Annotated in this window: 109 protein-coding genes (2 of these 109 only partly in view); 58 read left to right on the top strand and 51 right to left on the bottom strand. The window is 54.0% G+C overall.

Going from position 1 to position 113,749, the window contains the following annotated elements; translation table 11 throughout:
* The 8 genes from ACN06F_RS17705 to dtd all read left to right on the top strand — a co-directional run.
* A protein-coding gene (locus ACN06F_RS17705) for an endonuclease/exonuclease/phosphatase family protein (RefSeq protein WP_038479579.1) crosses the window boundary here: on the top strand, positions 1-158 show its final stretch. The gene continues 673 nt to the left of window position 1, outside the view; the window shows 158 of its 831 coding nt (coding positions 674-831); the start codon falls outside the window, past its left edge; it ends in the stop codon at positions 156-158.
* Positions 159-259: 101 nt separating this feature from the next.
* On the top strand, positions 260-820 hold the full coding sequence (locus ACN06F_RS17700; RefSeq protein ID WP_038479576.1) for a TRAP transporter small permease subunit: 561 nt from the start codon (positions 260-262) through the stop codon (positions 818-820).
* Positions 820-2,223: a TRAP transporter large permease gene (locus ACN06F_RS17695; RefSeq protein ID WP_198348768.1), complete on the top strand. Its 1,404-nt coding sequence runs from the start codon at positions 820-822 to the stop codon at positions 2,221-2,223. Before ACN06F_RS17700 ends, ACN06F_RS17695 begins: the two co-directional genes overlap by 1 nt.
* A gap of 185 nt (positions 2,224-2,408) precedes the next feature.
* Positions 2,409-3,518, top strand: a complete 1,110-nt coding sequence (locus tag ACN06F_RS17690; RefSeq protein WP_433924433.1) for a TRAP transporter substrate-binding protein — start codon at positions 2,409-2,411, stop codon at positions 3,516-3,518.
* A 157-nt stretch (positions 3,519-3,675) separates the two neighbouring features.
* Complete coding sequence (gene thiD / locus ACN06F_RS17685; protein ID WP_253486311.1) at positions 3,676-4,506, top strand: bifunctional hydroxymethylpyrimidine kinase/phosphomethylpyrimidine kinase; 831 nt, start codon at positions 3,676-3,678, stop codon at positions 4,504-4,506.
* 157 nt (positions 4,507-4,663) lie between these two features.
* Positions 4,664-5,509 carry a universal stress protein gene (locus ACN06F_RS17680; protein ID WP_038479567.1) on the top strand — a complete coding sequence of 282 codons (846 nt, stop codon included), beginning with the start codon at positions 4,664-4,666 and terminating at the stop codon, positions 5,507-5,509.
* Between the two features lie 70 nt (positions 5,510-5,579).
* On the top strand, positions 5,580-6,161 hold the full coding sequence (locus tag ACN06F_RS17675; RefSeq protein ID WP_038479564.1) for a chalcone isomerase family protein: 582 nt from the start codon (positions 5,580-5,582) through the stop codon (positions 6,159-6,161).
* A gap of 78 nt (positions 6,162-6,239) precedes the next feature.
* Positions 6,240-6,677: a D-aminoacyl-tRNA deacylase gene (dtd, locus tag ACN06F_RS17670; protein WP_038479561.1), complete on the top strand. Its 438-nt coding sequence runs from the start codon at positions 6,240-6,242 to the stop codon at positions 6,675-6,677.
* 49 nt (positions 6,678-6,726) lie between these two features.
* Here the strand turns inward: dtd and ACN06F_RS17665 are convergent, their stop codons facing one another.
* Positions 6,727-8,673 carry an ATP-binding cassette domain-containing protein gene (locus tag ACN06F_RS17665; protein ID WP_038479559.1) on the bottom strand — a complete coding sequence of 649 codons (1,947 nt, stop codon included), beginning with the start codon at positions 8,671-8,673 and terminating at the stop codon, positions 6,727-6,729.
* A 29-nt stretch (positions 8,674-8,702) separates the two neighbouring features.
* Here ACN06F_RS17665 and ACN06F_RS17660 point away from each other — a divergent pair, with 29 nt between their 5' ends.
* From ACN06F_RS17660 to ACN06F_RS17630, 7 genes are all read left to right on the top strand, one after another.
* Positions 8,703-9,275: a TIGR02444 family protein gene (locus ACN06F_RS17660; RefSeq protein ID WP_253486308.1), complete on the top strand. Its 573-nt coding sequence runs from the start codon at positions 8,703-8,705 to the stop codon at positions 9,273-9,275.
* A gap of 227 nt (positions 9,276-9,502) precedes the next feature.
* A complete protein-coding gene (dctP, locus tag ACN06F_RS17655; RefSeq protein ID WP_038479553.1) occupies positions 9,503-10,549 on the top strand; it encodes a TRAP transporter substrate-binding protein in 1,047 nt (348 codons plus the stop codon).
* A gap of 296 nt (positions 10,550-10,845) precedes the next feature.
* A complete protein-coding gene (locus ACN06F_RS17650; protein ID WP_038479550.1) occupies positions 10,846-11,424 on the top strand; it encodes a TRAP transporter small permease in 579 nt (192 codons plus the stop codon).
* A gap of 28 nt (positions 11,425-11,452) precedes the next feature.
* Complete coding sequence (locus ACN06F_RS17645) at positions 11,453-12,736, top strand: TRAP transporter large permease (protein ID WP_038479547.1); 1,284 nt, start codon at positions 11,453-11,455, stop codon at positions 12,734-12,736.
* A 21-nt stretch (positions 12,737-12,757) separates the two neighbouring features.
* A complete protein-coding gene (locus tag ACN06F_RS17640) occupies positions 12,758-13,201 on the top strand; it encodes a universal stress protein (RefSeq protein WP_009723217.1) in 444 nt (147 codons plus the stop codon).
* A 135-nt stretch (positions 13,202-13,336) separates the two neighbouring features.
* Positions 13,337-14,017, top strand: a complete 681-nt coding sequence (locus ACN06F_RS17635) for an FKBP-type peptidyl-prolyl cis-trans isomerase (RefSeq protein WP_038479544.1) — start codon at positions 13,337-13,339, stop codon at positions 14,015-14,017.
* Positions 14,018-15,067 carry a PHB depolymerase family esterase gene (locus ACN06F_RS17630; RefSeq protein ID WP_271911432.1) on the top strand — a complete coding sequence of 350 codons (1,050 nt, stop codon included), beginning with the start codon at positions 14,018-14,020 and terminating at the stop codon, positions 15,065-15,067.
* A gap of 44 nt (positions 15,068-15,111) precedes the next feature.
* Here the strand turns inward: ACN06F_RS17630 and ACN06F_RS17625 are convergent, their stop codons facing one another.
* Positions 15,112-15,720, bottom strand: a complete 609-nt coding sequence (locus ACN06F_RS17625; RefSeq protein ID WP_271911434.1) for an SCO family protein — start codon at positions 15,718-15,720, stop codon at positions 15,112-15,114.
* Between the two features lie 5 nt (positions 15,721-15,725).
* Positions 15,726-16,229, bottom strand: coding sequence for a hypothetical protein (locus tag ACN06F_RS17620; RefSeq protein ID WP_038479535.1), 504 nt, complete (start codon positions 16,227-16,229; stop codon positions 15,726-15,728).
* Between the two features lie 106 nt (positions 16,230-16,335).
* Here ACN06F_RS17620 and ACN06F_RS17615 point away from each other — a divergent pair, with 106 nt between their 5' ends.
* Together ACN06F_RS17615 and ACN06F_RS17610 are read left to right on the top strand one after the other, a co-directional pair.
* Entirely contained in the window at positions 16,336-17,250 is a 915-nt protein-coding gene (locus tag ACN06F_RS17615) for an AEC family transporter (protein ID WP_231657755.1), read from the top strand.
* 848 nt (positions 17,251-18,098) lie between these two features.
* Entirely contained in the window at positions 18,099-19,100 is a 1,002-nt protein-coding gene (locus ACN06F_RS17610; RefSeq protein ID WP_433924432.1) for a 2-hydroxyacid dehydrogenase, read from the top strand.
* A gap of 30 nt (positions 19,101-19,130) precedes the next feature.
* Here ACN06F_RS17610 and trmB read toward each other — a convergent pair whose 3' ends face one another.
* From trmB to thiS, 3 genes are read right to left on the bottom strand one after another with little or no spacing between them, the layout of a single operon-like run.
* Entirely contained in the window at positions 19,131-19,880 is a 750-nt protein-coding gene (gene trmB, locus ACN06F_RS17605) for a tRNA (guanosine(46)-N7)-methyltransferase TrmB (RefSeq protein ID WP_433924431.1), read from the bottom strand.
* 12 nt (positions 19,881-19,892) lie between these two features.
* The gene (locus tag ACN06F_RS17600) at positions 19,893-20,687 is read right to left on the bottom strand and encodes a thiazole synthase (protein ID WP_120386058.1); all 795 of its coding nucleotides are present in this window, start codon (positions 20,685-20,687) and stop codon (positions 19,893-19,895) included.
* A 39-nt stretch (positions 20,688-20,726) separates the two neighbouring features.
* Positions 20,727-20,948 (bottom strand): sulfur carrier protein ThiS, encoded by a 222-nt coding sequence (thiS, locus tag ACN06F_RS17595; RefSeq protein ID WP_009723207.1) that lies wholly within the window; start codon positions 20,946-20,948, stop codon positions 20,727-20,729.
* A gap of 177 nt (positions 20,949-21,125) precedes the next feature.
* Here thiS and ACN06F_RS17590 point away from each other — a divergent pair, with 177 nt between their 5' ends.
* Entirely contained in the window at positions 21,126-21,503 is a 378-nt protein-coding gene (locus tag ACN06F_RS17590) for a DUF423 domain-containing protein (protein WP_038479520.1), read from the top strand.
* Between the two features lie 8 nt (positions 21,504-21,511).
* Here the strand turns inward: ACN06F_RS17590 and ACN06F_RS17585 are convergent, their stop codons facing one another.
* The gene (locus tag ACN06F_RS17585; RefSeq protein WP_038479517.1) at positions 21,512-21,934 is read right to left on the bottom strand and encodes a PaaI family thioesterase; all 423 of its coding nucleotides are present in this window, start codon (positions 21,932-21,934) and stop codon (positions 21,512-21,514) included.
* 67 nt (positions 21,935-22,001) lie between these two features.
* The gene (locus tag ACN06F_RS17580; protein WP_433924430.1) at positions 22,002-24,176 is read right to left on the bottom strand and encodes a malate synthase G; all 2,175 of its coding nucleotides are present in this window, start codon (positions 24,174-24,176) and stop codon (positions 22,002-22,004) included.
* Positions 24,177-24,382: 206 nt separating this feature from the next.
* Here ACN06F_RS17580 and ACN06F_RS17575 point away from each other — a divergent pair, with 206 nt between their 5' ends.
* Entirely contained in the window at positions 24,383-25,363 is a 981-nt protein-coding gene (locus ACN06F_RS17575; protein WP_038479511.1) for an alpha/beta hydrolase, read from the top strand.
* Positions 25,364-25,452: 89 nt separating this feature from the next.
* On the opposite strand, the gene ACN06F_RS17570 is transcribed toward ACN06F_RS17575, so the two are convergent.
* Complete coding sequence (locus ACN06F_RS17570) at positions 25,453-25,605, bottom strand: hypothetical protein (protein WP_245846652.1); 153 nt, start codon at positions 25,603-25,605, stop codon at positions 25,453-25,455.
* Positions 25,606-25,911: 306 nt separating this feature from the next.
* Between ACN06F_RS17570 and ACN06F_RS17565 the strand changes: the two genes are divergently transcribed.
* Positions 25,912-26,493, top strand: a complete 582-nt coding sequence (locus tag ACN06F_RS17565; RefSeq protein WP_433924429.1) for an NADPH-dependent FMN reductase — start codon at positions 25,912-25,914, stop codon at positions 26,491-26,493.
* Here ACN06F_RS17565 and ACN06F_RS17560 read toward each other — a convergent pair.
* From ACN06F_RS17560 to ACN06F_RS17535, 6 genes are all read right to left on the bottom strand, one after another.
* Positions 26,490-27,998 (bottom strand): YifB family Mg chelatase-like AAA ATPase, encoded by a 1,509-nt coding sequence (locus tag ACN06F_RS17560; protein ID WP_433924428.1) that lies wholly within the window; start codon positions 27,996-27,998, stop codon positions 26,490-26,492. The genes ACN06F_RS17565 and ACN06F_RS17560 overlap by 4 nt on opposite strands.
* 86 nt (positions 27,999-28,084) lie before the next feature.
* Positions 28,085-28,990, bottom strand: coding sequence for an ABC transporter substrate-binding protein (locus tag ACN06F_RS17555; RefSeq protein ID WP_095603440.1), 906 nt, complete (start codon positions 28,988-28,990; stop codon positions 28,085-28,087).
* 194 nt (positions 28,991-29,184) lie between these two features.
* A complete protein-coding gene (locus ACN06F_RS17550; protein ID WP_433925135.1) occupies positions 29,185-31,290 on the bottom strand; it encodes a TonB-dependent siderophore receptor in 2,106 nt (701 codons plus the stop codon).
* Between the two features lie 209 nt (positions 31,291-31,499).
* The gene (locus tag ACN06F_RS17545; RefSeq protein ID WP_433924427.1) at positions 31,500-32,468 is read right to left on the bottom strand and encodes a helix-turn-helix transcriptional regulator; all 969 of its coding nucleotides are present in this window, start codon (positions 32,466-32,468) and stop codon (positions 31,500-31,502) included.
* A 49-nt stretch (positions 32,469-32,517) separates the two neighbouring features.
* A complete protein-coding gene (locus tag ACN06F_RS17540) occupies positions 32,518-34,653 on the bottom strand; it encodes a TonB-dependent receptor (RefSeq protein WP_433924426.1) in 2,136 nt (711 codons plus the stop codon).
* A gap of 187 nt (positions 34,654-34,840) precedes the next feature.
* Positions 34,841-35,182, bottom strand: coding sequence for an accessory factor UbiK family protein (locus tag ACN06F_RS17535; protein WP_038479490.1), 342 nt, complete (start codon positions 35,180-35,182; stop codon positions 34,841-34,843).
* Between the two features lie 363 nt (positions 35,183-35,545).
* On the opposite strand from ACN06F_RS17535, the gene ACN06F_RS17530 reads away from it, so the two are divergent.
* From ACN06F_RS17530 to glnK, 3 genes are all read left to right on the top strand, one after another.
* On the top strand, positions 35,546-35,884 hold the full coding sequence (locus ACN06F_RS17530; protein ID WP_038479487.1) for a P-II family nitrogen regulator: 339 nt from the start codon (positions 35,546-35,548) through the stop codon (positions 35,882-35,884).
* A gap of 45 nt (positions 35,885-35,929) precedes the next feature.
* On the top strand, positions 35,930-37,177 hold the full coding sequence (locus ACN06F_RS17525) for an ammonium transporter (protein ID WP_038479484.1): 1,248 nt from the start codon (positions 35,930-35,932) through the stop codon (positions 37,175-37,177).
* A gap of 203 nt (positions 37,178-37,380) precedes the next feature.
* Entirely contained in the window at positions 37,381-37,719 is a 339-nt protein-coding gene (gene glnK / locus ACN06F_RS17520; protein WP_009098335.1) for a P-II family nitrogen regulator, read from the top strand.
* Between the two features lie 176 nt (positions 37,720-37,895).
* On the opposite strand, the gene ACN06F_RS17515 is transcribed toward glnK, so the two are convergent.
* Positions 37,896-38,672: a ferredoxin--NADP reductase gene (locus ACN06F_RS17515; protein ID WP_038479478.1), complete on the bottom strand. Its 777-nt coding sequence runs from the start codon at positions 38,670-38,672 to the stop codon at positions 37,896-37,898.
* A gap of 183 nt (positions 38,673-38,855) precedes the next feature.
* Here ACN06F_RS17515 and ACN06F_RS17510 point away from each other — a divergent pair, with 183 nt between their 5' ends.
* Positions 38,856-39,782 carry a LysR family transcriptional regulator gene (locus ACN06F_RS17510; RefSeq protein ID WP_009723195.1) on the top strand — a complete coding sequence of 309 codons (927 nt, stop codon included), beginning with the start codon at positions 38,856-38,858 and terminating at the stop codon, positions 39,780-39,782.
* Between the two features lie 20 nt (positions 39,783-39,802).
* Here ACN06F_RS17510 and ACN06F_RS17505 read toward each other — a convergent pair whose 3' ends face one another.
* The 8 genes from ACN06F_RS17505 to phnD all read right to left on the bottom strand — a co-directional run bounded on the left by ACN06F_RS17505 (position 39,803) and on the right by phnD (position 50,070).
* Positions 39,803-41,659, bottom strand: coding sequence for a methyl-accepting chemotaxis protein (locus ACN06F_RS17505; RefSeq protein ID WP_433924425.1), 1,857 nt, complete (start codon positions 41,657-41,659; stop codon positions 39,803-39,805).
* A 334-nt stretch (positions 41,660-41,993) separates the two neighbouring features.
* Complete coding sequence (locus ACN06F_RS17500; protein WP_433924424.1) at positions 41,994-44,111, bottom strand: methyl-accepting chemotaxis protein; 2,118 nt, start codon at positions 44,109-44,111, stop codon at positions 41,994-41,996.
* 10 nt (positions 44,112-44,121) lie between these two features.
* Positions 44,122-45,993: a methyl-accepting chemotaxis protein gene (locus tag ACN06F_RS17495; protein WP_198348783.1), complete on the bottom strand. Its 1,872-nt coding sequence runs from the start codon at positions 45,991-45,993 to the stop codon at positions 44,122-44,124.
* Between the two features lie 105 nt (positions 45,994-46,098).
* A complete protein-coding gene (locus tag ACN06F_RS17490) occupies positions 46,099-46,530 on the bottom strand; it encodes a host attachment protein (protein WP_038479465.1) in 432 nt (143 codons plus the stop codon).
* Positions 46,531-46,617: 87 nt separating this feature from the next.
* The gene (phnE, locus tag ACN06F_RS17485; RefSeq protein ID WP_038479462.1) at positions 46,618-47,427 is read right to left on the bottom strand and encodes a phosphonate ABC transporter, permease protein PhnE; all 810 of its coding nucleotides are present in this window, start codon (positions 47,425-47,427) and stop codon (positions 46,618-46,620) included.
* A complete protein-coding gene (phnE, locus tag ACN06F_RS17480; protein WP_038479459.1) occupies positions 47,421-48,230 on the bottom strand; it encodes a phosphonate ABC transporter, permease protein PhnE in 810 nt (269 codons plus the stop codon). The genes phnE (ACN06F_RS17485) and phnE (ACN06F_RS17480) overlap by 7 nt, the downstream gene beginning before the upstream one ends.
* Positions 48,217-49,023 (bottom strand): phosphonate ABC transporter ATP-binding protein, encoded by an 807-nt coding sequence (gene phnC, locus ACN06F_RS17475; RefSeq protein ID WP_038479456.1) that lies wholly within the window; start codon positions 49,021-49,023, stop codon positions 48,217-48,219. The genes phnE (ACN06F_RS17480) and phnC overlap by 14 nt, the downstream gene beginning before the upstream one ends.
* Positions 49,024-49,080: 57 nt before the next feature.
* Positions 49,081-50,070 carry a phosphate/phosphite/phosphonate ABC transporter substrate-binding protein gene (gene phnD / locus ACN06F_RS17470; protein WP_231657785.1) on the bottom strand — a complete coding sequence of 330 codons (990 nt, stop codon included), beginning with the start codon at positions 50,068-50,070 and terminating at the stop codon, positions 49,081-49,083.
* Positions 50,071-50,227: 157 nt separating this feature from the next.
* Between phnD and ACN06F_RS17465 the strand changes: the two genes are divergently transcribed.
* Positions 50,228-50,821, top strand: a complete 594-nt coding sequence (locus ACN06F_RS17465; RefSeq protein WP_433924423.1) for a histidine phosphatase family protein — start codon at positions 50,228-50,230, stop codon at positions 50,819-50,821.
* Here ACN06F_RS17465 and ACN06F_RS17460 read toward each other — a convergent pair.
* From ACN06F_RS17460 to hemE, 8 genes are all read right to left on the bottom strand, one after another.
* A complete protein-coding gene (locus tag ACN06F_RS17460; RefSeq protein ID WP_095603450.1) occupies positions 50,818-51,207 on the bottom strand; it encodes a RidA family protein in 390 nt (129 codons plus the stop codon). The genes ACN06F_RS17465 and ACN06F_RS17460 overlap by 4 nt on opposite strands.
* A gap of 102 nt (positions 51,208-51,309) precedes the next feature.
* Positions 51,310-52,038: an amino acid ABC transporter ATP-binding protein gene (locus ACN06F_RS17455; RefSeq protein WP_009723183.1), complete on the bottom strand. Its 729-nt coding sequence runs from the start codon at positions 52,036-52,038 to the stop codon at positions 51,310-51,312.
* Positions 52,039-52,124: 86 nt separating this feature from the next.
* Positions 52,125-53,225 (bottom strand): amino acid ABC transporter permease, encoded by a 1,101-nt coding sequence (locus tag ACN06F_RS17450; protein ID WP_095603451.1) that lies wholly within the window; start codon positions 53,223-53,225, stop codon positions 52,125-52,127.
* A gap of 21 nt (positions 53,226-53,246) precedes the next feature.
* Positions 53,247-54,437: an amino acid ABC transporter permease gene (locus ACN06F_RS17445; RefSeq protein ID WP_038479441.1), complete on the bottom strand. Its 1,191-nt coding sequence runs from the start codon at positions 54,435-54,437 to the stop codon at positions 53,247-53,249.
* 91 nt (positions 54,438-54,528) lie between these two features.
* The gene (locus ACN06F_RS17440; RefSeq protein WP_038479438.1) at positions 54,529-55,554 is read right to left on the bottom strand and encodes an amino acid ABC transporter substrate-binding protein; all 1,026 of its coding nucleotides are present in this window, start codon (positions 55,552-55,554) and stop codon (positions 54,529-54,531) included.
* A gap of 265 nt (positions 55,555-55,819) precedes the next feature.
* Positions 55,820-56,830, bottom strand: a complete 1,011-nt coding sequence (locus tag ACN06F_RS17435) for an amino acid ABC transporter substrate-binding protein (RefSeq protein WP_038479435.1) — start codon at positions 56,828-56,830, stop codon at positions 55,820-55,822.
* Positions 56,831-56,922: 92 nt separating this feature from the next.
* Positions 56,923-57,783, bottom strand: a complete 861-nt coding sequence (speE, locus tag ACN06F_RS17430; RefSeq protein ID WP_038479432.1) for a polyamine aminopropyltransferase — start codon at positions 57,781-57,783, stop codon at positions 56,923-56,925.
* A complete protein-coding gene (gene hemE / locus ACN06F_RS17425; RefSeq protein WP_038479429.1) occupies positions 57,783-58,895 on the bottom strand; it encodes a uroporphyrinogen decarboxylase in 1,113 nt (370 codons plus the stop codon). Before hemE ends, speE begins: the two co-directional genes overlap by 1 nt.
* Before the next feature lie 230 nt (positions 58,896-59,125).
* Between hemE and ribA the strand changes: the two genes are divergently transcribed.
* From ribA to trhA, 4 genes are all read left to right on the top strand, one after another.
* Complete coding sequence (gene ribA / locus ACN06F_RS17420; RefSeq protein WP_030071109.1) at positions 59,126-59,761, top strand: GTP cyclohydrolase II; 636 nt, start codon at positions 59,126-59,128, stop codon at positions 59,759-59,761.
* 226 nt (positions 59,762-59,987) lie between these two features.
* Positions 59,988-61,217, top strand: coding sequence for a formamidase (gene fmdA, locus ACN06F_RS17415; RefSeq protein ID WP_089040306.1), 1,230 nt, complete (start codon positions 59,988-59,990; stop codon positions 61,215-61,217).
* Between the two features lie 90 nt (positions 61,218-61,307).
* Entirely contained in the window at positions 61,308-61,640 is a 333-nt protein-coding gene (locus tag ACN06F_RS17410; protein ID WP_433924422.1) for an FmdB family zinc ribbon protein, read from the top strand.
* Between the two features lie 84 nt (positions 61,641-61,724).
* The gene (gene trhA, locus ACN06F_RS17405) at positions 61,725-62,423 is read left to right on the top strand and encodes a PAQR family membrane homeostasis protein TrhA (RefSeq protein WP_433924421.1); all 699 of its coding nucleotides are present in this window, start codon (positions 61,725-61,727) and stop codon (positions 62,421-62,423) included.
* Here trhA and ACN06F_RS17400 read toward each other — a convergent pair.
* The 5 genes from ACN06F_RS17400 to ACN06F_RS17380 form a co-directional block, all read right to left on the bottom strand.
* Positions 62,420-63,046: a glutathione S-transferase family protein gene (locus ACN06F_RS17400; protein WP_038479414.1), complete on the bottom strand. Its 627-nt coding sequence runs from the start codon at positions 63,044-63,046 to the stop codon at positions 62,420-62,422. The two genes, trhA and ACN06F_RS17400, sit on opposite strands and share 4 nt — an antisense overlap.
* A 62-nt stretch (positions 63,047-63,108) precedes the next feature.
* Positions 63,109-63,870 (bottom strand): co-chaperone DjlA, encoded by a 762-nt coding sequence (djlA, locus tag ACN06F_RS17395; protein WP_038479411.1) that lies wholly within the window; start codon positions 63,868-63,870, stop codon positions 63,109-63,111.
* Between the two features lie 29 nt (positions 63,871-63,899).
* Positions 63,900-65,825, bottom strand: coding sequence for a 1-deoxy-D-xylulose-5-phosphate synthase (gene dxs, locus ACN06F_RS17390; protein WP_038479408.1), 1,926 nt, complete (start codon positions 65,823-65,825; stop codon positions 63,900-63,902).
* Between the two features lie 29 nt (positions 65,826-65,854).
* Positions 65,855-66,751 (bottom strand): (2E,6E)-farnesyl diphosphate synthase, encoded by an 897-nt coding sequence (ispA, locus tag ACN06F_RS17385; RefSeq protein WP_231657788.1) that lies wholly within the window; start codon positions 66,749-66,751, stop codon positions 65,855-65,857.
* On the bottom strand, positions 66,745-67,041 hold the full coding sequence (locus ACN06F_RS17380; RefSeq protein ID WP_038479402.1) for an exodeoxyribonuclease VII small subunit: 297 nt from the start codon (positions 67,039-67,041) through the stop codon (positions 66,745-66,747). Before ACN06F_RS17380 ends, ispA begins: the two co-directional genes overlap by 7 nt.
* Positions 67,042-67,324: 283 nt before the next feature.
* Here ACN06F_RS17380 and serA point away from each other — a divergent pair, with 283 nt between their 5' ends.
* Positions 67,325-68,569 (top strand): phosphoglycerate dehydrogenase, encoded by a 1,245-nt coding sequence (gene serA, locus ACN06F_RS17375; protein ID WP_009723168.1) that lies wholly within the window; start codon positions 67,325-67,327, stop codon positions 68,567-68,569.
* Positions 68,570-68,643: 74 nt separating this feature from the next.
* On the opposite strand, the gene ACN06F_RS17370 is transcribed toward serA, so the two are convergent.
* Complete coding sequence (locus ACN06F_RS17370; protein WP_433924420.1) at positions 68,644-69,333, bottom strand: pirin family protein; 690 nt, start codon at positions 69,331-69,333, stop codon at positions 68,644-68,646.
* 223 nt (positions 69,334-69,556) lie between these two features.
* Between ACN06F_RS17370 and ACN06F_RS17365 the strand changes: the two genes are divergently transcribed.
* The 5 genes from ACN06F_RS17365 (at position 69,557) to ybiO (ending at position 75,456) form a co-directional block, all read left to right on the top strand.
* On the top strand, positions 69,557-70,516 hold the full coding sequence (locus ACN06F_RS17365; RefSeq protein ID WP_038479396.1) for a rhodanese-related sulfurtransferase: 960 nt from the start codon (positions 69,557-69,559) through the stop codon (positions 70,514-70,516).
* A 106-nt stretch (positions 70,517-70,622) separates the two neighbouring features.
* Positions 70,623-71,429 (top strand): enoyl-CoA hydratase, encoded by an 807-nt coding sequence (locus ACN06F_RS17360; protein ID WP_415964737.1) that lies wholly within the window; start codon positions 70,623-70,625, stop codon positions 71,427-71,429.
* 117 nt (positions 71,430-71,546) lie between these two features.
* Positions 71,547-72,368, top strand: coding sequence for an IclR family transcriptional regulator (locus ACN06F_RS17355; RefSeq protein ID WP_038479391.1), 822 nt, complete (start codon positions 71,547-71,549; stop codon positions 72,366-72,368).
* Between the two features lie 46 nt (positions 72,369-72,414).
* Positions 72,415-72,846 carry a YqaA family protein gene (locus ACN06F_RS17350; RefSeq protein WP_038479388.1) on the top strand — a complete coding sequence of 144 codons (432 nt, stop codon included), beginning with the start codon at positions 72,415-72,417 and terminating at the stop codon, positions 72,844-72,846.
* A 228-nt stretch (positions 72,847-73,074) separates the two neighbouring features.
* Complete coding sequence (ybiO, locus tag ACN06F_RS17345) at positions 73,075-75,456, top strand: mechanosensitive channel protein (RefSeq protein ID WP_433924419.1); 2,382 nt, start codon at positions 73,075-73,077, stop codon at positions 75,454-75,456.
* A gap of 102 nt (positions 75,457-75,558) precedes the next feature.
* Here the strand turns inward: ybiO and ACN06F_RS17340 are convergent, their stop codons facing one another.
* On the bottom strand, positions 75,559-77,169 hold the full coding sequence (locus ACN06F_RS17340) for a BCCT family transporter (protein WP_120386083.1): 1,611 nt from the start codon (positions 77,167-77,169) through the stop codon (positions 75,559-75,561).
* A gap of 259 nt (positions 77,170-77,428) precedes the next feature.
* Positions 77,429-78,175 carry an SDR family NAD(P)-dependent oxidoreductase gene (locus tag ACN06F_RS17335; protein ID WP_433924418.1) on the bottom strand — a complete coding sequence of 249 codons (747 nt, stop codon included), beginning with the start codon at positions 78,173-78,175 and terminating at the stop codon, positions 77,429-77,431.
* 204 nt (positions 78,176-78,379) lie between these two features.
* On the opposite strand from ACN06F_RS17335, the gene folK reads away from it, so the two are divergent.
* On the top strand, positions 78,380-78,826 hold the full coding sequence (folK, locus tag ACN06F_RS17330) for a 2-amino-4-hydroxy-6-hydroxymethyldihydropteridine diphosphokinase (protein ID WP_198348791.1): 447 nt from the start codon (positions 78,380-78,382) through the stop codon (positions 78,824-78,826).
* Between the two features lie 74 nt (positions 78,827-78,900).
* Entirely contained in the window at positions 78,901-79,722 is an 822-nt protein-coding gene (locus ACN06F_RS17325) for a flagellin (protein WP_433925134.1), read from the top strand.
* 29 nt (positions 79,723-79,751) lie between these two features.
* Here the strand turns inward: ACN06F_RS17325 and ACN06F_RS17320 are convergent, their stop codons facing one another.
* Both ACN06F_RS17320 and ACN06F_RS17315 read right to left on the bottom strand, forming a co-directional pair.
* Complete coding sequence (locus ACN06F_RS17320; RefSeq protein ID WP_038479378.1) at positions 79,752-81,305, bottom strand: BCCT family transporter; 1,554 nt, start codon at positions 81,303-81,305, stop codon at positions 79,752-79,754.
* Positions 81,306-81,648: 343 nt separating this feature from the next.
* Positions 81,649-82,392 carry a DUF481 domain-containing protein gene (locus ACN06F_RS17315; protein ID WP_038486415.1) on the bottom strand — a complete coding sequence of 248 codons (744 nt, stop codon included), beginning with the start codon at positions 82,390-82,392 and terminating at the stop codon, positions 81,649-81,651.
* Between the two features lie 208 nt (positions 82,393-82,600).
* Here ACN06F_RS17315 and ACN06F_RS17310 point away from each other — a divergent pair, with 208 nt between their 5' ends.
* From ACN06F_RS17310 to urtE, 10 genes are all read left to right on the top strand, one after another.
* Complete coding sequence (locus tag ACN06F_RS17310) at positions 82,601-84,286, top strand: ATP-binding protein (protein WP_198348794.1); 1,686 nt, start codon at positions 82,601-82,603, stop codon at positions 84,284-84,286.
* A 33-nt stretch (positions 84,287-84,319) separates the two neighbouring features.
* Positions 84,320-85,051: a response regulator gene (locus ACN06F_RS17305; protein WP_433924417.1), complete on the top strand. Its 732-nt coding sequence runs from the start codon at positions 84,320-84,322 to the stop codon at positions 85,049-85,051.
* Between the two features lie 193 nt (positions 85,052-85,244).
* Positions 85,245-86,240, top strand: coding sequence for a Bug family tripartite tricarboxylate transporter substrate binding protein (locus ACN06F_RS17300; protein ID WP_433924416.1), 996 nt, complete (start codon positions 85,245-85,247; stop codon positions 86,238-86,240).
* Positions 86,241-86,346: 106 nt separating this feature from the next.
* Entirely contained in the window at positions 86,347-86,829 is a 483-nt protein-coding gene (locus ACN06F_RS17295; protein WP_095603466.1) for a tripartite tricarboxylate transporter TctB family protein, read from the top strand.
* Positions 86,830-86,878: 49 nt separating this feature from the next.
* Complete coding sequence (locus ACN06F_RS17290) at positions 86,879-88,378, top strand: tripartite tricarboxylate transporter permease (RefSeq protein ID WP_038479361.1); 1,500 nt, start codon at positions 86,879-86,881, stop codon at positions 88,376-88,378.
* Between the two features lie 386 nt (positions 88,379-88,764).
* The gene (gene urtA, locus ACN06F_RS17285) at positions 88,765-90,117 is read left to right on the top strand and encodes an urea ABC transporter substrate-binding protein (RefSeq protein ID WP_433924415.1); all 1,353 of its coding nucleotides are present in this window, start codon (positions 88,765-88,767) and stop codon (positions 90,115-90,117) included.
* 190 nt (positions 90,118-90,307) lie between these two features.
* Positions 90,308-91,921: an urea ABC transporter permease subunit UrtB gene (gene urtB / locus ACN06F_RS17280; RefSeq protein WP_433924414.1), complete on the top strand. Its 1,614-nt coding sequence runs from the start codon at positions 90,308-90,310 to the stop codon at positions 91,919-91,921.
* Between the two features lie 3 nt (positions 91,922-91,924).
* Positions 91,925-93,070, top strand: coding sequence for an urea ABC transporter permease subunit UrtC (urtC, locus tag ACN06F_RS17275; RefSeq protein ID WP_433924413.1), 1,146 nt, complete (start codon positions 91,925-91,927; stop codon positions 93,068-93,070).
* On the top strand, positions 93,067-93,903 hold the full coding sequence (urtD, locus tag ACN06F_RS17270; RefSeq protein ID WP_433924412.1) for an urea ABC transporter ATP-binding protein UrtD: 837 nt from the start codon (positions 93,067-93,069) through the stop codon (positions 93,901-93,903). Before urtC ends, urtD begins: the two co-directional genes overlap by 4 nt.
* Positions 93,903-94,610, top strand: a complete 708-nt coding sequence (urtE, locus tag ACN06F_RS17265; protein ID WP_433924411.1) for an urea ABC transporter ATP-binding subunit UrtE — start codon at positions 93,903-93,905, stop codon at positions 94,608-94,610. The genes urtD and urtE overlap by 1 nt, the downstream gene beginning before the upstream one ends.
* 83 nt (positions 94,611-94,693) lie before the next feature.
* On the opposite strand, the gene ACN06F_RS17260 is transcribed toward urtE, so the two are convergent.
* Genes ACN06F_RS17260 through ACN06F_RS17245 form a run of 4 tightly spaced genes read right to left on the bottom strand, consistent with a single transcriptional unit; the run spans position 94,694 to position 98,477 of the window.
* A complete protein-coding gene (locus ACN06F_RS17260; RefSeq protein ID WP_095603471.1) occupies positions 94,694-95,614 on the bottom strand; it encodes a metal ABC transporter permease in 921 nt (306 codons plus the stop codon).
* Entirely contained in the window at positions 95,611-96,705 is a 1,095-nt protein-coding gene (locus ACN06F_RS17255) for a metal ABC transporter permease (protein WP_095603472.1), read from the bottom strand. The genes ACN06F_RS17260 and ACN06F_RS17255 overlap by 4 nt, the downstream gene beginning before the upstream one ends.
* 3 nt (positions 96,706-96,708) lie before the next feature.
* Complete coding sequence (locus ACN06F_RS17250) at positions 96,709-97,491, bottom strand: metal ABC transporter ATP-binding protein (RefSeq protein WP_095603473.1); 783 nt, start codon at positions 97,489-97,491, stop codon at positions 96,709-96,711.
* Positions 97,492-97,514: 23 nt separating this feature from the next.
* On the bottom strand, positions 97,515-98,477 hold the full coding sequence (locus ACN06F_RS17245; protein ID WP_433924410.1) for a metal ABC transporter solute-binding protein, Zn/Mn family: 963 nt from the start codon (positions 98,475-98,477) through the stop codon (positions 97,515-97,517).
* A 475-nt stretch (positions 98,478-98,952) separates the two neighbouring features.
* Between ACN06F_RS17245 and ACN06F_RS17240 the strand changes: the two genes are divergently transcribed.
* The 4 genes from ACN06F_RS17240 to ACN06F_RS17225 all read left to right on the top strand — a co-directional run bounded on the left by ACN06F_RS17240 (position 98,953) and on the right by ACN06F_RS17225 (position 102,022).
* Complete coding sequence (locus ACN06F_RS17240) at positions 98,953-99,837, top strand: urease accessory protein UreD (protein ID WP_198348806.1); 885 nt, start codon at positions 98,953-98,955, stop codon at positions 99,835-99,837.
* Positions 99,838-99,934: 97 nt separating this feature from the next.
* Positions 99,935-100,216 (top strand): hypothetical protein, encoded by a 282-nt coding sequence (locus ACN06F_RS17235; RefSeq protein ID WP_433924409.1) that lies wholly within the window; start codon positions 99,935-99,937, stop codon positions 100,214-100,216.
* A gap of 19 nt (positions 100,217-100,235) precedes the next feature.
* Positions 100,236-101,750, top strand: a complete 1,515-nt coding sequence (locus ACN06F_RS17230; RefSeq protein WP_433924408.1) for a PepSY-associated TM helix domain-containing protein — start codon at positions 100,236-100,238, stop codon at positions 101,748-101,750.
* On the top strand, positions 101,747-102,022 hold the full coding sequence (locus tag ACN06F_RS17225; protein WP_083007594.1) for a DUF3325 domain-containing protein: 276 nt from the start codon (positions 101,747-101,749) through the stop codon (positions 102,020-102,022). The genes ACN06F_RS17230 and ACN06F_RS17225 overlap by 4 nt, the downstream gene beginning before the upstream one ends.
* Here the strand turns inward: ACN06F_RS17225 and ACN06F_RS17220 are convergent, their stop codons facing one another.
* The 5 genes from ACN06F_RS17220 to ACN06F_RS17200 all read right to left on the bottom strand — a co-directional run bounded on the left by ACN06F_RS17220 (position 102,023) and on the right by ACN06F_RS17200 (position 108,285).
* Complete coding sequence (locus ACN06F_RS17220; RefSeq protein ID WP_433924407.1) at positions 102,023-103,072, bottom strand: FecCD family ABC transporter permease; 1,050 nt, start codon at positions 103,070-103,072, stop codon at positions 102,023-102,025.
* A gap of 3 nt (positions 103,073-103,075) precedes the next feature.
* Positions 103,076-104,074 (bottom strand): FecCD family ABC transporter permease, encoded by a 999-nt coding sequence (locus tag ACN06F_RS17215; protein ID WP_433924406.1) that lies wholly within the window; start codon positions 104,072-104,074, stop codon positions 103,076-103,078.
* A gap of 17 nt (positions 104,075-104,091) precedes the next feature.
* A complete protein-coding gene (locus tag ACN06F_RS17210; protein WP_433924405.1) occupies positions 104,092-105,069 on the bottom strand; it encodes an ABC transporter substrate-binding protein in 978 nt (325 codons plus the stop codon).
* Positions 105,070-105,076: 7 nt separating this feature from the next.
* Entirely contained in the window at positions 105,077-107,221 is a 2,145-nt protein-coding gene (gene fauA, locus ACN06F_RS17205; RefSeq protein WP_433924404.1) for a TonB-dependent alcaligin siderophore receptor FauA, read from the bottom strand.
* Positions 107,222-107,349: 128 nt separating this feature from the next.
* Entirely contained in the window at positions 107,350-108,285 is a 936-nt protein-coding gene (locus ACN06F_RS17200; protein WP_095603483.1) for an AraC family transcriptional regulator, read from the bottom strand.
* Between the two features lie 375 nt (positions 108,286-108,660).
* On the opposite strand from ACN06F_RS17200, the gene ACN06F_RS17195 reads away from it, so the two are divergent.
* The 7 genes from ACN06F_RS17195 to ACN06F_RS17165 all read left to right on the top strand — a co-directional run.
* Positions 108,661-108,963: an urease subunit gamma gene (locus ACN06F_RS17195; protein WP_009723133.1), complete on the top strand. Its 303-nt coding sequence runs from the start codon at positions 108,661-108,663 to the stop codon at positions 108,961-108,963.
* A 38-nt stretch (positions 108,964-109,001) separates the two neighbouring features.
* Positions 109,002-109,322 (top strand): urease subunit beta, encoded by a 321-nt coding sequence (locus tag ACN06F_RS17190; protein WP_095603776.1) that lies wholly within the window; start codon positions 109,002-109,004, stop codon positions 109,320-109,322.
* Entirely contained in the window at positions 109,319-111,034 is a 1,716-nt protein-coding gene (ureC, locus tag ACN06F_RS17185) for an urease subunit alpha (protein WP_231657809.1), read from the top strand. The genes ACN06F_RS17190 and ureC overlap by 4 nt, the downstream gene beginning before the upstream one ends.
* A gap of 150 nt (positions 111,035-111,184) precedes the next feature.
* Positions 111,185-111,745, top strand: coding sequence for an urease accessory protein UreE (gene ureE / locus ACN06F_RS17180; RefSeq protein ID WP_433924403.1), 561 nt, complete (start codon positions 111,185-111,187; stop codon positions 111,743-111,745).
* Positions 111,735-112,457, top strand: coding sequence for an urease accessory protein UreF (locus ACN06F_RS17175; RefSeq protein WP_433925133.1), 723 nt, complete (start codon positions 111,735-111,737; stop codon positions 112,455-112,457). Before ureE ends, ACN06F_RS17175 begins: the two co-directional genes overlap by 11 nt.
* A gap of 23 nt (positions 112,458-112,480) precedes the next feature.
* Positions 112,481-113,113: an urease accessory protein UreG gene (gene ureG / locus ACN06F_RS17170; RefSeq protein ID WP_038479289.1), complete on the top strand. Its 633-nt coding sequence runs from the start codon at positions 112,481-112,483 to the stop codon at positions 113,111-113,113.
* 302 nt (positions 113,114-113,415) lie between these two features.
* Positions 113,416-113,749, top strand: the start of a protein-coding gene (locus ACN06F_RS17165) for a methyl-accepting chemotaxis protein (protein ID WP_433924402.1). Its footprint extends 1,457 nt past the window's final position; 334 of the gene's 1,791 nt are visible here — the first part of the coding sequence; its start codon is at positions 113,416-113,418; the stop codon falls past the right edge of the window.

Here is a 113,749-nt window from a genome sequence, read left to right as displayed (position 1 = left end):
GGCAGCCCCGGCGCGCCCTGGATCACATCCTGCTTTCCCAGACACTTGAAGTCGCAGATGTCCATGTACTGGACCATCTGTTTTCTGACCATTTACCGATTGCTGTCGATTTACCGTTACCTCCAGCCTGCCTAGCGGCGATTCGCCAAAGCGTTTAATAATAAGCTTGCTAGGCAGTTTATGGGCGCTGCATTGTCTGCGTATATGCGCTATTGTCTGGGGCGCTGACCCCCTTAGTCGTTTTACGCGAGACACTTCCATGTCAGATACAACACAACTACCTGCGTTTATCGCTGCGCTGGACCGCGCTTCGGAGTGGTTCGGACGTAGCCTTGCGTGGCTGATCATCATTATGATGTTGATTCAGTTCGCGATTGTACTGCTTCGTTATATTTTCAGCGTTAACAGTATTTTTATGCAAGAACTGGTGATGTACATGCACGCCAGTGTCTTTATGCTCGCTGCGGCCTACACCTTTCGCCACGATGGCCATGTGCGTGTCGATATCTTCTACCGTGGAATGACGCCCCGTCGCCAAGCGATGGTTAACATCGTGGGTATTATCACGCTGTTGATGCCTGTGATGGCTTTTGTCATTGCTTCCAGTTTAGGCTACGTTGCTAACTCCTGGCGTATTATGGAAACCTCCTCCGATTATGGTGGCATTCCAGCCGTCTTTGCACTGAAAACGTTAATACCGCTCTTTGCCGCGCTGATGATCGTACAAGGCATCATTGAAGTGGTGCGCAACGGCTACGTATTTACTGGCCGGATACCCCCATCTGTTGGTGATGATAACCACCTTGAGGAGCGCGTTTAATGTTGGAATTTATGCCGCTTATTTTATTTGCCACCATCTGTATCGTACTGATGTTCGGCTTCCCGGTGGCGCTTTCGTTAGCGGGCACCGCGCTGTTGTTTGCAGGAATGGGCCTAGGCCTTGAGACCATCGGCGTCGACGCCAATTTCGACAGTGGTTATCTCGCCGCGTTGCCCAACCGGCTTTACGGCATTATGACCAATCAAACGTTATTGGCAGTGCCATTATTTGTCTTAATGGGCGTTTTATTGGAGAAGTCCAAAGTAGCTGAAACATTGCTTGATGCGATGGCGCTGCTGTTTGGTGCCATGCGTGGCGGTTTAGGTATTTCAGTGACATTGGTAGGTATGTTGATGGCAGCATCTACCGGCATTGTGGGGGCCACCGTGGTTACCATGGGGCTGATGTCGCTACCTACCATGCTAAAGCGCGGTTATAGCACCTCGCTGGCGACCGGCACCATTTGTGCGACCGGTACGCTTGGCCAGATCATCCCGCCCTCCATTGCATTGGTACTGCTTGGCGATGTGCTTTCGTCCGCTTACCAGCAGGCACAGCTCTCGATGGGTATTTTCAGCCCTAAAACGGTCTCTGTGGGTGATCTGTTTATGGGAGCGCTGGTGCCTGGGTTACTCCTGGTCGTTATGTACATGATTTACGTGGCTCTGGTAGCGTGGTTTCGCCCGCAAATGGCCCCAGCTGCAGACCGTGAAGAGCTAATGGCGGAGCTTGGTCACACTTCAGGCCTGGGGATGCTGCTGTTGAAAGGCTTAGTGCCGCCTGTGGTGCTAATTGTGGCGGTGCTTGGCTCGATTTTAAGCGGTTTTGCAACGCCTACCGAAGCGTCGGCTGTCGGTGCCTTTGGTGCCCTGGTGCTGGCGCTGGCTTATCGTCAACTGGATTGGGCAACGCTGAAAGACGTGCTGCGTTCAACTACCCATGTGACGACCATGGTATTTATGATTTTGATTGGTGCGGCGCTGTTTTCGTTGGTCTTCCGGGCCTACGGCGGCGAGCATATGGTCACCGACTTGTTCGAAGGTATGCCCGGTGGAGTGGTGGGGGCGACCATTATCGTGATGCTGGTCATCTTCCTACTTGGCTTTATTCTCGACTTTATCGAAATCACGTTTGTGGTGGTGCCCATCGTTGGGCCGATTCTGCTGGCCATGGGGCTTGACCCAATTTGGCTGGGCATCATGATCGCTATTAACCTGCAAACGTCATTCTTAACTCCGCCGTTTGGCTTTGCGCTGTTTTATCTGCGCGGCGTAGCGCCACCCTCGGTGCCGACCTCGGCAATTTACCGTGGGGTTATCCCGTTTATCCTGATGCAGCTTGGCATGCTGCTGATGCTAACGTTTTTCCCCCAACTAGCTACATGGCTACCTACTCAATTTTAGGCTACGTCTTTTTGATTAGTGCCAAGTTGAAAACTATCGTGACTATCAACGCAACTAAGTGGCAACCTTAATCAAAAGCAGCCAAGCTGCATAAACGAACGGCTTGTAACAAACCGCCTAGCCAATTGGGCTAGGCGGACTCCTCCTACCTATAACAGTAATAATAGAAGCAAGAGGGTTAATATATGAAAGCCAACGCTTTACCTGTCGCCGTTGCGATGACAGCCGCTCTATCCACTAGTTTGCTGGTAGTTTCAAGTTTTGATAATCAGGCCCAAGCACAAGAAAACTTCCGCTGGAAAATGGTCACTTCCTGGCCAAAAAATTTCCCAGGTGTAGGGCAGGGGCCCGAGCGGCTCGCGCAACTGGTGGAAGAGATGTCCGATGGTCGCCTGACCATTGAAGTATTTGGTGCTGGCCAGTTGGTACCTGGGTTTGAAGTCTTTGATGCTGTGTCTGACGGCACTGCTGAGCTTGGCCACTCTGCTTCTTATTACTGGAAGGGCAAAGCCCCTGAAGCACAGTTCTTCGCTGCCGTGCCGTTTGGCATGAACGCACAGGAAATGAATGCCTGGCTGCATTTTGGCGGTGGCATGGAGTTGTGGAACGAAGTTTACGAGCCTTTTGGTGTGGATGTCATGGTGGCGGGTGCTTCTGGCGTTCAAATGGGGGGCTGGTATAACAAGGAAATCAATTCGATTGAAGACCTTGATGGTCTGAAAATGCGCATGCCAGGTCTAGGTGGTGAAGTGATGAGCCGTATGGGCGTTGCCATTGTGAACATGCCTGGCGGCGAAATCTTCACATCACTTCAGTCAGGTGCCATTGATGCGACCGAATGGATTGGCCCCTATAATGATTTAGCTTTCGGTCTGCATCAGGCTGCCGATTATTACTACTATCCTGGCTGGCACGAGCCGACGGTGATGTTTGAAACCATTGTCAACGAAGAAGCCTTAGCCGAATTGCCCGCTGATTTACAGGCTATTTTGACGACCGCAGTGCGCGATATTAATGCGAATGTGCTTGATGAGTACACCGCGCGTAATAACGATGCGTTGGAGACGTTGGTCAACGAGCATGAGGTTGAACTGCGCCGTATTCCTGACGACGTGTTGGCTCAGGCCCGTGAGCATTCAGAAGACGTTATTGCTGAATTGGCTGAATCAAGCGAGCTGGGTACACGGATTTATGACTCCTATCGTACCTTCCAGGATAAAGTCGAAAACTACCATGCGATTTCTGAACAGGCGTACTACAACGCACGGAATCCAGATGGAGACACAACGCAGTAGCGGCTCAATAGCGATGTAACTATGCTATTAGCATTCTGCTCCCGTTGAACACACAATGGCCGCCTAAGGGGCGGCCATTGTTTTAGTTAAGAAGCCCCTATTGAGCGCTGTACTTGGGTATTCTAGAGCGCTACTGAACCGTTAAGTAAGGAGCCCCATGTCCAACGATTCTCGCCTTCGCAATGTACTTACCATCGCAGGATCTGACCCCTCGGGTGGCGCTGGCTTGCAGGGTGATCTGAAAACTTTTTCGGCGCTGGGTGTCTACGGCACCAATGTCATCACTGCTGTCATCGCCCAAAATACCTGTGGTGTGGCTTCCGTTTATCCGGTTTCGCCTCACGCTATTCGCGAGCAGCTAGAAAACCTGATAAATGATGTGGCATTAGATGCCGTTAAAATTGGCATGGTCGCCAGCCGTGAGGTTGCCGAGGTAATCGCTGAAGTCTTGCGGCAAAACCGTCCCCGCTGGATCGTACTGGACCCGGTAATGGTGGCCAAAAGCGGTGATATTCTGGTCGATGACGCAGGCATTCGTGCTGTGCGCGATATATTGGTACCGTTGGCTGACGTAATTACGCCCAATTTGCCTGAAGCGGCTGTGCTCTTAGACGCCGAGTCACCGAATTCGCTGGATGACATGGAAGCGATGCTGCCAGCGCTGGTGGAGTTGGGCGCGCCTTATGTGGTGCTGAAAGGTGGGCACCTACGCGGAGATACCTGTCCTGACTTACTGGCAACCCCGGACGGCCACACATGGCTTCCTGCCTCGCGTATTGACACTGACAACCTGCACGGCACGGGCTGTGCTCTCTCGTCTGCGATCACTGCGTGTCTAGCAAAACTACCCGCCGATGCGGCGCCAAATGCGCCTAAGCAAGCGATTGGTGAAGCCAAGTTGTGGCTACATGCTGCATTAGAAGCGAGCACGCGGCTAAGTGTCGGTCATGGGCGTGGGCCGGTGCACCACTTTCATGCGTGGTGGTGATGTAAATGACCTAGCGCCATAAACGTGCAGAGTAGCGGTGGAAAAAGTAAGTCACACCTTGCGGTATGCACAAACGGACACCATGCTGAAAGGTGCCCGCTTGATCGTCCAAAGTGCCTACTGACGGTGCCGACTTGATCGGCCAAGGAGTTGCGCCATGTCTCGCACGCTGCTGTTCGCTACGGACCTTTCTCAGGATAACCGCGCTGCGTTTGCCCGCGCTCTTCGGCTGGCCTATGCCCAAGGGGCGCAGCTCGACATTCTTCACGTCCTTGACCCTTACTTGCCCCACCGTGTTCTTCACGACGTTGAAAGCGCGGTTAACGAAGATATCAGTGCCACATTGACCGACCTGCGCGAAGATTACGCGCTGGAAGCGCCTTCGTTGCTTATTCAAACCGTTGTGGGGGCGCCTCATGTTGAAATTGTGCGAGAAGCCCACGAACGCAATGCCTCGTTAATTATTATGGGCATGCACCGTAAGCGCGGACAGAAAGATCTCCTTTTGGGAACCACCGTGATGCGTGTGCTGAGAAGTGCGCCCTGCCCAGTGGTGGTCGCCTCTTATCTACCAACTCAGCCTTGGCAACATATCCTGGTGCCGATCGACTTTTCGCTGACTGCTCGTCAAACGCTCAGGGAGGCGCTCATTCGCTTTCCAGAAGCTAAGTTGACGCTCCTACATGCCTGGAGCTTGCCTGGAGAGCGTGAGTTGGGCTCCCAGGCTAATTTTGCCCAGTGGAGAGACCATGAAGTAGAACGCTTACGTAGGACGCTGGATAACGAGATTGAGAGTTTAATGCGCGATCTTGATGGCGTCCCTGATGTTGAGTTAGTGCTCGAGCCAGGGCAACCTTGTGATGTGCTTCAAGATTACATGAAGCGACACTCTCCAGATTTGGTGATTATTGGAAGCCGTGGCCAGCCCCAGCACACCAGCCAAGTGACTGAAATGCTGTTAGGCGAACCTCACTGCGACCTCATGCTATGTCGCTCCTGGTAGTTGTTGTACGGAACCTTTATTTTTGTTTTGTGTATGTATAGTTAGTGTTCCGAAAAATAGAGGTTTCGCTATGCTATATGTACACAAACACCCTTTAATGCTGGGCACGCTGCTGTCAGTCGGTACACTTTTATTGGCACCCAGTGTGCTGGCAGATAGTGTGACTGAACGAGGAGAGCGCTTTGAGCGCGTCGTGGAAATTAACGGTCAGCACTACGCGTTAATGGGTAGTGGTGTGTTCCGCTATATGATCTGGACCGCCTATGCAGGGGCTTACTACCAGCTTGAGGGAGAAACTGAGCCGCTGCCATTGAGCGATGTCCCTCGTCGCCTTGAGTTAGCTTATTTTCATGACATTGAGGCGGCTGATTTTGCTGAAGCGACTGAGAAAACGCTAAAAGAGTCGCTGACACTCTATGAGTTTAGCCAGATTGAGGAGGACCTAGAGCGGCTGAATCAGCGCTATCGTGCTGTAGTGCCTGGTGATCGCTATCTACTCAGCTGGGATGGAGAGTCGCTGCAGCTCGCCCTGAATGGCGATGTGGTATTTGAAGATGACAGTGCTGAATTCGCCAGCGCTATGTTTGGTATTTGGTTGGGCGAGCGCCCTCTAAGCGATGATTTTCGCGATGCGCTACTGGGCCAGGGTTAATTCAAATAAGGGTTTTGTCTGACGCCTGTGCCAGCGAGTACACTGTATTTTCTTTGGGACACATCGCAAGAGGCAAGTGTGAAGGCACTGATTCAGCGGGTAAAAAACGCCAGCGTGACGGTCGAAGGTAAGATGGTAGGGGCCATTGACCATGGTCTCCTGGCTTTAGTGGGCGTTGAAAAGGGCGACAGTGAGGCTGATGCTGAAAAACTACTGCATAAGCTGCTGCACTATCGCGTTTTCAGTGACCAAGAAGGCAAAATGAATCATAACCTTCAACAGGCTAACGGAGGCTTACTGCTGGTATCTCAGTTTACGTTGGCCGCTGATACTCGCAAAGGTTTGCGCCCCAGCTTCTCTAGCGCTGCACCACCTGCTGAAGGCGAGCGCCTGTTTGACTATTTGGTGGCTAAGACATCCGCTGCCTGGCCCAACGTTGCAACCGGCCAATTTGGCGCTGATATGCAAGTGGCGTTAATTAACGATGGGCCGGTAACGTTCATGCTTGAAAGCTAGTTTACTTAATTTGACTAGATTAAAGCAGCCAGTATTAGTCAGCGCAGGGCTAGGCGTCTTCGCTGGCTAATAGCTCTGCTTCCATTGTTTCCAGCGCTTCCTCGGCGGCGAGCCACTGCTGCTCGGCGGTGTCCAAGCGGCTTTTGATTTTCGCCTGTTGGGCAAGTGCTTCGGTCAGTTCTGCTTTACGAGCGCTGTCGGTATAAAGTGTCGGGTCAGCCAAAATAGCTTCTACTTCTTCAAGCGCCTGCTGAGTTTTCTCCAGAGTTTTTTCAGCTTGATCACGCTCTTTTTTCAGTGGTCGCAGTTTCTCGCGCAGCTCCGCCGCTGCTTTGCGAGCGGCTTTTCGGTCACCGCTAGGCTGCTGACTTTGGCGTTCGCTTTTTTCGCTACGCGCATCGCGTCTGCCCTCTTCCAAACGCGCCTTTAACCATGCTCGATAGTCATCGAGATCGCCATCAAAGGGTTCAACACGATGGTCTGCTACCCGCCAGAATTCATCAACCGTGGCACGCAATAAATGCCGGTCGTGAGACACAAGAATGACCGTGCCCTCAAAACTTGCCAGCGCCTCGGTGAGCGCCTCGCGCATTTCCAAGTCCAAGTGGTTGGTTGGCTCATCGAGCAGCAGCAGGTTGGGTTTCTGCCAGGCGACCAGCGCGAGCGCCAAGCGCGCTTTTTCACCGCCGGAGTAAGTGCCAACTTCGCCAAAGGCGTCATCGCCCTTAAAGCCAAAGCCACCTAGGAAATTGCGAATTTCCTGGTCACTCGCCTTGGGAGAGAGCCGTTGCACATGTACAAACGGCGTCGTCGTCACGTCCAAGCTTTCCAGCTGGTGCTGGGCAAAATAGCCAATGGCTAAATGCTCACCTGGCACGCGCTTGCCCTCTAGCAGCGCAAGTTCACCGGTCAGTGATTTAATCAGTGTCGATTTGCCCGCGCCGTTGGGGCCTAACAGGCCGATGCGACTACCGGGTAATAACGTAATGTTGACCTTCTCTAACTGCGCGACATCGCCTGTTTCGCTGCGATAGCCGAGGGTCGCTTGGTCAAGCACGAGCAGCGGATGTGAGGTCTTATCTGCGGCAGGCAGCGTGAAGTGAAAAGGCGAATCCGTATGAGCAACAGCAATATCCCCCATACGCTCCAGCATTTTTACACGACTTTGCGCCTGCTTTGCTTTGGTTGCCTGGGCGCGAAAGCGCGCTATAAAGCGCTCAATTTCTTCGCGGCGAGCCTGCTGTTTGGCTGCTTCTGCTTGCTGTAGAGCGAGTTTTTCAGCCCGCGTGCGCTCAAAGCGAGAGTAGTTGCCGCGGTAAAGCTCGAGCGTTTGATGATGCATATGCACAATGTGATCACACACGGCATCCAGAAAGTCGCGGTCATGAGAAATCAGCAGTAATGTGCCAGGGTAGCGGGTTAGCCACTGTTCTAGCCAAAGTAGGGCATCGAGATCCAGGTGGTTAGTCGGCTCATCAAGCAGTAATAAGTCGGAAGGCATAAACAGCGTGCGGGCTAGGTTCACCCGCATACGCCAGCCACCGGAGAAGTCTGACAAAGGCCGCTTAAGATCCGCTTGCACAAACCCGAGCCCCACTAACAGCTGTGATGCCCGCGATTCTGCCGTGTAGCCATCCAGGGTTTCGATAAGCCCATGTAGCTCGGCTTCCCGATGTGCATCGTCTGCTTTGCGCGCGGCCAGTAGATCAGCCTCCGCTTGTCGCAGCGCATAATCGCCATCCAGCACGTACTCCACAATGGGGCGATCCAGCGCTTCAACTTCCTGGGCCATGTGGGCTATCCGCTGGCCGCCGCTCATCTCGACGTCGCCCTGGTCGGGGCCGAGCTCGCCTAGCAGAAGTTTGAATAAGCTCGACTTACCGGCGCCGTTTGCCCCGATAATGCCTGCCTTTATACCGCTGTGGAGCGTAAGGTCAGCGTTATCGAGTAGCGTTTGTGTACCCCGTTGCAGGGCGACTTGGCGCAGTGCGATCATGCATTCTCCCGAAAAAAGTGGGTAAATCAATGTTCGATTCTAACCGATTCCAGCGCTTACAGCAGGCTCCACTATGGGATTTTGCGCTGACATTTTATGCCCAGCCTGGAGTCGAGCAAGCATGCCTTGTTCTGCAAGATAGTGCAGGGGTGGATGTGTGTGAGCTTCTAGTGCATAGCTGGCTCTACCACTACGGTCTTCAGGTAACGCCTGGTGCGCTGTCAATGGAGCGCAAAGCGCGTGAGTGTTGGCAGCAATCGGTCACCGCTGTTTTGCGGCAGTTGCGTCGTGATCTTAAGCCCCAAGCAGCAGAAAGTGAGGGCATTGCCCAGTTGCGAAAGACACTTCAGCAGGCCGAACTTCAAGCTGAGCGTGAGAACCTTCAACGCTGGCAGCACTGGATATTGCAAACGTCTGAACTTAACCAGCGGTTAACAAACTGCGCTATAAGTAAGCAAGATGTCGCACAATGGCTGCAAAGTAAGCTGTTTTCTGATGGCCTTGCGTTTGATCAAGTAGTTGTGTCACCCGAGCGCGAGAACGTCAGAGAGGCGATTGCTATACTTGCGGAACGGCTTGACCGCTACGATCGACCGCGCTAGCCTGAAATTAAGCTATTTTTGAATAACGCGTGTTTTAAGGTTGTTATTGCTTGTGTAACTGTTTCTAAACGTATTCAAAAAGATAGGCTTTATGAATGATGATTTTATAAATAGTTACTCTAAAGTCACTGGCAACTAACAGAGCGTTTAAGAGCGACACGCATTATACAAAAATTAAATATTAGCGCACTCGCATAGCGCGCTTACCACTGCTAGGGGAACTCTGCATGAAGGCAAGCAAGTTAATTTCGACTCGTTCAGTAACGACTAAGTTAATGACGACGGCGAGCGTTGGTGCACTACTATTTGGTCTCAGCGCAGCTGCTCAAGCAGATAACTGGCGTTACGCCCACGAAGAGTACGAAGGCGATGTCCAAGATGTGTTTGCTTACGCATTCAAAGACTATATTGAAGAGAATTCCGATCACAGCGTTCAGGTTTACCGTTTTGGTGAGTTAGGTGAATCTGATGACATCATGGAGCAGACCCAAAACGGCATTCTTCAGTTTGTAAACCAGTCGCCTGGTTTCACGGGTTCTCTTATCCCAGAAGCGCAAATCTTCTTTATCCCTTACCTGCTACCAACAGATGAAGAAACCGTCCTGACTTTCTTTGATGAGAGTAAGGCCATCAACGAGATGTTCCCTGAGCTCTACGCTGAACAAGGCCTTGAGCTACTGAAGATGTACCCTGAAGGTGAAATGGTCGTTACCACCGACGAGCCGATCAGCTCGCCGGAAGATATGAATAACAAGAAAATTCGTACCATGACGAATCCATTGCTTTCAGAAACGTATGATGCCTTTGGTGCAACACCGACGCCGCTGCCGTGGGGCGAAGTATATGGTGGCCTGCAAACCGGCATTATCGATGGTCAAGAAAATCCGATTTTCTGGATCGAGTCTGGCGGTTTATATGAAGTATCACCGCACCTTACCTTCACAGGCCATGGCTGGTTCACTACCGCCATGATGGCTAACCAAGACTTCTATGAAGGCTTGTCCGATGAAGACAAAGAGCTAGTGCAGGAAGCGTCTGCTGCTGCCTATGATCACACAATCGAGCACATTAAAGGGCTAGCCGACGAGGCATTAGCTAAAATCCAGGAAGCTTCGGATGAAGTCACTGTGACACGTTTGGATGAAGAACAAATCCAAGCTTTCCGTGACCGTGCTCCTCAGGTTGAAGAAGCCTTTTTAGAAATGACGGGTGATAAAGGTGCTGAGCTGCTGGAGCAGTTTAAAGCTGATCTCGAAGCCGTAACTAACGAATAATTTACCGTTTAGTGCACTTGTTTTGAACGGTAAATCACCTAGGGGGCAGCCAGCGCTGCCCTTTTTTTATTTTTATACGCTCACCCGGTGCTGATAGCCATCTAACAAAAAAAAGCTCGTTACCTTGCGTAAAACACAGAAAAATTTACGTACATCCAGCGTTGAAGCGGAAAGAGTTATTAACCGTTACGCTACAAAATGAGTAAGGCTGGACACGCTCCGTTCGGTGGTCAGTGAAAGAAGAGGCACTAGGTTTTTAATCGTTAGCTGCCACGCTGCATAAGAGGAGATCGGCCATGACCGAAGAAGAATCCGAAAAGAATTACAGCTCTGGTTTGCCCGGCATACTAGGCGTGATCGACACTGCAATTAGCAAAATCGAGTCAGTCATACTGGCGATGGGGGTTTTGCTAATGGCGCTGAATACGGTCACTAATGTTATTGCCCGCTTTGTATTTGGCAATAGCATTATGTTTTCAGGGGAATTAAACCGTATTTTGATCATTATGATTACCTTTGCGGGTATCGGCTACGCTGCTCGACACGGTCGTCATATTCGTATGTCAGCCATCTACGATGCCTTGCCTGTCGGGGGGCGCAAGGTATTGATGATAGGTATTTCGTTCTTTACCTCCCTCGTCATGTTTTTCCTGCTGTACTACTCCGTGGTGTACATCCTCGATCTCCAAAGCAAAGGTCGCGTGTTGCCGTCACTCGGGCTACCTATTTGGATCATTTATATCTGGGTACCGATGGGCTTTCTCATTACGGGCATTCAGTACCTGTTAACGGCAATTAAAAACCTTACCTCTCGGGATGTATATCTCTCGACAGGGGTAGTTGACGGTTACAAAGACACCGAAACAGAAGTGTAAAGCAGGGCTTGCACTCTAGGGGAACGCTATGACGACGATAATGGTAGTCACCATGATTGCCCTGCTACTGCTGGGCTTTCCTATGATGATCCCGCTGATTACGGCAGCGGTGATCGGTTTTTATATGATGTTTAACGGCTTCGGCCAAATGGATACGCTGATTCAACAGATGATGGCGGGTATTCGGCCTGCTTCGCTGATTGCGGTGCCAATGTTTATATTGGCGGCAGATGTAATGACACGAGGTCAGTCGGCCAATCGCTTAATTGATATGGTGATGTCCTTTATAGGTCATATCAAAGGCGGTCTTGCGGTCAGTACGGCGGCCTCCTGTACGCTGTTTGGCGCGGTTTCTGGTTCTACTCAGGCAACCGTAGTAGCAGTGGGCTCACCGCTGCGACCCAAGATGCTAAAAGCGGGCTATTCTGATCCCTTTACGCTGGCACTTATCATCAACGCGAGTGATATTGCCTTTTTGATACCCCCAAGTATTGGCATGATCATCTATGGGGTTATTTCAGGAACATCCATTGGCGAGCTGTTTATTGCGGGTATTGGGCCAGGGCTTCTGATCCTGTTTATGTTTTCAGTTTATTGCATCGTTTACGCTGTGGTAAAAGGCGTGCCTACCGAACCCCGCGCTAGCTGGAAAGAGCGTGCTGTAGCTGTGCAAAAAGCACTGTGGCCGCTAGGCTTTCCAGTCATTATCGTTGGCGGTATCTACGGAGGCATTTTTAGCCCGACAGAAGCCGCTGCAGCTTGTGTGCTATATGCCGTATTGCTTGAGTTTGTGGTATTCCGTTCGCTCAAAATGAACGATATTTATGCGATTGCTAAATCCACCGGCTTGATTACCGCAGTGGTGTTTATATTGGTCGCTGTTGGTAATGGGTTCTCCTGGATAATTTCGTTCGCGCAGATTCCACAAATGATTTTGGAAGCGGTAGGCGTCAATGAAGCTGGGCCGACAGGCGTACTGATTGCAATCTGTATCTCTTTCTTTGTCGCTTGTATGTTTGTTGACCCGATTGTGGTCATTTTGGTGCTTACGCCAATTTTTGCTCCGGCAATTGCGGCGACCGGTCTGGATCCTGTTCTGGTAGGTATTTTGATTACGCTGCAGGTAGCCATAGGTTCGGCGACCCCACCCTTTGGCTGCGATATATTTACCGCGATTGCGATCTTTAAGCGGCCTTACTGGGAAGTCATCAAAGGCACACCGCCCTTTATCTTTATGCTGATTTTAGCGGCGGCGCTGCTGATCATGTTCCCGCAAATTGCGCTGTTCTTGCGTGATGTTGCCTTCCGCTAAGCAGTCACAAGGAGAACGCGGATGTTTAATCGCATTTTAATTCCCGTAGATGGCTCGAAAGGGGCGATTAAGGCGCTCGATAAAGCGGTTGGCCTGCATATGCTTACCGGTGCAGAGCTTTATTTGCTGTGTGTCTTTAAGCACCACAGCTTATTGGAAGCATCGCTTTCCATGGTGCGGCCGAATAAACTTGATTTGCCCGATGATGCACTGAAAGAGTACGCCACGGAAATTGCAGTCCACGCCAAGTCCTATGCCATAGAGATGGGGGCGGACAGCGCGCGAATAAGGGCGTTTGTGAAAGGCGGCCGCCCCTCACGAACCATTGTGCGCTTTGCCCGAAAGAGGGAGTGCGATTTAATCGTGATTGGCGCTCAAGGAACCAACGGTGAGAAAAACCTGCTGTTGGGTAGTGTCTCCCAGCGTGTGGCGGGTGCGGCACACTGTCCCACATTGGTCGTTTAAGACACCAAACTACTGAACTTAATAGCGGTCTTACTAACACCCGTTTTCTCAGGTAATGCAGCTTGAGGTGGCGGGTGTTAGTCTTTGAGCTACTCAAACATTTGGCGCGTTGCGCCGTTGGATAAGGTTTTTTACATGAAAGCATTGTTTTCTTCCACCGCCTTGGCGAGTTTGTTACTGGTTGCTCCGTTCGCGGCAGCGGCTCCTGAAACCGACGAACAGCGCCTTGCTTATAGCTTAGGTGTCACTCTAGGCGAGAGCATGCAGGCTGATATTGAAGACCTCGATCTAGATACATTTACGGACGGTATGCGCGATGTCTTTGATGGCAAAGAGTTGGCGTTAAGCGAGGAAGAAATGATGGAGGCGCTGGTCGCTTTCCAAGAGCGTTCTATGGCAGAGCGCGAGCAAGAAGCCGCTGAAATTGCCCAGCTTAATCTAGAGGAAGGTCAAGCTTACTTAGCGGAAAACGCTGAGCGTGAAGAAGTTGAAGTGACTGAGTCTGGCTTGCAGTATGAAGTGCTTGAGTCCGGTGACGGCGCAACTCCTGGCGCTGAAGACACCGTTGAAGTGAACTATGAAGGCATGCTGTTGGACGGCACCGTATTCGACAGTTCCTTTGAGCGTGGTCAGCCGGTGAGTTTCCAGGTAAATCAAGTCATTGAAGGTTGGCAGGAAGCGCTTCAACTGATGAGCGTTGGCGACAGCTGGATGCTATATATCCCTGCTGAGCTGGCTTATGGTGAAGGCGGCCAAGGCCCTATTGGTCCAAATGAAATGCTGACGTTCCGTGTTGAACTGTTAGGCGTCGAGTAAATGACACGTCCCGCCGCTTCTACATCTTGTTTTTTGGGTGCGCTGTTACTGCTGGGCAGCACGGCTGTTCACGCTGAAGCAGATGCCGTGCCTGGTGATTTACCTGCACTAAGCGCAGCGAGCGATCACGCGAGCGTGGTAGGTGTCTCTTCTGGCGGTTACATGGCCGCACAGTTGGCGGTTGCTTGGCCTGAGCGCTTTAGTGGTGTGGGTGTATTAGCGGCGGGCCCTTGGAGCTGTGCCCAGGGCGCGCTCAGTTTGGCCCTTAACCAGTGCATGAGCACCCGCCGTGGGTTGCCTTCCTTGGATGAGCTGGACCGTCGGCGCGAGCGTTACGAGTCGCTTGAGCAGGTGGGGGAGCGCGACGCATTAAGCCAGCTGCGTGCCTATGTATGGCACGGTGATGAAGATGACACGGTTTCTCCAGAGCTGGGGAGTTTGTTAGCAGAGCAGTGGCAGCGCTGGCTGGCATCTTCAGAACAGCTGCGTTTCGTGCGCAGTGAGCACACAGGCCATGGCTGGCCCATCAAACTGCCGAAGCAGGCCAACGCTAGCCCCCAGGCACTTGGCGACTGTCGCCAGGGCGGTGGTAGCCATGTGCTTGCCTGTGATGAGAACGTGGCTGGCGATATGCTCTCATGGCTTTACCCTGAGCGTGAGGCTAATGCTAGCGAGGGCGAAGTGATGGCCTTTGATCAGTCGGAGTTCGCGGTTAAAGGCTTGGCTGATGTGGGGTATCTGTTTATTCCTGAGGCGTGTGAGGCGGGAGGGTGTCCTGTCACAATAGCCTTGCATGGTTGTCAAATGAGCGTTGATGCCATTGGCGATACGTTTGTACGCCACAGTGGTTTGAACCGTTGGGCAGCAGACCATGGTCAAGTGGTGCTATACCCGCAGGCGGAAAGCAGTATGGCTAATCCTCAGGGGTGCTGGGATTGGTGGGGCTTTGCCGAAAGTACTTGGCAGCTCAACCCGCTGCACGACACGCGTGATGGCACTCAAGCCAGAGCGCTAATGGCGATGCTTGAACACCTACAAAGCACGCCTTAATTCCAAGTACATCCTAAATCCAGATACTTCGTCGTGTATTTTGGCTAGCTACCTAACTCATTCTCCAGCGCTGACACTAAGCCGTGCGGTGCTGGGGAGTAGAGCACTCTCTGTAAAATTTCACCGTTGCGGTTAACCAAGAAAAGCGAGGCGCTATGGTCAATGGTGTAGGCCATGGCTGAATCGGGTGCCTCTACTCGCCGCCAAATAACGCCATAGCGTGCTGCTACATCTTCAAGCTGCTCTTGACTGCCCACCAAGCCGATAAACGCATCACCAAAGAACTGCATATACTCTTCCATGCGTGGCAGCGTATCGCGTTCAGGGTCAACCGTTATCATTATCGGCACCACGCGTTTGCGCTGTGCGTCGCTTAGCTGGGCCAATGCCTGGCGTTTAACGGCCTGATTCATTGGGCAAACATCTGGGCAGTAGGTGTAGCCAAATGAAACAATCGCAATGTCGTCTTCATCTAGCTGGGAGAGAGAGAAATCACCTTGAGTAGACGGCATTTCTATTGGTCCCCCCGCCACGTCATCACTGTCTGGCTGGAAAGCAAACTGGTAAAGGCCGATAGCCGAAATGGTCAGCAAGACAAGTATTAGCACTAAGCCCAGCCAGAGTGCTTTACGATTGTTTGGTTTAGCGGCCATACGTACTAACTCCTAATCACGTCAAAGTCGAACCAACTGCCCAACTTGCCTTCCGGTGTTTCCAGGATAACCCGCGCCCGCCAGGGCATCACGTCTTGCGTGCAGATACCGACTTGCCCTTGGCCATGAAAGTGCCCGGGTGCAGTAGCGGTTAATCCAAAACGGTGTAAGCCCATATCCATATCACGCCCAATAAAGTCGACCGTCACATGGCTTGGGTTGAGGCCCTCTACTTCTACATCCAGTGGCAGAATATCCAGCGCGTCGATACGGCCATCGGCATCAACGGTCAGTGTTAGGCGGCCTTTATCGCCCAGTACTGCCGAGCACGTACTGGTGTGTAGGTTGCAGTTGGCATCTGGTGTAAACCATGCAATATCACCATCATCGCGCAGCCAATTGGCAAACACGTACCACGTGCAGGCGGCCAGTGAGATGCCCGTGATGAGGATAAGCACTTTCAGTGCTGGAAAACCCGTAAAGTAGACAGGTTTAGGCAAGTTCTTCATGGCAGAATGGTCACTACGCAGGCCGTAAGATGGAAGTTAGTTTCATGGTAACAGTAATCGCACGGATGTCGCTGTGCTGGGATGTCGCAGTTAACAAGGAATAACAATGGAGAGCATTACTGGCGCACTTGGGCCACTGTTTTTATTGATTTTACTGGGCGCTGCCATTGGCTATGGTCGTTGGCCAAGTGCTACGTTCTGGCCGCAAATGGAGCGTCTGATCTACTTTGTGCTATTTCCAGCAATGCTGATAGGCACGCTGGCCACTGCAGATGTCAGCCAAGTACCGGTTGGGCGCATAGCGTTGGTATTGCTCGGCACGATGGGGGGGTTGGGTCTGTTGCTATGGCGCTGTCGTGGTTACCTTGGCTTAACGCCCGCGGCGTTCACATCGGTGTTCCAAGGCGCCGTGCGTTTTAATACCTACGTGGGTGTCGCAGGAGCCGCGGCACTGCATGGCAGCATGGGGGCGACTACCGCTGCTGTGGCGGTGGCACTCATGGTACCGGTGGTGAACGTAATGTGCGTCGCAAGCTTTGTCGCGGCAGGTACGCTGGGCAGTGGAAGCCTTGGCCAAAGTGCCCTCGCACTGGCTAAAAATCCACTGATTTTGTCCTGTCTGGCAGGTATCGGACTCAATCTTTCGGGGGTTGGTTTGCCCGGTTGGAGCGAGGATACCGTAGGGTTATTGGGAGGCGCGGCGCTGCCGTTAGGGCTCATTGCCGTGGGCGTGGCGCTGCGCCCTGCAGCACTGCTACGGCTTGATCGTGGCGTGATAGCGACGAATAGCATCAAGCTGCTGTTAATGCCTGCGGTGGTGCTGCTATTAGCGTGGCTGGTGGGGCTGGACCCTATCAGTCGTGATGTGGCGCTGCTGTTTGCAGCGCTGCCTACCGCCACATCTGCTTACATTCTTGCTCGGCAGTTGGGAGGTGATGCAGAGCTTATGGCGGCAATTATTACCGGCCAGACGCTGTTGGCGATGCTGACGCTGCCCGTCTGGTTGCAGTTAGTGGGGTAGTGTAAAAAAACTGTCTTAAAAATAAATAAAAAGTATTCGCATTTAGGTTGACGCGGTAAATGAGAATGATTATATTGTGATTGTCAGCGTTTAATGAGACGTTGGCAACCACGACAGAAACCGCCAGTTTCCTGTCATGGTTTCTCCCTCTCATTGCTAGTCACGGTCTTTTGCCGCTCCCCCTGGAGCGGCTTTCTTTTTTTAATGCTCTGCGATTTTGTGATTTTCCTTGAGATGCCATGCGGGGGCTGTGGTCAGCGTTTGATGAGGCGTTGGCAACCACGACGCTATTTCAAAGATCAGCGCCAGTTTCCTGTCATGGTTCCTCTTTCCTTGCTAGTCACAGTCTTTTGCCCTTCCCCTGGAGCGGCTTTCTTTTTTTGATGCTCTACGTTTTTGTGATTTTCCTTGAGATGCCATGCGGGGGCTGTGGTCAGCGTTTGATGAGACGATGGCAACCACGACGCTATTTCAAAGATCAGCGCCAGTTTCCTGTCATGGTTCCTCTTTACTTGCTAGTCACGGTCTTTTGCCGCTCCCGCTTGGAGCGGCTTTCTTTTTTTAATGCTCTACGTTTTTGTGATTTTCCTTGAGATGCCATGCGTAGGCTATGGTCAGCGTTTGATGAGGCGTTGGCAACCACGACGCTATTTCAAAGATCAGCGCCAGTTTCCTGTCATGGTTCCTCTTTCCTTGCTAGTCACAGTCTTTTGCCCTTCCCCTGGAGCGGCTTTCTTTTTTTATAGCGGCATCTTTCTTTGATCTCGGTGAATACCTCCTCTGACGTTTGGGCAGACAATAGGCCAATCGCCTATGCTGATCATTTATCCAAAGCCAGGAGACATGCCATGCGCGTTGCCGTTTTTAGCGCTAAGCCTTATGACGAAACCTTCCTTGCTCGTGCTAATGCCGCGAATCGACACGAATTAAGCTTTTTTGATGCGCGCTTGACCGTCGATACGGCGCCTCTAGCGAAAGGGTTTGAAGTTGTGTGCGCTTTTGTAAATGACCATCTGTATGCGGACGTTTTAGAGCAGCTACATACTAGCGGCATACGATTGGTAGCACTGCGCTCGGCGGGCTTTAACCATGTTGACTTGGCGGCGGCCGAACGGTTGGGAATTACCGTAGTGCGGGTGCCCGCTTATTCGCCTCATGCCGTAGCAGAGCACGCGGTGGCCTTAGTGTTAAGCCTGAACCGCATGATCTATCGCGCTTACAACCGAGTGCGCGAGGGCAACTTTGCCCTAGACGGACTGCTGGGGTTCGATCTGCATGGCAAAACCGTGGGCGTGATTGGCACTGGGCAGATTGGCTTGATCTTTGCCAATATCATGCATGGCTTTGGCTGCCGAGTAGTTGCCAGCGATCCTTTTCCAAACCCGAATGCCGAGCCGTTTGTGGAGTACGTGCCGCTGGCGTCGCTCTATGCTCAGGCAGATATTATCTCGCTGCACTGCCCGTTAACACCCGATACTGATCACCTGGTTAACGCAGATGCCATCGCGCAAATGAAGCAGGGTGTCATGCTGATCAACACTGGCCGCGGTCGAGTGGTCGATACTCAAGCGGTGATCGCTGGTCTGAAAAGCGGCAAAATTGGTCGCTTAGGGCTAGATGTTTACGAAGAGGAGGAGCAGCTGTTCTTCGAAGATCTATCGCACAAAGTGATCGATGATGATCAGTTCATGCGTCTGACGACCTTTCACAATGTGCTGATTACCGGTCATCAGGCTTTCTTCACTACCGAGGCGCTAACCAATATTGCTGAAACCACGCTGGCCAATATCGACGCCTTTGAAAGCGGTAGCGGTACGCTGCATCGCGTCGTCTACGATAAGCGAACGTAGACGACGCTGAGCTATCTTTAGTCGCTGTGTTTAAACGTCACGGCGGTAAATCAAATCCCATACGCCGTGGCCAAGTTTCTCGCCACGGGCTTCAAACTTAGTTAGCGGGCGAAAGTCTGGGCGTGGAACGTAGGGCGCTGTGTCGGCGCTGGCGGTATTCGCGTAGCCGGGTGCGGCGTCCATGACCTCGGCCATCCACTCGGCATAGGCTTCCCAGTCGGTCGCCATGTGGAAGGTGCCGCCAGGTTTTAAGCGCGTACGAATTAGCTCAACAAACGCAGGCTGCACAATACGCCGCTTGTGGTGCTTCTTTTTCGGCCATGGATCGGGGAAAAAGAGCTGTAGCGTGGTTAATGAGTCTTCAGGCAGACACTGCTCCAGCACCGCTAAGGCATCTTCGCGGTAAACGCGCAGGTTGGTTAGGCCGCGTTTATCTACCTCATCTAGCAGCTTGCCCACACCCGGCGCGTGAACCTCAATACCGATAAAGTCAGTATTTGGGTGGCGTTCGGCTTGCTCGACGAGTGAGTTGCCCATACCAAAGCCAATTTCCACCACGCGCGGTGCTTGGCGGCCAAACAGGGTATCCAAATCCTGACGCCCATCGGCAATCGTCAGTCCTAAGCGTGGCCAAACGTCTTCTAAACCGCGGCTTTGCGCTGGGGTCATGCGCCCTGCGCGAATCACGTAGCTCTTAATCCCCCGCCGGTGTAGCGGGGCATCAGCATTTTCAGGGCCTGTGGTGTTGCTTTCAGGCGTGGTGTCGTTCGTATCGGTCATGGTGTCTCTGTATCAGCCGTTAATTCGGCCTGCAAAAGGCGAAGAGGGGTCGGCGCTCTGGCGGCGAGGCATACGGCCAGCTAAGAAGGCATCGCGGCCAGCTTCTACGGCAAGCTTCATGGCGTTAGCCATACGTAGCGGGTCGCGGGCATGAGCGATCGCGGTGTTGAGTAGCACGCCGTCACACCCTAGCTCCATTGCCATGGCGGCGTCAGAAGCGGTGCCGATGCCCGCATCGACCAGCACGGGTACACTGCTTTGCTCAACAATCAGGCGTACATTATGCGGGTTTTGAATGCCATGCCCCGAGCCAATCAGCGAACCTAGCGGCATGATGGCGCAGCAACCCATGGCTTCTAGTTCACGTGCCACAATGGGGTCATCACTGGTGTACACCATGACGTCAAAGCCATCAGCCAACAGTGTCTCAGCAGCTTTTAGCGTCTCAACCACATTGGGATAGAGGGTGTGGTCGTCGCCGAGTACTTCCAGCTTGACCAGGTTATGGCCGTCTAGCAGCTCACGCGCCAAGCGGCAGGTGCGCACAGCGTCTTTGGCGTTGTAGCAGCCAGCGGTGTTGGGCAGCAAGGTGTAGCGCTGGGGGGAAATGACATCGAGAAGATTAGGCGCATCGGCATCCTGGCCTAAGTTGGTGCGGCGTACAGCAAAGGTGACAATTTCCGCTCCGCTTTGGGCAATGGCCGCGCCGGTCTCGGTAAAGTCTTTGTATTTGCCAGTGCCCACCAGCAGGCGGGAGCTGAACGCGCGCCCAGCAACGGTAAACGGTGTATCAGTCAGTGGCGTCATAGCGGTTCCTTTTGAAAGCAAAAATGGTGGTGGGCTACGCTAGCCGCCGCCGATGGCGTGAACGACTTCTATCTGGTCGCCATTGGCTAAATGCGTTTGAGCAAGCTGGCTTTTGGGCACGATCTGTTCGTTAATTTCCACAGCGATACGGCGCCCGGTCAGGCCTAATTGCTCAATTAGATCAGCGGCGCTAAGGCCAGCTGCCAGCGTATGCGATTCGCCATTGAGCGTCAGTTGTATCGACTCATTAGGAGTAGGCATAACGGTAAGTGTCCCATTCGGTGAGGCAAAACATTGTCTATTGTAGCGGTTTCGCACCGCTCAAGGTATGTGACAACGTTAATCATCTCGGTGAATTATCGAGTGCGTATGTCGGGGGCTTATCCCAGATAGTTATCTCATGTACTTGTAACGAGTATTTATAAACAGGAGTAACGCATGCAGCGAGCAGACAAACCCTGGTGGTGCCTAGTCGCACTCTCAGGAGCATTAATGGTGATACTAGGCGCCTATGCGGCTCACGGATTGGCATCGCGTACCAGTGCTGCCATGGTCGACATCGTTGAAACTGGCGTGCGTTACCAAGCGTGGCATACGTTGGCCATGTTAGCGGTACTGGCTTGGCGCAGCCAGTGCCCTCAGCCAGGACAGCGCATCGTGCTAGCGCTATGGGCGTTGGGTATCACCGCATTTTCGGGCTCGCTGTACCTAATGGCCCTAGCAGGGCTTAGCGTTGGTATTGTAACGCCCATCGGTGGTTTGCTGCTGATGGCAGGCTGGTTAGGCTTAGCCGTCACTGCGCTGCTCAGCCGTTAGCGCGGTGGTTAGCCAGTTGGGCTGTCTGGCAGCGCATAGCTGGCGGTAATATGCGCAACCGGCTTAGTGTCATCGCTGGCAGAGAAAATCTGCACTTCGCCTACCGCTAAACGGCGGCCTAACTTGATGAGTTTGGCGTGAGCAACAATATCGTGCTCGCCGGAAGCGGCGCGTAAGAAATGGCAGTTCAAGTCACTGGTGACCGCCATGGCTTCGGGGCCTATTTGCGCCAAAATGGCCACATACAACGCCACATCAGCAAAGCCCATCATGGTCGGACCAGATACCCTGGGGCCAGGGCGAAGGTGTTGCTCACCGATGGTTAGTCGCAGGGTGGCACTCATCGCACCAACGCTTTCAATTCTGCCCATCCGCTGGGGGAACACCTCATCTAAAAAGTGCTCAATCTGCTCGGCAGTCATTACGGTCATTATTATTGTCCTTTATAAAAAAGCCCCGAGGCATGCGCCTCGAGGCTGATGATACCGCAAAGCGCGTTTACTTCGCCTTATGTACCTGACGCCACGCGTGAAGTAGCGGTTCGGTGTAACCAGAAGGCTGTACGCGGCCTTTGAACACTAAGTCAGAGGCTGCTTTAAAGGCGGTTGAGCCTTCGAAGTCGGCGCTCATGGCCGTGTAGGTGGGGTCGCCAGCGTTCTGCTGATCAACCACTTTCGCCATACGCTTCAGCGTTTCTTCCACCCGCGGCGCATCGACAATGCCGTGGTGCAGCCAGTTGGCGATATGTTGGCTGGAAATACGCAGCGTAGCGCGGTCTTCCATTAGGCCAACGTTATGAATGTCCGGCACTTTCGAGCAGCCCACGCCATGCTCAACCCAGCGTACCACGTAGCCAAGAATGCCCTGGCAGTTGTTATCCAACTCTTGTTGAATCTCCTCATCCGACCAGTTGGCGTTTTCGGCTACTGGCACGGTGAGCAGGTCATCCAAGAAATCGGGTTCGCCTTGGGCTTCCAGCTCGCGCTGTACGTCCGCTACGTTGACTTGGTGGTAGTGAAGCGCATGTAGCGTAGCCGCCGTTGGAGAAGGCACCCATGCCGTGTTAGCACCCGCTTTCGGGTGACCAATTTTTTGCTCTAGCATGCTATGCATCAGATCCGGCATTGCCCACATGCCTTTACCGATTTGAGCACGACCACGCAGGCCACAGGCTAAGCCTACCTGCACGTTGTTCTTTTCGTAGGCGGTGATCCACGCAGCGCTCTTCATATCGCCTTTGCGAACCATCGGGCCTGCTTCCATGGCGGTGTGCATTTCGTCACCGGTGCGGTCAAGGAAACCGGTGTTGATGAACACAACACGAGAAGCCGCTTCAGCAATACACGCCTTCAAGTTGACGGTGGTGCGGCGCTCTTCATCCATGATGCCCATTTTCAGGGTGTCACGACTCATGCCCAGGATGTCTTCAACGCGACCAAACAGTTCGTTGGCGAACGCCACTTCTTTCGGCCCGTGCATTTTCGGCTTCACGATATACACTGAGCCAGCGCGAGAGTTGCGTGGCTGATCGGCGTCTTTCTTCAGATCGTGCAGTGACAGCAGCGAGGTCACTACCGCGTCCAGAATACCTTCCGGCAGTTCGTTGCCATTTTCGTCCAGGACGGCAGGCGTGGTCATCAGGTGGCCAACGTTGCGCACGAACATCAGCGAACGACCCGGCAGTGTAACGGTGCTGCCATCAGTGGTTTGCCAAGTACGATCGGCGTGCAGCGTCCGCTTGAAGGTTTTGCCGCCTTTGTCGATGCTCTCTTCCAGGTCGCCCTTCATCAGGCCAAGCCAGTTGCTGTAAACACCGACTTTATCTTCAGAGTCGACAGCAGCAACGGAGTCTTCACAATCCATAATCGCGGTCAGTGCCGCTTCCACCACCACGTCTTTCACGTGAGCGGGGTCGGTTTTACCGATCGGGTGGCTATCGTCGATCTGGATTTCCAGGTGCAGGCCATTGTTGGCGAGCAGGATGGCTTCCGGCGCAGATGCGTCGCCGTTAAAGCCGATCAGCTTGCCAGAATCTTTTAGGCCGGTTTCACGACCGCCTTCCAGGCTAACGACCAAGTGGCCGTCACGAATAGCGTATTTCACTGCATCGCGGTGAGAGCCCGTGGCCAGTGGGGCTGCACGATCAAGTACACCACGGGCATAAGCGATAACTTTTTGGCCACGCTTTGGGTTGAAACTGGTGCCTTTTTCAGCGCCATCTTCTTCTGAAATCGCATCGGTGCCGTACAGAGCATCGTACAAGCTGCCCCAGCGGGCGTTAGCGGCATTCAACGCATAGCGGGCGTTGCTCACAGGCACGACCAACTGCGGGCCTGCTTGAACAGCCACTTCACGATCTACATTAGCCGTGGTGGTTTTAACGCTATTCGGCGCATCCACTAGATAACCAGCGTCTTTTAAGAAGCTGCGGTAAGCCTGCATATCGCTAACCGGGCCCGGATTTTCACGGTGCCAGGCATCCAGTTTTTCTTGGAGCGTGTCGCGCTCTTCAAGCAGTTGGCGATTTTTCGGTGTCAAATCATGGAACAGGGCGTCAACGCCAGCCCAAAAGGTGTTTTCGTCAACACCAGTGCCCGGTAAAGCCAGCTCATTGATGAAACGGTCCAGGTCTGCTGACACCTGTAAACGGTGACGCGTGATACGCTCGCTCATGGGGTTCTCCTGTAAAGGTGCCCGTGGGATATTATCGTGCCACGGTCAGGGTAAATATATATTTATGGAAAATACTTCCACAACTGCGCGGGCATGTAAACAGCCGATGCCGTAAAGCAGCAAAATGCTCGACCAAATGATGAGAGCGACAGTGGTCTCCGCTGTCATTCAGCCAATGGATAGGTGGCGTTCACGGAGAGACGTTAATGCATAATTTCCAACACCTGGAAGGCTTGTTTAGGCAAGCAGCAGGCGAATCATCCCTCTCCCAGCTTCGGCCGGGCGACACGCTAACGGACGCTGTGCATGACTATTTTCGCCACTACGGTTTAGAAACGCTATTAAACGACACCAGCGAAGTGCACGCGGGATTTATTGATACTGGACGCTTTGCTCTGTGGTGCCAAGTATGGAGCCCGCCTGTTCCCACTGGCACCGCGTTTGTGATTCATGGTTACTTTGACCATTTAGGCCTTTACCGCCATTTGCTTGGCTGCCTGCTGGCCAAAGGGTGGCGAGTGGTGTTGTGGGACCTTCCTGGTCACGGTCTTTCCAGCGGCCCACGCGCTGATATTGACGATTTTGACGACTATCAGCACTGCCTTGCGCATTTACAGACGACATTGCAAACCCAGGGCATGGCCCCTACGCCGTGGCTAGGTGTTGGGCAGAGTACGGGGGCGGCCATCTTGGCGACCGATGCGCTCACCCGTCGTGAAACGGCAGGCTGGGCCGGTATTGTGCTGCTAGCGCCATTGGTACGCCCCTGGCGCTGGAGTCAGTCTAGCTGGCTGCACTTGATTGCCAGCCCTTTTCTAAAGGAGCTACCACGTAAGTATCGCCCCAATTCCACTGATGAGCAGTTTACGGCGTTCCTACGTGACCAAGACCCGCTGCAACCTGAACGGTTAAGCGTCGCCTGGATAACCGCCATGCGACGTTGGATGCCCCGTTTACTAGCGTTGGAACCTAACCCGCTGCCGACGCTTATTTTACAGGGTGAGCAAGACCTTACCGTCGATTGGGAGTGGAATTTAGCGGTATTGGAAGAGAAATTTCCTAATGCCGAGGTCCACCGCCATCCAGAAGCCCGGCATCACTTAGTTAACGAGGCCGATCCCATTCGTGAAGTGTTGTTTGAAGCTCTTGATAGTTTCGTAGATAACGTTGTTGAGAGTGTTCAATAACGTAAATGTTTAAAGCTCAGGGGGGGCAGCTTGAGGCTAGGGCGCCAGAGCGCGCCCTGCCTCGTGCTTAATTTCGCTACTGAGTTTCGCTACTGAGCGTTCAGGAAGTCCTCCACATTGAGCAGTATCAGCTCATTATCATCAGCGCGTCCTTGCTGGCGGCCAATCGAGAAAGGATAGTTGTTGTCATTGGCGACCACGATAGTGCTCTCATCGACGCGATCGACGTTCTCAATGGTCACAAAGGGAAAGTTAAAGGTGCCGTTGATCGTGCCGCACTGGTAAATACAAAGGCGAGTAGAGCGGTTGCTAGTAACGGCTTGGTCATTACGGTTTCACTATTTAGGAAGAGAAAGTAGAGCAGTTTCAGCTTTTGCTAATTCTCGTCCGTAATAGTGATAGTTGAATGACAAGGTGCAGACGTTTTAATGGCAGCAGGGTTTCACGTCGCGTTTGGCCCTGAGTCGTAAAATACGCCTTGCTCAAAAGACACAAATATTAAATGGTGGGACTTTCAGATACGTTCTTATAAAAAAGAGGAAATGGTAATGGCGTCATCAGTAGCAAAAGTTCTCGTATTAGCGGGCAGTGCCCGTGAAGGTTCGCTTAATAAACAGCTCGCGAAGCTTGCTGCCAAGCGCATTGAGGTTTTGGGTGGAAAGGCAACCTTTATCGATTTAAAAGACTACCCTTGCCCGCTGTTCGATGAGGACATTGAAGTCCAAGGCATGCCTGATAATGTACTGAAGCTGCGCGAAATACTGGCCGATCACCAAGCGCTATTGATCGCCTCGCCGGAGTACAACGGTTTTATTACGCCGTTGCTGAAAAACACGTTAGATTGGCTCTCCAGGCCTTATAACGATACGCCAGGGCTTGGATTATTCGCCGGTAAGTGGGCAGCGCTGGTGGCGGCTTCCCCTGGTGGGCTGGGCGGTATTCGAGCACTGCCCCTTGGACAGCAGTTGTTGGCTAATCTGGGGTTGGTCGTACTGCCGCAGCCACTATCATTGCCGAAGGCAGGCAGTGCGTTTAACGAGTCAGGCGCGCTAAAGGATGAGGCAACGGGTGGAAAGCTCGACGCCTTATGCCAACGGCTCGTCGATGTAATGGCCAATGACCATCGCTAGGCACCTTTCAACAGCCTATCCAACTGCCGGTAGCCGATAGCCTCGATAAAGTGCGGCTGGGTGGGCTTGGGTTCGCCTTGTAGGTCGGCCAGAGTGAGTGCGACCCGCAGGACGCGGTGGTAAGCGCGGGCAGAGAGCTTGAGTTTTTCCAGCACGCCTGCCAACCAGGCGCGCTCTTCATCGTTAAGCGCGCAGGCGGCTTCTAAGGCTTTGCCGCTTAGCTGGCTATTGAGTGCGCCTCGCGCCATTTGGCGCTCTCGGGCGGCCATCACCCGCTCGCGCACGGCGCTGGAAGGTTCGCCTTGGGTTTGGGCAGTGAGCTGCTCGGGCGGCAGGGCGGGCACTTCCACTTGCAGGTCAATGCGGTCTAGCAGCGGGCCAGAAAGCCGTGCCTGATAGCGCTGAATCTGGCTGGCGCTGCACTGGCAGCGCTGACGCGGATCGCCCAGGTGGCCGCAGGGGCAGGGGTTCATAGCGGCAACGAGCTGAAACTGTGCCGGATAACGGCGTTCATGACTGGCGCGTGAGAGGTGAATTTCCCCCGTTTCCAGTGGCTGCCTTAACACTTCTAAGACGTTGCGGGAAAACTCCGGCAGCTCGTCTAAAAACAGCACGCCGTGGTGAGCAAGCGAGATTTCCCCAGGTTTGGGCTTTGAGCCCCCACCCACTAACGCGGCGGCGCTGGCGCTGTGGTGGGGCTGGCGAAACGGTCGCTGGCCCCAGTCTGCTTCAAGCGGTAGCCCACAGACTGAACGTACAGCGGCCACCTGCAGCGCATCGTCTTCGCAAAGCGGCGGCAAAATGCCCGGTAAGCGGCTAGCGAGCATGGTTTTTCCGGTGCCAGGAGGCCCTGCTAGCAGCAGGTTATGGCCACCAGCGGCCGCCACTTCCAGTGCGCGGCGTGCCTGCTGCTGACCGCGAACGTCGGCTAAGTCGGCAATGGGGGCCGTGGATCTCACCGAGGCAGACAGTTGGTGGGGCGGTATTTTCTCTTGTCCCAGCAAGTGAGCAACGACCTGCCACAGGGTGTCGGCAGGTAAAATCGGTAAGTCGCCCGCTAACGCGGCTTCGTCGGCACAGGCGCGGGGAATAATCAGTGCTTTGTTGACGCGCCGCGTGGCGAGAGCAAAGGGTAATACGCCGGGTACGGCGCGTAGTTTGCCATCCAATGCCAGTTCGCCTGCGCACTCTATGCCTTCTAGCGCATCTACTGGAATCTGGCCAGAGGCGGCCAAAATGCCGAGCGCAATCGGTAAATCGAAGCGGCCGCCCTCTTTAGGTAGATCGGCGGGGGCAAGGTTGAGGGTAATGCGCTTGGTGTTGGGGAAATCAAACCCGGCATTGATGAGCGCGCTGCGCACCCGCTCGCGGCTCTCTTTGACAGCGGTTTCCGGCAGGCCCACCAGCGTCAGCCCCGGCAATCCGTTGGCTAGATGTACCTCGACATGCACGGCGGGTGCTTCCAGCCCAACCCCTGCGCGCGTGGCCACAATGGCTAGTGTCATGGCGCTCCCTCGCTAGTTTTTTATTCCTGACATAACCCTACGTTAATTGGAACGTTTAAAAATAGCGTGTGCCTGGAAAACTGACCTTAGTTAACAGTTGAGTCGGTTACTTGAGCTGGGCTGCCTGCCGACAGTGCAGCAAACAACTCTCTTGCAAAACGCTGGGCAGAGGGCAGTGCGCCAAAGCTCCATACCGGCGGTAGGCGAACTATCCTGTCATGCCTGACGCTGGGAAGTTGCTGCCACAGGCCGCTGTTTGCAAGCTGCTCTTCGACTCCGATGGGCAGTGGATCGATGATCACCAGCGTTGCTTCTGGGTAGCGCGCCAGCGCTTCAATCCCCACCAGTGAAAACCCCCAGGCATTGGTCGCTTGATCCCAGGCATTGGGGAGGTCGAGCTGCTCCAGCACGGCGTTGTATAAGCTGTTTTCCCCAAACACCCGCACGTGACGGGCATCCATAAACTGTACCATCAGCAGCGGCGTAATTTCAGACTGAGAGAGGGGGCGAGATTCGCGCAGCGTGGTCATCAACGTTTGGGTCTCTTCAATAAGCTGCTCGGCCTGGGGCTGACGCTCGGTTAACTCGCCCAGCTCACGGGTCAGGGTTTGCATCTCTTGCCAGGTATCGGTGCCGGGCGAGTAGAGCGAGAATGAAGTGACCGGGGCAATGCGCTCCAGGCGCGGTGTTAAACCGGCAAACATGGGCGAGATCAACGTCTGTTCCGGAGGCACTTGGGCCAGCAGTTCTAAATTAGGCTGGGCGCGTAGTCCCATATCGGTAGCACTGTCGGGTATCTGTGGCTCGCCCACCCACTGGTGATAATCACTCTGTTGGGCAACGCTGCTAACCGGCGCATCAATGGCCAGTAGTGTTTCAGCGATGGTCCAGTCCACCGTGGCCCACTGCGCCTGGGCAGTAGAAACGCTCAGCATACAAACGGCGAACAGCCCGCAGCGCACGAGCAAAGAGAACAGGTTAGTGTGGCGCATGGTGGTGAGAGGCTATCCAGAAAATAAGAACTGTATTTAAACGATAATATTTATTGTTTGCAAACCTGTATTCAAGGAAAAATGCCCAGGCTGAGTGGCCTGGGCAGGTGGGGTTACAATAAATTAGCAATACTTAGATAAGTGCTTAGATAAGTGCTTAGATAAGTGCTTGGAACGTCGCTTAGCACAAGCGTTTAGAAACGGTAGTGAACGCTGGCGGTCACACCGCGCTCGGCGCCGAAGTAGCAGTACTCCAGCGAGTTACAGGAGGCCACGTACTCCTTATCCAGCAGGTTGTTCACATTGAGGCGCGTTTCCACCCCTTCAACGCCGAGTTGGCTTAGATCGTAGCCAATAGTGGCATCCACCAGGGTGTAGTCAGGGACAGTTTCAGTGTTGGCTCGATCGGCGGCAATATCCGCATAGTGGCGTACGCCAACACCGACATCCACGCCGTTTAGCCAGCCCTTATTGGCCTCGTAGTGGCCCCACAGCTGTACTTGGTGGCGTGGGGAGTAAATCGCGTTGTTGCCCTGGTTGCCATCATCGCTTTTAGCGTAGGTGATGTCGGTGAAGCTATAGCCTGCCTGAACCGAGAGGGTATCCGTTAGCTGGGTTTGTGCTTCCAGCTCCAGTCCTTGAGATTCAATTTCACCTACCGCGCGGTAAGGGTCGGATGGCTGCACCTTGGTCGCGACATTCTCTTGGCTGATATGGAACAGCGCTGCACTGAATTGGCTGGCGCTGCCGTTAGGCTGGAATTTTAGGCCGGCCTCCCACTGTTCGCCTTCCATTGGTTGAAGCAGGTCGCCACTCTCATCGACGAAACTAGTGGGGGTGAAGGCAGTGGAGTAGCTCAGGTAGGGCGCTACACCATTATCAAACAAGTAGACCACACCGGCGCGGCCGCTGAACTGGGTATCGCTAAGTGAGCTGGTGTCACCGCTATCGCGGTTGGTATTGTCGATATTTACCCAATCGTAGCGGCCGCCTAGCGTAAAGCGCCAGTTATCGACGGCGATTTGATCCTGTAGATAAACACCCGTTTGATCGATCTCGTGGCGTTCACGGGTAGGTGCGTAAAATTCAATCGGCCCGCTACCATAAACAGGATTAAAGGCATTGACGGGGTGGAAATACCCAGTGGGCCACGATACGTCGTTTTCCCGCTGCTGGTAATCAACCCCAACGAGCAGTGTGTGATCCATAAAGCCGCTGCTGATGGTGGCTTCAAGCTGATTGTCGATAGTCCAAGCTTCTAGAGATTCATCGCTACCAGAATAGTAGCGGGTTAATTCGTCAGAGGTGGGTGACGTCCAGCCATAGCCATAGACTTGATTAAGCACCACATCGGAGTTGAGATAACGCAGTAGCTGGCGGCCCGTTACGTCGTCATTAAAGCGATGCTCCAGGGTATAGCCAGCCATGCGCTGAGTACGCTCGTAGGCGTTGTAGTCGGCTTCGCCATCAAAGAAGTTGTTACTGATCTGCTTGCCGTTCCTGGGTACTACCGCTCCTTCATAGGGCACGCCGGAGTGGTAGCCGCCTTCGGGTTCATCCTGTAGATAGGCCTCAACCGTTAGGCTGGTGTCGTCGGTGATATCCCAGGTTAGCCGCGGCGCAATGGCATAGCGCTCCTCTTCGGCGGGGCCAAACTGGGTGTCGGCGGTACTGGCAATGCCGGTCAGGCGAAACGCTACTCGCTGCTCTGCGCCAATCGGCCCAGTGAGGTCAAAGGCGGCACTGCGCTGGTTATTATTGCCTACCCGAAAACGTAGCTCACCGCCTTGTTCAAATTCAGGGCGCTTACTGTTTAGCGCCACCACACCGCCGGGTGAGGCACGGCCATAGAGCACCGAGGCAGGCCCGCGTACCACTTCAATGCTGTCTAGAAACCACGGATCGATGCGCATACTGCTATGGGAGTTGGCATCGCCCATCACTTTAAGACCATCTAAGAACGTGTTGCTCAAGCTGCCGTCAGAAAAGCCACGTAGTACCAGGTAGTCGAAGCGGTTGGAGGCACCCACCTGGTTGCTGTAAACACCGGGCGTGTAATCGGTGGCGCGCTGAACGGTGCTGACCCCACGGTGATCCATTTGTTCGCGGGTAATGGTAGAAACGCTTTGCGGCGTTTCAATAAAAGGGGTGGTGACTTTAGTGGCCGCCTGCTGGGCGGTTACCGTCACAGTGCCTAGCGCTGTACTTTCCAGTGTACTTGCCTGAGCGTAAACCGATGGTGCCGCGAGCGCCGCGAGAACAGCGGCACTGAGCGGAGAGCGTAACAAACGGCGAGGCATAAAAGACATGGGGGTGTACCTGCAATAAGAAGCAATTAACTAATGTGTTAATGAGAATTATTGCGTTTAATTGCTTTGAAAAGGTATGCGCTATGACAAAGAGGTTATGCGTGCTGCCAAAAAATGCAGCGCAGGGGAACTTACGGCAAGACGTTATGGATAGTACGTTATGGATAGTACGTTATGGATAGTACGTTATGGATAGTACGTTAGCGATACTTGAAGACTTCATGCGGCGTGACACCAAAGGCCCGCTTATATGCTGTAGCAAAGTTGCTGGCGTGGCGGTAGCCGCAGGCGTGGGCAGTTTGCTGCACGCTATAACCTTTGCGCAAGTACGCCTGAGCTTGGGTCAGGCGACAACGCCGTAGGTAGTCGAATATCGAGCAGCCGTAACAGCGCTGGAACTTGGTGCGTAGGCTACTAGGGCTCATAGCGGCATTTCGGGCTAACTGCTCCAGCCGGTAATTCTGGTTGGGATAATGTTCGAGCTGCTTGCGCAAGAGCTCCAGGCGTTGGTGGTCGCGATGCGAAAGGTCTTGAGGGAGGCCTTCTTGTGTGTTTTTGTCACCGGGTTCCAGGCCAGCGGCAGGCAGGCCATGAGCTAGCAACTGGAACGCAAGGCCTTGCCATAATAGGCACTGCCGTTCTGCTGGCCAGTTCGATGCCAGTGCTGTTTCTAGGCTATGGCGAAGGAGCGGTGGTACTTGCCAAGTGTGTAGCACTGGGGTGGCTGGAGGGGCAACGTTAACGGGCGAGGAAGAGAGAGGCTCGAGGCCATCTAGAATCGACACGTTGAGGGTACTTAAGCGTTGTGGTGCAGGCTGGAATACCTCAAGCCTGGTCTGCTGGTTGAAGTGTGCACTGAAGGCGTCGCCAGCCTGTAACTGAAATGACTGGTGGCCGAGCCCCACATGGATGCAGCCCTCAAGTACCACACTGAGAAACCACGGAGCGGTACGACGGGAGGTGGAAGCATAAGCGTGCAGAACATCAAGTTCTGAGTGCGTCACGCGTAGGGTCGGGGTGATCTCGATATCCATCACGCGCCCGCGAGCCACGTAAGGCGATGGGGAGCGGTCAGGCGCTTCGGGAAAGCGATAATCGATCCCGAAGCGCTGACCAAGGGCCAGCAGGTCATAGGTGGTGAGTGGCGCGAGTGTGTCGAGTGTCGCCATTCCCATTACCTCGCTGTTGAGCGGCTGCCTGCGAGTAGCGGGGCGGTGCTTAATACGCCATCGACCAGTTCAGGGTGTAAGTACGTCCGCGCCCTTGATAGTCGTAGAGGTATTCTGGTCCGTAGTAGGGCGAATAGAACATAGCGGCCCGCTGGCCCCAGACGGTGGAGTACTGATCATCGAGTAGGTTCTGTATGCCCAGACTCACGGTGCCAAAATCGGTCTCCTGGCTGAGCGATAGATCGAGGGTGGTGTTGCCGTCGATCTCACGATCCGCGTCGTCTTTCAGATCGAAAGTATGGCTGGCTTGCAAGCGCGCCGAACGCACGTAGTCGGTCCAGCCGATGAAGGCAGTGGAGGAGGAGAGCGATGCATAGCGGGCGTCACGCTTCTCCCACTCCCCTTGGCTGTTCTCCTGCTCGGAACGCACCAAGTGTAGGGTGCCGCCGACCTCTAGGCCGTTGTCGAAGTAACGGGTTACCGCGCTCTCTAGACCAAAGTCGCGCTTCTTTTCGTCCACTACGCTGACGCTCAGATCCTGGGCATTCTCTACCGCCTTGTCCGACCAAGCGTAGTAGAGTGCCGTTTGAGCCATCCAGTTGCCCCCCTGGTAGCGCCAGCCTAGCTCCACCTGATCTGTCTCGATGGCAGATAGAGGGTTGTTATTGACACTCACCTCGGGGCTCTTGCCGTAGTATTTGGCGGGATTTGGCAGCTCGAAGCCCTGGCTAAACTGCAGCCAGTTCTGGTGACCGTTGCCGTAATCGTAGAGGGCGCTGGCATTCAATAGCGTGGTTTCGTAATCGTTCTTACCGCCGGGAATACCCTGGAAATCGTCCACTTCGACATCCATATGCTGCTGCCGCAACCCTGCGGAGAGCTTAAGCGCCTGGGTGGCCTGCCAGTCACCTTGGACGAAGCCCGAAAGCCCGTCCACCTGATAGCCTGGATAGCGGGGCTCAACACTTGAAGCCTGCTGCACCAGACCACCGGTGGTATCCGAGATATCGGTATCGAACAGCATCTGGCTGGCATCGAATTTTTCTCGATCCAGGTCGAGCCCGTAGGTCAACGAAACGTCATCACCCAGGCGCGACTCAAATAGCGCTTTAATGCCGCTTAAATCAGTGTTTTGTTGCGATGCGCGAAACTGCAGACCGTCGGCGACTGGGTAGGGAAATGCCTGAAAACTGGACTCTTCCTCCCGGTGAAACGCCTGCAGGTAGAAGTTTTGCCCCCACAGGTTAGCGTGGTGATAGTTGACGTTGACCAGCTTGCGGTCGGTTTCCGGATCGCGCTGTGAACGGTAGCCGTCGCGAATCTCGGCATCGTTCAAGTTGGGCGTGGCTGCGTCGAGGTTGGGAAAGTAAACACCCCGATTACCTTCGTAGCCGGAACGATACAGCTGGGCGCCCAGCTCCAGGCTCTGTTCATCGGTCAAACGGAAAGAGAGGTTGCCCAATACATCAATGCTGCGATTGTCCTGCAGGTCGGTCTGGGCAATATCGGGAAAGATCTCTTGGCCGCTGCCGTCATAGTGACGACCGTTGTCACCAATGGCGGTACCCAGGTAGCCCTGAACCCGCTCATTGCCGCCGCTGATCGATTGCGACAGGCGTCGATCCATATCATCGCTGTTGTTGAAGCCCGTGGTGATGCCAGCTTCGGTGCGCCAGTTCAGGCCTTCTTCGCCTTTGCGCGTAATGATATTGATCAAGCCCCCCGTAGCACCGCCGCCATACAGGCTGCTGGCGCCGGAAAGCACTTCTACACGCTCAATATTGAAGGGGTCAATGGCGTCGAACTGACGGGAAAGCCCACGCGAACTGTTCAGAGATACGCCATCGATAAGCACCTGCACGCCCCGACCACGCATGTTTTGCCCATAATTGGTGCGCCCTTGCGGTGCCAGATCCAGCCCCGGCACAAGTTGCCCCAATGCCGTCTTTAGGTCTGCACCATTGCGGGTCTGCTGTTGCAGCATCTCTTTGTCAATCACCCATACCGCGCCAGGTATCTGACTGATCTGGGTCGGGGTGCGGGAGCCAACCACTACCATGGTATCTTCAGCGTTTGCGTTTAGCGTGGATCCAGACGTTGTGTTTTGGGCGAAAACATTGCTGGAAAAGCCTAGTAATAGACCCGTGCCAATGAGTGCAGCCGTTGAAGAAGACCAGTCAGACATGATGAACAATCCGCGAGCAGTTAGGGAATAGGAGGCGGAGAGTATCACCACAACAGTCAATGTCAATGATATTGATTCGTGTTTATTGAGTGGGTATGACGCTCTTTACGTCATCAACATCAACGTATTAAGCCACCACTTAGTGTCGGCAATAGGCGTCGTAAGCCTATTGCCGTCCGTTCTGGGTTTAGGCGGGCTTGTTATCCTCTGAACCATCACTGTTCGGTTCAGGAGCGGGGGTTGGTGGTGCTTCTGCTTCAACGGGGGAAGGGCTCGTTGAGGTAGAAGCTTCCACGGCTGCCTCAAGGCTGGCCACTTGGCGCTCTAGAGCTTCAACGCGGGAGCGGGTGCGCTGTAATACATCCATCAAAATATCAAAGTCTTCCCGTGACACCAGCTCCAGCCTGTCAAAGGCACCACGCACTACCTGCTGTACGCCTTTTTGGATATCTTCCGGGGCTTGGGATGCGTTCTGTAAACGATCCCCAATTTGCTGGGCTAAACGGCTAATGCGATCTTGAGGCGCCATCGCTCTCTCCTTAAATGACCACGCATAAATGTGCACTGCTTACTAACTATAAGGATACGCAACCCGCAGTCGATGCGCATGCATCGTTTACAAATTAGCCTCTGGCTTCTCTTTATCGGCGGGGTGTATCGAAGGAGTGCATCGAAATGGAGCGCCGCGTTTTTATTAATGTTCTTTTATGGTGCAAGCAGGCAGTGGCGGCTGCTGCTAAGTCTTCCTTGCCACCGAATAATCTTGAGTTTTATAAAACAAACTGCTGACTTATAAGAAAAAAAAGTTGGGTGGCATGGTATGCGCATTAACGAGATAAGCAGTTAATTCGGGCGGCGCTGCCGCTACCTAATCCAGCAGGGGAGATCCGGGATGAAACTCATCACCGCTATCATCAAGCCATTCAAACTTGACGACGTTCGTGAAGCGCTCGCTGACAACGGCGTTCAGGGCATCACGGTGACTGAAGTTAAAGGCTTCGGTCGTCAAAAGGGGCATACCGAGCTGTATCGTGGTGCGGAGTACGTCGTCGACTTTCTACCCAAGGTAAAAGTTGAAGTGGCCGTGGACGACACCCGGTTAGAGAGCGTATTGGAAGCGATCTGTAGCGCGGCTAACAGCGGCAAGATCGGTGACGGCAAGGTGTTTGTGACACCGCTTGAAGACGTTATTCGGATTCGGACAGGCGAACGCGGTGCAGACGCCGTTTGAAGCTGTTTTTTCGGATCATTTCTATAGTTCAACGGGGAACTTAAAATGAATGAGTTGACTGATCTGAGCTACGCGCTCGACACGTTTTACTTCCTAATTTGCGGCGTGCTCGTCATGTGGATGGCCGCTGGCTTCTCAATGCTTGAGGCTGGCTTGGTACGTTCAAAAAACACCGCCGAGATTCTGACCAAAAATATCGCGCTATTTGCGATTGCCTGCACCATGTACTTGCTGGTGGGTTACTACATTATGTATTCCAGCAGCGCGGGTGGCTTCCTACCCAACCTTGGTTTCTTGATTGGCGCTGAAAACAGCGTGGATGCAGTGACCGCAGGCGGTGATGATGCGCCTTACTACTCAATGCGCTCTGACTTTTTCTTCCAGGTAGTGTTCGTGGCCACTGCCATGTCGATTGTGTCTGGTGCGGTTGCTGAGCGCATGAAGCTGTGGGCTTTCCTGGCCTTCGCAGTGGTGATGACAGCCTTTATTTATCCGGTGTCTGGCTACTGGACGTGGGGCGGCGGCTGGTTGTCTGAAGTCGGCTATTCCGATTACGCGGGTTCCGGCATTGTTCACTTAGCAGGTGCCGCGGCTGCCTTAGCGGGTGTATTGGTGCTTGGCCCACGTAAAGGTAAGTATGGTAAAGATGGGTCTATCCACGCGATTCCAGGCGCCAACATGCCGCTGGCCACACTGGGTACTTTTATCCTTTGGATGGGGTGGTTCGGCTTCAATGGTGGCTCTGAGTTGAAAATGTCTGATATCAGCTCTGCCAACAACGTTGCTCAAGTGTTTGTTAACACCAACGCGGCCGCTGCCGGTGGCGTGCTTGCCGCACTGATTCTTGCCAAACTGTGGTTCCGTAAAGCGGACCTTACCATGGCGCTTAACGGTGCACTGGCTGGTCTTGTCGCGATTACTGCGGATCCTCTGTCGCCCTCTGCGCTAGGCGCTGCGGTGATTGGGGCGGTAGGTGGCTTGATCGTTGTCGCTGCGATCGTCACGCTGGACAAGCTGAAGCTTGATGATCCGGTCGGCGCTATCTCGGTACACGGTGTGGTGGGTATCTGGGGCGTGCTGGCGGTTCCGCTGACCAATGGCGACGCTTCTTTCGGCGCACAGCTGATCGGTATCGTTGGTATCTTTGGCTGGGTATTCGTTGCGAGCCTGGTGGTGTGGTTGGTGCTGAAAGCCATCATGGGTATCCGCGTTAGCGAAGAAGAAGAGTATGAAGGTGTCGATATTGCTGAGTGCGGTCTTGAAGCCTATCCCGAATTTAGCGTTAAGAAATAAGCTTACGCTAATGAAATGAGCTGGCGTGCTCTTTTGGCCTCCCCTAGCGGGAGGCCTTTTTGCCTTAGTGCATTGTTACAATCCATTGGCGCTGATTTTTTATTCTCTGCCTGTAGCGGTGTATGCTTAACGCTAACGGGCTTGGCTAACAGCAGTGTCCCGCCAACCTTTAATAAAAGGCCACCAAGCTAGAGGATGTCGCAATGAAATTGATCTCAGCCATTATCAAGCCGTTTAAGCTTGATGACGTACGCGAATCGCTCTCTGATATCGGCGTGCAGGGCATTACGGTAACGGAAGTGAAGGGCTTTGGCCGTCAGAAAGGTCACACAGAGCTATATCGTGGTGCAGAGTACGTGGTGGATTTTCTGCCCAAAGTAAAGCTAGAAGTTGCGGTAGATGACGATATGGCGGAACAGGTTATTGATGCCATTACGCAGGTTGCCAATACAGGCAAAATCGGCGACGGCAAAATCTTTGTCATGCCGCTGGAGCAGGTGATCCGTATTCGTACCGGTGAAACCGGTAAAGACGCGGTTTAGGCTTGTTAACTGTGAATAGTGAGTGGTGAATGGTAAGTAAAAAGCAGTAAGTTGTTGAACTGTAGATATTAGGCAGCACAAAGCCCCTGTGGATCATCTCCAGCAGGGGCTTTGTATTAGTGATGTAGTCATTAAAGCGACTAGAATTTTTCTACTCACTTCTCACTACTCACTACTCACTTCTCAACAAAGGCACGCTCAATCACGTAATCGCCCGGCTCGCCCATCCGCGGGGAAATATTCAGGCCCAACTCGTCTAGCAGCGCGCTAGTGTCGTCGAGCATGGCGGGGCTGCCGCAAATCATCGCGCGGTCTTGGCGCGGATCAATCGGCGGAAGACCGGTATCTTCAAACAGCTTGCCGCTGCGAATGTGATCGGTCAGGCGCCCCATGGTGTGGAATTCTTCACGGGTAACCGTGGGGTAGTACACCAGCTTCTCGGCAATTTCTTCGCCTAAATACTCGTGAGCAGGCAGCTCTTTGGTAATAAAGTCGGCATAGGCAAGTTCAGATACCTCGCGCACGCCATGTACCAGCACAACTTTTTCAAAGCGCTCGTACACTTCTGGGTCTTGGATCAGGCTCATAAACGGTGCAAGGCCTGTTCCGGTGGAAAGCATGTAGAGGTTGCGGCCGGGAAGTAGGTCATCGCATACCAGCGTGCCCGTAGGCTTGCGGCTGACCATAATTTGGTCGCCAACTTGAAGGTGCTGCAAGCGCGAGGTGAGCGGGCCATCGGGTACTTTGATGCTGAAAAATTCCAGATGGTCTTCGTAGTTGGGGCTGGCGATGGAGTAAGCACGCATCAGCGGTTTGCCATTCACTTCCAGGCCAATCATCACAAACTGACCATTTTTGAAGCGTAGGCTACGCTCGCGAGTGGTGCGGAAGCTGAACAGGGTGTCGTTCCAGTGGTGAACGCTGAGGACTTCTTCCAAGGCAAACTTGCTCATGCTAACTCCTCCAATGGGCAGAGTGGCCTAAGCCTCGTCTGCCATATTCTAAAAAAGCATAAAAAATGGCTAAATATGTTGCTGCTAATTCTAAATAAAGAGAGATATATCTGTTAAGCAAATTATACTGATAACACTTATCTAAAAAATAGATATGCTGCCGAAACAAGATAGGTTGTCTCTATGCATTACACCCTGCGCCAGTTGGAAGTCTTTGTGGCCGTCGCCCAGCACGAAAGTGTTTCTCAGGCGGCGCGTGCCCTCGCTATGTCCCAATCTGCTACCAGTACGTCGCTCGCGGAGCTTGAGCGTCAGTTTGACTGCCAGCTTCTTGATCGCATGGGAAAACGGCTGAAGCTTAATGCGTTAGGCTTTCAACTGTTGCCAAAAGCGGTGGCCTTGCTGGACAGGGCCGAAGAGGTAGAGGAACTGTTGCGCGGCCAGCAGGGCGTAGGCGCATTAGATGTGGGCGCAACGCTAACCATTGGCAACTATCTAGCCACTCTGTTGATCAGCGATTTCATGCAGCGCTACCCCGGCAGTCGGGTGCGGCTAGCAGTGCGTAACACGCGTCACATCATTGAGAGTGTACGCCAGCACTCGCTTGATTTAGGGCTGATTGAAGGGCAGTGCGACGACGATATGATTATCAGCCAGCCATGGGTAGAGGATGAGCTGTGCGTCTTCTGCTCGCCGCGCCACCCGTTGGCGGGTCGCGAGCATCTTGAGCTGGAACAGCTGTTGCGTGAAGACTGGATTATGCGCGAGGAGGGCTCTGGCACCCGCATGACCCTTGAGCACGCCGCGCGGCATCGGCGTAGTCGGTTTAATACCCTATTGGAGCTTGAACATACCGAGGGTATTAAACGGGCAGTAGAATCAGGCCTGGGGATTGGCTGCGTTTCCAGGCTAGCACTGCGTGATGCTTTCCGGCGTGGCAGCTTAGTGCCTCTGCCAACACCGGAATTAGACTTAAAACGTCAGTTCACTTTCATCTGGCACCGCCACAAGTACCTTACCACGGGGGTACGAGAGTTCTTGCGACTTTGCCGCGAGATGACCGCGGGTGCCAAGCGCAGCGATGATATTCCACTGCCGCCGATTCCTTAGTCACTCAATACGATAATCACTCAATACGATGGCAAAACGTTGGGCGAGTTGACTGCTAGGGGAGCCGAAGGGTGTCGAGACAGCTTGAAGCTGCTGATGGTGCCCTTAAGATGATCAGCTTGCTCTTTCAGCTGTTCAGCGGCAGTGGTGGACTCTTCCACCATGGCAGCATTCTCCTGGGTCATACGGTCAAGTTCAGACACGGCGATATTGATCTGCTTGATGCCATCGCTCTGCTCACTCGTGGCGGAGTTGATTTCCTCCAACACATCGGTGACGCGAGTGATATGAGCGACAATATCCTGCATGGTTGCGCCCGCGTTTTGCACTAATGCGGTACCGTTATTGACTCTGCTTTGTGAGTCTTCAATGAGTTTTTGAATATCGTTGGCGGCTTCACTGCTGCGCCCTGCTAATTTGCGTACTTCATCAGCAACTACTGCAAAACCACGGCCATGTTCCCCTGCCCGGGCGGCTTCTACGGAGGCGTTAAGGGCCAGCAAGTTGGTTTGGAAGGCAATACTGTTCATTAGCGTGACGATTTCGCCAATTTTATGGGAGGCCTGGGAAATATCTTCCATCGTGGTAACCACATTGGCGACCACTTGCCCGCCTTCTTTAGCTACTTTCGAGGCCGTTTGAGAGAGCTTGTTGGCCTCTTGGGCCGAGGCCGCGGTGTGCTCCACGGTGCTGGTTATCTGCTCTACTGAAGCAGAGGTCTGCTGCAGGCTAGAAGCCGCGTTATCGGTACGGCGGGATAGATCCTGGCCGCCCAGGGCAATTTCGTTAGCGGCATGGTGCACCGATTCACTGCTGGTGCGTACATCGACCAATACCGCTTCCATTTTGCCCACAAAGCGGTTGAAAGCACCGCAAATTTGGGCCACTTCATCACGGCCCTGCTCGGGAAGTCGGCGGGTTAGATCTCCTTCGCCGCTGGCAATGTCATCCAGGGCATCACGCGCCCGTTCTAGGCCAGCGAAAGTACGTTTGAGCCACAGGCTCAACAGCAGAGCCGTGACAGCAATGATGGCGATTAGCGTCAACAATGAAGACTTGAGGATGGCACGCAGCCCTGCAGTGGCTTCATACTCGTCTAATGCCACGCCGAGTTCCCAGTCGGTTCCTGCGATGGGGGTCACCGAGAGTCGTTTATCCAGGCCATCGACTTCGATAGGCTCCCACGCGTCTTGCACAGCACTTAGCTGTTCGATGGACGCAGGGGACAGGGTGTCGCTAATTCGGCTCAGCGGTTTGAGCGTCAGTTCAGTGTCGGGGTGGGCAATCACAGTCTCGCCACCGCTACTTAGAAAGGCGAAACTCGAAGACGTTGGCCGAATAGCGTTGACCTGACTGACTAGATTGTCGATGACGACATCGCCGCCGATTACCCCATACAAACGGCCATTACGCTTGACTGGCGTAGCAAAGGTAACCACTAGCTGATTGCTATTAGCGTCCACGTAAGGCAGCGAGACGATAGTACGATCCTGCTTTGTTGCTGCTTGGTACCAGCCACGCTGGCGTGGATCATAATCACTGCCTGGCACCCAGCCGTCGGACGAAAGATGGCTACCATCGGCTTGGCCGAAAAATGCCGTTAGGAAACCGCCTGACTCTGCTACCTGAATGAGTGGCGCAAGCGGGTCATTATCGATCACTGGCGTGCGCGCGGCTTCTAGTATGGCGGCTCGGGCATCAATCCACTCCTCAATGGCCAGGGCGTTACCCTGTGCAATTGAGGCCAACTGCTGAGTTACCTGCTGGTCATTATGTGTTTGCAGGGTCAGGTAGCTGACTGAGGCATTAATAGTCAGTGCTAGCGTAATTACCATTAACGTGATGATAAGAATACGCAAGCGTAGGGACGACAGCATGAATATAGTCTCGCTAGTTAGGAAAGCTAAGGCCTGAAATAGGCCACTTTGTATGTACTATCTGTTACGTACTATCTGCTATGTACTATCTGATAAGTACTATCTGCAGCCCTACTATCGGCATCAATGATTACGACTTTAGGCGTATGCTTAAGATCGTGTAGTTATCGGTTCGCAATGGGGAGAACACGCCCTGAAGTAAACTGAGCTAAGGCAGGATGGATAACGAGGTGGGCCTCGAAATGAGGCCTGGCAGGATAATGACCGCCGGAGCCCAGCGTAGCGATAAACCTGCGCTACTGCCGATCTCCTGGCGGCCTGATTTAATAGCTGTTTAGTACTGTGCCAGCGTTGGCGCAGGCAGTGTGTGTTGGCTCTGTGAGTGGCGGCTGTCATGTGTTTCAAGCGTGAAGCCACCCACCAGTGCATCGAGCCGATCCGCCTGATCTTTTAGCTGTTCGGCGGCGGTGGTGGACTCCTCCACTAGGGCTGCGTTTTGCTGAGTCATCTGATCTAGATCGGTGACGGCAATGCTTACCTGACTGATACCATCGTTTTGCTCTCGCGCGGCCGTACTGATATCGCCGAGCATTTGAGTAACGCGCGTCACGCTTTGAGCCAGTTCATGCATGGCTGCTTCGGCATCACGCACCATTTGTGTGCCGCTTTCTACCTTACCTGCCGAGGCATCGATGCGTTGGCGAATATCTTTGGCGGCGTCGCTGCTGCGCGAGGCGAGTTTACGTACCTCATCAGCTACGACGGCAAAGCCACGACCATGCTCCCCTGCACGGGCAGCCTCTACGGATGCGTTTAGCGCCAGCAGGTTAGTTTGGAAAGCGATGCCATCAATGACACTGACAATGCTCTGAATTTCATCAGAGTTGGTGCGAATATCCGTCATCGTGGCGACCACCTGCTCAAACGCACTGTCAGTACGGGACGCGAGCTCAGAGGCGGTTTGGGAAAGCCCGCTGGCTTCCTGAGAGGCGTGGGTGGTGTGGCCAACGGTACTGCTGATCTCTTCCATGGCTGAAGAGGTCTGTTGCAGGCTAGCGGCGGCCTGTTCGGTACGCCGAGAAAGATCGTGCCCTCCTTGGGTAATCTCATTGGCTGCATGGTTGACTGCTTCGCTGCTGCGCCGTACATCCAGCAAGATGGTTTGGATTTTCTCCGCGAAGGCATTGAACTGTTCTGCCACTGCTGCGCTCTCGTCGCGGCCATGAACTGGCAAGCGTTGGGTAAGGTCACCATGCCCTGTTGCGATCTCTTCCATCCGGTTGGCCAGGCGTTTAAGAGGGCGCGCGATTCGTCCACCAATCCACCATAGTGCGCCGACACCAATGGCTGCCAGCAGTAGGCCCACCAGTGTCATGCCGAACGTGTTTTGCTGGCGCTGCTCACTGAGCACGTCTTGCAAGGCATTCAGTTCGGCCAGCACCACCGACTCGGGAAGCTGCAGTACCAGCACCCAGGGCTGACCCGTATTGCCAAGAGCGATAGGCTGATAACGCTGGAACATACCGTCGGCCGTGCTGCTGTGTAGGTTGCCCTGTGTTGTTGCCTGCTCAATGCCTGCCAACAGCGTGTCACTTAGCGAATCGCTAGCGGGCAACCCTAAAGCTTGCCCCCCAGCGGTATCAGCTACCAAACCACCACGTCCCGCCACCAGTGTCATCCGGCCAGCGCCGTTATAAAGCGCCTGGTTAGCATCGCTTAACAGGGTTTGGATAAAGTTAAGCGCTAAATCAATCCCCGCCACACCGCGAAACTCGCCATCTACCAAAATCGGTGCGTTGAACGAAGCGACTAGCTGGGTTTCGCCGCCGAAGTCGTAAGCTGCAGGGTCGATAATACAAGGAGCTAAGGTTTCCCGCGGACACAGATAGTACTCGCCTTCGCGCACGCCGCTTGCCAGGGGCGTTTCGCTCTCTATGTCCTCACCTAGCGGCAGTATCGCCAGCTCGCCATCATCAGTGCGGTACCACCAAGGCATAAAGCGGCCGCTGGCGTCATGGCCGTAGCGCTCGTCACCTGCGTAGCGAGCGTCATCTCCAAAGGCGTTGGGCTCCCAGCCGATATAGGCATCCAATAGGTCTGGGTTATCGGCGACGGTTTGGCGCACAAGGTTTGATAGCTGTCGGCGGCTTAGGTAGAGCGCGCGTTGGCCTTCTGCATCATCCATGCCCATTAACGCATTGGTTGTGGCTAGTTGGCTGGCCAGCGTCATTGCTTTGTCCAGCTCGCGCTGAATGCGCTGGCCTTCCGCTTCGGCAATGGCGCTTAAGCGGGCATTCAGCGCGCCTTCCATGAGCTCACTGGTGTGGTCATCCACGGTTTGTTGGGTATGAGCGGCAGCGATCAGGTTATACACCACCAGGGCGGCCACAATGGCTAACAGGCAAGGACCTGCAAGTGCCACGACAAAAGAGCGTAATGAGCGAAAATGCATAGTGTAATCCCTAGGCGATATGGCGACGTTGGTTGTCAGGTGTTTGATAGGGCACTTGCAAAGCAGGCGTAGCAGCGTGGGACAGTTTAAAGCTGCTGATAGTCCCTGCGAGATGCTCTGCTTGCTCTTTCAGTTGCTCAGCAGCAGTAGTGGACTCTTCCACCATGGCAGCGTTTTCCTGGGTCATGCGATCAAGCTCGGCAACGGCAATATTGACTTGATTAATGCCATCGCTCTGCTCGCTGGTGGCTGCGTTAATCTCCTCCAGTACATCGGTAACACGGGTGATATGGGCAACAATATCCTGCATCGTCGCACCCGCATTTTGTACCAGAGAGGTGCCATTGTTGACTTTGCTTTGTGAGTCTTCGATTAGCTTTTGAATATCGTTGGCAGCTTCGCTACTGCGTCCCGCCAGTTTGCGGACCTCGTCGGCCACTACGGCAAAGCCGCGGCCATGTTCGCCGGCACGGGCCGCTTCTACAGAGGCGTTGAGTGCCAGCAGATTGGTTTGGAAGGCAATGCTGTTCATCAGCGTGACAATTTCACCAATTTTATTAGAGGCTTGAGAAATGTCTTCCATTGTTGTGACGACATTTGCCACCACTTGGCCACCTTCCTTCGCAACGTTTGATGCTGCATGGGAGAGCTGGTTGGCTTGCTGGGCGGATGCGGCAGTATGCTGAACGGTGCTGGTTATTTCCTCGATCGACGCAGACGTTTGCTGCAGGCTTGCGGCCGCGTTATCGGTACGGCGTGATAAATCCTGACCACCCATGGCAATTTCGTTGGCCGCGTGATGAACCGCTTCACTGCTTGTACGGACATCAACTAATACGGCTTCCATTTTGCCGACAAAACGGTTGAACGCGCTGGCAATTTGGGTCACTTCATCGTTGCCTTCTTCTGGCAAACGTAGGGTTAAATCGCCATCTCCCGAGGCAATGTTATCCATCGCGCTGCGCACGCCAAGCAGTCGACGAAGCATCAATGAAAGCAGAACCCCAAATATAACGGCGGTGATGGCCGCGACAATCAGCAAAGTGATAATCGAGGTAGTCGCAATGGCACGCAGGCCTGCGGTGGCTTCGTGCTCATCAAGCGCCACTACTAACTGCCAGCCACTACTGCCGCCCACTGTGCTGCCCATCAGCAGCTTGCCACTGTTTTGCAGCTCAAGCGCTTGAGGCTCTTCGGCCTGGATAATCTTGGCCAAGCTGTCGTTGGTTAGATCGCTGCTCAACACTGAGGACGGCTCAAGCGTTAACTCGGCGTCAGGATGCGCTACGAGCGTGCCATCTTCCGTCGTCAAAAAACCAAAGCTTGAAGGTGTCGGGGCGATACTGGCCACAATATCAATGACATCTTCAATGGTGATGTCTGCGCCAATGACAGCAGCGAGCTGCCCGTTACGGTAGAAGGGGCGTGCAAAGGTAACGATTAACCCCCCTGTTTGGGCATCGACATAAGGCGTTGTGATAATGGTGTCTTTGGCGTTGGCAGCGTCCTGATACCAGGGGCGTTGGCGAGGGTCATAATCACTAGGTGGCTGCCAGTTATCAGAAAAAACAGCATCAGACGTAGAGGGATAAGCCATATAGGCAGTCATGAAGCTTCCAGAATCAGCCAACTGACGCAATGCGGCAAGTGGGTCGCTGCTGCCAACAGCATCATCCATGCTGGCCAGCATGGTATAGCGAGCGTTAAACCACTCATTAATTGCCTGGGTGTTACCGTTAACGACGGCACTGAGATTGCGGCTTACTTGTTGATTGTTGTGATGCTTGACGGTGGTGTAGCTGGCTATGCCATTAATGATGAGGGCTACAATAATGGCCGTGAGGGCGGCTAGTAAGATGCGGGCTCGTAGGGAGGAAAACATGGTCGCTCTCTAAATCGTCAGGGGTCAGACGACTATCGGCAAAAGCGACCACTTCTTTAGCAGAAAAGCGTGCTTAGTGGGAAAGCGAGAGTGACGTAGAGAGCATTAGCGTAAGTCGCTAACGGCGTTTTGAATATCGGCCAGGGAAGCTTTACTCAAATCTTTTGAAAGCGTGTGAATGACCAACTTGTGGGTGGTGTTATCGAGCTTTTCTCGCAGTAGCCCAAGAAATTTCGGCGGCGCGACCATAATAAGCTTTTCCATGCTGTTATCGACGCGTGCGTCATATAAGCGCTTGGCAACTTCTTTGGCAAACAACTCATTTTCATGCTGCGAGGCGGCGCCCTCCTCTCCTGACGAGCGCGATGAGGTTGACGTAGATTCATGAACATCGGCACCGCGGCGATCGGTGATTAAATCACCTTCATGCAGCCTGCCTGCTGCGTGTACAAGGCTCTCATGCTCAGTGAGATTCAACGCATCACGGGTGAAAATACGCGCGCGGGCGGCGTCAGCTACCACGATATAGGTGGTCATCGTCGTACGTCCTCCTTGTCGTTAGTTACTCTCTAACCATGGCAATCATTTGCCGTTTGGTCAAACACTTGCGTAGCTAAAAAGGGGTTAAAGCACTTTGCTGCGTAGTAGGCTAGTAATGGCTTCGCCTATCAGTACCAAAATGATAATCGCGATCAAAATAGTAGCGACTGTCGGCCAAGCAAAGGTGTCGATAGCGCCTTGTAGAATCACGCCAATGCCACCTGCGCCAACGAGTCCCAGTACGGTGGATTCCCGGATGTTGATATCCCAGCGCAGAATCACGATGGCAAAAAAGGCTGGCATCACCTGGGGCACAATGGCGTAGGCGACCACTTTTGCCTTGGAAGCACCGGTGGCTTCCATTGCTTCCACCGGTCGGCGGTCGATTTCTTCAATGGCTTCACCCATTAATTTGCCAATAAAGCCTATCGAGCGAAACACAATCGCCAGGATCCCTGCTAATACGCCGGGGCCAAAAATAGCCACGAATAACAGCGCCCATATAATCGTATTAACCGAGCGGCTGGAGACCAGAATAAAGCGCCCCAGCCATAGGCAAGCACGATTGGGGGTGGTGTTCTGGGCGGCGATATAGGCGACTGGCAAGGCGAGAAAAATAGTCAGAAATGTGGCTAACGTTGCGATATGTACCGTTTCGAGCAGCGCGTTCAGAATATTGCTTAACCCGGCAGCGCTGGGCGGCCACATGCGCGCACCCAAATTAGACATTTGGTTGGGAGCGTCCCATACCCAGGGCCAGAAAATATCAATATCGCGAACCGCCCAGAACACCAGCATCAGTGTGCCTAGCAATACAGCGTAGCGGATTAAGCGTTCTTTACGGTCGTAGCGATGCCAAACACGGTCGGCAAGTTGCTGAGCGTGATCTACCATATTTTTTTCCTCACCCAGCCGCTGATGCCTTCACTCAGTAAAATAACCGCAATAATGACCAGTAGAATCGCAAAGGCGAAGTCGTAATCATAGCGACCAAAGGCATTCATTAATGTGCCACCGATACCGCCTGCACCGACGATGCCGACCACCGCAGAGGCGCGTAGGTTGCTATCAAGCTGGTACATCGATAGACCGACCTGACGGGGCAATATTTGTGGAAAGACGGCGTAATAAAGCGTGGCAATGTAGCCTGCTCCTGCCGCGCGCATGGCTTCTACCTGCCCCCAGTCAATCTCTTCGATCTCTTCTGCTAGCAGCTTTCCAACAAACCCGATGGAGTAGAGAGTCAGCGTTAAAATACCTGCCAGCGGCCCAAAACCAACGGCCGCCACGAATAAAATAGCCACGATCACGGGGTGAAAGCTGCGCGAGATAATAATGACCGCGCGGCCAATCACGTAAATGGGCATCGGGGCGATGTTACGAGCGGCCATCACCGCAAAAGGAATCGATAAAAAAACGCCTAGTAATGTGGCGAGAATGGCAATTTGGAAGCTCTCTTTAAAGCCTGTCAGCAGCAACTCGTAACGTTCTAGGCTGGGGGGAAAGCCCCCGCTAAAGATGCGTGCTGCCCGCGGTAAGCCTTCTGAAATGCGCGCCCAGTTAAACGGCAAAGAACCGAAAGCCCACACCAGATAAATCGCAGCGACAATAAAAATGCCGTAACGGATGATGGGGTTGGCAATAAATGGCGGCTTTTTCCAGATGCGCGGGGGAGAAGGGGAGTCAGACGGCGTCATGTCGTGGCTCCTCTACGCGGGCATCGGGCTGCTCAGTAATGGCATCGTCAGGCGCTTCAATACCACCATAAATGGCATCTAGCGCGTCTTTGTTAAAGTCCGCAGGCACTCCATCAAAAATCATCTTGCCGTGGCGTAAGCCGACAATGCGCTCAGTGTAGGTTTTTGCTTGCGCAACGTTGTGAATATTGATCAATACCGGTAGCGAAAGCTCACTGGCAAGGCTCTGCAGCAGTATCATGATCTGCTCGGACGTGCGCGGGTCGAGCGATGCCGTTGGCTCGTCGGCCAGCAGCAGGTCAGGTTCTTGCATTAATGCCCGCACCACCCCGACGCGCTGGCGCTCACCGCCGGAAAGCTCATCGGCACGTTTATTAGCGTAATGAGCAATTCCAACGCGCTCCATGAGGGTAAATGCGCGCTCTATATCAGCTTGGGGGTAGCGACGTGAGATTGCTTGATAGAGATTAACGTAGCCAAGCCGTCCAGCAAGTACGTTCTCCATGACGGTGAGGCGGTCAAGTAAGTTAAATCCCTGGAAGACCATGCCAATTTTGCGCCGAGCACGGCGTAACTCAGCGCCTTTCACATTCACCAGTTCGGTGCCGTTGAGTTTGATAGAGCCCGATGTAGGTTCTACTAAGCGATTGATACAGCGAAGCATGGTGCTTTTACCAGCACCGGACGCGCCGACAATAGAAACAACGCTGTTGTCCTCTACCTTAAGGTCGAGTCCCTTCAGCACCGCCTCGTTGTGGCCATAACGTTTGACCAGATTGGTAATTTCCAGCATGTGATTGTTTCCATCGAAAGGCGAATAATTGCGCCGCCGGAGACGGCGCAATCGCTGTTACTCCAGGTTTTCTCGTGTATAGCTCACGTCATTAGCCGCCTGGATGGTACGAATCACTTGCCAGTTATCTTTGTAATTAATCGGAATAAACTTTTCGACGCCTTCAAACTCTTCGCCAAGCTCGGTGCCAACAAAATCGAAGGTAAAGAAGGCTTCCTCGATTTTTTCTACAAGATCTGGGTGTAGGTTGTGGGCGTAGTTATAGGAGGTAGTGGGGAATCGGTCAGATTCGTAGATCAGACGCACATCTTCCTCATCGTAAAGGCCACGTGCTGCCATACGCTCGACTACTTCAGAAGCCACCGGCGCGGCATCGTAATCCCGAGCGACTACGCCCAACATTGATTGGTCATGGCTGCCCGAGTAAACGACGTCGTAATCCTCTTCGGGGGTGATGCCAAGCTCTGGCAGTAAGGCACGCGGCGCTAGATTACCGGAGTTGGACGTTGGTGAGGTGTGGGCAACACGCTTGCCCTTGAGGTCTTCCAGGCTCTCAATATCTGAGTCTACGTGGGTAAATAGCTGCAGGGTGTAGCCGAACTGACCATCATCTGACCCCATCAGTGCGAAGGGTACCGCGCCTGCTAAGTTAACGGCAAAGGGGGTAGGGCCAGTCGAGAAGCCAGCAATGTGTAAACGCCCGCTGCGCATGGCTTCGACTTGTGCGGCGTTAGATTGAACAGCAAAGAAGCGCACATCGCGTTCGGTAACCTCGGATAGATGATCAATAAAGGGCTGCCAGATATCCGAATAAATGGCCGGATCTTCTACTGGGGTATAAGCAAAAATAAGGGTGTCCGGGTTTGCCCACCCAGACTCGTCGCTTGGCCGATCAGCCACCATGTCGCCGTTTTCATCGCAGTACAGCGGATCCAAGTCACCGCGCTCGCACTCTGCCAAAGCATGGGTAGAGAGGAGTGCGAAGGGGAGCAGTGATGCAGCCGCTAGCATGGCAAGCGGGCGCTTGCAGAAACGTGGTGTTTCCATAGTTAGCCTCTTATGTGCGTTATTTTTGTGTTGTGCTATCCACTATCGAATTCAGCGCTTCTTTTACTTCGCGTGCGTTTCGCAAGTGGACATTTGTAGCGCTAGATGTTTATTTTTCGAAAACGATTTCTCTCAATCTAGGATTTATTACAAAGATATGTCAAACACTTTCACAGCCACTTTCTACCATTGGCGAAATCGCTATCTTTTGATGCGCCATGGCCATAGCCAAGCGAATGAACAAGGCCTCATTATTAGTTCGCCTGGGCGTGGGCTTTGCGATTTCGGCTTGTCACCTTTGGGCGAAGAGCAGCTCTCAACCGTCATTGATCAATGGCGTTGGCCGACGCCCACCAAGGTGGTGCACTCGGACTTTTTGCGGACAACACAAACCGCTGATCGAGTCGCTAAAGCGTTTGGCTTAACGCTGGAGAAAGAGGAGCGCCTTCGTGAGCGCTACTTTGGTGAGCTCGATGGCCAATCGGATCGGCATTACCCTGACATATGGGCGTTAGATGCCCAGGATGCTGGCCATCAACAGCATCAGGTGGAGGCGGTAAGTAACGTCGCCAAGCGTATGTGCGCAGTTGTTGAGCAGCTGGAGCGTCGCTGCGAAGGCGAGACGGTGTTGGTGGTGAGTCATGGCGACCCATTACAGATACTGCTCACAGCGCTCGCCAATAAACCGCTGACGCAACACCGCGAGCAACCTGCCCTGCAGCCTGCCAGCATTACTCCGCTGGGGAGTTAGTCGGGTGAGGGTGGAATCCAGGCAATCATATCCACTTCTACATCGGCCCCGCCGGCAAGACCGGTGACGCCAATACAGGTGCGGGTTGGCAGCGGCTGTTTGAAGTAGCTGGCATACACGCGATTAACCTCGTCAAAGTGGCCCATATTGGTAATAAATACGCGTGACTGCACGACGTATTCAAAGCGACTGCCCACTTCTTCCAACACGATGGCTAGGTTTTGCATGACGCGATGAGTTTGTTCGGTAAAGGTGCCCAACAGCATTTCGTTGGTTTCAGGTACGGTGGGCATCTGGCCGGTAATAAATACCAAATCGCCCACTCGGCAAGCGTGCGAAAAGGGAGCAATCGGCTGTGGGGCGCGGTCAATAAATAGCTTTTCCATCTTGAACGGTCTCTCTTGTGTCGATGAGTTGGCGCCGCTCGATATAAGCGAAATACAAAGATGGGCCTTCAATGAGGCCCATTGCTTTATCAATTGCTTTACTTAGTGCCCCAAAATTTGGCTCAAGAATAGCTGGGTACGTTCTGACTGCGGGTTATTAAAGAACGGCTCAGGAGCGTTTTCTTCGATAATTTGCCCTTGGTCCATAAAAATCACCCGGTCGGCGACGGTTTTGGCAAAGCCCATTTCATGGGTCACACACAGCATGGTCATGCCTTCATTAGCAAGCTCCACCATGACGTCGAGCACTTCCTTGATCATTTCTGGATCAAGCGCCGACGTTGGTTCGTCGAATAGCATCACGTCAGGGTGCATGCACAGTGAACGGGCAATGGCGACCCGCTGCTGCTGGCCGCCGGAAAGCTGCCCCGGGTACTTAAGCGCCTGTTCAGCAATACGCACCCGTTCTAAGTACTGCATGGCCATTTCTTCCGCCTCGCGGCGCGGCTTTTTTTGCACCCACATGGGCGCTATACAGCAGTTTTCCAGCACTGTTAAGTGAGGGAAGAGGTTGAAGTGCTGGAATACCATGCCCACGCTACGGCGGATTTGCTCGATACGCTTAACGTCTTGGGTAAGCGGTACGCCGCCCACCACGATATCGCCTTGCTGGTGCTCTTCCAGGTGGTTAATGCAGCGAATCAAGGTTGACTTGCCTGAGCCTGAAGGCCCGCAAATAACAATACGCTCGCCGCGCTTTACTTCCAGGTCGATATCGCGCAGCACGTGAAAATCGCCGTACCATTTGTTAACGCCGCGCATTTCAACCATCAGGTCAGAAGTGGGGGGGCCAGAGATGTTGGTGGCTGCTTGAGTCATGTCTTTATCCTGCTAAAAAATCGTTAATAAAAGCGGCGTTAGCGCTTATGGCCGGTGTGCAGCTTGCGTTCTAAATACTGGCTATAGCGCGACATGCTGAAACAGAAGATCCAGAACATGAAGGCGGCAAAGACATAGCCTTCCAGCGAGAAGCCCAGCCAGCGTGAGTCGGCCAACGCCGCTTGTACGATCCCCAATAGGTCAAATAGCCCGATGATCATGACCAGGGTGGTGTCTTTAAACAGCGAAATGAAGGTGTTCACGATGCCAGGAATCATCATCTTCAGTGCCTGAGGAAGCACAATCAGCCCCATACGCTTCCAGTAGGTCATGCCTAGCGCAGCGGCAGCCTCTTCCTGACCCTTAGGGATGGCCTGCAGGCCACCACGAATAACCTCGGCCATGTAGGCACTTTGGAATAGTGTTAAGCCGATTAGTGCGCGTACTAGGCGGTCGACGCTCATATCGGAAGGCAGGAAAAGCGGCAGCATTACCGAAGCCATGAATAGCACCGTAATCAGCGGTACCCCACGCCAGAACTCGATGAAGACCACGCAGAAGCTTTTCACAATAGGCATATTGGAGCGTCGCCCCAATGCCAGCACAATGCCGATTGGCAGCGCGCCAACCATACCGACGGTGGCCAGCAGTAGGGTCAGCATTAAGCCACCCCAGCGGTGCGTGGGCACGCGAGGCATGTCAAAGTAGCCGCCGTGCAGCAGCACATAAGCAACGATGGGGAAACCGACGAGAGCGAATACCGCCACCCAACGTTTGAGGGGCAGGCGGGGAATTGCTAGCCAGGCTATCAGCGTAAAGAAGCCAGCAAAGACGATGTTGGCTCGCCAGATTTCTTCACGGGGATACAAGCCGTAGATAAACTGGGTAAAGCGTGCATTGATGAAGACCCAGCAAGCTCCTTCCCGAGAGCAGTCATCCCGTGTGGTACCTATCCAGTCAGCATTCAAAAACGCCCACTGAACGGTGGGAACAACAAGCAAATAGAGTATGTAAAGCCCGATCAGGGTAAAGATGGTATTGATCGGGCCATTGAACAGATTGGTACGTAGCCAAGCAATCGCCCCGACAGAACTACTGGGGGCTGGCCGCTCTTTAATGATTGTTTGATTATGGATCATGTAAACATCCTCACCGTCGGCCTAGCGTTCAACCAGTGCCACTCGGGCGTTGAACCAGTTCATAAACATGGACACCAGCAGGCTGATGGTTAGGTAGACCGCCATGGTCATTGCAATAACCTCAATGGCTTGGCCGGTCTGGTTCAGCGTGGTGCCTGCAAACACCGAGACAAGGTCGGGATAACCGATGGCGGTTGCCAGCGACGAGTTCTTAATCAAGTTCAAGTACTGGCTGGTTAGCGGCGGAATAATGACGCGCAGTGCCTGAGGGATAACCACCAGACGAAGTACCAGGTTACGTGGCAGGCTTAGTGCCTGGGCAGCTTCCGTTTGCCCGTGCGAAATTGCTTGAATGCCAGAGCGGACAATTTCAGCAATAAAGGAGGCGGTATAAATCGACAGTGCCAGCCAAAGCGCGAGGAACTCAGGGATTACCGTAATACCGCCACGGAAATTAAAGCCGCGTAGTTCCGGCATTTCCCAGGTAACCGGCACGCCAGTGGCAACTAGCACTAACAGCGGTAAGCCAAAAATCAGCAAAAACGAGATCCAGTAAGCCGGCAGGCGTTTGCCTGTGGCTTCATGGCGACGCTTGTTCCATATCACCAGGGCAATACTGGCAACAATGGCGACAAGGAAGGTAAGAGGGATCAAGCCAAAGCCAGACTCAAACAGCGGCTGGGGTAAATACAATCCGCGTACGTTGAGAAAGAGAGCCTCGCCAAATGCCAGGCTATCTCTGGCGCTTGGCAACGTGCGTAATACCGCAAAGTACCAGAAGAAAATTTGTAGTAGCAGCGGGATATTGCGGAAGGTTTCGATATAGGCGGTGGCTAAGCGCGCCAGCAGCCAGTTAGGCGACAGGCGGGCGATGCCAACAATAAAGCCAATGATGGTCGCGGCCAATACCCCTAGGCCACCCACCAACAACGTATTCAGTAAGCCAACCAGGAAGGTACGGCCATAAGTGCTCTGAGATGAGTAGTCGATCAGACTCTGCACAATCCCAAAGCCTGCGGTGTTGCCCAAGAAACCAAACCCGGTGGTGATACCACGTGCGGATAAGTTGTCTTGGACATTACCGACAATGTAGAGCAGAAAGGCTGCCACAGCGGCGACGAGGAGTAGCTGGAAAATAAGCGCACGTTTGGCGCGATCTCGCCAAAACGGCGGCTTGTGGCCAGCGGGACGAGTGTTAGGACTTACGGACATGGAAGGCGTCTCCGCGATACGGACGGTCAATCAAATGGCCCGCCGATGCCCTTGGAAGAATGGGGCGGCGGGCCGGGGTCAAACGAGACGCTTAGCGAATCGGCGGTGCGTACTGGAAACCACCTTGATTCCAGAGGGCGTTAACGCCGCGCTCAATTTCAAGCGGAGAGCCCATACCGACGTTGCGCTCAAAGCTTTCGCCGTAGTTACCAACTTGGCTCAGGATGTTGTAAGCCCAATCGGCTTCTAAGCCCATACCTTCACCGTAGTTGCCATCTTGGCCAAGTAGGCGGGCAACATCAGGATTCTCAGAGCTGAGCATCTCTTCGGCATTTTCGCTGGTGATGCCGTACTCTTCGCCGTTAAGCATGGCGAATAACGACCACTTCACGATGTTAAACCATACATCGTCACCTTGACGCACCACCGGGCCTAGCGGCTCTTTGGAGATAACGTCTGGCAGAATCATCGCGCCAGACGGGTCATCTAGCTGAATACGCAGTGCGGCTAGCTGGGAAGTATCGGAGGTGAGAACGTCACAGCGGCCAGCCTGGAAGCCACCCACGGTTTGCTCAGAGGTATCGAAAACGATGGGGTCGAATTCCATGCCGTTGGCACGGAAGTAGTCTGCTAGGTTTAGCTCAGTCGTGGTGCCAGACTGAATACAAATAGCGGCACCGTCCAGTTCAGATGCGCTGGAAATACCCAGGTCGCGGGAGACCATAAAGCCTTGGCCATCATAGAAGTTAACGCCAGTGAAGTTGAGGCCCAGCGTGGTGTCACGAGTGGTGGTCCAGGTGGTGTTGCGTGAAAGTACGTCGACTTCGCCAGACTGCAGGGCCGTAAAACGCTCTACAGCGTTCAGAGAAATGTAGTTCACCGCATCAGCATCACCGAGAACGGCAGCTGCAACAGCACGACATACGTCAACGTCGAGTCCTTGCCAGTTACCTTCATCGTCCGGGGCGGAAAAGCCTGGCAGGCCGTCACTGACGCCGCACTGTACGGCGCCACGTTCCATCGTGTCTTCTAACGTATCAGCTTGAGCAGTGGCGACACCGGCCAACGTGATAGCACCCGCGGAGGCCAGCAGTACCAAGTGTTTTTTATTCATCATGGTCGTTCCCCTTACTCGATTTAATGTCGTTATGCATGCAGATGCATGACACTAAAAGCTAGCAAGGAAGGTGCCAGAAAGGATATGTCGTCAAATTCAGCGCTTTTCAACGCAAAATGCCAGCTGTATACGAAAGTATTGGTGCAAAAAGGAACATTAGCGACTAGCGATTGCTCTATTTTGGTGCGAGTCGCTAACGTTGCTGATAGTTTTAGAATAGTAGGTTTAAGCGTTACAGATTAACGGGTTTGAAAGATAAACAGGATTAGCGAATAGGGGGTGCGTATTGAATGCCACCATCTTTCCACAAGGCGTTTAAGCCTCTGGCAATCTTGAAGTCAGAGTCAGCACCGACGTTTTTATCAAAGATATCGGCGTAGTTACCCACCTGCTTGATGATTTGGTACGCCCAATCGGTATTGATGCCCATTGGCTCACCAAAGTCACCATCTTGACCAAGCAGGCGCATGACATCAGGATTCTCCGAATTAAGCTGTTCATCTACGTTAGCTTGTGTAATGCCCAGCTCTTCCGCATTTAGCATGGCAAACAGCGACCACTTCACAAGATTGAACCATTGGTCATCATTTTGACGAACGGCTGGGCCCAGCGGTTCTTTCGAGATAATTTCAGGGAGCACGACCGCCATGTCGGGATCAGCAAGCTGCATCCGTTGGGCATACAGTTGGGAAGCGTCGGAGCTTAAAACATCGCAACGGCCCGCTTCAAAGCCAGCAATAGATTGCTCAGGCGCATCAAAAACGACAGCATCATAAGTCATGCCGTTGATACGAAAGTAATCAGAAAGATTGAGTTCGCTGGTGGTGCCGGACTGGGTACAAACTGCTGCGCCATCAAGCTCTTTAGCGCTTTGCACGCCTAAATCGCTGGCCACCATAAAGGCTTGGCCATCGTAGTAACTTACGCCGGTAAAGTTCATCCCCATCGTCGTGTCACGGCTCGAGGTCCAGGTCGTGGTGCGTGATAGGACATCGACTTCGCCAGACTGCAGCGCGGTGAAACGTTCTACCGAGTCGAGTGGCACGAAGTCTACTTTTGTCGCGTCGCCAAGCGCCGCAGCGGCAATGGCACGGCATACATCGGTATCCAGGCCCCGGTATTGGTCGTCGTCATCTAATGACGAAAAGCCTGGCTGGGCAGCGTTAACGCCACAACGTACGCTATCGCGTTCCTGAACGGTTTCCAGCGTACTGGCCATGGCCATCGCAGGTACTAAAACACCAATTCCTACTCCCAACCAACGAACGGTTTTCATTTGTTATTCCTTAACGTGAAAGGGCAAGTAAACGTAAGCACATAAAAAAAGCCGAGCAATGCTCGGCTTTTTGGCTATTCGCAGGCGCTAAGTTATGCGAAGGCTTTACGCATAAAAGGCGGCAGCGATAGTGCACCACGGTGAGCATCACCAGTGTAGTACTGTAGCGGCATTTTATGCTCAGCGGCAGCCTGTTCGCGGAAGCTTTCAACGCTGGTCGCTTTACCGGCCAACGTGACGCTCCACCAGCCAGAAGGGTAAACCGGCTGTGGGAAGGGTAGTGTGGCCACGCTATCAAAGCCCGCTTCACGCATGTCGTTACGCAGTTCGCGAATAATAGAGCCGCTGTGGTAAAGCGGTGATTCGCTTTGCTGCACCATCACGCCGCCATTTTTTAGAATACGGTGGCAGCGCTTCAGGAAGTCGGTTTTAAACAGCCCTTCGGCGGGGCCGACCGGGTCGGTAGAGTCGATAATCAGCACGTCGATGCTCTCATCGGCAGCGTCGTCTACCCACTTCACACCATCTGCAAACAGTAGCTCGGCACGCGGGTCGCCGTTGGCTTCTACCAGCGCTGGGAAGAAGCGCTCGGCGGCCTTAGTCACTTCTTCATCGATGTCGATTTGCGTCACTTTTTCAACGCCCGGATGACGCAGCACTTCCTTCAGCGTGCCACAGTCGCCACCACCAATAATCACCACCCGTTTGGGGTCTTGATGGGTGAACAGCGCCGGGTGGGCTATCATTTCGTGATAGAGGAAGTTGTCGCGATCGGTCAGCATTACGCAGCCATCGAGCACCATCAGGTTGCCGTAGGTCTCCGTGGTATAAACTTCCAGGTGCTGGTAGGGGCTTTGCACATCCAGCAATTTCTCAGTGACTTTCAGCGAGAAAGCGCTGCCGTGGCTATCAAATACTTCGGTAAACCACTGGTCGTCGCGTAAATCGCTCATTACTTTGCTCCTGGGCGAGGGGCGTTCGTTTGGGTAGGAATGCCTTGATGATACTGCGGGCTTAAATCGTGCAGCGCCTCCATAAAGGCGGTGACGTGGTCAGGGTTGGTGAACTGGCTGATGCCATGGCCCAAGTTAAAGACGTGGCCCGGGCCGTGGCCGTAGCTCTCCAGTACGCGAGCCACTTCGGCGCGAATGGCCGAGGGGCGGGCGAACAGCACGTTGGGGTCCAGATTGCCCTGTAGCGCGACTTTATGGCCCACGCGGGAGCGAGCGTCGGAAAGCTCGGTCGACCAATCGATACCTAGCGCATCGGCGCCGGCACAGGCGATGTGTTCCAGCCATTGGCCGCCGTTCTTGGTAAACAGAATAACCGGCACGCGGCGGCCATCGTGTTCACGAATCAGGCCGGAGACAATTTGCTCCATGTAGCGCAGCGAAAATTCCAGGTAGGCGGGGGTTGAAAGCGCACCGCCCCAGGTATCAAAAATCTGTACCGCTTGAGCGCCAGCGCGAATTTGCGCGTTTAGGTAGTCAGTTACCGACTGCGCCAGGGTGTCCAGCAATTGGTGCATGGTGTCTGGCGTATCGTAAAGCATGGTTTTCAGGTGACGGAAATCTTTGCTAGAACCGCCTTCCACCATGTAGGTGGCTAGCGTCCAGGGGCTACCCGAAAAGCCAATCAACGGCATGCGGCCGTTCAGCTCACGACGAATGGTCGATACGGCACGCATCACATAATCGAGATCGCGCTCGGCGTTGGGTACCGTTAACGCTGCAACCTCTTCTGGGGTGCGTACGGTTTTTCTGAATTTAGGGCCTTCACCGGTTTCGAAATAGAGCCCTAGCCCCATCGCATCTGGGATTGTGAGGATGTCGGAGAATAGAATGGCGGCATCTAGCGGGTAACGCTCAAGGGGTTGAAGCGTTACTTCACAAGCTAGGTCATGGTTGCGACACAGATCCATAAAACTGCCAGCATCGGCGCGGCTGGCGCGATATTCTGGCAGGTAGCGGCCTGCTTGGCGCATCATCCACACCGGAGTGCGGTCGACGGGCTGGCGAGCCAGCGCACGAAGAAAACGGTCGTTTTGCAAAGGTGTGGTGGTCATAAACACTTGCTCTTGAGAAGTTTGCCCGCATTGTAAGGGAGTCATTGTACTTGAAGATAACGGTACTTGAAGATAACTGTATTTGAAGGTGGCCATTGTACTTAAAAACGTACTTAAAAACGCCTCTCCCTGTTGAGACCGTGAGGCTACCGACGCTTCCTGATAGAATGTTTTCTTATTTTTCCAACACCGGTGTGGTTAGCTGGTTTGGTTAATCAACGAGGTAACCTGTGACCATTCGCTTCATTGCCGCTTCCCGGCTGCCCACACCTTGGGCCACATTCACCATGCACGGCTTCGAAGACGAAGCCACGGGTAAAGACCATATCGCCTTAACGCTAGGTGATGTGAGCGGCGGCGAGCCAGTACTGGGGCGCGTGCATTCTGAATGTTTAACCGGCGATGCACTGTTCTCAATGCGCTGCGACTGCGGCTATCAGTTACAAGAAGCGCTCAAGCGTATTGCCGAAGAAGGGCGTGGTGTGCTGTTCTACCTGCGCCAGGAGGGGCGAGGTATTGGGCTGTTGAATAAAATCCGCGCTTATCATCTGCAAGACCAAGGTGCTGACACGGTTGAAGCCAACGAGCAGCTTGGTTTTGGTGCGGACATGCGTCGCTATGACCTGTGTGTGCCGATGCTTAACCACTTGGGTATCACGGCACTAAAACTGATGACCAATAACCCTAGAAAGGTTGATGCCTTAACCCGAGATGGTGTGAATGTGGTTGAGCGCCTGCCGATTACCACAGGCCTAAACCCCCATAATGAGCACTATCTCTCAACGAAAGCGGGCAAACTTGGCCATATGATGGCGCTGGACGATTTTACCCAGGCCAGCGACGTCGATATTGAGCGTAAAGGGTGACTAAGCCCTTTTGTCACGCTACTGAACCGCTCTTCTGTCTGAAAGATCCTAAAGCCTGCTCCCCTGAGTATCTGTTGAGCAGATGCTTGGCTGAGTTTAGTTAAGGCTGCGTAAGAGTCGAGATGTAATTAGCTTATAACTGCCTGAGTGACTATTTTGCATAGTGGGGTAGGGGAAACGATCTTCTCTACACTGACTATCCGACGTTACGTGACAGAGGTTTGTTATGGCTGAAACAATTATTAAAATTGACCTTAAACAATCGCCTTACGAAAACGAACAGATCCATAATCGCTGGCATCCCGATATACCCATGGCCTGCATGGTAAAGCCTGGCGACGACTTTATTGTCGAGTGTCATGACTGGACTGGCGGGCAAATCCATAACAATGATAGCGCCGACGATGTGCGTGATGTGGACCTAACTCAGGTTCACTTTTTATCAGGTCCCGTGGGGGTTGAAGGTGCTGAGCCTGGTGATTTGTTGGTGGTCGATATTCTCGATATTGGTACCTTTGAAGAGAGTCAGTGGGGGTTCAATGGCTTTTTTTCTAAACAGAATGGCGGTGGTTTTTTAACCGAGCACTTCCCAGAGGCTCAAAAGTCGATCTGGGACTTTAATGGCATGTTCACCAAATCCCGACATATTCCTGGTGTAGAGTTTGCGGGTTTAATCCACCCGGGTTTGATTGGCTGCCTACCGTCAAAAGAGATGTTGGCTGAATGGAATAAGCGAGAAAAAGCACTTTACGATACCGAGCCTGACCGTATCCCTCAGTTAGCCGCGCTTCCCTACGCCGATACGGCGCATATGGGCAAATTGTCAGGCACTGCAAAGCAACAAGCTGCCGCTGAAGGCGCGCGAACAGTACCGCCCCGTGAACATGGTGGTAATTGTGATATCAAAGACTTATCGCGCGGGTCGACAATTTATTTTCCCGTTTACGTTAAAGATGGTGGCTTGTCGGTAGGTGACCTGCACTTTAGTCAAGGTGATGGGGAAATCACCTTTTGTGGCGCTATTGAGATGGCCGGTTGGATCCACTTGCGGGTTAACCTGATCAAAGGCGGGATGGAGAAGTACGCCATCAAGAACCCTATTTTCAAACCGAGTCCTATCACGCCGAAATACGATGATTACCTGATTTTTGAAGGAGTGTCGGTAGACGAGCAGGGTAAACAGCACTACCTGGATGTACATGTGGCTTATCGTCAGGCTGTTCTCAATGCCATCGAATATCTCAAAAAGTTTGGTTACACCGGTGCTCAAGCCTACTCCCTGCTAGGCTGCGCGCCCGTGCAAGGGCATATCAGTGGCGTTGTCGATATTCCCAATGCTTGCGCAACACTTTGGCTGCCAACGGATATTTTTGATATTGATGTGAAGCCGAATGCCAATGGGCCTGGAGCGCAAGTCGCCCAGGGAGCTGATCTGCCGCTCTCCAAGGACAAGTAGAGCGCCCTCAGCCACCGCTGCATTGAGAAAGGCAGCGACACGCCAGTATCGCTGCCTGTTTAAAATGGATGCTAACAAGGAGAAAGTGGTATGCCTCTCTACGACTATAAATGTGCTACCCATGGCTTGTTCCACGAACTGGTTCCACTGCGCGAAGTAGGTGATGCTTGCGCTTGCCCAACGTGTGGAACCTTGTCACCACGAGTACTGCTGGTCGCCCCTCAGTTATTAATGATGGATCCAGCGCGGCGCAGTGCCTTTGCGCGGAATGAAAAAGCCGCACATGAGCCCAGGCATGGCAACCAGCATAGTGAGCACGAAAAAGGCTGTTGTCATCAAGAACGTCATAAGCCCCAAGTATTTTATACGGCGGAAGGTAATAAAATGTTCCCTTCCGCACGGCCTTGGATGATAAGTCATTAAAGCCACGTTACCTGCGCCAGCGTTGTAGGTATTGAACGCATGGAGTGATAATGGTGGGGCGTGGCATATCAGGAGCGCCCCAGGATGAAAGCTCTAGATGAACAACGGCATGACGTGCTGCCTCAAGAGCAAGGCGAGTTCAGCATTGTCGAAGAGTGGTTACATAGCGTTACCCACGGGGTTGGTGCTGTGCTCAGCTTGGTGGGTATGGTCGTACTGCTGGTAGTAGCGAGCTTAGCCGCCCACGTCGACCCTTGGAAAATTGTCAGCCTGAGCCTGTACGGCACCACGCTAGTCCTGCTTTATACTGCCTCGACTTTCTATCATGGCATTTCTCATCGACGCTGGAAGCAACGCTTCCAGCTGCTTGACCACTGCGCAATTTACTTGCTTATCGCGGGCACTTATACGCCTTTTCTGCTCGTTAATATGCGCGGCACCACGGGATGGGTCTTATTTACCGCCGTGTGGTCGCTAGCGCTAGTGGGGATTGGCTGCAAACTGCTATGGCCACAGCGTTTCGCGGTACTACGCGTGGCTATCTATTTACTGATGGGCTGGATGATCGTCCTGGCTTCTAGAGAGATGGCGGCCAGTTTATCGATGACCGGCATCGCTCTGCTTGCCGTAGGGGGAATCATCTACACGCTAGGGGTTATCTTCTATGCCGTGCGTGCCATTCCCTACAATCACGCTATTTGGCATCTGTTTGTGATTGCCGGAAGTATTTGCCACTACTTTGCTGTCTACAGCGCTGTTCTACCTCATGGGGCGGTTACCTAGCGATCAACTGCCGCTTCTTGCTCTTTTTCCATGGCACGGGCTAGCGCTGGGCGATCAGCGTGACGTGCGCGGTAGACCGCTAGGGGTTCAGGCAGTCGGTGTTTCATACTGGCTGCCCACGTTAACGTATGGGTAAGGAAGATATCTGCCAGGGTGAACGTCTCGCCGACTAACGTCTCCTGGCCCTTGTAGCGGCGTTCTAGTGCTAGCAGTGCCCGCTGAAATTCCCAGGCGGCGGTAGGCAATACTGAAGGCACGCGCTTATCTTGGGGGAGCGCAAATTTATGCTTGGCCTGAAGCCACAGCGGTTGCTCGAGTTCGGTGACGATAAAGCTTAGCCACTGGTCGACTTGCGCTCGCTCAGCGGCGCTTTCTGGCAGAAGGCTGCCATCACCGTATTGCTCGGCTAGATAACGGCAGATAGGTGCCGATTCAAACAGCGTTAGCTCGCCATCTTCAATCACTGGCACCTTGCCATCTGGATGGCGGGCTAGGTGCTCAGCGGTTTGTCCCTCGCCTCTATCCAATGCGACATGTTGGCAACGGTACTCTAGGCCGAGTTCTTCAAGTGTCCAGGTAACCCGCATCGAGCGAGAGTTCGGAAAACTGTAGTTCGTTATCATGAGGCAGCTCCTAAGCAGCGCGGTGAGATTTTACTGTAGCGAGTGCTTAGAAACCTGTCGAGCTACCGGTCTCGGGCGCTACGGATGCGTTCGTATGCGTTGCCAATTTCGCTGGTGCGCGCCTGGGCTACTTCACGCATGCTTTCTGGCAGCCCTTTACCAGCGAGTTTGTCGGGGTGGTTTTGGCTCATCAGGCGGCGGTACGCTTTTTTAATTTCGGCGTCGCTGGCATCTTCACTCACCCCTAGTACTTGATAGGCGTCTTTCAATGCCTCTTCGCTGGAACCCTGCGAATTCGCGGCGGCACCGTGAAGCATGGCTTCAATCTGCTGCACTTCCGCTTCACTACAGCCAACCCCACGGGCCACGCGCAAAATCATCTCGTGCTCGGCAGGATGCAGCACGCCGTCGGCAGCGATGGCGGTTAACTGAACCTGCAAAAACACCTGGCGTAAAACCGGTTGGCGCTGGGTTAGTCGGTTAACGTTCGCCAGTTCGGCATCTAGGTTGAAGTCGTCGGCGCGTCCGCGCTCGAAGGCGGCTCGCGCTTTGGCCCGCTGTTCGCCTTGAAGATGCATTTGGTCGAATAGCTTTTCGGCCACGCCAAGCTCGCCATCGGTGACCTTACCGTCGGCTTGGCACAAGCAACCCATTACCGAGAAGATCGATTCTAAAAAGCCTTCTTGGATTTGTGTGCGGGCAGCGTTTAAGCGGCGGCTAATGCGGCGCCCTAGCCACCAGCCCAACCCGCCGCCTACCAGCAGGCCAATAGGGCCGCCGACAGCAAGGCCAATCAGGCCAAACAAAATAATCAAAAATAGCATGGTGTTCTCAACCGTTGAAAAGTTAAAAGTTACGGGAGACGAGCGCGAATAGCGCGCTCGATACCGTCGGCATCCAGACCGCAGTCGCGTAGTAACTCTGCGGGGGTGCCGTGTTCAACAAAGGTGTCAGGCAGGCCTAAATTGAGCACTTCGATTTGTACCCCTTCCGCGTGCAGCAGCTCGTTCACTGCGCTGCCTGCGCCACCGGCGATCACATTCTCTTCCAGAGTGACCAGCAGCTCATGTTCATCGGCGGCATGCAGCACGGTGTCTCGGTCCAGTGGCTTGATAGAGCGCATATTGATATGCGTTGCGTCGAGCTTTTCGGCAACCTCAGCGGCGGCGCTGTTGACGCTACCAAATGCCAGCAATGCAATGCGCACACCTTCAGTCCCAGCATCGCGGCGTAGCTGTGCTTGGCCAATGGGCAGCGGCTCTAAGTGTTCAGGAATGGCTGCGCCCGGGCCTGTGCCACGCGGATAGCGAACCGCTGCTGGGCCTGGGTGATGGTAAGCGGCGCTAAGCATGGCGCGGCACTCTGCTTCATCAGCAGGGGCTAAAATCACCATGCCCGGAATGCAGCGCAAAAAAGACAAATCCATGCTGCCGTGATGCGTTGGCCCGTCTTCACCCACAAGGCCTGCGCGGTCAATCGCAAATGTTACGTCTAGATTCTGGACGGCAACATCGTGAATAAGTTGGTCGTAGCCGCGCTGTAAGAACGTGGAATAGATCGCCACAACAGGCTTCATGCTCTCGCAGGCCATACCCGCAGCAAGCGTTACGGCATGTTGCTCGGCGATCGCGACATCAAAATAACGCTCAGGATACTGCTGGGAGAAACGAATTAAATCCGAGCCTTCGCCCATGGCGGGGGTAATTCCCATCAGCCGTGAATCGGTGGCTGCCATATCGCACAGCCAGTCGCCGAACACGTTGCAGTACTTTTTCTTAGCCGGTGCCTTGGGCGCTGCTGGGGGCTTCACCAGTGGTGCACTGGCAGTGGCGCTGGGCTTTTCTAGCTTAGTGATGGCGTGATAGCCAATCTGGTCAGCTTCGGCGGGCAGAAAACCTTTACCCTTAACTGTTTTGATATGCAGAAACTGAGGGCCATCCTGGTCGCGCAGGTTGCGCAATGTTTCGGTGAGCGCCTCCAGGTCGTGACCATCGATCGGACCGATGTAGTGAAAGCCCATTTCTTCAAATAGCGTGGCAGGGCTCACCATACCTTTCATGTGCTCTTCGGTGCGCTTAGCAAGCTCGAGTGCGCCCGGCAGATGGGAGAGCACTTTTTTGCCTTCTTCACGCATCTTAAGGAAGGGCTTGCTAGACAGCACGCGGGCTAGATAGGTCGCGATGCCGCCAACATTTTCCGAGATCGACATCTCATTGTCGTTCAGCACCACCAGCATATTGGCGTTAACGTGGCCCGCATGGGCCAGTGCTTCAAACGCCATGCCCGCAGTGAGTGCGCCATCGCCAATAATGGCGCACACACGACGAGGGTCGTTTTGCGCCTGGGCGGCTAGCGCCATCCCCAGGGCAGCTGAAATCGACGTGCTGGAGTGGCCTACACCGAAGGTGTCGTAATCGGATTCTGCGCGACGTGGAAACGCTGCAAGGCCGCCATGCTGTCGAATGCTGAGCATCGCTTCGCGTCGCCCAGTTAAAATTTTATGCGGGTACGCTTGATGGCCTACGTCCCACACCAAACGATCTTTGGGCGTATGAAAGGCGTGGTGCAGCGCTACGGTCAGTTCCACAACGCCCAGACCTGCACCGAAGTGGCCGCCTGTCACACCCACGCTGTATAGCAAGTAGGCACGTAGTTCGTCAGCCAACTGGGCAAGCTGCTTAGCATTCATGGCCCGCAGCGCAGCGGGATGATCAAAAGAGTCGAGCAGCGGCGTTGCCGGGCGCTCGCGGGGAATCTCGTCGAACAGCTTCATAGGCATGTTTTCATGGACAGGGTCATGGACATCGTTTAGTGGTCGCGCTCGATCATATAGTGGGCAAGGTCGGCCAGCGGTGCGCCTTGCTCGCCAAGCGGGGCGAGGGCGGCAATGGCCTCTTCGATAAGCATATTTGCTTTGTGCTGTGCGCCGGAAAGTCCCAGTAAGCTTGGGTAAGTCGGCTTGGCACGTGCAGCATCAGCGCCAGAGATTTTACCCAGTGTGACGGTATCGCCCGTCACATCAAGGACATCGTCATGAATCTGGAAGGCTAGACCAATGGCGCGGGCGTAGCGAATCAGAGCGGCAAGCCGGGGGTCGTTTTCATCCACTACGACTAAGCCGCCTAAGCGCACTGCGGCCACAATCAGCGCGCCGGTTTTGTGGGCGTGCATATGAGCTAAGGCATTCACGTCCGGATGGCCCCCCACGGCGGCTAAGTCTAGCGCTTGGCCTGCGACCATACCTGCCCGGCCAGAGGCAACGGCCAGCGTGGTGACCATGCTGCTAAGCCGTGGATGGGGCTGGCTGGCAAGTACCTCAAAGGCCAGTGCTTGCAGTGCGTCTCCCGCTAAAATCGCGGTGGCTTCATCGAACGCTTTATGTACGGTGGGTTGGCCGCGACGCAGGTCGTCATCGTCCATGGCAGGCAGATCGTCATGAATCAATGAGTACGCATGAATCAGCTCAATGGCTGCTGCGGGGGCGTCCAACGCGTCGTCCCGCGCCCCTAGCGCGTTACCTGCGAGATATACCAGCAGTGGCCGCAGGCGCTTACCACCTACCAGTAGGCCGTGACGCATAGCGGCTTCCAGGCGTGGCGCGACGGCTGGTTGGGAGTCAAACAAGGCTGAAAGTGTGGCATCCACTCGTGCGTTACTCGCATGGCGCAGCGTCGCCAGTTGAGAAGCATTAGCCGTCGTTACCATGGCGGCGTTTCCTCGCTGTCGTTGCCGTGATTAGTGGCATTGTCCGTTTCTGGCACCGTCGCGAAAGAGGTAACGTCAAGCTTACCATCGCGGTCTTCACTTAATGCGCGAACTTTTAATTCGGCGTTGTCGAGCCGCTGCTGGGCTTCACGCGTGAGTCGCACGCCTTGTTCAAACGCGGTCAGAGCGTTCTCCAATGAGAGTTCGCCGGACTCAAGGCGTTCCACAATGGTTTCAAGCTGTGAAACCGTTGCGGCGAAATCTTGCGCTGGTGGAGTGTTATCGCTCATTGGGTAAGGCCTACTATTTTGCTGGCGCCCTGACGCTGATTACGGGCGGCGAATGTGACGATAGCCGTGTTATCAAAAAATAAACGCCCAGTATACACCGAGCTAAGGGGGTGGCGTCTGCCCTCATCCTGGGTCAATTCTGCTACTTGCGTCTGGTTCATCTTGTAAACGCACACTTTTCATCATCTCAAGACGCCGAGAGCGGCAGTGATTGTGCTACCATATGGGCCTTCCGTGAACCGATACACGGCGCATGCCGCCGACCATAGAGGTTGATTCAGCCATGGCCAAAACGTCCCTGGACAAGAGCAAGATCAAGATCCTGCTGCTCGAGGGCGTCCACCAAAGCGCGGTGGACAATTTTCACAACGCAGGTTACGAGAACATCGAGCACCTGCCGACATCGCTAGATGAAGCGTCGCTGATCGAAAAGATTCGTGATGTGCACTTCATCGGCATTCGCTCGCGTACGCAGCTCAATGAGCGCGTATTTGACGCGGCAGAAAAGCTGGTGGGCGTTGGCTGTTTCTGTATCGGAACGAACCAGGTTGACTTGACGGCAGCCCTTAAACGCGGCATCGCGGTGTTTAACGCGCCGTACTCCAATACCCGTTCGGTCGCAGAGTTAGTGCTGGCGGAAGCCATCATGCTACTACGTGGTATCCCCGAGAAGAATGCTCGCGCCCACCAAGGCGGCTGGCTGAAATCGGCGAAAAACTCCCACGAAGCTCGGGGCAAAACCCTGGGTATCGTTGGTTACGGTAGCATCGGTGCGCAGCTTTCAGTGCTGGCAGAATCGCTTGGTTTCAACGTTATCTATTACGATGTGATCACCAAGCTAGGCATGGGGAACGCGAATCAGGTAGCGAGCCTGGAGCAGCTGTTAGCACGCTCTGACGTGGTCAGCCTACACGTTCCTGACTTGCCTGCTACGCGCTGGATGATTGGCGAGAAAGAGATCGCAGCCATGAAACAGGGTGCCATCCTGATTAACGCAGCTCGTGGTAGCGTTGTTGAGATTGAACCACTGGCAGAAGCGATTAAAGCTGGCAAGCTGAACGGTGCCGCTATTGATGTCTTCCCGGTAGAGCCGAAAGGCAATGATGAAGAGTTCCAAAGCCCGCTACGCGGCCTGGATAACGTGATTTTAACGCCCCATATCGGTGGTTCTACCCTGGAAGCTCAGGAGAATATCGGTATTGAAGTGGCTGAAAAACTGATTACTTATTCGGATAATGGCACCACGGTTACCTCTGTTAACTTCCCAGAAGTAGCGCTGCCTGCTCACCCGGATAAGCATCGTCTGTTGCACATTCATGACAACGTGCCTGGCGTGTTATCGCAAATTAACCGCGTACTATCTGAAAACGGCATCAACATTTCAGGTCAGTACCTGCAAACCAATGACAAAGTGGGCTACGTGGTCATTGATGTCGATAAAGCCTACGGCCCACAGGCCCTAGAAGCATTGAAACAAGTTGAGCACACGCTGAAAATTCGCGTGCTGTACTCGGCGCATAACAGCTAAACACTGCTGTCAGCGTGATCATCTATAACGGCCCCACTTTCGGGGCCGTTATAGGTTTCAGGGCTGAGGTTGCGCTAGGCTAGGTCAAACAACAGCACTTCGGCTGCTTGTCCGTCTGCCACGCTAAACGTCTCACCCGGTTGAAAGGCAGCGGCATCTCCAGAGCTAAGAGTTTCGCCGTTAACGTCGATCGTGCCTTTCACCACATGCAGCCAGGCATAGCGTGACGGTGGGGCCGCCGCCTGCTCGCCAGCGTCGAACAAGCCAGCGTAAAGGTTAACGTCTTGGTTAACGCTCACCGACCCTTCGCGACCATCTTGAGAAGCGACTAAGCGCCACTGGCCTTGGCGTTCAGCGGTTGGAAAGGCTTTCTGCTCATAGCTAGGGGCAATGCCGCGTTTGGCAGGCTCGATCCAAATCTGCAGGAAATGCAGCCCGTTCTCTTTTGAATGATTAAACTCGCTGTGCAATACGCCAGTACCTGCGGACATACGCTGTACATCGCCCGGGCGCATGACTTCACCGTTACCCATATTATCGCGATGCTCCATTTCCCCTTCCAGCACATAGGAGATGATCTCCATATCCTGGTGAGGGTGGGCGCCAAAGCCATTGCCAGGGGTTACCCTGTCTTCATTAATTACCCGCAGCGCTCGGAATCCCATATGGTTAGGGTCCACATAGTTGGCGAACGAAAAGGTGTGGAAAGAGCGCAGCCAGCCGTGGTCGGCATAGCCTCGCTCGTTAGAACGACGGATGTGCATGGTGTTCTCCGAAAGCGTCGTAAGGAATAACACCAATATACGCCCGCTCGCCTGGCGCGTGGGGTGAAGCTTTTTAGATGGTCAGATCGAATAAATCGACGATTGATCAGCGCCCCCCTAGCCATCGTTAGGCAGAGCAGCACTTTGCCTGAATTGTTTGCTAAACTATGCGCGTTTATTTACCCGGTCCGCCCTTTGCGAGGGCGACTACCAGGAGTATTCCATGACGGAAACCACCCAAATGCCGCCCATTGTGGTCGCGGCACTGTATAAGTTTGTCACTCTGAACGACTTTGAAGCACTGCGTGAGCCACTGCGCCAGACGATGATCGATAACGGCGTCAAAGGCACGCTGCTGCTGGCCAAAGAAGGTATTAACGGCACCGTGGCGGGTACCCGAGAGGGCATTGATGCCCTGCTGGCCTGGCTGACCGCCGACCCTCGCTTAAGCGATATTGACCATAAAGAGTCCTACTGTGACGAAACGCCGTTTTACCGTACTAAGGTGAAACTGAAAAAAGAGATCGTCACCCTGGGCGTGCCGGATATTGATCCTAACGACACCGTTGGCACCTACGTGGAGCCGGAAGATTGGAATGACGTGATTTCCGACCCGGACGTGCTGGTGATTGATACCCGCAATGATTACGAAGTGGCGATTGGTAGCTTTGAGCGGGCGATTGACCCGAAAACGACCACCTTCCGTGAGTTTCCTGAGTACGTGCGTGAGCACTACAACCCGGAAAAGCACAAAAAAGTCGCGATGTTCTGCACCGGCGGTATTCGCTGTGAAAAGGCCTCCAGCTTTATGCTAAAAGAGGGCTTTGAAGAGGTCTATCATCTTAAAGGCGGTGTGCTGAACTACCTCGAAAAGGTGCCGGAAGAGCAGTCTTTATGGCGTGGTGAGTGTTTCGTGTTTGATAACCGCGTCACCGTGCGTCACGACCTTAGCGAAGGTGATCATGAGCAGTGCCATGCTTGCCGTATGCCTATTTCGCTTGATGATATGCAGTCGTCGGCCTACGAGCCGGGCATCAGTTGCCCTCACTGCATCGACTCACTCCCCGAAAAAACCCGTGCTGCTGCCCGAGAACGTCAACGCCAAATCGAACTGGCTAAGGCCCGCGGTGAACCCCATCCTCTAGGTTATAATCATCGCAAGGGCAACCGCGCAAACGCATAACTCACGAGGCCTCCTGCTCTTCAGGAGGCCTCTTTGGTCGTATCTCGCTAACATTAGCCTTTGTACGCGCTAGACTGAGCAACACTCGACTGTCTAGGAGCTTTCTATGCCTGCCTCTTCAGGTGCGCCACTGGCGTCTTCAGATCTGCTGCAACGCACTGATTATCAAGGGGTAACGACCCTTACTTTAAACCAGCCTGAACGCTTTAATGCATTGTCTGAGGATATGTTGACGGCGCTGCAACGTGCGCTTGATGACATTGCCGAGGATGAGCATGTGCGCTGCGTGGTGTTGGCCGCGAACGGCAAGGCATTTTGCGCAGGGCATGACTTAAAGCAGATGCGTGCGAACCCTGACAAAGCCTACTACCAAACACTGTTTGCTCGCTGTGGCGCGGTGATGCAGTGCATCGTTAACTTACCTGTTCCTGTGATTGCTAAAGTTCAGGGCATTGCGACGGCCGCTGGCTGCCAGCTCGTCGCTAGCTGTGATTTGGCCGTGGCGGCTAGCAGTGCCCGTTTTGCCGTTTCAGGAATCAATGTGGGGCTTTTCTGTTCGACACCGGCGGTAGCGCTGTCGCGTAACGTATCGCGTAAACGGGCGATGGAAATGCTGCTGACCGGGGAGTTTATTAGTGCTTCTCAGGCTGCCGACTGGGGGCTTATTAACCGGGTTGCCGACGAGAGCGAACTCGATAGTGCCGTGGACGAGCTCACTGCGAGCATCTGCGCCAAGAGCGCTGTGGCGGTGCGCACTGGCAAAGCTATGTTCGCCCGCCAGCTCGCGATGCCACTAGAGGAAGCCTATGCTTTTGCTGGCGAAACCATGGCGTGCAACATGTTGGCAGACGATGCCGCTGAGGGTATTGATGCCTTCATCGCCAAGCGCCCCCCTCAGTGGCGCCATCGCTAGCAACTCTTGAGATATCATTGGTGGAATTTGTTTCCGTAAACGCGACAGCGGCCCCGCTGGCGCGTTATCCTCCCTCACTTTATGCCTTCAGGAGAGGCGCTTTCAGGAGAAAGTAAGGTGAGTGATGTAAAGCGTAGGTCAGTCGGACGTCCGGCGGGGGCCACCAAGGCGAGCGGTGGGCACAGCCAATCATTAGTACGTGGCCTCACGCTGTTAGAGCATTTGTCGGCAAGCCCATTAGGGCTGGCTTTATCGGAGTTGGCGGAAATGGCTGATCTCGCGCCATCCACCACTCACCGGTTGTTACAAGCGCTACAAAGCCAAGGGTTCGTGACGCAAGAGAGTGAGCAGGGACTTTGGCGCATTGATGTTAAAACCTTCCGCATTGGTAATAGCTTTTTAGAAGCACGTGATGTCGTCGCCCAAAGCCGGCCCTTTTTACGCCGTTTAACTGCAGAAACGGGTGAAACCGCGAATCTGGGGATTCGGGATGGTGCAACGGCGGTCTTTCTTGCCCAGCATGAGTCACCGCAGATGATGCGGATGATTACTCGTTTAGGCTCGCGGGCGCCGCTGCATGCTTCTGGGGTGGGCAAAGCCCTACTGGCTTGGATGAGCGAAGACGAGCGTATCGCGCTGCTTAAAGGTTACGACCTTGCCCGTGTGACTGAAAATACCCTGCATCAATCCGATGAGCTGTTGATCGAAATGGCGACTATTCGGGCTCAGGGGTTTGCCTGCGACCGTGAGGAGCATGCGGTGGGTTTACACTGCGTGGCCGCCTGTATTCACGATGAGCATGGCACGCCGCTGGCGGCCATTTCAGTCTCTGGACCCATGGCACGTATTCCTGAAGAGCGTCTATTGGCGCTAGGTGCGTTAGTGCGCACAATTGCCGACGAAATCACTCTACAGCTGGGTGGCCAACTGCCCCGATGAGCAGTGCTTCGCGGACCAGTAGTGACTGACAAAGGCGGCACCCATTATGTTTAGCCTATTCTGGGTGGCGCTAGCGAGTGCCACCTTACTGCCTGGCGGCTCAGAGGTGTGGTTGGCACGGCTGTGGTGTTTAGGCGAGCCCGCGCTTGGGCTGTGGCTCGTCGCAACCGCTGGCAATACGCTGGGCAGTATGATCAATGTGGCGCTGGGACGTTATGCTCGCCAGTTTCAACATCGCCGCTGGTTCCCTGCGTCGCCCACCGGGCTAGCGCGCGCAGAGCGTTGGTATAAACGTTTTGGTGAAGTTAGCTTGCTGCTTTCGTGGGCTCCCGTTCTGGGTGATCCCCTTACTGTACTCGCAGGTATCTTTAGACTGCCCTGGTGGCGTGCGTTGCTCTGGATTGTGGTGGCTAAAGGGGCGCGCTATGCGCTGCTGTTGGCGCTAGCCCACCAATGGCTGGCGCCGCTTTGCGGATAAATCTACAGATGATGACAACTTAAGTGGCGTTGACGTAATAAATATTGACGAAGCTAGTGGCGAGCCACACCCTTTTTCTCATGTTACCCTGTTTATCTTTTATACAAATCTTGCATCCTCGTGGAGTGCAATGTGAATAGCGTGCACTATGATGTGCATAAAACGACGTACAAAAAATGAGTTAGTAATGACATTGAGTAAAAGACTCACCCAAAGGGAGGTTTAGGTGTGACGCCATTACGTTTATTCCCCTGGCTAGGCATCTGGTTATTGATGCTATTCGCCTTTCTGACAACGCCAGCACTGGCTCAAACTACGCTAAGTGCGCAGAGCGAAGACGTCGCTAACGCAGAAGAGCAGCCCTCTTATTCGGCTCTTGCCGATCTGCTGGAAGATGAGCAGGCACGCCAAGAGCTGATTGAGCTGTTGCGAAACCAAGCGTCAGCGTTACCCAATGAGCTTACCAGTGACTTATCACCAGAGGCCGCCGCCCAGGGCAGCAACCTTGCCCCTGAGGATGTGTCGCTGCCCAGGCAGCTTGCAGAGCTAACCAGTCGTGTGGTTGGCGATGTGGGTGGACAGATAGAGCAGGCAGTGGCCGTGGTGGGCAACCTGTTTACCGGCCAAGGCGCCAGCTCGTTCGACATGGCCGCGTTTGTTAGTGCGGCAATTAATCTGGGTATCGTGATTGTTGCGACGTTCGCGATATTTTTGCTTTGCCGCCGTTTGGCTAAACCGTTATTCACTAAAATTAGCGGGTGGTCTCAACAGGGTAGCGGTTTAACGCCCGTGCTGCGTTTGGTGTTGTGTGTTGCTATTGCTGCCGTCGTAGATGTGCTGTTGGTTGCTTTTGCTTACGTTGGCGGTAACTTGTTGGCGGCATTTGCGGTGGGGGAAACGGGAGAACTCTCTACTCGTGCCTCGCTATTCCTGAACGCTTTCTTGGTTATTGAGCTGTTGAAAGCCGGTGTGCGTATGCTGTTCTCTTCCCGCTATGAAGGGCTGCGCTTGTTACCTATTTCAGCAAAAGAAGCTTCCTACTGGAATCGCTGGTTAGCGCGTTTAATTGGCATGGTCGGCTATGGCTTGATGGTGGTCGTGCCGCTGGTCAATTTCTATATTGCGGCGACCTTGGGTCAAGCAGTCGGCACCTTTATTATGTTGCTGGCCTTCATCTACGCGGTCGGCGTCGTGCTTAAAAACCGTGTACGCCTGCGTGATAATCTTAACCAGATGGCAGCGCGAGCGACGATGACCGCTAGCCGCGTGTCGCTGCGCTTATTTGCTCGAACCTGGCACTTATTCGCATTGCTCTACTTCCTGATGGTGTTTGTGCTGACGTTGACACGCCCTGGAGATGCATTGCCGTTTGTACTGTTTGCCACATTGAAGACATTGGCAGCCGTGGTCATCGGCCTTTTGATCTCGGCGTTCCTTACGCAAACGATTGGCCGTCGTATTCAGCTATCCGATGATCTGCGTCGTAAGCTACCGATGCTGGAAGTGCGCTTAAATAGCTATGTGCCCAATGCCCTACGTGTGCTGCGTACCGTGTTATTAATAACGGTCATTATGGTCGTCTTGGATGCCTGGGGAGTGTTTAACTTAGCGGCATGGTATGCCTCCGAACGTGGCGCGAACCTCGTCGGGAAACTTACCAGCGTCGCCATAATCTTGATCATTGCGTTCGGTGTGTGGCTGGGGCTAGCAAGCCTGATTGAGCATAAGCTCAACCCAGAAACCGGCCATGGCGAACCCTCTGCGCGTGCTAAAACGCTGTTGAGTCTGTTCCGTAACGCCTTAGTGATTACCATGGTGACGATGACCGGCATGATCATATTGTCGGAAATAGGCATTAATATCGGGCCGCTCATTGCTGGTGCCGGTGTGTTGGGTATAGCGATTGGTATTGGTGGTCAAAGACTGGTTCAAGATGTTATTACGGGCATCTTTATTCAGGTAGAGAATGCCATGAATACCGGTGATGTGGTGACGGTAGGCGGCGTTACCGGTACTGCCGAACGATTAAGTATTCGTTCGGTAGGGATACGTGATTTGTCTGGCACTTATCATATCGTGCCGTTTTCCAGTGTTGATACTGTGTCGAACTATATGCGTGAGTTCGGTAACCACGTCGGTGAATACGGTATTGGCTATAACGAGAGCATTGACGAGGCGATTGAACAGCTGCAGTTGGCGTTCGAAGATCTGAAAGAGAGCGAAGAGCACAGCCATAAGCTGCTGGCTGACCTGACGGTCGCAGGCGTTACCGCGCTGGCCGACAGCTCTGTCAATATTCGTGTGGTGATCAAGACGACGCCGGGCGATCAGTGGGGTGTTGGTCGTGCTTATAACCGTTTAGTGAAGTTGCGCTTTGATGCAGCAGGCATCGAGATTCCATTCCCGCATACCACACTCTATTTCGGTGAAACTAAAGGTGGCAAAACACCTCCCGCTAATGTGCGCGTGTTGGACTCCACTGCTGAACGGAAAAAGGTAGAAACATCGCCAATCCGTCAGGAAAGCGAACAGCCATCCAATCAGTCAGTGCAGGCCACAAAAGAGTCTGATCATCTAAAACCTGATCATGGTGATGTTGACGGTGTGTAATAGAATGCCGGTTATTGACACGGCTAACTAAACAACAACGCCGCCCCAAGGGGCGGCGTTGTTGTTGAAACATCCGCTGTAATTCATATTCGTGAGAACCCTTTATAGGTTATCCAGCTCAGGCGCTTCTTTGGGGCGCACGATTTTGATCTTCTCCTTCATTAGCGCCTTCATCAGTGCAAAGACCATGGCGAAGACCATGATAAAGATAGGCAGGCCGATGACGGTAATCACTTGTTGTAGCGCTACTAGTCCCGCATCCCCTGCGAGTACGATCAGCATGGCAGCAACGGCCCCTTCCGAGACGCCCCAGAATACCCGCTGATGAATTGGGCCAGGGTCCGTATCACCGGTACACAGTAGGTCGATGACCAGCGAAGCGGAGTCCGATGAAGTAGCAAAGAAGATCGCCACGATAACGACGGCAAGCCCTTGAATCAGCGTAGCAGCGGGGAAGTTCTCAAAGAACGCAAACATTGCTAAGGGCACGCTCTCCATGACAGCGGCTGTCATCATACCGGCCTGGTCGCCCAACTGTTCGCGAGCGGCCGCGCCGATGCCATCGATTTCCATGGCCGACCAGCCAAAAATAGCAAACCACACCAGCGTAAACACAGAAGGTGCAAACAGCACACCAAGGACAAACTCACGGATGGTACGACCTTTGGAAATACGAGCAACAAACAAGCCGATAAAAGGAGACCACGTCACTGTCCAGGCCCAGTAAAAGACCGTCCAGTTACCCTGCCACCCCCAACTGCCTTCTTCACGGGTATATTGTGCCAGCGTGTCGTTCCAGAACGAGAGCGGCACAATATTAGAGACGTAGATGCCCAGTGTTTCGATAATGCCGCGCAGAAGAAAGACGGTCGAACCGGTAAACAAGACAAACAACATCAACCCTACGGCCATGCCGATATTGATGTTGGAAAGCAGTTTCACGCCTTTATCCAGCCCGCCTGCAATGGAGGCTACTGCGACTGCTGTTAACACAATGATGATAATGACTTTAGTGGTCACGCTGTCGGCAATGCCAAATAGCTCGCTTAGCCCTGCGTTAATTTGAGAGGTACCTAGCCCGATAGAAACAGCCACCCCAAACAGCGTTCCAAGTACCGCAAAGATATCGATCGTTTTACCGATTGGACCGTAGATACGCTCCTTGAGTAGCGGATAGAACACTGAGCTGACGCGTACAGGGAGGTCGTAGCGGTAAATAAAGTAGGCAAAGGCTAGCCCTGGCAAAGTGAAAATGGTCCAGGTATGCAAGCCCAAGTGGTAAAGCGAAAAGCCCATCGCTTCACGGGCGGCTTCTACCGTATGTGGCTCAATATCGCCATGAGGCGGGTTGGCAAAATGAAAGACCGGCTCGGCCACCCCCCAAAACATCAACACTGTGCCAATACCACCGGCAAACAGCATCGTGAACCAGGAAATATTGCCGTACTCCGGCCGATCGTCTTCGCCGCCCAAGCGAATATTGCCGTAACGGCTGAGTGCTATCCACAGCAGGAAAACCAGCCAGAAACTAACCCCAAAGATAAAGAACCAGCCAAGATTGGTAACCACCCAGCTACGGCCAGCAGCAAAAATGCTTCCGATCATCTCGGGGGCAATAATGAGTGCGACCAGAAACAGCACCATCAAGCCAGCCGAAGTAAAAAAAATGGTGGGGTCTGTGCGCAGCCCCAGTCGTTGCGCGAGTTTTTCCATGAGAAATTCCTTTTTATTGTTGGAATAGTCGCCTAGATGAGTTGTATGCCAGCTGAAATAAGACGACTTTCACGAGTCTACAGACAACTCTTCTGCCCATGGAAGGCGGGAAATGTGACCTTTGATTAAATCGTGCAGGGCTTAACGTACCGTCAACGAAAAGCTGCCGAATGACTTAATAAGCATCGGCAGCGTATGGCGTAAGAAGGCGTTAAAGATAGGTTTGAAAGATAGGTTTGAAAGATAGGTTGGAATGCTTTCAGCCAGGATAGTTTTCGGAATGTTGCCCTTCAAGATTGATCGACTCACCCCCATCGACAAATAGAATTTGCCCAGCAACAAAGTCATTGTCTAATAAATAGTGCAATGCTTGTACAAGGTGGGAGGGATCACCCTGGTGTTTAGCGGGTATACCTTCAATTCGCCATTGAATATAGTCGCTGGTGCGTTGAGAAGCGGGCAGTACCACACCGGGAGCAATACCATTAATACGCAGGCGTGGTGCAAACTCTAGCGCTGCCATACGCGTCATATCAGCAAGGCTCTTTTTCGATAATAGATACGCGGCATACGGGTACTGGTGATATGCCACTTTATTATCAATAATATTAATGACCTGGCCTCTATCGACGGCGTCTGCAAAGTAACGTGTGAGCAGCAACGGTGTGAACATATTGACCCTAAACTGCGTTTCCAGCATGGCCATGTCGGTGCCTGAAATGGGAGCAGGTTCATATGCAGAGGCGCTATTAAGAAGCACGTTTAAGTTTGGGAAGTGTTGTTTGGCGGTTGTCACAAGCTCTTCAAGAGAGTCGCTTAGGAAGTTGCATGGCAGTATTTCGCAGCGCTGTCCTTTGGCGCGAATCGTCTTGGCAACGTCTTCGGCTTCACCACGTGAGCTATTCACATGTAAGGCAATATCATAGCCCTTAGCCGCTAGGGCTTCGGCGAAATAGCGTCCCAAACGTGTTGCGCCGCCAGTGATCAGTGCAGCTGATGAACTCATGCAAGTTCCCCAAGTGGATTAACGTTAGCGTTGTGTATGACTTTCTGCGTGAGCGTAGCGTTTGTCAATATCTTGTACATAGCTTGAACAAAATAGCAGGCAAGCTAATCTTACGTATCATCAATATGACCTGACAACCGCCTTCGAATTTTGACGCTAAGCGCCGGGTTTCTAAATTAGGGTCTACAAGATTAGGATGCAGCTATGCCACTCTCGTCGTTAAGCACTACGCCAGATACGGCCCTCCATGAATGCTTAATCTCTCTCGGTACCAATATTGAGCCGGAACACCACTTTCACGAAGCTCTGACTATTTTGCGCAGCGAGTGTGAGCTGATAGCCAGCTCAGAAGCGATTCGCACAACGCCGGTTGGCTATCAACACCAGCCGGACTTCCTGAATGCCGCGTTACTCGTGCGTACCTCCCTTGATCACGACGCTTTCCGTGCTTACTTAAAAGAGGTGGAAAACCGTCTGGGACGTGTGCGAGGTCCCATTAAATCAGGGCCTAGAACCATGGACTTGGATATTGTGGCGTGGGACGGAGACGTCATCGATGAGGGGTACTACCTGCATAGTTACGTGCGTCGCCCGGTAGATGAAGTACTTGCTGCCAGCCGCCGCACACTTAAACAACGAACATGTTCATGATTTTTGCGTCGCGGCCGATAATAGCAATGTAGCCTCCTACCCTTGGGCAGGCTGACCTTCCTCGGAGACGAGTGTTGCTAAGCCTAAACACAAATCTGATGTCCCTTATCGTGCAGAATAATCTGCGCAGCAGTCAGCAGGCGATGCAGACCGCTATGGAGCGTCTTTCTTCTGGGCTACGCGTCAATAGTGCCAAGGATGATCCGGCAGGGCAGGCGATTGCCAATCGCATGGGGGCTCAACTACGTGGCATGGAGCAAGCCATTCGCAATACCAATGATGGCATTTCCATGGCGCAAACAGCGGAAGGTTCGCTCGACCAAATTAACGATAACTTGCAACGTATTCGTGAGTTGAGTGTTCAAGCGGCTAATGGCACTAACTCTTCCGATGATCTTGGTTCAATTCAAAATGAGATCGATCAGCGCCTAGAAGAGATTGATCGCCTTGCCGAGCAGAGTAATTTCAACGGCATCAAGTTGTTTGATAGTAGCAAAGCGGTAAATATTCAGGTGGGTGCTAACGATGGCGATAGCATTGCGGTGCGCTTTGCAGCCATGAATAGGCAGGCATTGGGGCTGGACAGCTTTAGTGTTTTAGATGATGGCAGCGCCACGGATAACCCGCTAAAGGCGATGGATGATGCTATTCAACAGGTGGATCGCCAGCGGAGCTATTTAGGCGCGGTGCAAAATCGCTTCGAAAGTGTGATCGATGGACTCAATACCAACATCATTAATACGTCTGCTGCTCAGTCGCGCATCCAAGATGCTGATTATGCCCGTGAAGTTTCCAATCTAATTCGCGCGCAAATTCTACAGCAGGCCGGTATCGCTATCTTGGCTCAAGCCAACCAGCAGCCGCAGATGATTCTGCGCCTACTGGAAGGTCTATAACATAAGGGCTACATAAGGACTATTAACCGTTACTCGATAATGCCTTGCTCGCGCGCCATGGCGTAGGCTGCCTGTGGGCCATTCCACAGCGATGGCAGTAAAATCAGTGAAACGGGAATCGCGGTAATCACGATAAATTGCTGTAAGGCGCCAATTTGTCCTGCTCCCATATACAGCAGCACTGCCGCCATTAGCGCCATGGCAATCCCCCAGAAAGCACGCACGTATGGGCTTGGGTCATCATGGCCAGCACCTACTACAGCAATGGCATAACTCATCGAATCACCTGTGGTGGCCACAAAAATTGTCGTCAATAATAATATTGCCAGTGCCATCCAGGTGCCGCCGGGGAGCGCTTGGGCCACGGTAAGCGTCGCTACATCAAACTGGAAATTATTTAGTGCCTCTGCCAGATCAATGACGCCCGTGAGCTGATAATAAATGCCTGAGCCACCCAGCAGAGTGAACCATACGGTAGTCGCAATCGGGGCGAGTACCGCCACGGCAAGAATCATTTCGCGAATACTACGCCCGCGTGAAATACGCGCTACGAATATCGCCATCAGGGGTGCATAGCCAATAAACCAGGCAAAGAAAAAGACTGTCCACCACTGCATCCACCATGCGGGAGCGGTGTCGGCGGTCATGGTTGCCATGGTGAAAAAATTACTAATGTAAGCGCCCATGCTCGATACATAAGTGTTGACCAAAAACAGCGTAGGGCCAAACACGATGATCACCGCGCCAATGGCAAGTGCCAGCAGTACGTTAAAGCGGCTAAGCAGTTGAATGCCTCTATGAACACCACTCATCGAAGAGAGCACGTAAATGCAGCCTAGTACCGCAAGGATAATAAGTTGCCCAAGGTAGCCTTCGGGAAGGCCGAACAGCTCATGCAAGCCAAAACTTACCTGAGTGGCTAGAAATCCAATGGGGCCGACAGTACCTGCTACCAACGCAATCACGCAGCAAGCGTCTACCACGCCACCTAGCGGGCCACGCATAAGCCGCTCGCCAAAAACCGGGTAAAGCAGTGTGCGTGGCTGCAGTGGCTGGCCTTTCACATAGTGGGCGTGGGCAAGCACCACCGCGGTTAGCGAGCCAAGTACCGCCCAGGCCAAAAAGCCCCAGTGCATGAACGATTGGGCAAGGGCGCTTGAGACGGCTTCGGCGGTGCCGGCTTCGGTGTCAAAGGCAGGTGGTGTTACCACAAAATGATATACCGGTTCTCCGGCGGCGAAGAAGACACCACCCCCTGCTAGCAATGTGCACAGAATAATGGATAGCCACTTGAATGTACTCATTTCTGGTGCATCGAGATTGCCAATCTTGGCTTTTGCCGCTGGCGTAACTGCCAGACCAATGGCAATAAAAAAAGTCAGTAACAGTAACAATTGAAAGTAGCTGCCTAGCACCAGGGCTGTCCAAGCAAAACCGGCGCTGATTGAGTTGGCGACAAGATCAATGTCATAAAAGGAGAGGCCAAGAAACGCCAAGATGAAACCGATGCTAAGCACCAGTACGATGGGGTCGCCGAGGGAAAACCGCGAAGTACCCTCGCTTGTGTTGGCAGGGTGGTTCATTAAGAACACCTATGTTTAATGAGGGGGATGGGTAAGCAGAGCACTGAGCTTAACAAAACCGTGCGTGAGTAGGCGTAACGCCTAAAAGCATTCGATTTTCGAAACAAAAAAAAGCGCCATTCAATGAATGGCGCGAGGACAGGAAACTGTGGGTAGTATATCTTGTCCATAGACCAAAGTCTAATGCTGAGAGGGGAATTGCATAAAAATGGCGCGAAAAATAAGCGAGATGCACCATTATGAATAGGTTAATGGCAGTCATAACTGGTTAGGCTGTTATTTAAATATTTGATAATAAATGAAAAATAATGCGGAGCTTGTTTGGGGAGGAAGCTGTAGCGCGTTACCAGTGATAGAGCAGTGATGCGCTGGTGGTACTGTCAGTGCGTTCGCTGGTATCTTCAGGCGGCTGCGAGTTGTGTTTTATTTCATGGGAAAGGCGTAGCGATAGTCGTGAATTTAGCCGAGCCGTGAGTGCCGTTAATGAACGCGCTGTGGTGTTCTTGCGGGTATATTCCACCGACATTTCCTGGGCGATATCAGCATAGTCTGAGAATCCAAATTGATAGTCGAGTGCTGTATAAGCAACTGCCAATTGCTCATTATCGGCGTCGCGTAATCGGTCATTACGATACCCTGGGCCTGCTTCTAACGATAGTGAGTGTTGCTCACCGGATAGCAATTGACGGCCATAGCCACCAATGGCAGAAAGCTGCTGGTCGTAGCCAGCAAAGCGGTCTTTTTCCCAGCGGGCAAAGCCAAACAAATAGTGGGGCCCGCTAAAGTCAAAACGCTCTCTGCCTGCCACTAAATATTGCTCAGCACTGGTTTCTCCATTTTTGCTCACATTGCGGACTTCACCGCGCAGCGAATGAGTGAAGTCTCCCGTCAGCCACGTCAGGCGTGTCTTGCCGATCAATGTTTGGCTATTGGTATTGCCGGAAAGGTGGGTAAAACCAAGTTCGGCATCGCCGCTGAACACCGGCGTATCATCTTGTGGCGGTGGTGGGGCGTAAAATGGATAAGCGGCGGCGGAAGTTGCCCATAGCGACAAGCTAGCTAATAAGACATTTCTTAAGAAACTCAACACGTAACTCCTCCTGAGTAGCGGTCTTTGTGAGCGGCTGCGATGTTGCAGGATGAGAGTTCGTCATGCACGCTTTAAAAGCGCTGAGTATATCGATAAAAACAAAATCAGTGGCTGCTAAATAAGCAAATAGTCGAAAAAGCGCAACGGCTAACGCCGCTTGGCGCTGCATGCCATAATGACGCTGTCGCGCCTAGTGAGTTCCTTTATGACCGCCCCACGCCCACGTACGTTGGCCGAATTACAGCGCTGGCGCCGTACTCGTGCCAAACGCCGCTGGTACAAGCGAAGTTTTCGCCTGCAAGTCATGCTGCTGGTCGGCTTTCTGCTGGCGGGTATGTTGCTAGCGCAAGGCACCTATCTGAACCACCGTAAAGCAGAAATTATCACCCACCAAATGGGCGAGCGGGCATTGGCAGTGGCCAAGACCGTCGCGGGCATGCCGCAAATTGTTAATGCTTTCTCGACACCCGATCCTGCGCTGATTATCCAGCCGCTTGCTGAACGCGTTCGTCATGAGACCGGTGCCCGTTATGTTGTGGTAGGTAATGCCCAGTCGATTCGTTACTCGCACCCAGTGCCTGAGCGTATCGGCCAGCCAATGGTGGGCGGGGATAACGATCAGGCGCTGATTTATGGTCAGTCATACGTATCGGAAGCTACCGGAACGTTAGGCACCGCCATGCGGGGCAAAACGCCCATCTGGGATGAAGAGGGCAACATCATCGGGGTGGTTTCGGTGGGCTTCATGCTAGAACGAGTAGATATGGATGTCGCCCGTTATACCAGCTTAGGGTGGGCGCTGGTGGCGCTGATGATTTTGCTAGGATTTGCCGGGGCCTATTGGCTGTCGCAGCATCTTAAAAAAGTCATCCTTGGTTTAGAGCCTTATGAGATAGCCCGCTTGGCCATGGAAAAAGAGGCCATCCTGCAATCTATCCACGAAGGTATCCTGGCGGTTAACCGCGATGGTCAGATCACGTTAGTGAATCAGCAGGCACGCCGTTTTCTAGGGCTATCGGATGAACAGGTTTTGCTGGGGCAGCCAATCCGTGAGGTGGTGCCCAACTCGCGCTTAAGCGAGGTGTTAAAGCACGGCGAGCAGGAGTTTGACCAGGAAATGTGGCTGGGCGACCATCCTGTGGTGGCCAACCGCGTGCCTATTTTGCACGAAGGTGAGATCGAAGGTGCCGTGGCGACATTTCGCAGTCGCCGCGAAATTATTGATCTTTCCCAGGCACTTACCCAGGCAAGTCGTGATGTCGATATGCTGCGTGCCCAGGCCCACGAGTTTTCCAACAAGCTTTACACCATTTCTGGTCTCCTGCAGCTTAACCGCGTTGATGAGGCGCTAGCGCTGATTCACCACGAAACCGAACGTGCTCAGGCGCAAATGAGCTTTTTAATGCGTCACGTGGCTGACGCAGTACTCAGCGGCATCTTGTTGGGTAAATTGACGCGAGCACGAGAGCTAGGCGTCGCGCTGGAAATTGATGAACAGAGCTCGCTCTCTTGCCCACTGACGGTCACTGGGCAAGAGGTCATGATGAGCGTTGTGGGCAACTTATTAGATAACGCCTGTCATGCGGCGCTTAATGGTCCAAACAGTGACACCCCGAAAGTTCGCCTGTTCTTTACGGATCTGGGCGAGCAGCTGTTGATTGAAGTAGAGGATAACGGCTCAGGTGTGCCCGGCGAGCATGCGGAATCGATCTTTCAAGATGGGTTTTCTACCAAAACCGGTAAACATCGTGGCATTGGTTTAGCACTGGTCGCGCGGTTGTGCCGTCAGCATGGCGGCGAGGTGACATTAGAAGAGAGCGAGTTAGGCGGCGCGTGCTTTATTGCCGTGCTGGATCGCGCGCTTTGCGACCCAATAGCCACAACGCCTTAAATCATAATAACGACGCCAGGAAGAGGAAACACTATGTCTGCGACGCAGTACGGTATTTTGGTCGTCGAAGACGATTTTCGCATTGCCGATATCCACAAAGCTTTTATTGAGCAGAGCGACGGCTTTTATGTGGTGGGGTTGGCACGTAACGGCAACGAAGCAAAAGCCCTGATGGCCCAGCATGCTGATGCTGTTCAACTCATCTTATTAGATGCTTACTTGCCTGATGTGGAGGGTCTGGAGCTGCTATGGGCGATTCGCCGCGACTATGTGCATGTGGATATCGTCATGGTGACAGCTGCCCGCGAAGTAGAAACCATCAGCGAAGCGTTGCGTGGTGGCGTCTTTGATTATCTGATTAAACCGATTGAAGCGACGCGTATGACGCAAATGCTGACACGTTTTCGCCGCGAGCGAGAGGCATTGGCGAATCGGGCTGAAATGAGTCAAGACGAGCTGGATCAGGTGCTTGCTCGCTTGCAACCAGGTGAATCTCCGCGGCTAGCTACGCGCACGTTACCTAAAGGCATCGACCGCTTGACCCTACGCTGTGTGGTGGAGTCGTTGGCAGCCGAGCATGATTCCCAAACGGCGATGCAGGTAGCGCTGGCAATGGGCGCAAGCCGTTCAACAGCGCGGCGTTATTTGGAGTTTTTAGTGGCTGAACAAGCGGTTAATGCAGAAATTGGCTATGGCGATGTTGGCCGCCCTGAGCGACGCTATCGGCTGCTGGAATCCTCCTCAACATGGCTGGAATCACTGTAAGCGAGCCGCCCTAACCAGCCGTGAACAAAATGAACAAAACGCACAAAAAGCACTTTTTGCCATTAATGGTCATAAGCTTGTCGCGAGGAGTAGCGGTCTTCTAATGTGAAGGGTGTAACCACACAAAGATACGTAGATAACAACCATCTATAACACAGCTAATATAACAACATAGCTAATGTGGAGAACGCCCATGACCATGCTTCCCCTAAAGCGCTTTGCCGTGCTTGCTTTACCGATGGCAGCCTTTGCCATGACAACGTCTGCCAGCGCCCAAGAGTGGACACCGAGCCGTTCGATTGAGTTTGTTGCACCCGCCAACCCCGGTGGCGGTTGGGACACACTAGTGCGCACCATGTCCCGCGTTATTCAGCAAGAAGAGCTGGCCGACGAAAGCTTTGCAGCCATTAACGTGCCTGGCGGTGGCGGTGCAGTTGCCTGGGCTCAGGTAGCCCGTGATAACGGCAATCCGCATAAACTTTTCGCCACCAGCCCGCCGATGATTTTAGTACCCCTGGCGGGCGCATCGCGTTACGACCACACCGACTTCACCCCGATTGCGCGCATCAATACCGACTATTCGATTATTTTGGTGGCGGCAGATTCCGAGTATCAAAACCTGGATGATCTTTTTGCAGCGCTCAAAGAGAACCCTAGTTTAAGCGTGGGCGGTGGTAGTGCGCCGGGCTCGATGGATCACATTTCGGTTGCTGGTCTTGCTTCCGCGGCGGGTATGGAAGCCTCCTCGGTCAACTACATTCCCTTCTCAGGTGGTGGCGACGCCATGACTAACCTGATGGGTGGCCATATCGAGGCAGTCATTGGCGGTGCCGGTGAAGCGGTAGGTCAGTTGGGTGAAGGTAGCCAGCTACGCGCGCTGGGCGTTTCTTCCGAAGAGCGCCTGGGCGGTGGACTGGCCGATGTACCCACTTACCAAGAGCAGGGTTACGACTACACCTTCGATATTTGGCGTGGCGTAATGGGCGCGCCGGAAATGCCTGAAGAGGCGGTTGAATACTACGAGACGCTCTTCGCCGAAATGCTCGAAACGGATGCATGGCGCGAAGCAAGCGACCAGCTGGGCTGGATTGATGCCTACCAGGATAGCGACGCCTTCGCTACCTTCCTGGATGAGCAGCAAGAGCAGTTCAGCAGCGTGTTGACCGACCTGGGGCTGATGCGCCAGTAAGCGCTCGTCCCAAAGGCTCCCCCGGTGGCAGCGTGCCACCGGGATCTTCCGTCTGATACCGCAAGGGTCTTGCTGTTCAGCAATGACGTCTTCGGAGAACTTTCCCATGACTCGATTCAATACCAACCAATGGCTAGCGCTTGTGTTGGCGTTAGTGGCGGCTGCCTATCTGGCAATGGCCTGGCAAATCCCCAACTTTCCGCTGCCCCGTCCAGTGGATTCAGACCTATTTCCAAAAGTGTTAGGTGTTTCCCTGCTATTACTGTCGGCGTGCTTGTTTTTTGAGCGTCCTGGTCCTATTGCGGGGGCCGATCAGATTGATCAAGTCGAAACCCAGGGGCCGCTACTGCTAACGCCTTGGGCGCGGGTGATCGTCACCGCCATCGCCATTGCTGCCTATGCATTCCTGCTCGTGCCGTTAGGCTTTGTGCTGGCTTCGACGCTACTGTGTGTTGGCCTAACCGCTTACTACGGCTACCGCCGCCATGGGGTCAATCTGGCAACATCGCTTGGGGTGGTGTTGGCGCTGTATTTGACCATGACGCGGGTAATGGATGTTTACCTACCCACTGGCGTGCTGCCGTTTTAACTAAGCCGCGCTTGCTCACTGTTAGCGGGTTTAAAAGAGAGACACTCCCATGGATGCCTTTAACAATCTAATGTACGGCTTTGGCATCGCGCTTGAGCCTATCAATATCGCTTACGTCTTTGCCGGCGTCTTTGCTGGCACCATTATCGGTATGTTGCCCGGCCTTGGGCCGATCAGCGCGTTGGCGCTGATGATCCCGATTACCTTCGCTATGGAGCCCTCTTCAGGGCTGATCTTGATGGCTGGGGTGTATTACGGCGCTATTTTCGGCGGCTCCACCTCATCTATTTTGCTTAACGCCCCCGGCGTGGCGGGAACGGTTGCGACCTCTTTTGACGGCTATCCGATGGCCAAGCAAGGGTTGGCAGGCAAGGCGCTGGCGATTGCCGCTTACTCCTCCTTTGTTGGCGGTACCATCTCCGTTGTTTTCTTGATGTTGATTGCGCCGCTGCTCTCCAAAGTCGCGGTGAGCTTTGGCCCTGCTGAATACTTCGCGTTGATGGTGCTGGGCTTAACCGCGGTTGTGTCGCTATCCGATAAGTCGCTGGTCAAAGGCTTAATTGCCGCCGTTATCGGGGTAATGATCTCGATCATTGGGATTGATATGCAAACCGGCACCGAGCGCTTTACCTTTGGCTCTATCCACCTGCTCGACGGTGTCGATTTTCTGGTCGTCGCGCTGGGTATCTTCGCGTTAGCCGAAGTGTTCTACATGTTGCTGCGCGGAGGCGGTGGTAAAGAAGCACCGCGTAATGCGATTGGTTCGTTAAAATTGACCCGCAGTGAAGTGAAGCAGATTGCAGGGCCGGTTAGCCGCAGTTCAGTATTGGGCTTCTTTACTGGTGTGCTGCCGGGCGCAGGCGCGACCATCGGCTCGTTTCTTGGCTACAGCATGGAAAAACGCATTGCCAAAGACGGCGATACGTTTGGTAAAGGCAATATCAAAGGCGTTGCTGCGCCAGAAGCGGCAAATAATGCGGCGTGTACCGGTTCGTTTGTACCGCTGTTAACCTTGGGTGTGCCGGGGTCTGGCACCACCGCCGTACTGCTTGGCGCACTGCTGGTGATGGGCGTTAATCCTGGCCCGATGATGCTTGAACAGCGCCCGGATGTGTTCTGGGGCGTGGTCGCCAGTATGTATATCGGCAATATCTTCCTGCTGGTGCTTAACCTGCCGCTGATTCCGCTGATCGCCAAGATTCTCGATCTGCCCAAGCCGTTGCTGCTATCACTGATTTTGATCTTCTGCATGATCGGTGTTTACGGTATGAGCTTCAGCGTGTTCGACCTACTGTTACTGCTTGGTTTTGGCTTGGTTGGCCTAGGGATGCGCTTGTTCGGTTTCCCTGCCGCGCCGCTGATTCTGGCGCTCATTCTAGGCAACATCATGGAAGAGTCCATGCGTCGCGCGCTGCAGATCTCCGGTGGGGATTGGACGACCTTTATCGACAAGCCGATTTCGCTGTCTTTACTGGTCATCGCTGTACTGTCGCTTGGTTTACCGTTGCTGAAAAAGCGCCGCACTAAGCGTTTGAATACTGCGGAATAGAACACAGGTATGCGTGTAAAGCGTCCTAGGGTCTCCTAGGGCGCTTTTTTTTGTGCAAGAAATAGGCGGGATTAATAGGCGTATGCAACAGAAAGCGCACTATTGGTGCGAGGTGTCGTTGTGGTGCATAAACAGCGTGCATTTTTTGGATGCTGGCGCGCCACGATAGTGCGGCCGGTGAAGATGGGGCTGCTTTTTTTAAAACTAACCTTTTGATTTTAAGCTTTTTAGTGTTTCTTTTTGTAGTGTGGCGCAAACCTTGCAACAGCTAGGAGCTAGTGGATGCACCAAGCCCCGTAATAACCGTTCCCACGTTACATAACGGGAGTCCTTGGCCGCGAAGCTCAAATAACGAGCCCCGTTACAAGGGGCGCAAGGAGGTTCAAGTGACCACATTGCAGCGCAAGACACACCCTCGTACTGTTGGCCGTTTCGCTACTGCCTTAATGGCCGCCGCCGTCATGGGGGCCAGTACACAAGCCATTGCCCAGGATGACGACCCGATCAAGGTCGGTATCCTTCACTCACTTTCAGGCACCATGGCGATCAGTGAGACGGTTCTTAAAGACACCGTTGAGATGCTTATTGAGCAGCAAAACGACGCGGGTGGCTTGCTGGGTCGCCAACTTGAAGCAGTTGTTGTCGACCCTGCCTCTAACTGGCCGCTATTTGCCGAGCGTGCAAGAGAGCTATTGGCGCAAGAAGAGGTCGACGTGATCTTCGGCAACTGGACCTCCGTTTCCCGTAAGGCAGTACTGCCGGTAGTGGAAGAGCTTAACGGCCTGTTGTTCTACCCGGTGCAGTATGAAGGTGAAGAGTCCTCGGAAAACGTCTTTTATACCGGTGCCGCCCCCAACCAACAGGCGATTCCTGCGGTTGAGTATCTGATTAATGAAGTCGGCATCGAGCGCTTTGCGCTGGTCGGCACCGACTACGTTTATCCGCGTACCACCAACCGTATTCTCGAAGCGTTCCTCAAAGATGAGCATGGCATCGCTGATGAGGACATCATGATCAACTACACGCCGTTCGGCCATTCAGACTGGCAGAACATCGTGTCAGAAATACGCCGCTTTGGTGAAGAGGGTAAACCCACGGCGGTTATCTCAACGATTAACGGCGATGCCAATGTGCCGTTTTACACCGAACTGTCTAACCAAGGCATTGATGCTGCCGATATTCCAGTCATCGCCTTCTCTGTGGGTGAGCAAGAGCTCACCGGCATCGATACGGGGCCGCTAGTCGGCCACTTGGCGGCCTGGAACTACTTTATGAGCGTCGATACTGATGACAACTACGACTTTATCGACGCTTGGATTGACTACACCGGCGACGAAGAGGCCGTCACCAACGACCCCATGGAAGCGCACTACATTGGTTTTAACATGTGGGCCGAAGCGGTGCGTAAAGCAGGCACTACCGACGTGGATGCGGTAAAAGACGCGATTATCGGTGTCGCTGTGCCTAACCTTTCCGGTGGCTATGCGGCGATGATGCCTAACCATCACATCACCAAACCGGTGCTGATTGGTGAAGTTCAAGACAATGGCCAGTTCGATATCGTCTGGCAAACGCCTTCTACCATAGCGGGCGATGCATGGTCTGACTACTTGCCTGGCTCACGTGACTTGATTGCCGATTGGCGCAAGCCCATGGAGTGCGGCAACTTCAACGTGGTGAATGGCTCGTGTGGCGGCAGCACCGCCGCAGAAGAGGCTGAAGCGGCCCTCGCTGAGTAAGTAAAGCGATATATAGCAGGGAAATGACCGCTGTTAACGCTGTGGTGTAAGGACAGGTTGAAGCGAGGGTCTTTCGCCATGGATGGCGAAAGTAGCGCCCATGGATGGGTTCACAGCGCCCTCGCGGAAACTTGTTCTTGGCACCGTTATCTTCAGTTCCCCCCTTTTTGTTAACCAAAGGAAGAACCCCATGAGGCGTTTCTTTTCCTTAGGGTTGCTGTGTCTGCTGTTGTTAAGCGTCACAGTCACCGCCCAGGCACAAACAAGCGCCACCGTTGAGGCTGATGACGCAGCGGCGCTTGAGCTACTAAACGCGCTGGACGTGCGTTCCTATTCCGCCAAAGGCGAAGCGATCAACGCTATTTTGCAAAGCGATGATGAGCGCGCGCGTGATTGGCTGCAGTCCTTGTTGGATGGTCGCTTGCAGCGCACTGACGACGGCCGCTTTGTGGTGGTGCTCGATAATCAAGGTCGCGATTGGCCAGTTGCAGATGCGCTGACCAATGAACCGCTGGGGGAGATGTCCCGCCGTGACCTGGATCGTATTGGCATTAATAACAATTTACGCAACCAGCTACGCAGCGCTATTGCCGTAGTAGATTTGTATTCGCCAAACGTTGAGCGTCGGCGTACTTCAGCCAGCCGACTACTAGGCGAGGTCGATGAAAAGCTGGCCGAACCGCTCAGTGAACTGATCGCTGAGGAAGAAGATGCCGAGGTAGTACGCAGGCTTACCCAGGCGCTGGCGATTTACCAAGTTGAAAGCGGCGAGCTTGAAGGCGTTGAAACGCTGCGAGGCAGTTTGCATCCACGCGTTCGAGTAGCGCTTAGCCGGGCAGCGAATAGCGATGACCCTATTATTGCCGATGCCGCCAATGAAGCGCTGAGCAGCATTGAGCAGAATCTCAAAATTAACCGTGGCCTGGAAACGCTCTACTTCGGGCTTTCGCTTGGCTCGGTACTGGTGTTGGCGGCGATTGGCCTGGCCATTACCTTTGGCGTGATGGGCGTTATCAATATGGCCCATGGTGAGCTAATCATGCTCGGCGCTTATACCACCTGGATGATGCAGCAACTGTTGCCCGGCCAGCCGGGGCTGGCGCTCATTCTGTCGATCCCCGCAGGCTTTATGGTGGCCGCGCTGGTGGGCATTGCCATTGAACGAGGCGTTATTCAGTTCCTGAAGGGCCGTCCGTTGGAAACCCTACTGGCGACGTTCGGTATCAGCCTGATTTTACAGCAGCTAGTGCGAACGGTGATTTCACCGCTAAACCGTACGGTCATAACGCCCGAATGGATGAGCGGTTCATTAGTGATTAACGATGCGCTGTCGCTGACTCTTAATCGTATGTTTGTACTTGGTTTTGCACTGGTAGTGTTTGCCGCGCTGATGCTGATTATGCGCCGTACGCGGCTAGGGCTTGAAGTGCGCGCAGTGACCCAAAACCGCGCCATGGCACGCTCCATGGGTATCCGCGCCACGCGGGTCGATATTATGACCTTCGCATTAGGGTCTGGCGTCGCTGGTTTGGCAGGCGTTGCGTTATCGCAGCTTACTAACGTCGGCCCCAACCTGGGCCAGAACTACATTATTGATTCGTTCATGGTGGTGGTGTTTGGCGGCGTAGGTAACCTGTGGGGCACGTTGGTGGCCGGGCTTTCCCTGGGCATTATCAACCAAGTGTTGGAGCCCTGGGCAGGCGCCGTGCTGGCCAAAATTATCGTGCTGGTATTTATCATTCTGTTTATTCAAAAACGCCCGCGTGGACTCTTCCCGCAGAAGGGCCGGGCTGCGGAGGGCTAACCTATGATGACGCACTCATCTTCAAGCCAGTTTTGGCTAACCCGCCCGTTTGGCGAACGGGCTACGCAGATCTTTCTTGGGGTGCTGTTTGCCGCACTGCTGCTAGTCACGGTACTGCATTTAGCGGTGCCCCAAGGCCACCCGCTGCACGTCAATGCTTACACCGTGAACCTGTTCGGCAAGTACTTAAGCTACGCGCTGCTGGCAGTGGCGGTGGATTTGGTATGGGGCTATTTGGGCATTTTGAGCTTGGGCCACGGGGCGTTTTTTGCCATTGGCGGTTACGCCATGGGCATGTACCTGATGCGCCAAATCGGTGACCGCGGTACTTATGGCGACCCGGTACTACCGGATTTTATGGTGTTTCTCAGTTGGGACAGCCTGCCCTGGTACTGGCTCGGTTTTGATATGGCCTGGTTTGCGTTTGCCATGGTGCTGTTAGCCCCCGGGTTATTGGCACTGGTATTCGGCTTTTTGGCGTTTCGCTCACGGGTCACTGGAGTGTATCTGTCGATTATTACTCAGGCGCTGACCTTTGCCCTGATGCTGGCATTCTTCCGCAATGAGATGGGCTTTGGTGGCAACAACGGGCTGACTGATTTCCGCGAGTTGCTGGGCTTCAACCTGCGCAGTAACGACACTCGCTTAGGGCTGTTTATTGCCACCGGCGTTGCGTTGGCACTGGGTTATATCCTGTGTCGGGCGATTGTTACCAGCAAGCTAGGTCGGGTGTGTGTGGCAACCCGGGACGCCGAAGCCCGCACGCGGTTTATTGGCTATCGGGTCGAACGCTTCCAGCTATTTGTATTCGTGGTTTCCGCCATGTTGGCAGGCTTGGCTGGCGCGCTTTATGTCCCTCAGGTAGGGATTATCAACCCCAGTGAGTTCTCACCGATTTTCTCGATTGAAATTGTGCTGTGGGTGGCACTGGGTGGCCGCGCCACGCTTTATGGAGCGGTTATCGGGGCGATCTTAGTGAACTACGCCAAAACAATTTTCACGGGCGTGATGCCGGATGCATGGCTGTTTGCCCTGGGCGCGATGTTTGTCTTGGTCACCGTGTTGCTACCCAAAGGCGTGGCGGGGTTATTGCTCCACCTAAAACGCCGCAAAAAATCCGCTACCTTGCCGACGGAGGCTACCGCATGAGCTTGTTGCAATCGCTAACCACGCGGGATCGGGTATTTGATTTTATGGCTCCTCAGGCATCACCGGTGGATGTGCGTCATGGCCCGATTCTGTATATGGAAGATGTCACGGTGAGCTTCGATGGCTTCAAGGCAATCAATAACTTAAACCTGACTATTGATGACGGTGAACTGCGCTGCATTATCGGCCCCAACGGGGCCGGTAAAACCACCATGATGGACATCATTACTGGCAAAACGCGCCCCAACGCAGGCAGCGTGTGGTTTGGTAGCCGTCATAACCTGTTGCAAATGAATGAGCCGGATATCGCCAGCTTAGGGATTGGTCGTAAGTTCCAAAAGCCCACGGTATTTGAAGCGCTGAGCGTGTTTGAAAACCTGGAGCTGGCGATGGCCGCCGACAAGCATATTTTCCCCACGCTGACTGCCCGCATGACTGGTGAAATTAAAGACCGTATCAATGAGGTGCTTGAAACGATTGGCCTGACCGAGCTGCGCTACCAGCCAGCAGGGATTCTTTCCCACGGCCAAAAGCAGTGGCTGGAAATTGGCATGCTGTTAATGCAGCGCCCGCGTTTACTGCTGGTAGATGAACCGGTTGCCGGGATGACGGAACAGGAGATGGAGCGCACCGCAGAGCTGCTGACGGGCCTGGCGGGTAAGCAGTCGGTGGTTGTGGTAGAGCACGACATGGGTTTTGTGCGCTCCATCGCCCGTAAAGTGACCGTGTTGCACCAAGGCAGCGTGCTGGCGGAAGGCAGTATGGATCAGGTTTCAAGCGACCCCAAGGTGGTTGAGGTGTATCTGGGTGCGGACGACGAGGAGGCTGCCTAATGCTGGCGATTGAAAAACTCAACCAGTTTTACGGGGAAAGCCACACCTTGTGGGATTTAGACCTTGATGTGCCTGAAGGCCAGTGTACTTGCGTGATGGGCCGCAACGGGGTAGGTAAAACCACCTTAATGAAAGCCATTATGGGCGAAGTGGCGGTGACAAGTGGCCAACTGCGCTACCAGGGCGCTGGCGGCGAGATTGAGCTGACCAAAAAAGCCGTGGAAGCGCGCTCTCGCTTGGGCATTGGCTTTGTCCCCCAGGGACGGCAGATTTTTCCGCTGCTCACCGTGGAAGAAAATCTACGCACCGGCTTGGCAGCGCGCCGTGATGGGCTGAAAAAAATCCCCGAGCGTATCTATGAACTGTTCCCGGTTTTAAAAGAGATGAAGCATCGCCGTGGCGGTGATTTATCCGGTGGGCAACAGCAGCAGCTCGCCATCGGTCGCGCGCTGGTAATAGAACCCAAACTGCTGATTTTGGATGAGCCAGGGGAAGGTATTCAGCCCAATATTGTGGCGCAAATCGGTCAGGTCATTCGCCAACTGATCAAGGAAGATGGCTTAACGGTACTGCTGGTCGAGCAGAAGCTGCCCTTTGCCCGCAAGTACGCCGACCGCTTTGTGATTATGGATCGCGGCCGTCCAGTGGCCAAAGGCGAGATCGCGGAGCTTTCTAACGAACTGATCAAACAGCACTTGACCGTTTAAGTTATCCACACCCGGTTGCCTCAACCAAGCAAAGCGCCCGCCATCAGGCGGGCGCTTTGCTTATGCAGCGGAGAAACCGGCGTTCACAGATTGACAGGCGGCTCCACCGGCGACTGACGGTCGCGGCGGCGCTTGAGAAGCTGCGTGGCGAGGCCATAGCGCGGGCCCAACAGAAAGGCGAGTATCAGGAATACGCCGGTCATGACGGCCATCATGCCGCCGATAGAAACGTTTAGGTAGACGGCGAGATAATAGCCGGAAATGCTTGAGGCAATGGAGATGAGTGCGCCGATGATAAACATCATCCACAGGCGGTCGGTGAGTAGGTAGGCGGCTGAGGCGGGCACAATGGCAAAGGCGATAAACAGCACCGCACCCACCGCATCAAAGGCTGCAACGGCAGTGGAGCTGGTGAGCATCAGTAGCACGTAGAACAGGATGGTTGGCATAAAACCGAAGGTTTTTGCCAGCGCCGGGTCGAAGGTGGCAAGTTTCAGCTCTTTGTAGAACAGGCCGATAAAAGCGTAGTTAAGCAGCGTCATGATGCTCATCGAGACGAGCGCCTGGGGAATGGGCAGGCCAAACAGGTCGATGGTATCCAGCCAGACAAAGCCGATCTCGCCAAGCAGCACGGTGTGGGTGTCGATATGTACATCGTTGGCGTAGACATTGAGTAACAGCACGCCGATGGAGAAGAGCGCGGGGAAAACCAGACCGATGGCGGCATCCTGTTTTACTCGCTTGGTGTTGGCCAGTGCTTCGGTGAGCAACACGGTTAATAGCCCGGTTAATGCGGCGCCTATTAGCTGCACGGGCCCGCTCTGCTGTTTGGTCAGCAGCCAGACAATCACAATGCCAAACACAATTGAGTGGCTAATCGCATCAGTGAGCATACTGTTGCCGCGCAGCACAAGGAAGGTACCCACCGCCGAGGAGGCAATGCCCACCATGGCGCCTACTAGAATAATAGGCAGGGCCGTGTCGGTCAGTAATTCAGCAATCATGTCACGACCTCTTCGAAGGTGGCGACCACCTGTTTCGCTGCCTTTTCTCCCCGCGACGTTAGCGCCCATCCGGTTCCGCCATCAGGAGAGCGTATAAGGTAGCCTTGGCGCTTAAGTTGACTCAACACCCTGCGCACGCCGAATGTTGTGCGGTAGTGTTGTGAAGCGGAGGGATGCTTGTAAAGCGCGTAGAGCAATTGCTGCTTCTGCAATGCTTCTTTTTGGCGGTAATGCTTGATGAAGCCCCATAGCAGGCCCCGGCCGGGGGCAAGCGCCAGTGAGATGATTACAATAGCCGTTGCGGTGAGAATCACCAGCGGGCCGGTCGCAAGTCCTCGGGATAGAGTGCTGATGGTTGCTCCCGAGACCCCACTGACAATACCGATACCAGCGGCAATCACCAGCATCCCTCCCAGATGACGGCTCCACTGCCGGGCCGCTGCTGCTGGCGCCACGATCATGGCGGCCATTAATATCACGCCTACCATTTGCAAGCCGACCACCACGGCGAGCGCCACCATGGCGGTAAGTGCGGCTTCGATGGCGTTGACGGGCATGCCGAGCGAGCGGGCGTACTGCCCATCAAAAGTGACCAACTTGGCCTGTTTCCAGAAGACAGCGAGCAGCGTGAGTGTGACAAGGGTGATGCTGCCCATTATCCAGAGATCCGAACGCAGCGTAGCGGCGGCCTGGCCGAACAGAAAGGCTTCGAGCCCCCCTTGGGAGGCGTTATTGGTGCCCTGAATATAGGTCAGCAGCACGATGCCAACGGCAAAGAAAATGCTCAGGCAGATGCCGAGAGCAGCATCGGTTTTCAAGCGGCTTTTGCGGGTCAGTAACAACATCGTCAGCGCGGCTAACGAGCCGGTGGCCAGTGAGCCAATGATAACGCCGCCAATATCGCGGCTGCCAGTGATGATGAAGCTTAAACACACGCCGGGCAGTGCCGCGTGGGAGATGGCGTCACCGAGCAGACTCTGGCGGCGTAACACCGCAAAGCAGCCTAGAGGACCGCTGATCAGCCCCAGTAGCGAGGCACCAATCACCACGTTTTGAAAGGTGTAGTCAGACAGAAGGTCGAGCCACTGCATGGGTTATTTCACCTTTGAAGCAGCGAACATCAGGGAGTCGCTATCGTTCAGCAGGGCAATCTGGCCACCGTACGCCTGACGAAGATAATCAATATTAAACACGTCTTCAGCCTTGCCGCTGGCAATCACGCGGACGTTAAGCAGCAGCAGCCAGTCGAAGTAATTACGTACGGTTTGCAGGTCATGGTGGACAACAATCAGCGTTTTACCCGCATCGCGCAGGCGGCGCAGAATGTCGATAATGGCGCGCTCGGTGGTGGCATCAACCCCGGCCATGGGCTCGTCGAGAAAGTACACATCGGCCTGTTGCACCAACGCGCGGGCCAGAAACACCCGTTGCTGCTGGCCGCCGGAAAGCTGACTGATCTGGCGGTCAGCGTAGGCGCTCATTCCCACCATCTCCAAGGCTTCCAGCGACTCCTTACGCTCTTTGCGCCCTGGGCGTCGGAACCATCCCAGGCGACCGTAGAGACCCATGGTGACCACATCTAGCGCGGTGGTAGGGAAGTCCCAGTCGACGCTGGAGCGCTGCGGCACATAGCCAACGCGTCTGCGCTGTGAGGCGTAGGGGCGCCCATGCACCATGACCTCGCCGGAAAGCGATGGTACAAGCTCCAGCAGGCTTTTGATCAGCGTACTCTTACCCGCCCCGTTAGGGCCGACAATGCCTGCCATCACGCCGGTAGGAATCTCCAGATTAATATCCCAGAGAACGGGCTGATTATGATAGCTGACGGTCAGGTTCTGAATACTGAGCGCCGTGTCGGTCGTTACGGGTGTCGCCATTGTTGCAATGCCTTGTTGAGTGATTAGAGCTTCCACTCGTTAGCCCAATCGTTCATTTCATCGGGAAGCGGTGCCAGGGTACCGCCAAGTGCTTCGACAATATGCTGGGTGTTGCGGTAGATCATGCCCATATAAGTGCCATCGACCGTATCTGGGTCGCCCATGGCATCGGAGTAGAGTTCACCGCCAATTTCGACAGCCTGGCCACGTTGTTTGGCGGCATCAATGACTGCCTGAACCGTGCGCGGGTTGATGGTGCTCTCGATGAAAAGGGCTGGAACCGCTCGGTCCACCACAATATCTGTCATGTTGCGAATATCAGCAATACCCGTTTCCGTTTCTGTGCTAATGCCTTGTATGCCTTCCACATCGATATCGTAGGCGCGGCCAAAGTAGCTAAAGGCATCGTGAGCGGTGACTAGAATACGCTGCTCATCGGGAATGCTGGCAATACTGTCTGTCACCCATTCGTGCAGGGCAAGCAGTTGAGCCTGATAGCGTTTGGTATTGGCATCAAACGTCGCGGCGCAGTCGGGGCGCGCTTCATTCAGCGCTTCGTTGAGCGTGGGCAGTGTTTGCGCCCATAAAGAAACGTCCATCCACAGATGAGGGTCGATGCCGTAGACATCCTGTGAGGTAATCAATGATGCGGGATCAATCGAGGCGGGAGCAACGGCAAGCGTTGGTGTGCGCTCGGAGAACCTTTCCAGTACGTCACCCAGCTGGCCTTCCAGCGAATAGCCTGAGTAGAGAATCTGCTCTGCGTTTCGCAACGCCGCCACGTCGCTGGCGCTTGCCTGGTAAAGGTGGGGGTCAACCCCTGGCCCCATCAGCGCGTCTACGCTAACGCACTCACCGCCGATCTCCTGGGCGATATCGGCAATCATCCCAATGGTCGCGACTACATTGAGCGGCGCCTCGTCGGCGGAGGCGATATTGCTTAGCGGAAGTAAGCTTGCCAGAGCAATTGCGTATCTTGTTGCCATGATTCCCCCCAGCCGGAATGCCAGCTTAAACGATAGGTTGAGACAGATTGGGTTAAGGATTGATGAGTGTGTGATCAATAAGCGTTTGACCGATGTGTGTTAAGCAATGTGGTAAGGCGTCATTGATTTTGCATGAAGCAAGAAGTATAGCCTTGGCTAAGTTTCTGGCGTTCTGCATCGAATGTCAAGAGAACCAAAATATCGCCGACGGTACTTATGATCACCAAATACGGCCACCAAGTACGTCCAGCGATCCAAGCGGGCTGACGTGACGGCGCGAGCAAAACGCATAAGTGTGCAGCCGTGGTGCAGTCTGTCTTTAGGTTGACTCTTTTTGGTGCGAAATGGGCAGGGTGAAAACTATCTTTTTCCATCTCATACGGGTGCTATGGCGACGTATGAGCATTCTTCACCATTTTGGCGCATTCCTTGCATTTCAAGTTGAAATATTGACCAACAGGAAGCGATAGCGCCCATGACTCTGTGTGAACTTGCGACACCTGCTGCTGGCTCAGGCCATCGCTTTGATGGCGAGCGCCACTGGGCGGCATCGCTGGCGCTGCGTTTTGCTAACCGTGAGGGTATTACCCGGTTGGTGCAGGCTCGTCACCAAGGGCCTCTACGCGTACAGCGCCCGTTTTACCCAGAAGGCAGCACGGAAGCTTGCCATGTGTACGTGCTGCATCCACCCGGAGGTTTAGTCAGTGGCGATGCCCTGACGATTCGCGCCCACATCGAGCGTGGTGCCCACGCGCTACTCACCACGCCTGCGGCTAACAAGCTTTATAAAGCGGACAGCCAGGGCGTCGCCTGGAACCAACAGACTGAACTTAACGTGGCAGATGGCGGCACCCTTGAATGGCTGCCTCAGGAAACCATTGCCTTTGATGGCTCCAAAGGCACTCAGCGAACGCATATTGCGTTGCATCGCAGTGCCCGCTGCCTGGGCTGGGAAATCATGGCGCTAGGCCGCCCCGCCAGTGAAATTCCCTATGTGACAGGCCGCATTGAGCAGCACTTTCGTTTAACCCTAGATGGCAAGCCGCTGTGGCTTGAACGCCAACCATTAGACCCTGCACATCCGCGTTTTAATGGGCGCTGGGGGCAGGGGGGAGCCACGGTGCAAGCCACGCTGTGGGCGGTTGGTTTAGAAGATGCCGGTGCGGCGATTGATGCACTACGCGAAGCGCTGCCGGACAACCCGCGTTGGGCGGTCACCGTTCGCCAGGGCGTACTGTTATTACGTTACCTCGGAAACTCACGTAATGAAGCCTGGGCGCTGTGTGAGCAGGCTTGGCATTTACTGCGCCCGCGTTGGATCGCTCGTGCCGCCCACACGCCGCGCATCTGGTTAACCTAAACGTTATGCAGCAGGTACTAAATAAGTTATTACCACTAATGCAAATGAAAACCTTTTGCATTAAAATGGCAGTTTGTGACCTGCACCGAGATGCACCATGCTGCTCAACGTCTTATCCTCTTCCTATTGGCTGCTGATCTTACGCATCCTGGCCGCGACGCTTGGCGGCTATATAGTCGCTGCACTGTTCTCGGTGGCAGCGCTTGGCTTACCGCTAGATATCATGATGTCTCTGCGTATCGGAATGATGGGGAGCTTCATTATTTGGGCGGGCGTGGCGACTTGGTCGTTTATCACGCCGAGTTTGATACGCCTTTGGGGGGCTATCGGTCTCGCCGCTTGCGGCCTTCTATTGGTGGCTACCTATGGCATCCACTAAGCGCAGCGTGAGGCGTAACATGGCTCAGCTGCACACATGGTGCGGCTTGTTAGCTGCTTGGCTGCTGTTTGCCGTTTTTCTGACGGGCACTCTGAGTTACTTCAAAGAGAGTATTTCGTTATGGATGCAGCCCGAACTACCGAGTGTCGTCGCGAACGCTGAGTGGGACAACCGACGTCTGGCTGATTACTGGCAGCACTATCTTGCTGAACACGCTTCAACAGCAAGAAGCTGGCAGATTACCTTTCCTAATGAACGCATGTCGGTCTCGACAGCCGTTTGGTTTGGGCAGGATGGGAGAGAGCAGTTGGTGCTTGACCCAACCACTTTGTCGTTGGTTACTCCGCGTGAAACGCGTGGGGGTGATTTTTTCTACCGGTTCCATTTTCAATTGCATCACCTCCCCGCCATCTATGGTCGCTGGATCATTGGTATCGCCACCATGATGATGTTCGTGGCAATCATCAGCGGCGTGATAACCCATAAAAAAATCCTGCGCGACTTTTTTGCTTTCCGACCCCAAAAGGGCGCCCGTAGCTGGCTAGATGCTCACAATGCATTTTCTGTGTTAACGCTGCCTTTTCAGCTAATGATTACCTATACCGGCTTGATAACGCTCATGTCGCTCTATATGCCTTGGGGAGTAGAGCGCGCCTTTCCCGATGCTGACGCGCGTCGCCAAGCGACCAGTGAACTGCATGCCTTTCCTCTCTCCGGCCCGGCTACGGGGCAGCCTGCAGCGTTATATGCCCTTAGCGAACTGGTCGGTGATGCTGAAGCGCATTGGCAGAAGCCGGTGCAGTCCCTGAGGGTCAGCCACCCTGGCGATGCAGGCGCGCGTGCCGTGGTTTGGCAGAGTGCCCACGAGGCGTTATCTGCACACCGCCCACAACGTATCTATGAAGCAAGTTCGGGCGACTTGTTAGCAGAGACTCAGTCGCAACGTGTCGATGAACAAGCACACGGCGTCATGGTGGGGCTACATGCAGGTCGTTTTGCTAACTGGGGCATGCGCTGGATCTATTTTGCCTTGGGCGCTGCTGGGTGTGGCATGGTGGCAACCGGGCTACTGCTATGGACGTCAAAGCGTAAGCATAAGAAGGGCAGTGTGGTGGGGATCTGGTGTGTCGAGCGGATTAATATAGCCACGCTGGCCGGCATGCCGATTGCCGTATTGGCCTTTTTAGCCAGCAACCGACTTTTACCGGTGGCGCTTAGTGGTCGTGCCCAATGGGAAATCTATTTTTTCTTTGCCGCCTGGCTGCTGGCGTTGCTACACGCTGTTTTAAGACGCTCGGCCTCGCAGGCGTGGCGGGAGCAGTTAACTCTGATCGTTATCTTGTTACTGTGCCTACCAACGCTGAATCTCTTGGCCCCTTCCTATCGTGTTCTAGGTGAGCTTGCCGCAGGTAATTGGCAGCGTGTTAGCGTTGACCTGATGTGTTTGGTCGGCGCGCTGATCATCGTATGGCAGATGAAACGAGCCGCTAAAAAAGCGAGCACCCGTGTGCAGACTATTCAGGTGGCGTCATGATGCTCCTCACGATTCTGGCACTCTGTACGCTGGGTTTTGCATTAATTGCGCTATCGGATAGCCGCCATCGACGCCGTTGTGGCCTTAAGCCTGCTCAACAAAAACCTTGGTTCTGGGCGGGCAGCGCGATACTCGGTTGGCCACTTTGGTTGGCGATGGAAACCTGGAGCACAGGGCTGGCAATAACGCTATGGCTTGGTTGTCTAAGCATCTCGGCGGGAGTGGTATTTCTTGGTCTGGCGATGTTTGAGCGCTTCCGCCAGCAGCCGTAATTACCCCCGCCGCTGGCGATTCAATAAATAAACCAAATAGACACCGCCCAGTCCAGCCGTTAAAACCCCGACGGGTAACGCCCCAGAAGGCAATGAGTACTGAGCCGCTAAGTCTGCCGCCAACAGCAGCAGGGCGCCGACCACGCCTGCCGCTAAGGGGAGCGGCCCAGGTTTTCGCCAAAGGCGTAACGCCAACTGGGGTGCGGCAAGTGACACAAACGCAATCGGCCCTACCGTTGCGACCGCGCCACCCGCCAGAAAAGCCCCCATTACGGCACTTAATAAGCGTGATGCTGCCAAGTTAACGCCGAGGCTTTTGGCGACTGGATCGCCAAGCGCCATCAGGCGCAGCCGGGGGGCTATCAGCACAATACCGGGCAGTAACAGCAAACACAGGCTAAGCATTGGCCAAAGATCGTGCCACTGGCGTCCTGCTACGCTACCGCTAAGCCAAATCATCGCCTCTCGCGCTTGCTCTTGGCCCAGCCAGGTCAAATTTAGCTGCACGCCTGCTAGGGCTAAGGCATTGATAGCGATGCCAGCAATAATCATTGAAGAGGGGTGGCGAAAACCGCGCCCAGAGCCGCTATAGACCGCCAGCGTGCCGATGATCGCACCCAGCGCGGCCCCCGTTGTGGTAGAGACAATGCCCACCAGCCAACTGCTTGCCAGCAGTGCTCCCAGGCTAGCGCTGGCAGTAAGGCCGATAATATCGGGACTGCCTAACGGGTTGCGGGTGATGCCTTGAAACAGGGCACCCGATACGCCTAGCGCAAAGCCAGCACACAGCGCGACGAATGCCCGTGGTAGGCGCAGCGTAAACGCCTGCCATTGTTCAAACGGTGTCGCATTACCTTGGATAAGGTGCCCAAGCGCTTCTTTACTAAGTCCTTGGCTTCCCAGCATCAGAGAACCCAGTAATAGCCCTAAAGCGATAATGCTGGCCAACATGTAGGGGGCTAAAGCACGGGGTGGCAAAAGACAGGGTGGAAAAATACGGGGAAGTAAATGACGGGGGGCTGGCAGTAACGTATTAAAGCGTTTCATCATGGCTCACACAGCGCGCTGGTTAATGCGCAAAGCGACTAACAGAAATGGCGCGCCTAGCAGCGCCGTCAGAATCCCTGTCATGATTTCAGAAGGGCTTAGCAAAAGGCGTGCGAGCAGGTCTGCAAGTATCATCATTAGGGGGCCCATCACCAGCGCGATGGCAAGTTGCCAATAAACGTAATGACCAGCAATTTTTTTGGCCAATAACGGCACGGCTAAGCCCACGAAAGCGATAGGGCCCACCGTGGCGGTTGAAATCGCCGCTAGCAGCGCGCTACCGCTAAGCACCGCCAGCCTCAAACAGCCCGCATTCAGCCCCAGCGCTTTGGTCACGCCGTCACCCATTTGCAGGACGTGTAAAAAGCGCGGGAGGATAAACGACAGGCCAAGCCCGACCGCTATCCAGCCCAATAGCCGCTGGGCTTCATCTAGCGTATGCCCATTGATGGACCCAACGATCCAGAAGCGATAGTTGGCAAATAAGGCGGGGTGGGTAAGGGTGATGGCTTGTACGTAGGCAAATAGAACGGCGTTAAGCGCCGCCCCTAACAGCAGCAGGTGTGATGGGTCATGCTGGCGATAAGCGCTCTGAACGCCTGCCAAAACAGCCACGAAAAGCGCACCAGGTAGCGCTAACCAAAAAGCGCCTGCAGGCAACGAGCCAAGCACCAAGCCAGCGGTGACCAGAGACGCGGCTGCGCCTGCATTGATGCCCAGAAGCCCTGGCTCGGCAAGCGGGTTGCGGGTTAAATTTTGGAGCAGCGTACCGGCGACGGCAAGCGCCGCGCCGGTAGCGATGGCGAGCAGTGTGCGTGACAGGCGTGCTTCCACTAAGTCGTTGGCGTAGCTGGGGCCTGCCGCTTGAAGTGCCTGCCATACTTGATAAAGGGAGAGGTGTTCTGCTCCCACCGAGAGATTGACCCAGCCAAACAGCAGCACCGCCCCCACTAGCCCTGCCAGCCAGCGTGTTCGCTGCCGTAAAGAGGGAAATAGATCATTCACGATACCAGTTCCAGCATTCATCGCCGTTCAGCTGCCTCGGCAAGGCGTGGCAATAGCCGCTCGATCATCCATTGAGTCGCTAGTGGTGAACCGGCAGAACTAGCAACGATTAATGGTTGATCGATCAGCGCCAGATAGCGGCCATCTGAAATGGCTGGCAACGAGGCAAAAAGCGGTAGCTCAGCCACTCTATCGCGCTGCTCTTCGCTGTGATACCAAGAGACCACTAAGTCGACATCTTCGAGCATGGGAAGATGTTCAAAACCGAGGTAGTGCGCAAAGTGATTGCCGCTTGGCGATAGGCCTTCAACCGTTGGTGACAAGAGAAGCCCAAGGCCTGTCAGCGTGCCAACGCGAGGGTCATCTGCTAAATACACGGAGACATTTCCAGAGGCTGGGTCGGGTCGTACATAAGCAAAAGTGGTGTCCGCAAGGCCTGGGTAAGCCTCGCCTGCAGTCCTCAGCGATGTGTCGAGATGACGCATTAAGGCAGCACCTTCCGCCGGCACGCCAAGCGCTTGTGCAATACGTTCAATCTGCTCATCGACAGAGGTGAGATAAGGGCGCTCTGGGTAAGCGACAATGGGCACCAGTGGCGACAACAGATCATAAATGGCGTCTGGAACACCACTGGAAGGCGCCAAAATGACATCCGGCTCCAGTGCGAGCAGTGCTTCAACATCCAGCTCGGGGTATTGCGTAATCGTCGTGGGTAGCGGCGTTGCCTGTGCTTCCAGAGCGTCTCGTACCCATGGCCAATAGCCATCCTCATCGCCGCCCCACTCCGCACGGCTGACCCCGACCGGCACAACGCCAAGTGAGATGGCAATATCATCAGCACCAACGCCAAGGGTGACGACGCGCTGCGGTGGCTCGTCAATGGTGGCTGTTCCCAGTGGGCTTTGGATGACAACGGGAAAGAGAGCGGCATCAGCCACTGCCCCCGTCATGGGGGCAGCCGCAATTAACAGCGTGATGAATGAGCGCAGCATCATTAGCTTCTCACCAATCCCAGTTGATTGACATGACGGCACTACGCGGTTCGCCAAGCCAATACTGGCTGTAGAAACCAATTTGCTCGTAGTAGTCCTTGTCAAACACGTTGTTGATGTTCAGCTGCGCGCTTAATTGATCGTTGAAGCGATAGCGTGCCATCAGGTCAGCAACGGCGTAAGCGTCTTGCCCAACCTTAACTTGGCCATTGGGGCTAGATGTGTTCCGCCAAATATCGCTTTGCCAACGTGCCCCGCCGCCCAATGTTAAGCCACTCCATGCGCCCGGCAGTTGGTAAGTGGTAAACAGTTTGATCTGTTGGCGCGGATGGGTCGTGTTGGTACGCTCGCCGTCGGAATTTTCTGCATTGGCTAGGGTGTAGCTGGCGCTCACATTCCAGCCCGAGGCCACTTCGCCAATCAATTCGACCTCTACGCCATTGACCTGATTACCATCCACACTGCGGTGGGCGGACGTACCCGGCTGGCCGATCACATCAACGCCAGGAATGGCTTCGGCCACACCGTTTTGCTCTGTTCTAAACAGTGCAATGCTGCTATCCAATTGGCCGTTCAGAAGGGTTGCCTTAGCGCCTAGCTCATAGCTGCGACCCTGAATTGGATCAAGCAGAGAGCCATCCTCACGGCGGGCATTCTGAGACTGGAAAATCTCGGTATAACTCGCGTAAACAGAGGCATAGTCATTAATATCGTAAATAATGCCCGCATAAGGCGTTATTTCGTTGCTGTATCGGTATTGCCGCTCAGACCCATAGTAAGTCTGATCCAATTCCCAATCGCTCAGGCGTGCGCCAACAATGAGATTAAGCGGATCACTCAACGAAAAGCGCGACACCATATAGCCGCCGCTTTGCGTTACCTGCATATTGTCTGAGCTGCTGAATTCCCCCCACTGAGGCTTGGCCACCACGCTGTCTCGCCAATTAAAGTAACTGCCCGCGGAAGGCGGTGTGCCAACCGGGGTGGCCAGTTTTATCTCAAAGTCATCTTCGTTATGCATCCAGCCAAAGCCCAGCTCATGTTGGCGGCCAAATAAGCTGAAATCACCTTCGGCCGTCACGTTAACGGTTTGTTGAGTGCGGTTGCCGCGGTAATTTAAGAAGGAGCTGGACATACCAAGGCCTGTCTCCCTGTCTGGGAAACCGCCGCGATAAAGGTACTCTAGGCCATAGTTACCGTCGTTATGGCTAACGGCGGCGCGTAACGTCCAGCCGTTATCCAGTTGGTGGCTAATATCAGCGAACACGCGAGTGGTCTCGTTGTAAAACGTTGACCAGTCGGTATTGTTAGATGCGCTGCGGTCAAAGTCCGTTCGGCTGCCGTCAGCATAAAAAGCCGGGACACTGGCCCCTGCGCCAACCGTCTCGTTGTGCTGATATTCAACCCCTACGGTTAATTGAGTAGCGGGGGTAAGCTCGCTACTGATAACACCGTAAAGCGTCTCATGGTCATCTTCGAGATGAGAGATAAAACTATCGTTCTGGTCTTTGGCGACGACAAAGCGGGCCCCTGTCGTACCATCGCTGCTTAATGGAACAGACACATCAGCCGTGACGCGGCGCCGGTCCCAACGGCCGAGGCCTGCGGAAACAGACGCAGCCGCTTCGGACAACGGGCGTTTGCGAATAAAGTTAACGCTTGCCGAAGGTTCGCCAGCGCCGGTCAACAAACCGGTTGCCCCGCGCACTACTTCAACACGATCATAAATCGCCGCATCCCAGTCGGAATCGCCAAAATTCCAAAAACCGCTGAGCGGAATGCTGAGCCCGTCAAACTGCACGCTACGGATTGAGAAACCACGCGCGGCATAGCTAATTCGGTTGCTGTCAGCTCGGCTTGGCGAAACGCCGGGTACTTGAGCTAACACATCACCGCCTGTCTGTGCCGCACGGTCGTCGATCTGCTGGCGAGTAATAACACTTGTTGATTGGGGGGTCTCGCGTGGCGTTAATGACAGCCCGACCGCACTGCGGCTAGCGGGCACTGTGTAGCGTTGAGTGCCTTCACTGCTGGTGCTGAGGCGCTCACCGGTCACTAGCAAATTGTCCAATGTTTCGTCAGGAGCTTCAGCAAAGGCAAGCAAAGGGTAGGCAAGAATAAGAGCAGTGCATGTTGATCGATATAACAATGGCATGGAGCGGTTTTCCAAAGTTGGATGTTGCTAGTAGTTAATATTTCATAATGAGAATTATTCCACTTATGCTGGGCGGGCGGTTATGCCCGCCGCGCAATTGATTATGCGCAAACGTCAGCCGTATCGTTTTAGGAGCGTTTAAGGGAACTTTCCGTCAAAGCACCCGGCGAGATACCGTAGTTTTTCTTGAAAGCAGTAATAAAGTTGCTGGCATGGCGGTAGCCGCTTAAATGTGCCGCTTGTTGAACGCTGTGGCCGCTCAGCAGCAGCTCGCGGGCTAGCGAAAGCCGACGCTTGCGCAAATAGTCGATGGGCGCTAGGCCGTAAGCCATCTTGAAATGCCGCATTAGCGTACTTGGGCTCATGGCCGCGCGATCCGCTAAGCGTTGCAGCGTGTGGTCAAACGATGGCTCTTCATCCAGCCAGCGGCGTATTAGCGCCAAGCGCTGTCGATACAGTGCGCCACTGTCAGCCGTATATGGCGAACGGCAGTCCAGCCCCTGGGCGATGATTTGCAGTGCCAGCCCTTGAAAGCGCATGCGTTGCGACTCAGCGCTACTGGAAGCACAGCACGCTTCATCGATGGTGAGCTGTAATCCAGGACTGAGCTGCCAGACATGGGGGGAAGTCGATGAAATGTAAGAACCATACCAAGCCTGCATCGCTGGTGCGTCGAGCGATAGGCATAGCGTGCGAAGCCGTTGATTAGCAGGATGAAAAGCGCTTAGCGTTAAACCTGTGTCCAGCCTTAGCCAGCAAGCTTCCCCTGCCGTTATCCAACGCTTTTGGCCATCAATATCGAAATGTGCGCAGCCCTCTAACATCACCACAATCAGCAGGTCGGTATTGCCCTTAGAGAACGATTGATAAGGTCGCAGCACATCCAAATCGGAAATAAAAAGCTCCACACCCGCCGCTAGGCTAACTTCTTCTACACGCCCTTGGGCGATCGATGTTTTCGGCGTGCAGGCAGCGTTGGAGGTTATGGGAAAGCAGTAATCGATACTGTATCGGCGTCCGTAGCCTAAAAAATGATCAACGGTATAGCGGGTGCTAATGGTCACGTGGTGTGTCTCAACCTGGTGTAGAAACAAAGGTTCAACAAACAGCCTTATTTAAAAGACGCGCACAAATAGTAATGTGTTTTATTATTATTTGATAGTTAATGCTAAGTGGAGCGTTTTAATTGCACTTCTTTGGTGCGACGAAGGGGCTGGCTAATTAGCATGGTGCAATTTTGGTGCGAATAAGAGAAAGTCGGTATTTTTCAAGCTATTGAATAATAATGACTATTTTTTCTATTCACCATTTTGGTACGGCGGTTGCGCTGCATTGCTTCAAATAGGCGTGCTCGGTTTCGATAGTCTGGGAGCGTTGTTCCAAATCCTGCACCGTCGTTTCTGTTGAGCGCTCCCACTGATCGAGCCAATGGAGCCCCCATGGAACTGACCCCACGAGACAAAGATAAGCTGCTGCTATTTTCTGCTGCCCAGCTTGCCGAGCGCCGCAAAGCACGCGGCCTAAAGCTTAATTACCCCGAGGCCGTCGCGCTGATCAGCTTTGAAATTATCGAAGGTGCCCGTGACGGCAGAAGTGTCGCCGACTTAATGAGCTACGGCCGTGAAATCCTTAGCCGTGATGACGTGATGGATGGCGTGGCGGAAATGGTGGATGAAGTGCAGGTAGAGGCCACCTTTCCGGACGGCACCAAGCTCGTGACCGTTCACACGCCAATCAACTAGTCGTCAGCAACCAGGAGGCTGCCATGATTTCCGGCCCAATGATTCCAGGACAGTACCAGTTAAAAGACGGTGATATTGAGCTATGCGTGGGCCGCGAGCGGATTAGCGTCGAAGTGGCCAATACCGGCGACCGCCCCATTCAGATCGGCTCTCACTACCACTTCGCTGAAGCCAACCCCGCGCTGGTGTTTGATCGTAGCAAATCCCGTGGCTTTCGCTTGGACGTGGCAGCGGGCACCGCGATTCGCTTTGAGCCTGGCCAGACCCGCGAGGTCACGCTAGTTCCCTTCGTTGGTAAGCGCGAAATTTACGGCTTCCGTGGCGATGTGATGGGTGCGCTCGATGGAGATAAACAATGAAGCCGGTTAACAAAATCAGTCGGCAAGCCTATGCCGATATGTATGGCCCCACCGTGGGCGACCGCGTGCGCCTGGGTGATACCGAACTGTGGATCGAGGTGGAGCAAGACGCTACCCACTACGGCGATGAGGTGAAGTTCGGCGGTGGTAAGGTCATCCGCGACGGCATGGGGCAAAGCCAGCGTAACGACGCCACGGTGATGGATACGGTGATTACCAATGCGCTGATTTTAGACTGGTGGGGCATTGTTAAAGCCGATGTCGGCCTGCAAAACGGGCGCATTGCCGCGATTGGCAAGGCAGGCAACCCCGACACCCAGCCCGATGTAGATATAGTGATTGGCCCCGGCACTGAAATTATCTCAGGCGAAGGCAAGATTCTCACCGCTGGAGGTATCGACGCGCATATTCACTTTATTTGCCCCCAACAGGTAGAAGAAGCGCTGATGAGCGGCGTGACCACCATGCTGGGAGGCGGCACTGGTCCTGCAACGGGCTCTAATGCGACAACCTGCACTCCCGGTGCCTGGCATATTGGCAAAATGCTGCAAGCGGTGGACGACCTGCCGATGAATATTGGCCTGTTGGGTAAAGGCAACGCCAGCTTGCCGGAAGCGTTGGAGGCGCAGCTGGAAGCCGGTGCCATGGGGCTTAAACTCCACGAAGACTGGGGCACCACGCCTGCTTCCATTGATACCTGCCTCAGTGTGGCAGAAAAGTATGATGTGCAGATCGCAATCCACACCGACACACTCAACGAATCCGGCTTTGTGGAAGACACCCTGGCGGCGTTTAAAGAGCGTGGCATTCACACCTATCACACCGAAGGGGCAGGCGGCGGTCACGCGCCGGATATCCTGACCGCCTGCTCAAAAGAGTACGTGCTGCCGTCTTCCACTAACCCGACGCGGCCTTATACGGTTAACACCATCGACGAACACCTGGACATGTTGATGGTCTGCCACCACTTGGACCCCAACATTCCCGAAGATGTGGCCTTTGCTGACTCACGTATTCGCCGTGAAACGATCGCCGCCGAAGATATTCTCCACGACTTGGGCGTGATCTCGATGATTGCCTCGGATTCCCAAGCCATGGGGCGAGTGGGCGAAGTGGTCTGCCGTACCTGGCAAACGGCCCATAAAATGAAAGTGCAGCGCGGTTTATTGCCCGAAGATGAAGCATTGGGCGCTGATAACCTGCGCGCCAAGCGTTATATCGCCAAATACACTATTAATCCCGCGATTACCCATGGCATTGCCCATGAGGTGGGCTCCATCGAAGTTGGCAAACTGGCTGATTTAGTGCTCTGGAAACCGGCATTTTTCGGTGTAAAGCCCTCGCTGATTTTAAAAGGCGGCATGATTGCAGCGGCGCCCATGGGCGACCCCAATGCGTCGATTCCCACGCCTCAGCCGGTGCATTATCGCTTTATGTTTGGGGCGTTTGGAAAGGCCGCCAGCCAAACGCGGCTCAACTTCGTAAGCCAAGCAGCGATTGACGCAGGCATTAAAGAGCGGCTGGGCCTGCAGAGCACGCTTTCCGCCTGTAAAAACGTACGCGGCGTGCGCAAAAAAGATATGAAGCTCAACGACGCCTGCCCAGAACTCACCGTCGACCCGCAAACTTATGAAGTGCGCTGCGATGGCGAGCTACTTACCTGCGAGCCCGCCACCGAACTGCCGCTAGCCCAGCGTTATCACTTGTTCTGATTGACGCAATACGAGGAGCGCCGAGAGGTAGGACTACGTGAGGGCGCTGTGAATACATCCTTGTACGCTACTTTTGCCATCCATGGCAAAAGACCCTCACTTCGACCTACCTCCGGCTAGGCGTTGGGTGGTTTTAATAGGAAGAGATAGATGCTGAAACTGATAGAACGTTTAGGGCCGGTGGAAGAGAGCACCGCCAGCGACACGCTGACGCTGCCCTTTGAGCTGCGCATTCGCGGGCGCCTAAAAGCCCAAAGCGATAGTGGCCGCGATCTGGGGCTGTTTCTAGACCGTGGCCCAGTGCTGCGCGATGGCGAAGGCTTAAAAGCGGAAAATGGCGAAGTGGTGCGCATACGTGCCGCCATCGAGCCGATGGTGACCGCGCGAGTTAGCACCGGCTTACCCCTGGCGCGGCTGGCGTACCACCTTGGCAACCGCCATGTACAGCTGGCGCTGGGCGAAGACGAGAAGGGTGGCTGGGTGCGTTTCCCACCCGACCATGTGCTAGAAGAACTGGCGGAACTACTGGGGGCTGAGCTTGAGCACCACAACGCCACCTTCGATCCAGAACCAGGGGCCTATAACCAAGTAGGTGGCGGTGGGCACTCTCACGGACATTCTCACGGGCATTCTCATGGTCATGGGCACTCCCACGACCACGCTCATGACCACGACCATTCACACGCGCATGAGCATCATCATGCCCACTGAGTATGCCGCACCAGAAAGCCATGACTTAGCCCTGCTAGGGCTAATGCAGCTGGTCAGCCCCGCGCTACCCATTGGTGCCTTTGCGTTTTCCCAGGGGCTGGAAAGTGCCTTTGAGCTGGGCTGGGTAAGTGATGAACAAAGCCTTTCTGAGTGGCTTTCTGGCGTACTGGAAGATGGCCTAACCCGCTGTGAACTGCCGCTGATCGCGCGCTTTTACACTGCCCTTGAGCAGCATGACAGCGATGCAATCGCTCAGTGGGACGAGTGGTTGGCGGCCACCCGCGAAACCGCTGAATTAGCCGCTGAAGATAGCCGCTTGGGTGCTTCGCTCAAGCGCCTGCTGGGCAGCCTGGATTTATTACCCCGCCAGGATGAGCGAAGTGAAGGCTTTCAGCCGCCTTTATTACCTGCCCATGCAGGCTATGTGACGCTATTTAGCTACGCCGCTTTTATGCGCCGTGTGCCCCCGCGCCAAGCGCTATTAGGGTTTGGCTGGGCGTGGCTGGAAAACCAGCTGGCAGTGGCCTGCAAAGCACTTCCCCTGGGCCATACCGCCGCCCAGCGGGTGATTGAACAGCTGCGCGGGGAACTGGTGGCGACCGTCGATCAGGCACTATTGCTGAAAGATGATGACCTTGGCCCGGTACTGCCCGGCGTGGCGCTGGCAAGCGCTCTGCACGAAACACAATATTCACGCTTGTTTAGAAGTTAAACGCTTATGAGTAGGAGATGACAATGACGCACTGTTTACGTGTAGGTGTGGGTGGCCCGGTGGGTTCCGGCAAAACGGCACTGCTTAAGCAGCTTTGTTCGGCACTACGGGATTACTACGATATCGCCGTCGTAACCAACGACATATATACCCGTGAAGACGCCGACTTTCTGCTCAAGCACGATGCGCTGCCTGCTGACCGCATCTTAGGTGTGGAAACCGGCGGTTGCCCGCATACCGCCATTCGCGAAGATGCCTCGATGAACCTGGCGGCCATCGATGAGCTACACGCTCGCCATCCAAAACTAGAGCTGGTACTAGTGGAGTCCGGCGGTGACAACCTCTCTGCGACGTTCAGCCCCGAGCTTTCTGACCTCACGCTGTACGTGATTGACGTTTCCGCAGGCGATAAGATCCCCCGTAAAGGCGGGCCAGGCATTACTAAGTCAGACCTGCTGATTATCAACAAAATCGATATTGCCGAGCAGGTTCATGCATCGCTTGAGGTGATGGAGCGGGATTCGAAGAAAATGCGCGGCGAGCGTCCCTTTGTGTTTACCAATCTTTACGACGGGGTAGGTCTTGAAGAGATCATCCGCTTTATTCTCGACAAAGGCATGCTGGATGAGCGTCGGCCCCAGGCAGCAACGGCATAAGCGTTGTGATGCGAAAATCGCCCCCAATAAAAAACTGCCCTGCCCCAATAGGGGGCAGAGCAGTCAAAAAGACGTGGCTAGCGGCTTGCTAAAACGGGCCGTCCTTGGCCACCACACCCCTACAGTGAGCGGATAGGGCAAAGATAACCTTAACGCAGGTTATGAAAGTCCTATTTAGCGACGTTAATTCGCTGTTCATAAACAAAAAACACGAGAGATGGCTCAAGTCGACACAGGTTAGGTCGATAAAGAATGCATAAAACTACTAAAAATTCTTCCGATGACCTACTGAGAAACACTTTATGGCTACTCCTCCTTCTTCGACTCCGCAAAAACGAAGCCTTAGCTTACAGGCTAAGGTGTTGACGCTTGTCCTACTGCCACTTTTCATAGTGACAGCAGGGTTAGTCTCGTTTAACGCCTATGAGCGCATTCAAAACACCCGCGAGACGCTGGCGAATCAGCGTGAGGTGCTGATTGAAGAGCGCCGCAATGCAGTGCGCGACATTGTGCAAATGGCGACGTCCGCTATTTCTCCTATTTATGAGCAAGCAGGTGTTAATGATGAGGAAGCCAAACAACAGGTAGCAGAGCTCGTGCGCGCCATGCGCTTTGAAGGTAATAACTACGTTTTTA

Origin of the sequence: Vreelandella sp. 21, from assembly GCF_050995515.1 — a bacterium.
Taxonomy (GTDB): Bacteria; Pseudomonadota; Gammaproteobacteria; order Pseudomonadales; family Halomonadaceae; genus Vreelandella; species Vreelandella alkaliphila.
This window is presented reverse-complemented; position numbering and strand designations above follow the sequence as displayed.

Excerpts from the sequence above, each read along its gene's own strand:
- ACN06F_RS17305 (WP_433924417.1), top strand. The coding sequence starts at position 84,320 with ATGTCTGCGACGCAGTACGGTATTTTGGTCGTCGAAGACGATTTTCGC.
- ACN06F_RS17590 (WP_038479520.1), top strand. The coding sequence starts at position 21,126 with ATGCAGCGAGCAGACAAACCCTGGTGGTGCCTAGTCGCACTCTCAGGA.
- ACN06F_RS17505 (WP_433924425.1), bottom strand. The coding sequence starts at position 41,659 with ATGCTGTCGTCCCTACGCTTGCGTATTCTTATCATCACGTTAATGGTA.
- ACN06F_RS17640 (WP_009723217.1), top strand. The coding sequence starts at position 12,758 with ATGTTTAATCGCATTTTAATTCCCGTAGATGGCTCGAAAGGGGCGATT.
- urtD (WP_433924412.1), top strand. The coding sequence starts at position 93,067 with ATGAGCTTGTTGCAATCGCTAACCACGCGGGATCGGGTATTTGATTTT.
- ACN06F_RS17360 (WP_415964737.1), top strand. The coding sequence starts at position 70,623 with ATGCCTGCCTCTTCAGGTGCGCCACTGGCGTCTTCAGATCTGCTGCAA.
- ACN06F_RS17465 (WP_433924423.1), top strand. The coding sequence starts at position 50,228 with ATGTCAAACACTTTCACAGCCACTTTCTACCATTGGCGAAATCGCTAT.
- ACN06F_RS17410 (WP_433924422.1), top strand. The coding sequence starts at position 61,308 with ATGCCTCTCTACGACTATAAATGTGCTACCCATGGCTTGTTCCACGAA.
- ACN06F_RS17440 (WP_038479438.1), bottom strand. The coding sequence starts at position 55,554 with ATGATGAATAAAAAACACTTGGTACTGCTGGCCTCCGCGGGTGCTATC.
- ACN06F_RS17645 (WP_038479547.1), top strand. The coding sequence starts at position 11,453 with ATGACGACGATAATGGTAGTCACCATGATTGCCCTGCTACTGCTGGGC.
- ureC (WP_231657809.1), top strand. The coding sequence starts at position 109,319 with ATGAAGCCGGTTAACAAAATCAGTCGGCAAGCCTATGCCGATATGTAT.
- phnE (WP_038479462.1), bottom strand. The coding sequence starts at position 47,427 with ATGGTAGATCACGCTCAGCAACTTGCCGACCGTGTTTGGCATCGCTAC.
- fmdA (WP_089040306.1), top strand. The coding sequence starts at position 59,988 with ATGGCTGAAACAATTATTAAAATTGACCTTAAACAATCGCCTTACGAA.
- ACN06F_RS17555 (WP_095603440.1), bottom strand. The coding sequence starts at position 28,990 with ATGCGCCACACTAACCTGTTCTCTTTGCTCGTGCGCTGCGGGCTGTTC.
- ACN06F_RS17435 (WP_038479435.1), bottom strand. The coding sequence starts at position 56,830 with ATGAAAACCGTTCGTTGGTTGGGAGTAGGAATTGGTGTTTTAGTACCT.
- ACN06F_RS17240 (WP_198348806.1), top strand. The coding sequence starts at position 98,953 with ATGACTCTGTGTGAACTTGCGACACCTGCTGCTGGCTCAGGCCATCGC.
- ACN06F_RS17490 (WP_038479465.1), bottom strand. The coding sequence starts at position 46,530 with ATGACCACCTATATCGTGGTAGCTGACGCCGCCCGCGCGCGTATTTTC.
- ACN06F_RS17675 (WP_038479564.1), top strand. The coding sequence starts at position 5,580 with ATGCTATATGTACACAAACACCCTTTAATGCTGGGCACGCTGCTGTCA.
- dxs (WP_038479408.1), bottom strand. The coding sequence starts at position 65,825 with ATGCCTATGAAGCTGTTCGACGAGATTCCCCGCGAGCGCCCGGCAACG.
- ACN06F_RS17615 (WP_231657755.1), top strand. The coding sequence starts at position 16,336 with ATGGAGAGCATTACTGGCGCACTTGGGCCACTGTTTTTATTGATTTTA.
- ACN06F_RS17260 (WP_095603471.1), bottom strand. The coding sequence starts at position 95,614 with ATGATTGCTGAATTACTGACCGACACGGCCCTGCCTATTATTCTAGTA.
- ACN06F_RS17635 (WP_038479544.1), top strand. The coding sequence starts at position 13,337 with ATGAAAGCATTGTTTTCTTCCACCGCCTTGGCGAGTTTGTTACTGGTT.
- ACN06F_RS17565 (WP_433924429.1), top strand. The coding sequence starts at position 25,912 with ATGGCGTCATCAGTAGCAAAAGTTCTCGTATTAGCGGGCAGTGCCCGT.
- ACN06F_RS17400 (WP_038479414.1), bottom strand. The coding sequence starts at position 63,046 with ATGATAACGAACTACAGTTTTCCGAACTCTCGCTCGATGCGGGTTACC.
- ACN06F_RS17335 (WP_433924418.1), bottom strand. The coding sequence starts at position 78,175 with ATGAGTTCATCAGCTGCACTGATCACTGGCGGCGCAACACGTTTGGGA.
- ACN06F_RS17585 (WP_038479517.1), bottom strand. The coding sequence starts at position 21,934 with ATGACCGTAATGACTGCCGAGCAGATTGAGCACTTTTTAGATGAGGTG.
- hemE (WP_038479429.1), bottom strand. The coding sequence starts at position 58,895 with ATGACCACCACACCTTTGCAAAACGACCGTTTTCTTCGTGCGCTGGCT.
- ACN06F_RS17220 (WP_433924407.1), bottom strand. The coding sequence starts at position 103,072 with ATGATGAAACGCTTTAATACGTTACTGCCAGCCCCCCGTCATTTACTT.
- fauA (WP_433924404.1), bottom strand. The coding sequence starts at position 107,221 with ATGCCATTGTTATATCGATCAACATGCACTGCTCTTATTCTTGCCTAC.
- ACN06F_RS17690 (WP_433924433.1), top strand. The coding sequence starts at position 2,409 with ATGAAAGCCAACGCTTTACCTGTCGCCGTTGCGATGACAGCCGCTCTA.
- ACN06F_RS17530 (WP_038479487.1), top strand. The coding sequence starts at position 35,546 with ATGAAACTCATCACCGCTATCATCAAGCCATTCAAACTTGACGACGTT.
- ACN06F_RS17695 (WP_198348768.1), top strand. The coding sequence starts at position 820 with ATGTTGGAATTTATGCCGCTTATTTTATTTGCCACCATCTGTATCGTA.
- ACN06F_RS17610 (WP_433924432.1), top strand. The coding sequence starts at position 18,099 with ATGCGCGTTGCCGTTTTTAGCGCTAAGCCTTATGACGAAACCTTCCTT.
- ACN06F_RS17620 (WP_038479535.1), bottom strand. The coding sequence starts at position 16,229 with ATGAAGAACTTGCCTAAACCTGTCTACTTTACGGGTTTTCCAGCACTG.
- phnC (WP_038479456.1), bottom strand. The coding sequence starts at position 49,023 with ATGCTGGAAATTACCAATCTGGTCAAACGTTATGGCCACAACGAGGCG.
- ACN06F_RS17660 (WP_253486308.1), top strand. The coding sequence starts at position 8,703 with ATGTTCGATTCTAACCGATTCCAGCGCTTACAGCAGGCTCCACTATGG.
- ACN06F_RS17365 (WP_038479396.1), top strand. The coding sequence starts at position 69,557 with ATGACGGAAACCACCCAAATGCCGCCCATTGTGGTCGCGGCACTGTAT.
- ACN06F_RS17320 (WP_038479378.1), bottom strand. The coding sequence starts at position 81,305 with ATGAACCACCCTGCCAACACAAGCGAGGGTACTTCGCGGTTTTCCCTC.
- trmB (WP_433924431.1), bottom strand. The coding sequence starts at position 19,880 with ATGACCGATACGAACGACACCACGCCTGAAAGCAACACCACAGGCCCT.
- ACN06F_RS17210 (WP_433924405.1), bottom strand. The coding sequence starts at position 105,069 with ATGATGCTGCGCTCATTCATCACGCTGTTAATTGCGGCTGCCCCCATG.
- urtC (WP_433924413.1), top strand. The coding sequence starts at position 91,925 with ATGATGACGCACTCATCTTCAAGCCAGTTTTGGCTAACCCGCCCGTTT.
- ACN06F_RS17350 (WP_038479388.1), top strand. The coding sequence starts at position 72,415 with ATGTTTAGCCTATTCTGGGTGGCGCTAGCGAGTGCCACCTTACTGCCT.
- phnE (WP_038479459.1), bottom strand. The coding sequence starts at position 48,230 with ATGACGCCGTCTGACTCCCCTTCTCCCCCGCGCATCTGGAAAAAGCCG.
- phnD (WP_231657785.1), bottom strand. The coding sequence starts at position 50,070 with ATGGAAACACCACGTTTCTGCAAGCGCCCGCTTGCCATGCTAGCGGCT.
- ACN06F_RS17580 (WP_433924430.1), bottom strand. The coding sequence starts at position 24,176 with ATGAGCGAGCGTATCACGCGTCACCGTTTACAGGTGTCAGCAGACCTG.
- ACN06F_RS17455 (WP_009723183.1), bottom strand. The coding sequence starts at position 52,038 with ATGGTTGAAATGCGCGGCGTTAACAAATGGTACGGCGATTTTCACGTG.
- ACN06F_RS17370 (WP_433924420.1), bottom strand. The coding sequence starts at position 69,333 with ATGCACATCCGTCGTTCTAACGAGCGAGGCTATGCCGACCACGGCTGG.
- ACN06F_RS17225 (WP_083007594.1), top strand. The coding sequence starts at position 101,747 with ATGATGCTCCTCACGATTCTGGCACTCTGTACGCTGGGTTTTGCATTA.
- ACN06F_RS17545 (WP_433924427.1), bottom strand. The coding sequence starts at position 32,468 with ATGGCGACACTCGACACACTCGCGCCACTCACCACCTATGACCTGCTG.
- ACN06F_RS17525 (WP_038479484.1), top strand. The coding sequence starts at position 35,930 with ATGAATGAGTTGACTGATCTGAGCTACGCGCTCGACACGTTTTACTTC.
- ACN06F_RS17445 (WP_038479441.1), bottom strand. The coding sequence starts at position 54,437 with ATGTCCGTAAGTCCTAACACTCGTCCCGCTGGCCACAAGCCGCCGTTT.
- ACN06F_RS17310 (WP_198348794.1), top strand. The coding sequence starts at position 82,601 with ATGACCGCCCCACGCCCACGTACGTTGGCCGAATTACAGCGCTGGCGC.
- djlA (WP_038479411.1), bottom strand. The coding sequence starts at position 63,870 with ATGCTATTTTTGATTATTTTGTTTGGCCTGATTGGCCTTGCTGTCGGC.
- ACN06F_RS17600 (WP_120386058.1), bottom strand. The coding sequence starts at position 20,687 with ATGACGCCACTGACTGATACACCGTTTACCGTTGCTGGGCGCGCGTTC.
- ACN06F_RS17230 (WP_433924408.1), top strand. The coding sequence starts at position 100,236 with ATGGCTCAGCTGCACACATGGTGCGGCTTGTTAGCTGCTTGGCTGCTG.
- ACN06F_RS17575 (WP_038479511.1), top strand. The coding sequence starts at position 24,383 with ATGCATAATTTCCAACACCTGGAAGGCTTGTTTAGGCAAGCAGCAGGC.
- ACN06F_RS17550 (WP_433925135.1), bottom strand. The coding sequence starts at position 31,290 with ATGCCTCGCCGTTTGTTACGCTCTCCGCTCAGTGCCGCTGTTCTCGCG.
- urtB (WP_433924414.1), top strand. The coding sequence starts at position 90,308 with ATGAGGCGTTTCTTTTCCTTAGGGTTGCTGTGTCTGCTGTTGTTAAGC.
- ACN06F_RS17235 (WP_433924409.1), top strand. The coding sequence starts at position 99,935 with ATGCTGCTCAACGTCTTATCCTCTTCCTATTGGCTGCTGATCTTACGC.
- ACN06F_RS17630 (WP_271911432.1), top strand. The coding sequence starts at position 14,018 with ATGACACGTCCCGCCGCTTCTACATCTTGTTTTTTGGGTGCGCTGTTA.
- ACN06F_RS17700 (WP_038479576.1), top strand. The coding sequence starts at position 260 with ATGTCAGATACAACACAACTACCTGCGTTTATCGCTGCGCTGGACCGC.
- ACN06F_RS17340 (WP_120386083.1), bottom strand. The coding sequence starts at position 77,169 with ATGGAAAAACTCGCGCAACGACTGGGGCTGCGCACAGACCCCACCATT.
- ACN06F_RS17175 (WP_433925133.1), top strand. The coding sequence starts at position 111,735 with ATGCCCACTGAGTATGCCGCACCAGAAAGCCATGACTTAGCCCTGCTA.
- ACN06F_RS17515 (WP_038479478.1), bottom strand. The coding sequence starts at position 38,672 with ATGAGCAAGTTTGCCTTGGAAGAAGTCCTCAGCGTTCACCACTGGAAC.
- ACN06F_RS17625 (WP_271911434.1), bottom strand. The coding sequence starts at position 15,720 with ATGGCCGCTAAACCAAACAATCGTAAAGCACTCTGGCTGGGCTTAGTG.
- trhA (WP_433924421.1), top strand. The coding sequence starts at position 61,725 with ATGAAAGCTCTAGATGAACAACGGCATGACGTGCTGCCTCAAGAGCAA.
- folK (WP_198348791.1), top strand. The coding sequence starts at position 78,380 with ATGCCACTCTCGTCGTTAAGCACTACGCCAGATACGGCCCTCCATGAA.
- ACN06F_RS17450 (WP_095603451.1), bottom strand. The coding sequence starts at position 53,225 with ATGATCCATAATCAAACAATCATTAAAGAGCGGCCAGCCCCCAGTAGT.
- dctP (WP_038479553.1), top strand. The coding sequence starts at position 9,503 with ATGAAGGCAAGCAAGTTAATTTCGACTCGTTCAGTAACGACTAAGTTA.
- ureE (WP_433924403.1), top strand. The coding sequence starts at position 111,185 with ATGCTGAAACTGATAGAACGTTTAGGGCCGGTGGAAGAGAGCACCGCC.
- thiD (WP_253486311.1), top strand. The coding sequence starts at position 3,676 with ATGTCCAACGATTCTCGCCTTCGCAATGTACTTACCATCGCAGGATCT.
- ACN06F_RS17250 (WP_095603473.1), bottom strand. The coding sequence starts at position 97,491 with ATGGCGACACCCGTAACGACCGACACGGCGCTCAGTATTCAGAACCTG.
- urtE (WP_433924411.1), top strand. The coding sequence starts at position 93,903 with ATGCTGGCGATTGAAAAACTCAACCAGTTTTACGGGGAAAGCCACACC.
- ACN06F_RS17540 (WP_433924426.1), bottom strand. The coding sequence starts at position 34,653 with ATGTCTGACTGGTCTTCTTCAACGGCTGCACTCATTGGCACGGGTCTA.
- ACN06F_RS17380 (WP_038479402.1), bottom strand. The coding sequence starts at position 67,041 with ATGAGCGATAACACTCCACCAGCGCAAGATTTCGCCGCAACGGTTTCA.
- ACN06F_RS17680 (WP_038479567.1), top strand. The coding sequence starts at position 4,664 with ATGTCTCGCACGCTGCTGTTCGCTACGGACCTTTCTCAGGATAACCGC.
- ACN06F_RS17295 (WP_095603466.1), top strand. The coding sequence starts at position 86,347 with ATGACTCGATTCAATACCAACCAATGGCTAGCGCTTGTGTTGGCGTTA.
- ACN06F_RS17290 (WP_038479361.1), top strand. The coding sequence starts at position 86,879 with ATGGATGCCTTTAACAATCTAATGTACGGCTTTGGCATCGCGCTTGAG.
- thiS (WP_009723207.1), bottom strand. The coding sequence starts at position 20,948 with ATGCCTACTCCTAATGAGTCGATACAACTGACGCTCAATGGCGAATCG.
- serA (WP_009723168.1), top strand. The coding sequence starts at position 67,325 with ATGGCCAAAACGTCCCTGGACAAGAGCAAGATCAAGATCCTGCTGCTC.
- ureG (WP_038479289.1), top strand. The coding sequence starts at position 112,481 with ATGACGCACTGTTTACGTGTAGGTGTGGGTGGCCCGGTGGGTTCCGGC.
- ACN06F_RS17460 (WP_095603450.1), bottom strand. The coding sequence starts at position 51,207 with ATGGAAAAGCTATTTATTGACCGCGCCCCACAGCCGATTGCTCCCTTT.
- ACN06F_RS17500 (WP_433924424.1), bottom strand. The coding sequence starts at position 44,111 with ATGCATTTTCGCTCATTACGCTCTTTTGTCGTGGCACTTGCAGGTCCT.
- ACN06F_RS17560 (WP_433924428.1), bottom strand. The coding sequence starts at position 27,998 with ATGACACTAGCCATTGTGGCCACGCGCGCAGGGGTTGGGCTGGAAGCA.
- ACN06F_RS17300 (WP_433924416.1), top strand. The coding sequence starts at position 85,245 with ATGACCATGCTTCCCCTAAAGCGCTTTGCCGTGCTTGCTTTACCGATG.
- ACN06F_RS17245 (WP_433924410.1), bottom strand. The coding sequence starts at position 98,477 with ATGGCAACAAGATACGCAATTGCTCTGGCAAGCTTACTTCCGCTAAGC.
- ACN06F_RS17510 (WP_009723195.1), top strand. The coding sequence starts at position 38,856 with ATGCATTACACCCTGCGCCAGTTGGAAGTCTTTGTGGCCGTCGCCCAG.
- ACN06F_RS17535 (WP_038479490.1), bottom strand. The coding sequence starts at position 35,182 with ATGGCGCCTCAAGATCGCATTAGCCGTTTAGCCCAGCAAATTGGGGAT.
- ACN06F_RS17190 (WP_095603776.1), top strand. The coding sequence starts at position 109,002 with ATGATTCCAGGACAGTACCAGTTAAAAGACGGTGATATTGAGCTATGC.
- ispA (WP_231657788.1), bottom strand. The coding sequence starts at position 66,751 with ATGGTAACGACGGCTAATGCTTCTCAACTGGCGACGCTGCGCCATGCG.
- ACN06F_RS17495 (WP_198348783.1), bottom strand. The coding sequence starts at position 45,993 with ATGTTTTCCTCCCTACGAGCCCGCATCTTACTAGCCGCCCTCACGGCC.
- speE (WP_038479432.1), bottom strand. The coding sequence starts at position 57,783 with ATGAGCGATTTACGCGACGACCAGTGGTTTACCGAAGTATTTGATAGC.
- ACN06F_RS17650 (WP_038479550.1), top strand. The coding sequence starts at position 10,846 with ATGACCGAAGAAGAATCCGAAAAGAATTACAGCTCTGGTTTGCCCGGC.
- glnK (WP_009098335.1), top strand. The coding sequence starts at position 37,381 with ATGAAATTGATCTCAGCCATTATCAAGCCGTTTAAGCTTGATGACGTA.
- ACN06F_RS17255 (WP_095603472.1), bottom strand. The coding sequence starts at position 96,705 with ATGCAGTGGCTCGACCTTCTGTCTGACTACACCTTTCAAAACGTGGTG.
- ACN06F_RS17195 (WP_009723133.1), top strand. The coding sequence starts at position 108,661 with ATGGAACTGACCCCACGAGACAAAGATAAGCTGCTGCTATTTTCTGCT.
- ACN06F_RS17665 (WP_038479559.1), bottom strand. The coding sequence starts at position 8,673 with ATGATCGCACTGCGCCAAGTCGCCCTGCAACGGGGTACACAAACGCTA.